The 115,343-nt window shown below is 57.1% G+C and carries 99 protein-coding genes and 4 pseudogenes (2 of these 103 only partly in view); 73 read left to right on the top strand and 30 right to left on the bottom strand.

Going from position 1 to position 115,343, the window contains the following annotated elements:
- The 29 genes from AC3ISI_RS17735 to AC3ISI_RS17595 form a co-directional block, all read left to right on the top strand.
- Window positions 1-549 carry the 3' portion of a methyl-accepting chemotaxis protein gene (locus tag AC3ISI_RS17735; protein WP_489337743.1) on the top strand. Its footprint begins 321 nt before the window's first position, so the window shows 549 of its 870 coding nt (coding positions 322-870); its start codon lies beyond the left edge, outside the window; it ends in the stop codon at window positions 547-549.
- A gap of 149 nt (window positions 550-698) precedes the next feature.
- Window positions 699-3,383, top strand: a complete 2,685-nt coding sequence (gene mdeB / locus AC3ISI_RS17730; RefSeq protein WP_489333109.1) for an alpha-ketoglutarate dehydrogenase — start codon at window positions 699-701, stop codon at window positions 3,381-3,383.
- Between the two features lie 85 nt (window positions 3,384-3,468).
- The gene (locus tag AC3ISI_RS17725; protein ID WP_489333108.1) at window positions 3,469-4,767 is read left to right on the top strand and encodes a dihydrolipoyllysine-residue acetyltransferase; all 1,299 of its coding nucleotides are present in this window, start codon (window positions 3,469-3,471) and stop codon (window positions 4,765-4,767) included.
- Window positions 4,768-4,777: 10 nt separating this feature from the next.
- Window positions 4,778-6,571: a dihydrolipoyl dehydrogenase gene (gene lpdA / locus AC3ISI_RS17720; RefSeq protein WP_489333107.1), complete on the top strand. Its 1,794-nt coding sequence runs from the start codon at window positions 4,778-4,780 to the stop codon at window positions 6,569-6,571.
- Between the two features lie 29 nt (window positions 6,572-6,600).
- Window positions 6,601-7,458 carry an HTD2 family dehydratase gene (locus AC3ISI_RS17715; protein WP_489333106.1) on the top strand — a complete coding sequence of 286 codons (858 nt, stop codon included), beginning with the start codon at window positions 6,601-6,603 and terminating at the stop codon, window positions 7,456-7,458.
- Window positions 7,459-7,565: 107 nt separating this feature from the next.
- Window positions 7,566-8,726, top strand: coding sequence for an acyl-CoA dehydrogenase family protein (locus AC3ISI_RS17710; RefSeq protein ID WP_033049499.1), 1,161 nt, complete (start codon window positions 7,566-7,568; stop codon window positions 8,724-8,726).
- Between the two features lie 10 nt (window positions 8,727-8,736).
- Window positions 8,737-9,930 carry a CaiB/BaiF CoA transferase family protein gene (locus AC3ISI_RS17705; RefSeq protein WP_489333105.1) on the top strand — a complete coding sequence of 398 codons (1,194 nt, stop codon included), beginning with the start codon at window positions 8,737-8,739 and terminating at the stop codon, window positions 9,928-9,930.
- Entirely contained in the window at window positions 9,930-10,778 is an 849-nt protein-coding gene (locus tag AC3ISI_RS17700) for an HpcH/HpaI aldolase/citrate lyase family protein (RefSeq protein ID WP_489333104.1), read from the top strand. The genes AC3ISI_RS17705 and AC3ISI_RS17700 overlap by 1 nt, the downstream gene beginning before the upstream one ends.
- 163 nt (window positions 10,779-10,941) lie before the next feature.
- Window positions 10,942-12,462: a 4-hydroxyphenylacetate 3-hydroxylase family protein gene (locus AC3ISI_RS17695; protein ID WP_489333103.1), complete on the top strand. Its 1,521-nt coding sequence runs from the start codon at window positions 10,942-10,944 to the stop codon at window positions 12,460-12,462.
- 74 nt (window positions 12,463-12,536) lie between these two features.
- The gene (locus AC3ISI_RS17690; RefSeq protein ID WP_007947368.1) at window positions 12,537-13,073 is read left to right on the top strand and encodes a carboxymuconolactone decarboxylase family protein; all 537 of its coding nucleotides are present in this window, start codon (window positions 12,537-12,539) and stop codon (window positions 13,071-13,073) included.
- A gap of 21 nt (window positions 13,074-13,094) precedes the next feature.
- Window positions 13,095-14,120: a VOC family protein gene (locus tag AC3ISI_RS17685; protein WP_489333102.1), complete on the top strand. Its 1,026-nt coding sequence runs from the start codon at window positions 13,095-13,097 to the stop codon at window positions 14,118-14,120.
- Window positions 14,121-14,194: 74 nt separating this feature from the next.
- Window positions 14,195-15,157, top strand: coding sequence for a flavin reductase (locus AC3ISI_RS17680; RefSeq protein WP_489333101.1), 963 nt, complete (start codon window positions 14,195-14,197; stop codon window positions 15,155-15,157).
- A complete protein-coding gene (locus tag AC3ISI_RS17675; RefSeq protein ID WP_489333100.1) occupies window positions 15,154-16,086 on the top strand; it encodes a fumarylacetoacetate hydrolase family protein in 933 nt (310 codons plus the stop codon). The genes AC3ISI_RS17680 and AC3ISI_RS17675 overlap by 4 nt, the downstream gene beginning before the upstream one ends.
- A gap of 33 nt (window positions 16,087-16,119) precedes the next feature.
- Window positions 16,120-16,734 carry a glutathione S-transferase family protein gene (locus AC3ISI_RS17670; protein WP_489333099.1) on the top strand — a complete coding sequence of 205 codons (615 nt, stop codon included), beginning with the start codon at window positions 16,120-16,122 and terminating at the stop codon, window positions 16,732-16,734.
- 16 nt (window positions 16,735-16,750) lie between these two features.
- Window positions 16,751-17,662 (top strand): LysR family transcriptional regulator, encoded by a 912-nt coding sequence (locus tag AC3ISI_RS17665; protein WP_489333098.1) that lies wholly within the window; start codon window positions 16,751-16,753, stop codon window positions 17,660-17,662.
- 495 nt (window positions 17,663-18,157) lie between these two features.
- The gene (locus tag AC3ISI_RS17660) at window positions 18,158-19,867 is read left to right on the top strand and encodes a DUF1302 domain-containing protein (protein WP_489333097.1); all 1,710 of its coding nucleotides are present in this window, start codon (window positions 18,158-18,160) and stop codon (window positions 19,865-19,867) included.
- Between the two features lie 11 nt (window positions 19,868-19,878).
- On the top strand, window positions 19,879-21,246 hold the full coding sequence (locus tag AC3ISI_RS17655) for a DUF1329 domain-containing protein (protein ID WP_489333096.1): 1,368 nt from the start codon (window positions 19,879-19,881) through the stop codon (window positions 21,244-21,246).
- 44 nt (window positions 21,247-21,290) lie between these two features.
- Window positions 21,291-22,406, top strand: a complete 1,116-nt coding sequence (locus AC3ISI_RS17650) for a WD40/YVTN/BNR-like repeat-containing protein (protein WP_489333095.1) — start codon at window positions 21,291-21,293, stop codon at window positions 22,404-22,406.
- Between the two features lie 51 nt (window positions 22,407-22,457).
- Window positions 22,458-24,932, top strand: coding sequence for an efflux RND transporter permease subunit (locus AC3ISI_RS17645; RefSeq protein ID WP_489333094.1), 2,475 nt, complete (start codon window positions 22,458-22,460; stop codon window positions 24,930-24,932).
- Between the two features lie 8 nt (window positions 24,933-24,940).
- A complete protein-coding gene (locus tag AC3ISI_RS17640; RefSeq protein ID WP_489333093.1) occupies window positions 24,941-26,275 on the top strand; it encodes an MFS transporter in 1,335 nt (444 codons plus the stop codon).
- 151 nt (window positions 26,276-26,426) lie between these two features.
- Entirely contained in the window at window positions 26,427-26,900 is a 474-nt protein-coding gene (locus tag AC3ISI_RS17635) for a VOC family protein (RefSeq protein ID WP_007947356.1), read from the top strand.
- 68 nt (window positions 26,901-26,968) lie between these two features.
- On the top strand, window positions 26,969-27,493 hold the full coding sequence (locus tag AC3ISI_RS17630; RefSeq protein WP_282481673.1) for a nuclear transport factor 2 family protein: 525 nt from the start codon (window positions 26,969-26,971) through the stop codon (window positions 27,491-27,493).
- A 124-nt stretch (window positions 27,494-27,617) separates the two neighbouring features.
- Window positions 27,618-27,974 (top strand): DUF4286 family protein, encoded by a 357-nt coding sequence (locus tag AC3ISI_RS17625; RefSeq protein ID WP_489333092.1) that lies wholly within the window; start codon window positions 27,618-27,620, stop codon window positions 27,972-27,974.
- A gap of 20 nt (window positions 27,975-27,994) precedes the next feature.
- Window positions 27,995-28,486 (top strand): VOC family protein, encoded by a 492-nt coding sequence (locus AC3ISI_RS17620; protein ID WP_489333091.1) that lies wholly within the window; start codon window positions 27,995-27,997, stop codon window positions 28,484-28,486.
- Window positions 28,487-28,559: 73 nt separating this feature from the next.
- A complete protein-coding gene (locus AC3ISI_RS17615) occupies window positions 28,560-29,435 on the top strand; it encodes an SMP-30/gluconolactonase/LRE family protein (protein ID WP_489333090.1) in 876 nt (291 codons plus the stop codon).
- 70 nt (window positions 29,436-29,505) lie between these two features.
- Complete coding sequence (locus AC3ISI_RS17610) at window positions 29,506-30,297, top strand: SDR family NAD(P)-dependent oxidoreductase (protein ID WP_489333089.1); 792 nt, start codon at window positions 29,506-29,508, stop codon at window positions 30,295-30,297.
- Window positions 30,294-31,097, top strand: coding sequence for an SDR family NAD(P)-dependent oxidoreductase (locus AC3ISI_RS17605; protein WP_489333088.1), 804 nt, complete (start codon window positions 30,294-30,296; stop codon window positions 31,095-31,097). The genes AC3ISI_RS17610 and AC3ISI_RS17605 overlap by 4 nt, the downstream gene beginning before the upstream one ends.
- A 291-nt stretch (window positions 31,098-31,388) precedes the next feature.
- Window positions 31,389-32,378 (top strand): LysR family transcriptional regulator, encoded by a 990-nt coding sequence (locus AC3ISI_RS17600; protein WP_489333087.1) that lies wholly within the window; start codon window positions 31,389-31,391, stop codon window positions 32,376-32,378.
- Window positions 32,371-33,345, top strand: coding sequence for a LysR family transcriptional regulator (locus tag AC3ISI_RS17595; RefSeq protein ID WP_489333086.1), 975 nt, complete (start codon window positions 32,371-32,373; stop codon window positions 33,343-33,345). Before AC3ISI_RS17600 ends, AC3ISI_RS17595 begins: the two co-directional genes overlap by 8 nt.
- 41 nt (window positions 33,346-33,386) lie before the next feature.
- Here AC3ISI_RS17595 and AC3ISI_RS17590 read toward each other — a convergent pair whose 3' ends face one another.
- Window positions 33,387-33,941: a nuclear transport factor 2 family protein gene (locus AC3ISI_RS17590; protein ID WP_489333085.1), complete on the bottom strand. Its 555-nt coding sequence runs from the start codon at window positions 33,939-33,941 to the stop codon at window positions 33,387-33,389.
- A 124-nt stretch (window positions 33,942-34,065) separates the two neighbouring features.
- On the bottom strand, window positions 34,066-36,411 hold the full coding sequence (locus AC3ISI_RS17585) for a CocE/NonD family hydrolase (RefSeq protein WP_489333084.1): 2,346 nt from the start codon (window positions 36,409-36,411) through the stop codon (window positions 34,066-34,068).
- 150 nt (window positions 36,412-36,561) lie between these two features.
- Here AC3ISI_RS17585 and AC3ISI_RS17580 point away from each other — a divergent pair, with 150 nt between their 5' ends.
- The gene (locus AC3ISI_RS17580) at window positions 36,562-37,206 is read left to right on the top strand and encodes a TetR/AcrR family transcriptional regulator (RefSeq protein WP_489333083.1); all 645 of its coding nucleotides are present in this window, start codon (window positions 36,562-36,564) and stop codon (window positions 37,204-37,206) included.
- 56 nt (window positions 37,207-37,262) lie between these two features.
- Here AC3ISI_RS17580 and AC3ISI_RS17575 read toward each other — a convergent pair whose 3' ends face one another.
- Both AC3ISI_RS17575 and AC3ISI_RS17570 read right to left on the bottom strand, forming a co-directional pair.
- Window positions 37,263-39,524 carry a CocE/NonD family hydrolase gene (locus AC3ISI_RS17575; RefSeq protein ID WP_489333082.1) on the bottom strand — a complete coding sequence of 754 codons (2,262 nt, stop codon included), beginning with the start codon at window positions 39,522-39,524 and terminating at the stop codon, window positions 37,263-37,265.
- A gap of 98 nt (window positions 39,525-39,622) precedes the next feature.
- Window positions 39,623-41,362: a CocE/NonD family hydrolase gene (locus AC3ISI_RS17570; RefSeq protein ID WP_489333081.1), complete on the bottom strand. Its 1,740-nt coding sequence runs from the start codon at window positions 41,360-41,362 to the stop codon at window positions 39,623-39,625.
- Between the two features lie 117 nt (window positions 41,363-41,479).
- On the opposite strand from AC3ISI_RS17570, the gene AC3ISI_RS17565 reads away from it, so the two are divergent.
- Together AC3ISI_RS17565 and AC3ISI_RS17560 are read left to right on the top strand one after the other, a co-directional pair.
- A complete protein-coding gene (locus tag AC3ISI_RS17565) occupies window positions 41,480-42,079 on the top strand; it encodes a TetR/AcrR family transcriptional regulator (RefSeq protein WP_489333080.1) in 600 nt (199 codons plus the stop codon).
- Window positions 42,080-42,190: 111 nt separating this feature from the next.
- On the top strand, window positions 42,191-42,640 hold the full coding sequence (locus AC3ISI_RS17560) for a MarR family winged helix-turn-helix transcriptional regulator (RefSeq protein ID WP_489333079.1): 450 nt from the start codon (window positions 42,191-42,193) through the stop codon (window positions 42,638-42,640).
- 252 nt (window positions 42,641-42,892) lie between these two features.
- On the opposite strand, the pseudogene AC3ISI_RS17555 reads toward AC3ISI_RS17560, so the two are convergent.
- A pseudogene (locus AC3ISI_RS17555) lies at window positions 42,893-43,699 on the bottom strand (IS30 family transposase); the annotation flags it as partial.
- Between the two features lie 351 nt (window positions 43,700-44,050).
- Between AC3ISI_RS17555 and AC3ISI_RS17550 the strand changes: the two are divergent.
- Window positions 44,051-44,707, top strand: a complete 657-nt coding sequence (locus AC3ISI_RS17550) for an inovirus Gp2 family protein (RefSeq protein WP_489333078.1) — start codon at window positions 44,051-44,053, stop codon at window positions 44,705-44,707.
- Between the two features lie 102 nt (window positions 44,708-44,809).
- Here AC3ISI_RS17550 and radC read toward each other — a convergent pair whose 3' ends face one another.
- The 6 genes from radC to AC3ISI_RS17520 all read right to left on the bottom strand — a co-directional run bounded on the left by radC (window position 44,810) and on the right by AC3ISI_RS17520 (window position 49,383).
- Window positions 44,810-45,307: a RadC family protein gene (gene radC, locus AC3ISI_RS17545; protein ID WP_489333077.1), complete on the bottom strand. Its 498-nt coding sequence runs from the start codon at window positions 45,305-45,307 to the stop codon at window positions 44,810-44,812.
- A 52-nt stretch (window positions 45,308-45,359) separates the two neighbouring features.
- Entirely contained in the window at window positions 45,360-46,280 is a 921-nt protein-coding gene (locus AC3ISI_RS17540) for a recombination directionality factor (RefSeq protein ID WP_489333076.1), read from the bottom strand.
- Window positions 46,281-46,386: 106 nt separating this feature from the next.
- On the bottom strand, window positions 46,387-47,391 hold the full coding sequence (locus AC3ISI_RS17535) for a YqaJ viral recombinase family nuclease (RefSeq protein ID WP_489333075.1): 1,005 nt from the start codon (window positions 47,389-47,391) through the stop codon (window positions 46,387-46,389).
- An 81-nt stretch (window positions 47,392-47,472) separates the two neighbouring features.
- On the bottom strand, window positions 47,473-48,441 hold the full coding sequence (locus AC3ISI_RS17530) for a DUF932 domain-containing protein (RefSeq protein WP_489333074.1): 969 nt from the start codon (window positions 48,439-48,441) through the stop codon (window positions 47,473-47,475).
- Between the two features lie 73 nt (window positions 48,442-48,514).
- Window positions 48,515-48,844 (bottom strand): hypothetical protein, encoded by a 330-nt coding sequence (locus AC3ISI_RS17525; protein ID WP_489333073.1) that lies wholly within the window; start codon window positions 48,842-48,844, stop codon window positions 48,515-48,517.
- 347 nt (window positions 48,845-49,191) lie between these two features.
- Window positions 49,192-49,383 carry a hypothetical protein gene (locus AC3ISI_RS17520; protein WP_489333072.1) on the bottom strand — a complete coding sequence of 64 codons (192 nt, stop codon included), beginning with the start codon at window positions 49,381-49,383 and terminating at the stop codon, window positions 49,192-49,194.
- Between the two features lie 172 nt (window positions 49,384-49,555).
- Between AC3ISI_RS17520 and AC3ISI_RS17515 the strand changes: the two genes are divergently transcribed.
- Complete coding sequence (locus tag AC3ISI_RS17515) at window positions 49,556-49,864, top strand: helix-turn-helix transcriptional regulator (RefSeq protein WP_489333071.1); 309 nt, start codon at window positions 49,556-49,558, stop codon at window positions 49,862-49,864.
- On the top strand, window positions 49,861-51,348 hold the full coding sequence (locus AC3ISI_RS17510) for a YfjI family protein (RefSeq protein ID WP_489333070.1): 1,488 nt from the start codon (window positions 49,861-49,863) through the stop codon (window positions 51,346-51,348). Before AC3ISI_RS17515 ends, AC3ISI_RS17510 begins: the two co-directional genes overlap by 4 nt.
- Before the next feature lie 108 nt (window positions 51,349-51,456).
- Here the strand turns inward: AC3ISI_RS17510 and AC3ISI_RS17505 are convergent, their stop codons facing one another.
- From AC3ISI_RS17505 to AC3ISI_RS17495, 3 genes and pseudogenes are all read right to left on the bottom strand, one after another.
- Window positions 51,457-52,179 (bottom strand): hypothetical protein, encoded by a 723-nt coding sequence (locus AC3ISI_RS17505; protein ID WP_489333069.1) that lies wholly within the window; start codon window positions 52,177-52,179, stop codon window positions 51,457-51,459.
- A 50-nt stretch (window positions 52,180-52,229) separates the two neighbouring features.
- A complete protein-coding gene (locus AC3ISI_RS17500; RefSeq protein WP_489333068.1) occupies window positions 52,230-53,615 on the bottom strand; it encodes a tyrosine-type recombinase/integrase in 1,386 nt (461 codons plus the stop codon).
- A gap of 305 nt (window positions 53,616-53,920) precedes the next feature.
- Window positions 53,921-54,333: pseudogene (locus tag AC3ISI_RS17495) on the bottom strand (tyrosine-type recombinase/integrase); the annotation flags it as partial.
- Between AC3ISI_RS17495 and AC3ISI_RS17490 the strand changes: the two are divergent.
- A pseudogene (locus AC3ISI_RS17490) lies at window positions 54,322-54,479 on the top strand (DNA adenine methylase); the annotation flags it as partial. The pseudogenes AC3ISI_RS17495 and AC3ISI_RS17490 overlap by 12 nt on opposite strands.
- 121 nt (window positions 54,480-54,600) lie before the next feature.
- Here the strand turns inward: AC3ISI_RS17490 and AC3ISI_RS17485 are convergent.
- The gene (locus tag AC3ISI_RS17485) at window positions 54,601-55,554 is read right to left on the bottom strand and encodes a LysR family transcriptional regulator (RefSeq protein ID WP_489333067.1); all 954 of its coding nucleotides are present in this window, start codon (window positions 55,552-55,554) and stop codon (window positions 54,601-54,603) included.
- Window positions 55,555-55,681: 127 nt separating this feature from the next.
- On the opposite strand from AC3ISI_RS17485, the gene AC3ISI_RS17480 reads away from it, so the two are divergent.
- The 9 genes and pseudogenes from AC3ISI_RS17480 to AC3ISI_RS17440 all read left to right on the top strand — a co-directional run.
- Window positions 55,682-56,860: a M20 aminoacylase family protein gene (locus AC3ISI_RS17480; RefSeq protein ID WP_489333065.1), complete on the top strand. Its 1,179-nt coding sequence runs from the start codon at window positions 55,682-55,684 to the stop codon at window positions 56,858-56,860.
- Between the two features lie 51 nt (window positions 56,861-56,911).
- Window positions 56,912-57,691 carry an ABC transporter substrate-binding protein gene (locus AC3ISI_RS17475; RefSeq protein ID WP_489333064.1) on the top strand — a complete coding sequence of 260 codons (780 nt, stop codon included), beginning with the start codon at window positions 56,912-56,914 and terminating at the stop codon, window positions 57,689-57,691.
- 371 nt (window positions 57,692-58,062) lie between these two features.
- Complete coding sequence (locus AC3ISI_RS17470; RefSeq protein ID WP_489333063.1) at window positions 58,063-59,349, top strand: OprD family porin; 1,287 nt, start codon at window positions 58,063-58,065, stop codon at window positions 59,347-59,349.
- A gap of 142 nt (window positions 59,350-59,491) precedes the next feature.
- Window positions 59,492-60,220, top strand: coding sequence for an ABC transporter permease (locus AC3ISI_RS17465; RefSeq protein ID WP_489333062.1), 729 nt, complete (start codon window positions 59,492-59,494; stop codon window positions 60,218-60,220).
- Entirely contained in the window at window positions 60,217-60,927 is a 711-nt protein-coding gene (locus tag AC3ISI_RS17460; protein ID WP_489333061.1) for an ABC transporter permease, read from the top strand. The genes AC3ISI_RS17465 and AC3ISI_RS17460 overlap by 4 nt, the downstream gene beginning before the upstream one ends.
- 16 nt (window positions 60,928-60,943) lie before the next feature.
- Entirely contained in the window at window positions 60,944-61,708 is a 765-nt protein-coding gene (locus AC3ISI_RS17455) for an ABC transporter ATP-binding protein (protein ID WP_489333060.1), read from the top strand.
- A 257-nt stretch (window positions 61,709-61,965) separates the two neighbouring features.
- On the top strand, window positions 61,966-63,651 hold the full coding sequence (gene hutU, locus AC3ISI_RS17450; RefSeq protein ID WP_489333058.1) for a urocanate hydratase: 1,686 nt from the start codon (window positions 61,966-61,968) through the stop codon (window positions 63,649-63,651).
- Window positions 63,652-63,653: 2 nt separating this feature from the next.
- Complete coding sequence (gene hutH, locus AC3ISI_RS17445) at window positions 63,654-65,186, top strand: histidine ammonia-lyase (RefSeq protein WP_489333057.1); 1,533 nt, start codon at window positions 63,654-63,656, stop codon at window positions 65,184-65,186.
- A gap of 355 nt (window positions 65,187-65,541) precedes the next feature.
- Window positions 65,542-65,673: pseudogene (locus tag AC3ISI_RS17440) on the top strand (DNA adenine methylase); the annotation flags it as partial.
- Between the two features lie 58 nt (window positions 65,674-65,731).
- Here the strand turns inward: AC3ISI_RS17440 and AC3ISI_RS17435 are convergent.
- Window positions 65,732-66,739: an AraC family transcriptional regulator gene (locus AC3ISI_RS17435; protein ID WP_489333056.1), complete on the bottom strand. Its 1,008-nt coding sequence runs from the start codon at window positions 66,737-66,739 to the stop codon at window positions 65,732-65,734.
- Between the two features lie 168 nt (window positions 66,740-66,907).
- On the opposite strand from AC3ISI_RS17435, the gene AC3ISI_RS17430 reads away from it, so the two are divergent.
- From AC3ISI_RS17430 to AC3ISI_RS17400, 7 genes are all read left to right on the top strand, one after another.
- On the top strand, window positions 66,908-67,870 hold the full coding sequence (locus tag AC3ISI_RS17430; RefSeq protein WP_489337742.1) for a quinone oxidoreductase family protein: 963 nt from the start codon (window positions 66,908-66,910) through the stop codon (window positions 67,868-67,870).
- A gap of 13 nt (window positions 67,871-67,883) precedes the next feature.
- Window positions 67,884-68,732 (top strand): TauD/TfdA dioxygenase family protein, encoded by an 849-nt coding sequence (locus tag AC3ISI_RS17425; RefSeq protein ID WP_489333055.1) that lies wholly within the window; start codon window positions 67,884-67,886, stop codon window positions 68,730-68,732.
- Between the two features lie 46 nt (window positions 68,733-68,778).
- Window positions 68,779-70,119, top strand: coding sequence for an MFS transporter (locus tag AC3ISI_RS17420; RefSeq protein ID WP_489333054.1), 1,341 nt, complete (start codon window positions 68,779-68,781; stop codon window positions 70,117-70,119).
- 33 nt (window positions 70,120-70,152) lie between these two features.
- Entirely contained in the window at window positions 70,153-70,884 is a 732-nt protein-coding gene (locus AC3ISI_RS17415) for an SDR family NAD(P)-dependent oxidoreductase (protein ID WP_489333053.1), read from the top strand.
- 57 nt (window positions 70,885-70,941) lie between these two features.
- The gene (locus AC3ISI_RS17410; protein ID WP_489333052.1) at window positions 70,942-71,820 is read left to right on the top strand and encodes an SDR family NAD(P)-dependent oxidoreductase; all 879 of its coding nucleotides are present in this window, start codon (window positions 70,942-70,944) and stop codon (window positions 71,818-71,820) included.
- A gap of 36 nt (window positions 71,821-71,856) precedes the next feature.
- Window positions 71,857-72,477: an HD domain-containing protein gene (locus AC3ISI_RS17405; RefSeq protein ID WP_489333051.1), complete on the top strand. Its 621-nt coding sequence runs from the start codon at window positions 71,857-71,859 to the stop codon at window positions 72,475-72,477.
- 62 nt (window positions 72,478-72,539) lie between these two features.
- Window positions 72,540-73,400, top strand: coding sequence for a fumarylacetoacetate hydrolase family protein (locus AC3ISI_RS17400; protein WP_489333050.1), 861 nt, complete (start codon window positions 72,540-72,542; stop codon window positions 73,398-73,400).
- A 1,037-nt stretch (window positions 73,401-74,437) separates the two neighbouring features.
- Here the strand turns inward: AC3ISI_RS17400 and AC3ISI_RS17395 are convergent.
- The 10 genes from AC3ISI_RS17395 to AC3ISI_RS17350 all read right to left on the bottom strand — a co-directional run bounded on the left by AC3ISI_RS17395 (window position 74,438) and on the right by AC3ISI_RS17350 (window position 82,656).
- Window positions 74,438-75,040 carry a transglycosylase SLT domain-containing protein gene (locus AC3ISI_RS17395; protein ID WP_489333049.1) on the bottom strand — a complete coding sequence of 201 codons (603 nt, stop codon included), beginning with the start codon at window positions 75,038-75,040 and terminating at the stop codon, window positions 74,438-74,440.
- Between the two features lie 231 nt (window positions 75,041-75,271).
- Window positions 75,272-75,775 (bottom strand): outer membrane beta-barrel protein, encoded by a 504-nt coding sequence (locus AC3ISI_RS17390; protein ID WP_489333048.1) that lies wholly within the window; start codon window positions 75,773-75,775, stop codon window positions 75,272-75,274.
- A 105-nt stretch (window positions 75,776-75,880) separates the two neighbouring features.
- A complete protein-coding gene (locus tag AC3ISI_RS17385; protein ID WP_489333047.1) occupies window positions 75,881-76,849 on the bottom strand; it encodes an EAL domain-containing protein in 969 nt (322 codons plus the stop codon).
- A 334-nt stretch (window positions 76,850-77,183) separates the two neighbouring features.
- The gene (locus AC3ISI_RS17380) at window positions 77,184-78,152 is read right to left on the bottom strand and encodes a helix-turn-helix domain-containing protein (protein WP_489333046.1); all 969 of its coding nucleotides are present in this window, start codon (window positions 78,150-78,152) and stop codon (window positions 77,184-77,186) included.
- A gap of 198 nt (window positions 78,153-78,350) precedes the next feature.
- Window positions 78,351-78,746 carry a hypothetical protein gene (locus AC3ISI_RS17375; protein WP_489333044.1) on the bottom strand — a complete coding sequence of 132 codons (396 nt, stop codon included), beginning with the start codon at window positions 78,744-78,746 and terminating at the stop codon, window positions 78,351-78,353.
- Between the two features lie 206 nt (window positions 78,747-78,952).
- A complete protein-coding gene (locus tag AC3ISI_RS17370; RefSeq protein WP_489333043.1) occupies window positions 78,953-79,252 on the bottom strand; it encodes a hypothetical protein in 300 nt (99 codons plus the stop codon).
- 267 nt (window positions 79,253-79,519) lie between these two features.
- Entirely contained in the window at window positions 79,520-80,002 is a 483-nt protein-coding gene (locus AC3ISI_RS17365) for a hypothetical protein (protein WP_489333042.1), read from the bottom strand.
- Window positions 79,999-80,820, bottom strand: a complete 822-nt coding sequence (locus AC3ISI_RS17360) for a winged helix-turn-helix domain-containing protein (RefSeq protein ID WP_489333041.1) — start codon at window positions 80,818-80,820, stop codon at window positions 79,999-80,001. The genes AC3ISI_RS17365 and AC3ISI_RS17360 overlap by 4 nt, the downstream gene beginning before the upstream one ends.
- 551 nt (window positions 80,821-81,371) lie before the next feature.
- Complete coding sequence (locus AC3ISI_RS17355) at window positions 81,372-81,833, bottom strand: hypothetical protein (protein ID WP_489333040.1); 462 nt, start codon at window positions 81,831-81,833, stop codon at window positions 81,372-81,374.
- Window positions 81,834-81,975: 142 nt separating this feature from the next.
- Window positions 81,976-82,656 (bottom strand): DUF3313 domain-containing protein, encoded by a 681-nt coding sequence (locus AC3ISI_RS17350; protein WP_489333039.1) that lies wholly within the window; start codon window positions 82,654-82,656, stop codon window positions 81,976-81,978.
- 514 nt (window positions 82,657-83,170) lie between these two features.
- On the opposite strand from AC3ISI_RS17350, the gene AC3ISI_RS17345 reads away from it, so the two are divergent.
- The 7 genes from AC3ISI_RS17345 (at window position 83,171) to AC3ISI_RS17315 (ending at window position 89,561) form a co-directional block, all read left to right on the top strand.
- Window positions 83,171-84,151, top strand: a complete 981-nt coding sequence (locus tag AC3ISI_RS17345) for a quinone oxidoreductase family protein (protein WP_489333038.1) — start codon at window positions 83,171-83,173, stop codon at window positions 84,149-84,151.
- Between the two features lie 13 nt (window positions 84,152-84,164).
- Complete coding sequence (locus tag AC3ISI_RS17340) at window positions 84,165-85,013, top strand: TauD/TfdA dioxygenase family protein (protein ID WP_489333037.1); 849 nt, start codon at window positions 84,165-84,167, stop codon at window positions 85,011-85,013.
- Between the two features lie 83 nt (window positions 85,014-85,096).
- Complete coding sequence (locus AC3ISI_RS17335) at window positions 85,097-86,149, top strand: beta-keto acid cleavage family enzyme (RefSeq protein ID WP_489333036.1); 1,053 nt, start codon at window positions 85,097-85,099, stop codon at window positions 86,147-86,149.
- Between the two features lie 91 nt (window positions 86,150-86,240).
- On the top strand, window positions 86,241-87,572 hold the full coding sequence (locus tag AC3ISI_RS17330) for an MFS transporter (protein ID WP_489333034.1): 1,332 nt from the start codon (window positions 86,241-86,243) through the stop codon (window positions 87,570-87,572).
- Window positions 87,569-88,231, top strand: coding sequence for a DsbA family oxidoreductase (locus tag AC3ISI_RS17325; RefSeq protein ID WP_489333033.1), 663 nt, complete (start codon window positions 87,569-87,571; stop codon window positions 88,229-88,231). The genes AC3ISI_RS17330 and AC3ISI_RS17325 overlap by 4 nt, the downstream gene beginning before the upstream one ends.
- Window positions 88,228-88,554, top strand: coding sequence for a Rieske (2Fe-2S) protein (locus AC3ISI_RS17320; RefSeq protein ID WP_489333032.1), 327 nt, complete (start codon window positions 88,228-88,230; stop codon window positions 88,552-88,554). The genes AC3ISI_RS17325 and AC3ISI_RS17320 overlap by 4 nt, the downstream gene beginning before the upstream one ends.
- Entirely contained in the window at window positions 88,551-89,561 is a 1,011-nt protein-coding gene (locus AC3ISI_RS17315) for a YeiH family protein (protein WP_489333031.1), read from the top strand. Before AC3ISI_RS17320 ends, AC3ISI_RS17315 begins: the two co-directional genes overlap by 4 nt.
- A gap of 145 nt (window positions 89,562-89,706) precedes the next feature.
- Here AC3ISI_RS17315 and AC3ISI_RS17310 read toward each other — a convergent pair whose 3' ends face one another.
- The 4 genes from AC3ISI_RS17310 to AC3ISI_RS17295 form a co-directional block, all read right to left on the bottom strand.
- Complete coding sequence (locus AC3ISI_RS17310) at window positions 89,707-90,360, bottom strand: DUF2931 family protein (protein ID WP_489333030.1); 654 nt, start codon at window positions 90,358-90,360, stop codon at window positions 89,707-89,709.
- Window positions 90,361-90,412: 52 nt separating this feature from the next.
- Complete coding sequence (locus tag AC3ISI_RS17305; protein WP_489333029.1) at window positions 90,413-91,066, bottom strand: DUF2931 family protein; 654 nt, start codon at window positions 91,064-91,066, stop codon at window positions 90,413-90,415.
- Window positions 91,067-91,068: 2 nt separating this feature from the next.
- Complete coding sequence (locus AC3ISI_RS17300; RefSeq protein WP_489333028.1) at window positions 91,069-92,661, bottom strand: phospholipase effector Tle1 domain-containing protein; 1,593 nt, start codon at window positions 92,659-92,661, stop codon at window positions 91,069-91,071.
- Window positions 92,662-92,946: 285 nt separating this feature from the next.
- Complete coding sequence (locus AC3ISI_RS17295) at window positions 92,947-93,981, bottom strand: AraC family transcriptional regulator (protein ID WP_489333027.1); 1,035 nt, start codon at window positions 93,979-93,981, stop codon at window positions 92,947-92,949.
- Between the two features lie 353 nt (window positions 93,982-94,334).
- On the opposite strand from AC3ISI_RS17295, the gene AC3ISI_RS17290 reads away from it, so the two are divergent.
- The 14 genes from AC3ISI_RS17290 to AC3ISI_RS17225 all read left to right on the top strand — a co-directional run.
- Window positions 94,335-94,901, top strand: coding sequence for an RBBP9/YdeN family alpha/beta hydrolase (locus tag AC3ISI_RS17290; RefSeq protein WP_489333026.1), 567 nt, complete (start codon window positions 94,335-94,337; stop codon window positions 94,899-94,901).
- A 133-nt stretch (window positions 94,902-95,034) separates the two neighbouring features.
- Window positions 95,035-97,038 carry a DUF1302 domain-containing protein gene (locus AC3ISI_RS17285; RefSeq protein ID WP_489333025.1) on the top strand — a complete coding sequence of 668 codons (2,004 nt, stop codon included), beginning with the start codon at window positions 95,035-95,037 and terminating at the stop codon, window positions 97,036-97,038.
- A gap of 54 nt (window positions 97,039-97,092) precedes the next feature.
- The gene (locus AC3ISI_RS17280; RefSeq protein ID WP_489333024.1) at window positions 97,093-98,451 is read left to right on the top strand and encodes a DUF1329 domain-containing protein; all 1,359 of its coding nucleotides are present in this window, start codon (window positions 97,093-97,095) and stop codon (window positions 98,449-98,451) included.
- A 149-nt stretch (window positions 98,452-98,600) separates the two neighbouring features.
- Window positions 98,601-99,689, top strand: a complete 1,089-nt coding sequence (locus AC3ISI_RS17275) for a WD40/YVTN/BNR-like repeat-containing protein (RefSeq protein WP_489333023.1) — start codon at window positions 98,601-98,603, stop codon at window positions 99,687-99,689.
- A 13-nt stretch (window positions 99,690-99,702) separates the two neighbouring features.
- Window positions 99,703-102,237 carry an efflux RND transporter permease subunit gene (locus tag AC3ISI_RS17270; RefSeq protein ID WP_489333022.1) on the top strand — a complete coding sequence of 845 codons (2,535 nt, stop codon included), beginning with the start codon at window positions 99,703-99,705 and terminating at the stop codon, window positions 102,235-102,237.
- A 7-nt stretch (window positions 102,238-102,244) separates the two neighbouring features.
- Window positions 102,245-104,023, top strand: coding sequence for an acyl-CoA dehydrogenase C-terminal domain-containing protein (locus AC3ISI_RS17265; protein WP_489333021.1), 1,779 nt, complete (start codon window positions 102,245-102,247; stop codon window positions 104,021-104,023).
- A gap of 103 nt (window positions 104,024-104,126) precedes the next feature.
- Window positions 104,127-105,770, top strand: a complete 1,644-nt coding sequence (locus tag AC3ISI_RS17260; RefSeq protein WP_489333020.1) for a fatty acid--CoA ligase — start codon at window positions 104,127-104,129, stop codon at window positions 105,768-105,770.
- A gap of 260 nt (window positions 105,771-106,030) precedes the next feature.
- Window positions 106,031-110,788: an RHS repeat-associated core domain-containing protein gene (locus AC3ISI_RS17255; RefSeq protein WP_489333019.1), complete on the top strand. Its 4,758-nt coding sequence runs from the start codon at window positions 106,031-106,033 to the stop codon at window positions 110,786-110,788.
- Between the two features lie 8 nt (window positions 110,789-110,796).
- Complete coding sequence (locus AC3ISI_RS17250) at window positions 110,797-111,207, top strand: hypothetical protein (RefSeq protein WP_489333018.1); 411 nt, start codon at window positions 110,797-110,799, stop codon at window positions 111,205-111,207.
- A 94-nt stretch (window positions 111,208-111,301) separates the two neighbouring features.
- The gene (locus AC3ISI_RS17245; RefSeq protein WP_489333017.1) at window positions 111,302-111,580 is read left to right on the top strand and encodes a contact-dependent growth inhibition system immunity protein; all 279 of its coding nucleotides are present in this window, start codon (window positions 111,302-111,304) and stop codon (window positions 111,578-111,580) included.
- Window positions 111,581-112,513: 933 nt separating this feature from the next.
- Window positions 112,514-112,837, top strand: a complete 324-nt coding sequence (locus AC3ISI_RS17240; protein WP_489333016.1) for a hypothetical protein — start codon at window positions 112,514-112,516, stop codon at window positions 112,835-112,837.
- A gap of 767 nt (window positions 112,838-113,604) precedes the next feature.
- Window positions 113,605-113,820: a TOBE domain-containing protein gene (locus AC3ISI_RS17235; RefSeq protein WP_452625868.1), complete on the top strand. Its 216-nt coding sequence runs from the start codon at window positions 113,605-113,607 to the stop codon at window positions 113,818-113,820.
- 74 nt (window positions 113,821-113,894) lie between these two features.
- A complete protein-coding gene (locus AC3ISI_RS17230; RefSeq protein WP_489333015.1) occupies window positions 113,895-114,914 on the top strand; it encodes an ABC transporter substrate-binding protein in 1,020 nt (339 codons plus the stop codon).
- 16 nt (window positions 114,915-114,930) lie between these two features.
- Window positions 114,931-115,343 carry the 5' end (the start) of an RtcB family protein gene (locus AC3ISI_RS17225; RefSeq protein ID WP_489337741.1) on the top strand. It continues 814 nt past the right edge of the window, so only the first 413 of its 1,227 coding nucleotides appear in the window; the start codon lies at window positions 114,931-114,933; its stop codon lies off the right edge, out of view.

Here is a 115,343-nt window from a genome sequence, read left to right as displayed (position 1 = left end):
GGCTCGCTGCTCAATGAGAGTGCGGCCATCGGCAAGGTGCTGGATGTGATCAAGGCCTTGGCGGAACAGACCAATCTGCTGGCCCTGAATGCGGCGATTGAAGCGGCACGTGCCGGCGAAAACGGTCGTGGCTTCGCTGTGGTGGCTGACGAGGTACGCAACCTGGCGCGACGCACACAAGCCTCCACCGACAGCATCGCCACCATCATCCAGCAACTGCGCAGCGTAGCCGAGCAGGCCGACAGTCGATTGCAGGGTAGTCAGGTGCTGACCGGCGAAAGCGTGGTGCTTGCCGCACAGGCGTCCCAGGCGCTGCAGGAAATCGCCGCAGCGGTATCGACCGTGGAGCAGATGAGTCAGCAGATCGCCGCGGCGGCCGAGCAGCAGAGTGCGGTGGCTGAACAGGTTGGCGAAAGTATGGAACGGGTAAGGGCGGTCGCGGAGCAGAGCACCGCCGCCAGCGGGCTGCTGGAAGAGTCGGTGCGCGGGCTGAAGCAGGTGGGCAGCGCGCTCAACGCGGCGGTTGGAGATTTCCGCACGACGACCTGAAACGGGCTCGGGTAAAAGCTTGGCATCTTTATCGATCAATCCAGTTTCAGGCTCTCAATCAGTGCTGAAACTTAAGTAATGAAGCTTAGTACGGCGGCACGTTCTGTCGGTTCATCTCTAAGCAAACAACAATAAGAGTGGAGGCAGACATGAGTTCGCTAAATGAAAGCACTGGGTCAATGGCATCGGCGGATAGTGACCGGGATGAAACGCAGGAGTGGCTGGAGTCGCTGGAGGCCGTCGTACGCGATGGCGGTTCCGAGCGAGGCCAGTTCCTGCTTAAACAGTTAGAGCAACACGCAAGAGCACTTGGCATCACCTCGCATGTGCACCCGTACTCGGCGTATCGGAACACAATTCCGATTGAAAGGCAGGGTCCCTATCCAGGAGACCTTGCTGTCGAGGAACGGATTACTTCGATCATTCGTTGGAATGCATTGGCCATGGTGGTGCGCGCAAACCAGGCCTACGGAGATCTGGGTGGGCATATCGCAAGTTATGCATCTGCCGCCGAAATCTTTGAGGTCGGCTTTAACCACTTCTTCCGTGCCCGGGATGAAAATCACGGCGGCGATCTAGTGTTTTACCAGCCGCATTCGGCACCTGGCGTCTACGCCCGTGCGTTCCTTGAGGGACGACTGTCCGAAGAGCAACTTGCTAACTACCGCCAGGAAGTCGGGGGCAATGGGCTGAGTTCTTATCCGCACCCTTGGTTGATGCCTGACTTCTGGCAGTTCCCGACCGGATCGATGGGCATTGGCCCCATCAGTGCTGTCTATCAAGCGCGTTATATGCGCTACCTCGAAAACCGTAATCTTGCCGATACCAGCGAGCGTCATGTCTGGGGGGTATTTGGTGACGGTGAAATGGATGAGCCAGAGTCGATTGCGGGGCTCACCCTTGCCGCGCGGGAAAAACTCGACAACCTCACCTTTATCGTCAATTGCAACTTGCAGCGTCTGGATGGACCGGTTCGTGGCAACGGCCAGGTCATTCAAGAAATCGAGGCGCTGTTTACCGGTGCCGGCTGGAATGTGGTCAAGGTCATCTGGGGATCGGACTGGGACCCGTTGTTCGCACGGGACACCAACCATGCCCTGTTGCAGCGCTTTGCTCAGACCGTAGATGGCCAATACCAGACGCTCGGTTCCAAGGACGGTGCCTACAACCTGCTGCACTTCTTCCAACAGGATCCAGAGGTCAAGGAGCTGGTCTCGCATATGTCCGATGCCGAGATTGATGCTCTCAAGCGCGGCGGTCACGATTTCCGCAAGTTGCATGCAGCGTTCGCCGCTGCCAAAGCGCACAAGGGACGGCCGACCGTCATCCTGGCCAAAACCAAGAAAGGTTACGGCATGGGCGGCGCCGGCGAATCGCGCATGACCTCGCACCAGGCGAAGAAGCTGGATATCGACGCACTCAAGGCGTTCCGCGATCGGTTCGCGCTGCCACTGTCGGACGATGATGTGGCGCAACTGCGCTTCTATCGCCCGGCTGAAGACAGTCAGGAGATGCGATATCTGCGTGAGCGCAGAGCAGCGTTGGGCGGCTACATGCCTAAGCGGCAAAAAGGTAACGAGCACGTCGCTGTGCCAGCCTTGGCTGACTACGCTCGTTTCGCGTTCGAGGCCGACGGCAAAGAGATGTCCACCACGATGGCCGTGGTACGGATGCTCGGTGGCTTGCTCAAAGACAAAGAGCTGGGGCCACGCGTCGTTCCTATCGTTGCGGACGAAGCCCGTACCTTCGGTATGGCCAACCTGTTTCGCCAGATCGGTATCTACTCGCCGCTGGGGCAGCTTTACGAGCCAGAAGATGCAGGCTCGATGCTGTATTACCGTGAAGCCCGCGATGGCCAGCTGTTGGAGGAGGGCATTACTGAAGCGGGCGCACTGTCTTCCTGGGTGGCTGCCGCGACCTCCTACAGCGTACACGGTAAACCGATGCTGCCGTTCTACATCTACTACTCGATGTTCGGTTTTCAGCGCGTCGGCGATTTGATATGGGCAGCGGCTGATCAACGTGCCCGCGGCTTCTTGCTGGGCGCCACCGCAGGGCGTACGACCCTGGGTGGAGAAGGGCTGCAGCATCAGGATGGCAGTAGCCATGTAGTGGCTGCGACCGTGCCCAACTGCCGCGCCTATGACCCGGCTTTCGCGGGCGAACTCGCGGTGATTGTCGACCATGGCATGCGCCAGATGATGGAACGGGATGTCGATGAGTTCTATTACATCACCGTGATGAACGAGAACTACGCCCAGCCTTCGTTGCCGGCCGGCGTCGAGGATCAAGTCATTCGCGGCATGTATCGCTACGCCGTGACGGATGCAGCGTCATCCCGTGGCGCGGTCCGCTTGCTGGGCAGCGGGACCATCCTGCGCGAAGTGATCGCAGCGTCCGAATTGCTGGCGGCCGACTGGCAGGTATCGAGCGAGGTGTGGAGCGTCACCAGCTTCAGCGAGCTGGCTCGGGAAGCGCGGGAAGTGGAACGACACAATCGCCTGAACCCGGCAGATCCTGAGCAAGTCAGCCACCTTTGCGCCTCCCTCGCCGGCGATGCGCCAGTGATTGTCGCCTCCGACTACGTTCGCGCCTGGCCGCAACTGATCGCCAGCTATGTCGATGCGCGCTTCATTGCCCTGGGTACCGACGGATTTGGCCGCAGTGATACCCGTGCCGCCTTGCGCAGCTTCTTTGAAGTCGATCGTCACCAGGTGGTCCTGGCGGCTCTGGACGGTTTGGTGCGTGACGGCAGTTTGCCGCGTCAGGTGCTGGCAGAAGCCATCGAGCGCTACGGCCTGAAAGGTGATCGTCCGGCTCCGTGGACGCGCTAACAGGTTTTCTCTTCGCATGCGCTCGATGAGCGCTCCTTCCGTTGCGTGAACCCGCAACGGATCTATTTCTGGGCGACGGTAAGTCATGAGTGAAATCAGAGAGATTCATGTCCCTGACATCGGGGACTTCAAAGACCTCCCGGTGATCGAGGTGTTGGTCAAGCCGGGCGATAAAGTGGCGTTCGATGACCCTTTGTTGACCCTGGAATCGGACAAGGCATCGATGGACGTACCGAGCCCAGGTGCCGGCACCGTTGTGTCGGTGACGATCAAGGAGGGCGATCGGGTTTCCAAAGGCAGTTCGATTCTCACTTTGCAGATGGCCGTTGATGAAACGCTTCCTGCTCAAAGTGCCGAGAACAGCACTGTGGTGGCTGATGTAGCCGTGAGTAAGCCAGATTCGAATCCACCGCCCTCAGTCGTCGTGATGCCCGTTGCGCCAGCGGTGAGTACATCTGGCCCGAAACCACACGCCAGTCCTTCAGTGCGCAGCTATGCGCGAAAACTGGGTGTGGACGTCACTCGAGTGGCGGCCACCGGCAAGGGCAGGCGAATGCTTCGTGAGGATGTCGAACGCTTCGTCAAGGACGCCCTGGTTCGCCTCGACAGTCCTGTACTTCGGGCCGACAACTCAGGCGGACTCAACCTGCTGCCTTGGCCAGACATCGATTTTGCCAAATTCGGCACTGTCGAGAAGGTCGCGCTGTCGCGTATCAAGAAAATCTCCGGCGCTAACCTCTCGCGTAACTGGGTGAAGATTCCCCACGTCACCAACAGCGAAGAAGCGGATATCACCGGGCTTGAAGCGTTTCGCGTCCAGCTCAACACCGAAGGCGGCAAGGACGCGATCAAGTACACCATGCTGGCTTTCCTGATCAAGGCCGCGGTCGCCAGCCTGAAAGCCTTCCCGCAGTTCAATAGCTCGTTGGGCAACGAAGACGGCGAGCCGATCCTGATCCTGAAGCAGTACTACCACATTGGTTTTGCTGCTGACACGCCAAACGGGCTGGTTGTGCCGGTGATTCGCGATGCCGATCAAAAAGGCATCGGCCAGATCGCCACAGAATGTGGAGAGTTGGCGCGCAAAGCACGGGACGGCAAGTTGGGCCCCGCGGACATGACGGGTGGAACCTTCACCGTTTCCAGTCTCGGTGGAATTGGCGGTACCGGTTTTACGCCGATTATCAATGCGCCTGAAGTGGCGATCCTTGGCGTCACTCGCGCGCAAATCAGGCCGGTTTGGGATGGTAATTCATTTGCCCCCCGCCTGATTCTGCCCCTGGCACTTTCCTGGGATCACCGTGTCGTGGATGGCGCGGCGGCGGCACGTTTCCTCCAGCATTTGGCGGCTCTGTTGGCTGATTTCCGTCGAATTACTCTTTGAGGGAGAGCACATGAGTCAGGTTATTGAAGTGAAGATGCCAGGCATCGGCGATGCCGCCGCCATGCCGGTGATTGAGGTGCTGGTCAAAGTCGGCGATGTGGTGGCTGTCGATGACGCCATCTGCACGCTGGAATCCGACAAGGCGACGATGGATGTGCCTTCTTCAGCCGCCGGTGTGGTCAAGGAAGTGCTGGTCAAGGTCGGCGAGAACGTGGCCGAAGGCGCGGTGTTGTTGACGCTGGAGTTGAATGATGTTGCAGCCCGGCCTTTGCCATCAGCAATAGCAGCTTCATCGCCGGCGTCGGTGCCAGCAGTGACTTCAACCGGCTCCCGCAACGCTGATCTGGAGTGCGACGTGCTCGTTTTGGGGGGTGGCCCTGGCGGTTACTCCGCTGCGTTTCGCTCAGCCGATCTGGGCCAGAAAACCATCGTGGTGGAGCGCTATGCTTCGCTGGGTGGTGTGTGCCTGAACGTTGGCTGCATCCCCTCCAAAGCGTTGCTGCATATCGCTTCGGTGATGGAGGAAGTCACGCATTTGGCACCACTGGGTATCGACTTTGGCGCAGGCCAGGTGGATATCGACAAGTTGCGCGTTCACAAAGAATCGGTGGTCAACAAGCTGACTGGCGGGCTCGCCGGGATGGCAAAGGGCCGCAAAGTTGAGGTCGTGCGCGGCTTCGGGCGCTTCCTCGATCCGCACCATATCGAGGTCGCACTCTGTTCGGGTTCCGGCCAGAAACAGACAGGTGAAAAGCAGGTCATTCGCTTCAAACAGTGCGTGATTGCCGCCGGCAGCCAAGCAGTCAAGCTGCCCTTTATGCCGCAGGATCCGCGCATCGTCGACTCCACCGGTGCCCTGGAACTCAGGGCGGTGCCCAAGCGCATGTTGGTAGTGGGCGGCGGGATTATCGGGCTGGAGATGGCAACCGTCTATTCAGCCCTTGGCGCACGCATCGATGTGGTCGAGATGCTTGACGGCTTGATGCAAGGGCCTGATCGCGATTTGGTCAAGGTCTGGGAAAAGCACAACAGCCACCGTTTCGATCACGTGATGTTGAAAACCCGCACGGTGAAAGCCGAGTCCAGCGAGCAGGGCATTTGGGTGACATTCGAGGGTGAAAAAGCCCCCTCCGAGCCGCAATGCTATGACCTGGTATTGGTCGCTGTCGGCCGCAAACCCAATGGCGACCAAATCGATGCCGACAAGGCGGGTATCAACGTCGGTGAGCGTGGGTTCATCTCCGTGGACAAGCAAATGCGCACCAACGTACCGCACATCTTCGCGATCGGCGACATCGTTGGCCAGCCCATGCTTGCTCACAAAGCGGTCCATGAAGGGCATGTCGCCGCTGAAGTGGCAGCAGGTGAAGCCTTGAACAATTCAGAGCTTGCTCGCAGCCGTTTTGATGCGTTGCAGATTCCGGGCGTTGCCTACACCAACCCAGAAGTTGCCTGGGCCGGACTTACTCAGCAAGAAGCCAAGGACAAAGGTATCAAAGTCGAGGCCGCGGTTTTCCCGTGGGCCGCGTCTGGACGCGCGATTGCCAATGGCCGAGATGAAGGCTTCACCAAGCTTTTGTTTGATGCAGAAACTCATCGGGTGGTCGGCGGAGGCATCGTCGGCACTGGTGCGGGCGATCTGATCAGCGAGGTGTGCCTGGCCATCGAAATGGGCGCCGATGCCGTGGATATCGGCAAGACCATCCATCCTCATCCGACTTTGGGTGAGACCGTGGGGATGGCGGCGGAAGTCGCCCATGGCAGTTGCACCGACTTGCCGGCGGCACGTCGCAAAGAAGCCTGATAACAGAACACGTGGCGCAGGAGACGAGAATGAACGGTTGCAACAAGACAAGCACAGTTGACTTGACCCAATGGGTGGGCCGAGGGGAACTGCGTGCCGACCGCATCGATCAACGTATTGTCCAGGCGCTGGCCGCCACGCTTGATCTGGATCCCGATGGTTTGGAAGTGGGTGCCGATTTGCCGCCCCTGTGGCACTGGGTGTACTTCACGCCCAACGCCCGGGCCAGCGAAATCGGCATCGACGGCCATCCGAAACGCGGTGGTTTCCTGCCGCCGGTGGACCTGCCCAACCGTATGTGGGCAGGCGGCCGCCTGAGTTTCGAGCAGCCACTGCGGGTCGGCGAGGCCGTTACCAGGATTTCCCGCATTGCACACTGTGAACGCAAAACCGGACGCAATGGCGAGTTGGTGTTCGTGACCGTGGAGCACACGGTCTCCGGTGAGCGTGGTGTCTGCCTGGTTGAGGAACAGGACATCGTCTACCGCCAGCCAGCGCCGAAAGGTGCGCCCCTGGCCGGCGCGCCAGTCGAGGGCTGTGCCGAGTTTCGCCAGTCCGTTCATCCCGACCCGGTCTTGCTGTTCCGTTACTCGGCGCTGACGTTCAACAGCCACCGCATTCACTACGACCAGCCCTACGCGGCCGAGGTAGAAGGCTACCCGGGTCTCGTCGTGCAGGGGCCGCTGGCCGCCACGCTGCTGCTCGAAGCCTTTCGGACCCGACATCCGGCCAAACGCATTCGACACTTTGCGTTCCGTGGGGTCGGTCCGCTTTTCGATACGACGGATTTTGATCTGTGCGGCCAGATTACCGGCCCGGACAGCGCCGACTTGTGGACGGAATGCGCTGGCCGGCTGGCGATGAAGGCTGAAGTCACCTTCGACTGACCGGCCAACCAACCAAAACGATTCAACAAAAGGTGCCTCTGTGCAGAGGTGCCAAGGGCACTGCTGTGCCGCAATTGCCTCAGACATGACAGGAAACCGCCATGACCATGCTCTATACGCCTGACGAACACCAGGAAATCCGTGACGCCGTACGTGCCCTGTGCAGCGAGTTTCCGGACGAATACCACCGCAAAATCGACGAACAGCGCGCCTACCCTGAAGCATTTGTCGACGCGCTGATCGGCGCCGGCTGGCTCTCCGCGATGATCCCCGAGGAGTACGGCGGCTCCGGCCTGGGCCTCACCGAGGCGTCGGTGATCATGGAGGAGATCAACCGCTCGGGCGGTAACTCCGGCGCGGTGCATGGCCAGATGTACAACATGAGCACGCTGCTGCGTAACGGCAGCCAAGCGCAAAAGGAAAAGTACCTGCCGAGGATTGCCTCAGGCGAGTTGCGCATCCAGTCCATGGCGGTGACTGAGCCGACTACCGGCACCGACACCACCAAGATTAAGACCAATGCGGTCAAGAAGGACGGTCGCTATGTTGTGAACGGCCAAAAGGTATGGATCTCGCGGGTACAGCATTCCGACCTGATGATCCTGCTCGCGCGCACCACGCCCCTGACCGAAGTGAAGAGAAAGTCCGAGGGCATGTCGATTTTTATCGTCGACCTCAAGGACTCGATCGGCAAGGGTCTTACCGTGCAGCCGATCCCCAACATGGTCAACCATGAGACCAACGAGTTGTTCTTCGACAGCCTGGAGATCCCTGAGGAAAACCTGATTGGCGAGGAGGGTAAGGGTTTCAAATACATCCTTGACGGGCTCAACGCTGAGCGCACCTTGATTGCCGCCGAATGCATCGGCGACGGTTACTGGTTCATGGAGCGCGCCGTCAAGTACGCCAACGAGCGCGTGGTGTTCGACCGCCCGATCGGGCAAAACCAAGGGGTGCAATTCCCGATCGCCGATGCCTTCATCGAGATCGAAGCGGCCAATTTGATGCGCTTCAAGGCGTGCCAGCTGTTCGACGCCAACCAAGCCTGTGGTGCCCAGGCCAACATGGCCAAGTACCTGGCGGCCAAGGCTTCGTGGGAGGCGGCCAACGTGTGCATGCAAACCCACGGCGGTTTCGGCTTCGCCAACGAATACGACATCGAGCGCAAGTTCCGTGAGACGCGCCTGTACCAGGTCGCGCCGATCTCCACCAACTTGATCTACTCCTACGTCGCCGAGCACTTGCTCGGACTGCCGCGCTCTTTCTGAGGACTCCGCCATGGCTAATACCAAACCGGTACTTGCGCTCGAAGGCATCACGGTGGTCTCGCTCGAACACGCGATCGCAGCCCCTCTGGCGACGCGTCATCTGGCCGATCTGGGGGCTCGCGTGATCAAGGTCGAGCGCCCTGGCAGCGGCGATTTTGCCCGCGCCTATGACGCCCGTGTCGATGGCCTTGCCTCGCATTTCGTCTGGGTTAACCGTTCGAAAGAAAGCCTTGCCCTTGACCTGAAGCAACCCGAGGCACAGGAGATTTTAATGAAGCTCCTGTCCGAGGCCGATGTGCTGGTGCAGAATCTCGCCCCCGGCGCGGCCGCCCGCCTGGGGCTGTCGTTCGAAGCGCTCGCGCCGAAAAACCCGAAGCTGATTGTGTGCGACATCTCAGGGTACGGCGAGGGCGGTCCGTATACCGAGAAGAAGGCCTATGACTTGCTGATTCAGAGCGAGGCGGGCTTCCTGTCGATCACCGGTACTCCCGAGGAGCAGGTCAAGTCCGGCATCTCGATCGCCGACATCGCGGCTGGTATGTATGCCTACACGAATATTCTCAGCGCGCTGATTGAACGTGGCAAAACCGGGCGTGGCCGCCGCATAGAGATTGCGATGATTGACGCGATGGTCGAGTGGATGGGCTTCCCGATGTACTACGCCTACGAGGGTCAGGAGCCGCCGCGGCGCACCGGTGCGTCCCACGCAACCATTTACCCCTATGGGCCGTTCCGCGCCGGCGACGGCCGCACCGTCATGCTCGGCGTGCAGAACGAGCGTGAGTGGGCTGTGTTCTGCGAAAAGTTGCTGGGCGACGCAGCACTCGCCACTGATGAAAGGTTTGCCAGCAACGCACGACGCACCGCCAACCGTGATGCCTTGAGCACACTGATCGAGCAGAGCTTCGCCAGTATCACCGCCGAAGAAGTCATGGCCCGCCTCGATGCAGCCGACATTGCCAATGCGAACGTCAGCACGATGGGCGACATCTGGAGCCATCCACAACTCGAGGCGCGCAAGCGCTGGACGAGCGTGGATACGCCCGCAGGACCCGTGCCCGCGCTGCAACCGCCGGGAATGGGCGGTGATCATCCCGCCCGTATGGGCCCTGTGCCGGCACTGGGTGAGCATACCGCTGCGATTCTTCGCGAACTTGGCTACATAAACCGCGCCGATGAACTGGACGAAAGGAAGGTGGTGTGATGGCTATCCGAAATTTGAATCTTGGGCGCGCGCGAACCTTCCTCTTCGTTCCCGCTAACCGCTCCGAACGCGTTGCCAAGGCGTTGGCCAGCGGTACCGACGTGGTGGTCGTCGATCTCGAGGACGCGGTAGCACCTGCCGACAAGCCCGCCGCGCGCCTGGCCTTGCTGGCCTGGCTGGATGCCAACCCCGATGAGCGGGTCACCGTGAGGATCAACGCCGCAGACACGACGTGGCATGAAGATGACCTAGCGGCCTGTCGCCACACCGGCATCGCCGCCGTGATGCTGCCCAAGGCGGACAGCGCCGCGCAGGTCGAACACGTCCATGGCGCCAGCGGCAAACCGGTGCTGTGCATTATCGAAACCGTGCAGGGCATTGATGCGTTGGCGCATATCGCCGGTGCGCCGGGTTGCGCCCGTTTGATGTTCGGCAAGCTGGATCTGGCTGTCGAGCTCGATCTGATACCCGACGAGTCAGACCCTGAAGAGCTGGTGTTCCTGCCATGGCGCGCAATGCTGGTACTCGCGAGTAAACGGGCACGACTGCCTGCGCCGGTCGACGGGGTGTTCACCGCGATCGGTGACCCGCCAGGCTTGGCTCGGTACGCCGCGCGTGCGCGTCGTCATGGGTTCAGTGGCCAGTTGCTGATCCATCCCAGTCAGGTGACCGAGGCCGCTGCGGCATTCACGCCCTCGGCGCAGGATATCGATTGGGCGCAGGCCGTTTGCCGCCTGGCTGACGCGGCCGGAGGCGGCGTGGTGGTGCTGGAGGGCCGCATGATCGATGCGCCGGTCATGGCGCGGGCGGCAAACATTCTCGCCTTGGCAGCCGAGTTTGGCCTCTGAGCTGTCGGCTCTTTTCCATTTTGGAACAGCTCTTCGTCCAATTCACAAATTCTTAAAACCTGCCCATCTCAATACTATCGAGGCGTGGAAACAGCAGCCGAATTTTACTTGCGGCGGTCATCCCCGCCTCAGGCCAAACGTTTCAAATGCAGGAGCATTACCCATGGAAAATAACGCAAACAAAAAAACGCCTGCCATGAGTGGAGCACGAACAGGAGTGCGCAGCGGAGCCGACTATATCGACTCTCTCAAAGACGGTCGCTCGGTCTGGATTGATGGCGAGCGCATCAAGGATGTGACGGTTGATCGCCGGTTCCGTGGCGCGGTCCAATCCATCGCCGATCTTTATGACATTCAGTGCGATCCAGCCTTGCAGGACAAGATGACCTTTGTCTCGCCGACTTCCGGCGCGCGCGTCGGGCGCTCGTTCATGCTGCCGCGCTCTGCCGAGGACCTGCGCCTGCGCCGGGACATGATGAAGACCTGGATGGACGCCGTGGGCGGCATGATGGGACGCACCCCGGACTTCCTCAACGTGATGGTCAGCGCCCATGCCTCGGCCCATGAACTGTTTGCCTCCGGTGGCGCACAGTTCGGCCAGAACATCCTGAAATACCATGAGTTCATCCGCGAAAACGACCTGGCGCTGACCCACTCGCTGGTGTCGCCGGACATCGATAAGCGCCTGCAGATGTTCGAGCAGCCAGGCGATATGGTGATGCGCGTCGTGCGCGAATCCGATGCCGGCATCTATGTTTCCGGCGCGCGTTCGGTGGCTACCCTCGGCCCATTGGCCAACGAAGTATTGATCATGCCGGCGGCGGCGAAATTCCCGCTGGTGGCCGATGCCGAGGCCTATGCGGTCGGATTTGCCTGTCCCATCGACACCCCCGGGATGAAGATGATCTGCCGCCCCTCGTTCCCTACCACAGGCCGCTTTGCCAACGACCCGCTCTCGGCGCGGATGGATGAGATGGACGCCGTTCTGTGGTTTGACGAAGCGTTCATTCCGTGGGAACGCGTGTTCATGTACCGCAGCATCAAGGCCGTAGAGTCGGCGATGAAGTCGCCTTCCGGCCCCCATGGTTCACACCAGTCGGCCACTCGCTCGCTGGCGAAAATGGAGTTCCTGCTTGGCATTGCCTACAACCTGACGGAAGTGAACCACAGCCGTTTCCCAAACGTGATGGTTCAACTGTCCGAACTGGTGGCCTATGTGGAAACCTTGCGCGCCCTGATTCGCGTAGCCGAAATCGACTGCATTCCAGGCCCTGGCGGCACCGTTGTGCCTTATGAACAGCCGCTCAATGTAGTGCGTGCCCAGTACCCGGCAATGCATGCCCGGGCCCTGGAGATTCTCCAACTGCTCGGCGCCGGTAACGTGGTGGTTGCGCCAACAGTCGAGGACCTCCACAGCGAGAACGGTCCGGCCATCGAACGTTACTGCGCCGGCGCCGACATTCCCGCCGAACGCAAGATGCAGCTGTTGCGCCTGGCCTGGGATGCTTCCTGCTCGTCCTTCGCCGGACGGCAGAATCTCTACGAGAAGTTCTTCTCCGGCGACCCATGGCGCAATGCGCAGATGCGCGGCGAGCGCTATCCGGGTGCCCGCGAGGCGCAGGACCGGGTGTGGGCGTTCCTTGATCGTAATGGTGAGTGGGACCAGCGCATCAACGGCCAGTAATCCGAGGGTGCCGCAGCCGTTGTAATAGCCACGCTGCGGCAGCCGACATCGAATAATAATGTGCGGAGTTCCTTATGCCTCGTATTCACCTGCCAACCCCGGACGAAGAACCCGAAGCATTTGCAGTGCTGCGGGAAAAGCGCGGTCATGCCCCCAACGCGCAGATCTTTCGAACCCTGGCCATCTGCCCAGACATCCTCGAAGTGTTCATTCCCATGGCTGACGCCGTTCGCCAGGGCCAGGGCATCGATCCCAAATTGCGCGAGATGGCCATCGTGATGGCGTGCCAGACCATGGGCACGAATTACGAACACGATCCTCATTGGAATCGGGCCATCAAGGAAGGCGTCTCGAAGGAGCAAATGCTTGCGCTTTGGGATTTTGAAAAGAGCCCGCTGTTCTCCGAGCTCGAGAAGGCGGTCCTGCGCCTGGCACGGGATGCGACCCGGGCGCCAGCGCAGGTCAGTACCGGGGTCTGGGAAGATGTTTACCACCGACTCGGCCCAAAGCAGAGCGTCGCGCTGCTGTTCAATATTGGTTGGTACAACATGACCGGTCGGTTGACTGGCCCCCTCGAATTGAGCAACGAGGCCGATTTCACTCGGCTCTGAATAGACACCAGGAGACTTAACATGCCACTGCCAAAACCCGTCTACTACCCACCGTTCAACATCACCCGCTCGAGCCACGCGGTTATCACCTCGCGCGACCTGGAAGCCAGCCGCGATTTTTACGAGCAAGTGATTGGCCTGGTCCTGACCGAACGCGATGCCGACACCCTCTATTTCCGCGGTCTGGAGGAAGTGTGCCACCACAGCCTAGTGATCAAGCGCAAGAACGACAACCATGAAGCCGAAGCGATCGGCTTTCGCGTTTACACCGAAGAGGAGCTGGATAAGGCGGAACACTTCTACCGCTCCAAAGGCCTGCCCGCGCGCTGGATCGAAGTGCCACACCAGGGTCGCACGCTACTGGTCAACGACCCTGCCGGAACCCCGGTGCAGCTCTGCGCCACCATGACCACCACGCCCCGTGTGTACACGCAGTTCCAGGACTTCAAGGGCGGCGCGGCGATGCGCTTCGACCACTATCAGATCCAGGTTCCGAATGTGCAGGAACAGACCGACTTCTATGCAGAAATGGGTTTCCGCATTTCCGAATACATGGCCCTGGACGAGAAGTTGATTGCGACGTTCATGTTCCGCAAACCGGGCACCCAGGACATCGTTTTCCTGGAAAATCCGGGCCCGCGTTTGCATCACTTTGCCTACACCGTGTCCGATTCCCACAGCATCCTGCGCGCCTGCGATATCGCCGGCAATCTGGGCATGGGCGATGTGGTGGAGCGGGGGCCTGGCCGGCATGGCCCGGCGGGTGTGTTGTTCGTTTATCTGCGCGATCCCGATGGCCATCGCGTGGAGTTGTTCTGTGATCACTATCTGCTGATCGATATCGAGGTCGAGCCTGTCGCCTGGGATGTGCGCAAGCCCGGCTTGTCCTTGCGCTGGGGCCTGCCACCCCAGGAAGCCTGGTTCAACGAGACCACTGCGTTCAGCGGTATTGCGACCAAGGAGCTGGATCACGAACGCGGCCCGCTGGTGACGCTGGAAACCTACCTGGCGGACAAAGCCCGGGTCAGGGCCGCCAGCAACAAGTAGTAGCGCCGGGGGCCACTTCGGTGGCCCTTCGCAGCGCGGCGGTATTGATAACAAGAAGACTGGAGGCATTCAACATGACGACTCACACAGCAACCCAAACAGAGCCTGCCAAGGCTGGCCCAGCCTTCGACGGCCGAGCCTTGCGTGACGCTTTCGGCTCGTTCGCCACCGGCGTGACAATCGTCACCACCGCCGGGCCAGGCGGCGTGGACATCGGTTTGACCGCCAACAGCTTTTCCTCGGTGTCCCTGGACCCGCCGATGGTGCTCTGGAGCCTGGCGCGGACCTCCTTGAACATGGATGCTTTTCGCAACAGCGGGCATTTCGCCGTGCATATCCTCTCGGCCGATCAGGAGGCACTGTCGGGGCGCTTTGCGAGCAAGGGCATAGACCGGTTCGAGGGGCTGGCGCTTGATCGGGGACCGGACGGTATTCCAATGCTCAAGGAGTGCATGGCCCGCTTCGCGTGCAAGCTGGCTTATCAATACGAGGGTGGCGATCACGTCATCTTTGTCGGCGAGATTGTCGATTTCAGCCATTCTGCGCGTAAACCCCTGGTCTTCCACGGCGGGCGCTATGGCATGTTGTTGCCTAAGCAACCCGTGACCTCGGTTGATGAGTTCAGCAACCTCACCCCCGATGATTTGTTGTATCAGGTGTCTAACGCCTACTTCCAGACCCGGCAGACCGTGATTGAAAAACTTGAATCCCGGCAGTGGACGGCAGAAGAGTACGCGGTGCTCAGCATCATTGGTCGTGAGGACGGTCTGTGCGTACCGGAGATCGTTGCGCGCAGCGAAAAAGTTCGTGGCCAGGGGATTTCCGCTGCGATTGTTCACAAGCTCATCGAGCGTGGCTTGCTGCACGAGGTCGACTCCAGCGATGGGCATGTGGCAATCAGGTTGACCCCTGAGGGACGTCTTTCAGTCCTGGAATTGATTGCCATACGCAAGTCGAGCGAGGCCGATGTTCAAGGCAATCTGGACCCGAGCGAAGTGCAGCTGTTGAAGCACCTGCTGGCAAGGCTCGCTGCATGAAAATCGCCCGCTATCAATCTGCTGCCGGCCCCGAGCGGCTCGGCATCGTTAGCTCCGTGTCGGGCCGTGAACTGCTGGTTGATGTTGCCAGGGCTGCCACCGCCGGGGGTGGTCCGGGTACGCCGACGTCGGTGATGGCCCTGATCGAGGGCGGCGCAGCGGCGATGGACGCCACGCGCGAGTTGCTCGCCTGGGCGGCAGAGCGCCAGGATCCCGCCTGGATGGATGACCCTGCTTGCGTTGAGTGGCTGACGCCTGTGCCAGCGAAGTCGATGTTCTGCGCAGGCCGCAACTTTGGCCGGCACAAGCTGGAGTCGATGAAGGGCGATACCGCCAACGCCAGCAAGTTGCACAGCGACTTCCCCACCGGCTTCGTCAAGTTGGGGCGCACCCTGGTCCCCCACAAAAGCCCGGTTAAGCGGCCCGACGATGTGCTCGATTTCGACTACGAAGTGGAGATCGCCCTGGTGTTGGGCAAGTCGATTGATGCGCGAAGCGAAGTCGATCCCGCCAGCGCGATCTTCGGCTACACCATTTTCAACGACCTGTCGGCGCGCGAATGGCAGCTTAGCGAGATGCAGAACGGCATGATCATGCTCGGGAAGAACTTTCCTGGCTTTGGCCCGATCGGCCCCTACATCCTTACCGCCGACGCGGTGCCGGACCCCACTGGCCTGGTGCTGTGGCTGAAGGTCAATGGCGAACTGCGCCAGCACTCCGACTGCCGAGACCTGATCTTTGGTTTTCCGGAAATGGTCGCGTTCTGGTCGCGTTTCGGCCTGGTCCCCGGCGACCTGATCAGCACAGGTACACCTGAAGGTGTGGCGCTGCACCACAAGCCCGATCCACGCCAGTGGTACCTCAAGCCTGGCGACCGGGTGGAAGCGGGCGTCGACGGTATCGGTGTGCTGGAAACCTTCATCGTCTGAGTAACCCATTCCCCATCACTTCTGGAGTGTTTTATGAAATTGTATTTTTTGCCCGGTGCCTGCCAGATCGGCATCCATGCCTTGCTCGCTGAAATTGGCAAGCCGTTCGAAATCGAGAAGGCAGCGCGCCCGGGAACGCCGGAGTTCGAGGCTTACACGCAGATCAATCCCAAGGGCAAAGTCCCGGCGCTGATTCGCGATGACGGATCGCTGCTCACCGAGTTCCCGGTGATCGCGCTCTATCTCGCGCGCACGAATCCCGAAAGAGAGCTGATCCCGACGGATACCGAAGGCGAAATTCGTGTGTTGGAAATGCTCGAATATTTGGTATCTACCGTGCACATGCAAGGCTACACTCGCGCTCGCCGGCCGGAGAAATTCACGCCGAGCGAATCAGACCACGCGGCTGTAAGGGCGCAGGGCCTGAAAATATTCCAGGCCGGTCTCGACCGGGCAGAACGACAGATCAATGGCAAAGATTGGTTATTCGAGAAAATGACCATCGCGGACTTTGCACTTTTCTATCTCGAGCACTGGTGTGTGCTCAATGGAATCGGTTCGCTGGGTCCAGCTTGCCAGGCACACCACGACCGCCTGTGGTCGAAGGTCGAAATCCGTCGCGCCGTCGAGTCTGAACTCCTCACCTGATTTCGAGCGCTGCACCATGGACATGCTGTTGAAGCTGAAGGCTTTCGTCGTGACCGCTGACACCGGTAACTTCTCTGCCGCCGCGCGTACCTTGCATACCTCGCCCTCCGTCATCATGAAGCGGGTCGACGAGCTCGAGTGGGATTTCAAGACGACCTTCTTCGACCGCTCGACCCGGCGCCTGACGCTGACCGACACGGGGCAGAGTTACCTTACCCACGCACGGCAGCTGCTGCGGTCCTACAGCGACATGGTCAGCGGAGCGATCCTCAACCCCGGCACCATCGAAGGGCCGATCAGAATCAAGGCCCCGGCCGTTCTGATCCGGCAGGGTCTGGGTGATCTGTTCATCCGTTACCGCGCGCAGCATCCGCTGGTCCAGCTGGAGATCATCGCGTCTGACCGGGGCGGCAATCCGGCGGAGGAGGGCTTCGATATCTCGGTCGGGATGGACCAGATGACCTATCCGGACGTCGTCGAGCAGGTCATCCGGCCTTTTCCGCGGCTACTGTGCGCAGCGCCGGCCTATCTCGCTCGCTGTGAACCCTTGTTGCATCCCCGCGACTTGATCCATCACCCTTGCCTGACGTTTTCCCTGGCCGGGTCCATCTGGGGATTCAACTCGCCAGAGGGACGCATAGAGGTGGACGTGCGCCCAGTCCTCATCACCAATGACGAGGGCTACTTGTGCGCCGCCGCTCGCGATGGCCACGGGATTATTCAACTGGCACTGCCGATTGTTGCCGATGCGCTGCAGGCCGGGCAGCTGGTGCCTGTGCTGGAGGAATTCGCCCTGGTGGAACGCTGGGTGAAAATCATGGTGCCGACTGCCCGACTGGAACTGACGCGGGTAAAGCTGCTGTTCGACAAAATGGCGATGCACCTGACTTCCGCTCGTGACGAAGGAGTGGTCCCCGAAAGTCATTGAAGCTTTGTTGTTTGCGTCATATCCATCCGCTCGCTCAACGCCTGCACCTGTGAACTGCCTTCGGTCCGGTGACGCTGCAATGGCGCACTGAGCGCTAGCGAACGCCCATATTTCCCGCCGCAATTCTGCCAATTAATACGCCAATCAGGCAGGTGCAGACGTGGGTGTTTGCTCCTCCCCCTGCAGAACAAGCGGCCTGACTCAACCATCAGTTTTCTGGCTGCGGTGCAGCGGGTTTTATCATTGTTCATGCCGAAAAGGGGCTGCATATACTCGGGCCAACACAGAAACACAGTCAGGGCTGAGGATAACAAATCAATCTCAAACCACGACTCTGTGTTGCCTGCACAACGATTCGCTCGTGCATGAACTCAAGCCGGTGCCACACATCATGGGAGGTATTTCTTGTGGGTCGCTGTGACTGGCCGATGTTCATGCAACTGGCCAATCAGCAACCGGAGTTCATGCGTCACACAATCTCTCTAGGTAGCAATAATGCAAATAATAAAAATAAGATTTGCAGCACCGCAAGACGTTCTGTACCGCCAAAGCATTCGATCCGTGGTGGTTGCGACCAGTCTGCTGGCTGCTGGCACTTCACTCGCGGCACCGATTGACGTTGGCAATCCCGACATCAAGCTGCGCTGGGATAACACGGTCAAATACTCCGCCGGTATGCGTGTCGAGAACCCAGATGACAAGCTCATCCAGTTCGTTCCCCCTACGCGCACTAGCGGTGCTGGCCCTGCGGCACTTAACGGGGATGACGGCGACCGCAACTTCAAAAGCGGCCGACTCATTTCTAACCGACTCGATCTGCTGTCCGAGATGGACTTGGTCATACACCAAGATTACGGTCTGCGTGTAAGCGGTGCGGCATGGTATGACGACGTCTACAACCATAAGAATGACAACAACTCTCCGGCGACCAACAACTCGCTGTCGGTGCCATACAACGAATTCACCGATGACACCCGCGATCTGCACGGCCGCAAGGCTGAGCTCCTGGACGCCTTTGTCTTTGGTGGCGCGGACATCGGCACAGCCCGCGCGAGCGGCCGTCTGGGCCAGCACACGGTGCTCTGGGGCGAGAGCCTGTTCTTCGGCGCCAACGCCATTGCCGGTACCCAGTCTCCAGTGGATGTGATCAAGGCGTCCTCGGTGCCAGGCTCCACCACCAAAGAAATCATCATGCCGGTGGGCCAATTCTCGGGCCAAATCCAGTTTTCACCAGAGCTGACCGTGATGGGTTACTACCAATACGATTGGGAAAAGACCCGCCTGCCTGCAGCCGGCAGTTACTTCTCGGTGAACGACTTCATTGGCGAGGGTGGTGAGCGTATTCGTGTCGCGCCCGGTGTGCCTGGTCTTGGTTTGTCACGCGGGCAAGATATCAAGGCCAGCGATGACGGCCAGTTTGGTCTTGGCTTGCGCTCTCAGTTGGGCGATTGGGAATTTGGCCTGTATGCGATCCGTTTCCACGCCAAGACGCCTGTGCTTTATTCCCATGCGGGGCGGACCAACGTTGTCGGTGCTGGGATCGGGACGTACCAGTGGGTTTATCCAGAGGACATCAAGGCGTTCGGTGTCAGTGCCACCACCACCGTGGACACGGTCAACTTCGCCGGCGAGCTCTCTGTGCGCCGCGACACGCCGCTGACCAGCCTGCCGGTGGAAGTTGGAAATAAGGAGGCGGACAACAACAACCACGCGTTTTATGCCATCGGCAATACGGCCCATGCCAACGTGTCCATGATCTGGACTATGCCGCGTAACTTCCTGTCCGACGAACCTAGTTTCAGCATGGAAGTGGCCTATAACGAGCGGACCAGTTGCACTAGCAACTGCACTGCCATGGACCCAGGGTTGGATCGACACGCGGAAGCAGTGCGAGGGTTATTTTCAATACCGCAGCGCAACGTGATGGACGGCTTGGACCTTACCCCATCCTTCACCGTTGGATACAACCATGGCAAGTCACCCGTAGTGATCATGGGCCCCAACGATGGCGGGGACATGACCCTCACGCTTGCCGGCAACTATCTGAGCGTTTGGGATTTCTCGATGGCCTACACCCACTACTACGGTGCCGAAAACACCGCCACGTATTCGTCCATCGATCCCACCGTAAACGGCACGTTCACCTTCGCCCAGACCTTGAAAGATCGTGATTTCGTTTCAGCGTCGCTGCGTCGCACCTTCTAAGGGAAAACAACATGACTATTTTCACTCGCATGACTTTGCTTGCCCTGGCGTGCGCCACTCTGGCGGCGCCGACTGTCCAGGCCGCTGTTTCGGCTGACGAAGCGGCCAAACTCAAGACCACCCTGACTCCGCTGGGCGCAGAGCGTGCCGGCAACAAGGATGGCACCATTCCGGCGTGGGACGGCGGTTATCCGGCGGATGCCTCGTACACCTCGCCGGCGATTCCCGACCTGTTCGCTAAGGACAAGCCGCTGCTGACCATCACAGCGCAGAACGCTGCGCAGTATGCGGACAAGTTGACCGAAGGCACGATGGGACTGTTGAAACGGTTCCCGAACTTCAAGGTCCAGGTATTCCCGACCCGGCGCACCGCGGCGGCGCCACAATGGGTGTATGACAACACATTTGCGAACGCTACCCGGGCGACGATAGACCCAACTGGTGAGCTCGGTCCTTTCCCCAAGGGTGCCTTCGGCGGTACCCCGTTCCCAATCCCGAAGAACGGCGAAGAGGCGATCTGGAATCATCTGCTGAGATGGACGAGCCCTGGTTACCAAACGGCGCCTAGCCTGGCTCGCGTTACTCCTGAGGGCAAGGTAATCCCGGTTTCGCAGAACGTGGCCAAGAGCTCGTTCCCGTACTACGACCCGAACAGCAACCTGGAAAAATGGCAAACCGCTGGTTCCAACATCGTAGTGCGCCGTGTAGACACCTCTGGTCCGCCCATCCGCGCCGGAGAGATTCTCCTGCAGCGCGTCAACATCAACGACATCGAGTCCAAAACCTGGGTGTACCTGACCGGCCAGCGGCGTGTTCGTCGTCTACCGCTGACCTGCTGCGACGTGCCCAGCCCGGTGGCAGGCGGCATCCTGAATTTCGACGAGGTCGAGGTGTACTCCTCTTCCATCGGCCGTTACGACTGGAAGCTGGTGGGCAAGAAAGAAATGTACGTGCCATACAACACCAATAGTTACCACCAGGCAGCGTCGCTCGACCAGCTCATGACAGCGCAGACCGTGAATCCTGATTTCGTGCGCTTCGAGCAGCATCGGGTGTGGGTGGTGGAGGGCACACTCAAGCAAGGTCAGCGTCATGTGGTTCCAAGAGTGCGTGTGTATCTTGATGAAGACACCTGGATTGCTGCCGCGGGCGAGCGTTGGGACGCCCAGGGGCAACTCTGGAAGGTCACTTATAACTTGCCAACAGTGTTCCCTGGGGCGCCGGGCACCATCGTTGCAGGCTACATGTCCTACGACCTGATCGGCGGTGGCTACTTCGCGTCCGCTTATTTCCCTCGTGAACAACAAGTCAACCTTAAAGCCTCGTTGCCAGACCGGATCTTCACTCCCGAAGCCCTTGCTGGAGAAGGCGTGCGCTAAAAACTGTATCTCGCTTGAACAATGAATCTGATGAGATAACCGGTATGAATAACAATAACAACAATGAAGGCGTCGACGGGTCGCGTCGGGGGCTGTTGCTGCTGGGCATGGGCCTGGGTCTGCAAATGCTGCTGGCCCCGACCATGGCGTCCACCACAGTGGCGTTCGCCTCGGCAGCCCTGAGTGGGCCGCTGCGCGAACCTGCCACTATGACCCCTAGGGCAGCACGCGCTGTGCTGACCCGGGTGGTCCTGGCCGGTGATCGGCTGGTGGCGATCGGTGAGCGCGGCATGGTCGTGCTGTCTGACGACGGTGGGCGCCAGTGGCGCCAGGCCCGTGTGCCGGTCAGCGTGACCCTGACTTCGGCGAGCTTCGCCGATGCTCGTCAGGGTTGGATCGCTGGCCACAGTGGTGTTGTGTTGCATACCTCTGACGGAGGCGAAAGCTGGTCGCTGCAGACAAACGGGGTGGCGCTTGCTCAGGCCGCCCTGGTGCAGGCCCAAGGCTTGCCGGTTGCCGATTCAGATCGCGAACGAAGCATCCAGGAGGCCCAGCGCCTGATGGATGACGGCGCGGACAAGCCCTTGCTGTCGATTTGCTTTGCCGACGCCCGGCGCGGAATGGTGGTGGGCGCCTTCGGTTTGGCGGCCATCACTGACGACGGCGGCAAGACTTGGACGCCTTGCCGGGATCGTCTGCCCAATCCCATGAGCCTGCATCTGTACACGGTTGCCCGGCATGACAAGACCTGGGTGGTGGCCGGCGAGCAGGGCGTGCTGATGCGCAGCGGCGACGACGGCGCCAGCTTCCAGTCACTGGCTTCGCCTTCCGGACGCACCCTGTTCACTGCTACAGCCACGCAGGAGGGCGGTTTTGTCTTCGCCGGCCTGTTGGGCGCGGCTTGCCGCATCGCGCCAGGCAGCACGGCTGTCAGCCCGATCGAGCTGTCGGCACCCTTGACGATCCTGTCCAGTGTGCAACTGCGCGATGGTCGGGTGATTCTGCTGGCGCAGGGCGGACGAGTCCTGGCCAGTCGCGACGGTGGTGCGCACTTCGCCGAGCAGCCGCTCGCGCGACGCGATCCTCTGACTTCACTGGTCGAAGCCGCAGACGGTGGTCTTGTTGCCACCAGCCTGGGCGGGGTTGCCCGGCTTGGCTGACGACATGCAATTCATTGATCCCGCGACGCGCCACAACAAGAGTCCAACGACATGACCACTGTGACACCTACCGAGACCGCGGATTGCCGGCTCGAAGACTTTGACCCGCGCTCTGGCTCCCGGCTGGAACGCGCCGTGTTCAACCACCGCATACTGGTGCTGTTGCTGTGCGTACTGGTCACCATCATGCTCGGCGTCAGCGCGTTGAGCCTGAAGCTCAATGCCAGCTTCGAAAAGACTATTCCAACCGCTCACCCTTACATCACCCACTACCTAGAGCACAAGAAAGAGCTCACCGGCCTGGGTAACTCGGTAAAGATCGCGGTAGAAGCACGCAAGGGCGACATCTACAACGCGAGCTATCTGGAAACGCTGCGTCAGATCAACGATGCCGTGTTCATGTTGCAGGGCGTGGATCGCGCTTTCATGAAATCACTGTGGACGCCCAACGTGCGCTGGACTGCAGTGACCGAGGATGGCCTGGACGGCGGCCAGGTGATCCCTGCGCACTATGACGGCTCGCCGGCCAAACTCGAAGAGTTGCGCATGAACGTGCAGCGCTCGGGCGAAATTGGCCAGTTGGTTGCGGCCAACGGCGGTTCCACTGTCATCCAGGTGCCGCTGCTGGAGCACGATGCTTCCGGCACGCCGCTGGACTATGCGGCCCTGTCCGAGCAACTGGAGCAGCTGCGCGCCAAGTACAGCAGCGACGAGGTGGCGATTCACATCACCGGCTTTGCCAAGCTGTCCGGCGACCTCATGGATGGCATGCAGGAGGTGATCGGGTTCTTCTTCATCGCCCTGGTCATCTGTGCCGCGATGGTGTTCCTGTACAACCGCGACGTGATCAGCACCTCGCTAGTGGTGATTACCTCTGTGACCGGCGTGCTGTGGCAACTGGGCTTGCTGCCGCTGCTGGGGTATTCGTTGAACCCCTATACCATGCTGGTACCTTTTCTGATCTTCGCCATCGGTATCAGCCATGGTGCGCAGAAAATGAACGGCATCCTGCAGGACATCGGGCGCGGGACACATCGCTATGTGGCGGCCCGCTATACCTTCAGGCGCCTGTTCCTCGCCGGCCTCACCGCGCTGCTGGCTGACGCCGTAGGCTTCGCGGTGCTGCTGATGGTCGACATTCCGGTTATCCGCGAACTGGCCATCGCCGCTAGCCTGGGCGTGCTGGTGCTGGTGATTTCCAACTTGATCCTGCTGCCCGTGCTCTTGAGCTACGTGGGTGTCAGCCGTAAAGCAGCCGAGAGGGCCGTGCGCCGGGAAGCGGCCAACGCGGCGGGGGAGAGCAGTGCCTTCTTCATCTGGCTGGTCAGCTTCACCGAGGGCCGACGCGCAACGCTGGCGATAGTCGTGGCGGCGGTTCTGGCGGTGATGGGCGTTGCCATCGGCACCCAGCTGAAAGTCGGCGACCTCGACCCTGGGGCTCCGGAACTGCAAGCCGATTCGCGTTACAACCGCGACGTGAACTATCTGACTAAAAACTACGGTGCCAGCAATGACCTCTTTGCTGTCATGGTCAAGACGTCTGAAGGCAACTGCAGTCAGTACGATGTACTACGTCGGGTCGACCAGCTCGAATGGGAGCTGATGGATTTGCCCGGTGTGGAGTCCACCCAGTCGATTGCGCGGCTGCAGCGGCGCCTTATGGTTGGCATGAACGAGGGCAGTCCGCTGTGGTACGACTTGCCGGGCAACCAGAACATGCTCAATACCATCACCGCCCGGGCACCGCGTGAACTGTACAACGAAGAATGCAACCTGCTGACGGTGTACGCCTATCTGCGTGACCACCGCGCCGAAACCCTGCAGCAGGTGGTCGACCTGGTCGAGCGCTTCGCCGCGAAAAACAATGACAAGGACGCTACCTTCCTACTCGCGGCCGGCTCGGCGGGGATCGATGCCACCACCAACATCGTGGTGCACAAGGCTTGGTACCAGATGCTGTTCATGGTCTACGGGGCTGTGGCGCTGCTGTGCTTCATCACCTTCCGCTCCTGGCGGGCGGTGCTGGTGGCCATGCTGCCGCTGATGCTCACATCTATTTTGGCCGAGGCGCTAATGGTGGCCCTGGGAATGGGCGTGAAGGTTGCCACCCTGCCGGTGATTGCGCTGGGCGTGGGCATAGGCGTGGATTACGCGTTGTACGTGCTCAGCGTGACCCTGGCCCGCATGCGTGCCGGCGCCACGTTGAAACAAGCCTACGCCACGGCTTTGCAGTTCACCGGCCGGGTGGTGTTGCTAACCGGGGTGACCCTGGCGGCAGCGGTCGCGACTTGGCATTTCTCCAGCATCAAGTTCCAGGCTGACATGGGGCTGCTGCTTGCGTTCATGTTCTTGTGGAACATGCTCGGTGCGTTGGTACTGATACCGGCCTTGGCGCGCTTTCTGCTGCCCGGCGCTCGGGAAGGTTCAATTGTCGAGACGACCAATGCAGCGCCCCAGCCTGCAGCATCAGCTCCTATCCCTGCGGGTCAAACTGAAAAACTGGTATATGAGAGATGCCTGCCATGACGCATTTAATGAGCGCTCAGTTATCGGGCCGCGCCCAGGTCAACGTCACGGATGTCATTGAAGGCAGCCGATTCAACTCCTTCAGCTTGCAAGTAGCGGTGATCTGCTTTCTTGCGATCGTGTTTGACGGGATCGACAGTGCGCTGTTCGGCACGTTGCTTCCAGCCATCATGGCCGACATGAAAATGGGTCCTGCCGAGGCGGGGATCCTGGCAAGCGTCGGGCATATCGGGGCCGTGGGAGGCGCCATCATCTTTGGCATAGCGGCGGATGCCATTGGTCGCAAGAGGATGATGCTGATCGGCATGACCGTGTTTATCACCTTCACGGCAGCCTGCGGCCTGGCTCAGGGAACCGTTGATTTCGCCATCTACCGCTTCATCGCTGGTTTCGGCCTGGCAGGTATCGTGCCGATTGCCGTGGCGCTGGTCTTCGAATACACGCCGGGCAAGTGGAAAGCGATGGTCTCCAGTGTGTCGTATACGGGCATCTCGGTGGGCGTGCTGTTGTCTGCGTTGCTCTCGATGGCGTTTCTGGCCACCGTTGGATGGAGGGCGATATTACTCGGAACCTTCGTTTGCATCGTTCTGGTGCCCGTCGCATTTGTATGGCTGCCTGAATCGATGTCGATCCTGGTGAAAAAGGGCAAAAACGAAGGCATTCGCAGGATTTTGGTAAAAGCAGATCCACAGTTTGTTTGCGCCGACAACGACGAATACGTACTGAAAGAGCCACTGGCCGCCAAGGTGCCGCTGAAAAGTCTGTTTCAAGGCGGCTACGGGCGCAACACGGTGTTTCTGGGTATTGGCATGCTCTGCATCATGATGATTGCGGTCACCCTGACCACCTGGATCGCGCAACTGATGGTTCAACGCGGGTACTCGCTGACCACCGGTGTGTCTTTCATCTTGGTGTTCACCTGCAGCAACTTCATTTCCACGCCCTTGGCCGGATGGATGGCAGGCCGAATGGGATACAGGAAAGTGTTCGCCATTTACATGCCCGTTCTATTTGTTTCGATTTCCCTGATTGGCGTGATCCAGGACCCGGTTGGCGCATTGATCTGTATGTTTTTCGCCGGATTTGCGGCAATGGGCGCGACCTGCATTTTATTGCCCTATGTCGGGTCGCTGTATCCCTTGAGTTTTCGTTCGTCGGCCATGGGCGTGATTTACGCCATTGGCCGGGTAGGGCCGATCATTGGCCCTGCAATTGCCGGTTTCATGTTGGCCGCAGGCATCAGTGTTCCGGTCATCCTGGTTTGCATGGCCGCGCCGAGTTTGGCAGCCCTCGTTGCTTTTCTGCTGGTGAAAGAGGCGCCTTTACAGACTGTTCAGCAGTAATAAATTTTGCAGTTTTGAGATGGGCTTGTTCTCGTTGCTTGCATAACGCAGCGTCGAACCCGGCTGTTTCGAATTAGATGTATGAAGCATTAAAAGTTTTACCCCAGTGTTTAACTAACTTGTATTACTAACTGAAAGCAGAGGAAATAACATGGATCGCTACATCAACAGATTGTTCCACGTATGCATCACCGTTGCCGATATCGAAGCGGCACTTGAGTTTTACTGCAATGTTCTCGGACTTGAGTCCATCGGCAAACTGCGTGGCGAAAGAGCCCCCGGCGAAATCCTTGGCTTCCCGGGTCAAATCATCGAAATCCATGCTGACCACCTCGTCGGCAAGGAAAAGGAAAACGCCACCGTCATCGATCTCATCGAGTTCGTTGAGCCAAAGACCGTCGTCAGTACCACCCCCTCTGCACCGTTAAACCATGCCGGTATCAACCGCATGGCTTTTGGTGTGGACAACACCGATGCCATCTATGAGAAGCTGAAAGCTCGTGGCGACATCGTTTTCCTTTGCGAGCCACAAACGGTGATTGCTCCAACGGGCGGAAAATTCAAGATCCTGACCTTCAAAGACCCCTTCGACAACGTCTTGGAAGTCATTGAATACTGCAAGTAATAGGTCGTTTGTTTCGAAATGCCAGTTGGCTGCGACTTTACTTACCCTGGCAAAACGGAGAGTTTTAAATGAGTGTTACACAAGATAAATCCGAAATTATTGACGTCATCAACCTCTATGGCGTCGCGCTGGACGCTCACGCCTGGGACTTGCTGGACGAGGTGTTTACCGAAGATGCCCATGCAGACTTCGGCCCGGCCGGCGCTGTCTGGAAGTCGGTGGGTGCGTTGAAGTTCGCCTTCAAGGATTTCCACGAAACCCTGACCAATCACATGCACACGATGACCGGCTCCTGCGTTCACGTGGATGGCGACACCGCCTATGCACTGACCTATGGCGATTGGCTGCTTTCCCGCGATTCAGCTGTCGGCGGTCCTGACTGGGTTGGCCGTGGCTGGTACGACGATGTATTGGTCCGCACCGACAAGGGCTGGCGCATCAGCAATCGTGTCTGCCGATTGATTTCCTGGACGGGCAATCCGAATGTGCCTGAGCCGGCTTATGAACAGCACCCGGTGATGACGACCCACACGCTGCGCAGTCATCGTGAAGAAGGCAAAGTCCGATTCTTCGAAGCCATCGCCAAAAAGTAATAACTGAATAGTAACTACGGGTCCACTTCCGATTTTCGGACGGGAGTGGTCTTGGGTTTCTTTTGCCCGAATTTCCATTGTGCTGTTTTCGACTAGAGCAACTTTTCATATTGGAAGCTGAAAAATGAATGACCAGACGGTTATCTGGACAGTGGGTATCAATTGTCCTGCAGAAGACGAAGACAAGTTCAATATCTGGTATGACGAAGTTCATGTGCCCATGTTGTTGCAGGGCGATTGTGTCAGGAAAGTCACCCGCTTCAAGCTGGCCGAAGAGACCTATCACGTCGGCACGACCACTCAGCCTTGCCCGACTTACCTGACGATTTATGAGTTCGACAATCAGGCCAAGTTTGAAGCCTGGATGAACAGCCCTGCGCGCACGGAAGCAGGAGAAGATAAAACCAAGACCTGGGGCGACAAAGTCTATGACGTCCAATGGGCCACACGCTACAACCTCACCAATGCCTGGAATGGTTAATTAACGGACGGTAAACAGTTATGAACGCATTAGTAAAAAAACTTCTTCATGTTTGCATCACCGTTCCGGACGTCGATCAGGCACTGAAGTTTTACCGTGATGTGCTGGGCTTCGTTTCCACCTTTGAAACAAGGACCGACGAAGCGGACGGGCCACTGCTGGGTTTTGCCGAAGATGAAATCAGTATCTATGCGCACCACATCCTCACGGCAGGCGCAGATGCAAAACACGCCACTGAAATCAATCTGATCGAATACACCAAGCCCGCCACCATCGTCGGTGATGGTCCTTACGAGCTAATGAACCAGGTGGGCATTACCCGTCTGGCGCTGCTTGTTGAAAACACCCGTGAGGCATTTGAAAAGATCAGTGCCTATGAAGGTGTCGAAGTCGTTTGTGAGCCGAAAGACATCATCATCCGCAAGCCTGGCGGGAATCTTACGATGACCTGGTTCAGCTTCAAGGATCCCTACGGCGTGTTCATCACCATTGCCGAGCCGCCAAAGGCCTGAGCAAGGTCTGCTTCAACGTTGCGGTTCAGCTGCGGATTGCCTCATTCCAGTTCAATAGATTCCAGGAGATAACATGCAGATCGAAGTTCTGGTCGATGTAAAGACGACCATCGGCGAGGGTCCTGTATGGGACGTGCAGGAGCAGCGCTTGTACTGGATCGACGTGGTCGGCGGTCGCGTCTTTCGCTGTACCGCTGACGGCCGCGAGGTTCGTACGTGGGAAATGCCCGACACCATCGGGTCCATGGCGCTGCGTCGCGATGGCGGGGCAATCGTATCGCTGGGCTCGGGGTTTCACTTCCTCGACTTCGACACGGGCGAGACGCAGTTGATCGTCAACCCCGAGGCTGACAAACCGCACAACCGCCTGAACGATGGCAAGGTCGATGCCCGTGGGCGCTTTATCGTCGGCAGTATGGACACCCGCGAGGGTTTTGCCGACGGCACGCTGTTTCGGGTCGATCCCGATTTGTCGGTGCACACACTCGACTCGGGCTTTGCGATTTCCAACGGTCCGTGCTGGAGCCCGGACGGGTCGACGTTCTATTTCTCGGACACTTTCTCCGGTGAAATCTGGGCCTATGACTACGACTTGGAAACCGGCGCCATCGCCAACCGTCGCACCTTTACCAAGGCAGGTTTCACCCCGACGACAACCACCGACGGCTCGACAGTCGACGCCGAAGGGTTCCTCTGGAACGCCCAGGTCTACGCGGGCAAGCTGTGCCGCTTCGCGCCTGACGGCAGCCTGGATCGCGTCATCGAGATGCCGGTGAAAAAGGTCACCAGCGTCAATTTTGGCGGGCCGGACCTGGATACGCTGTTTGTCACGTCCATGGCCAAGCCGCCGTTGCCGCGCTATCCGGGTGACAATCAGATGCGCGGGAGTCTGTTCGCCATCCGTGGCCTGGGGGTGAAAGGGCTACCGGAACCGCGCTTTGGTGGCTGATCGGGTTAGCGCCGAACGAGATTCGGCGCGCCTTTGAAAGTGTGGTTTCTACAGGTACAGGATCGCTGCGATGGCCGAGTTCAAAGACAAGGTAGTGCTGATTTCAGGAACCGGCGGGCGTATGGGGCGAATAGCTGCCCAGATGTTTGCCAGGGAAGGCGCGAAGGTGCTCGGCTGCGATATCGCAATCCAGCGATCTGAAGAAACCTGCAGGCTGGTGAGGGCGGAGGGTGGCGAGATTTTTTCGCTGGAGCCTCTCGATCTGGCCAATCCCCTGGATGCGCAGCGATGGGCCGATGAAGCCGTATCGCGCTGGGGGCGAATCGACGTCCTTTATAACAACGCCGCGGGCGTCACCATTGCACCTTTCGAAAACGCCTCGATTGAGCATTGGAATTACACGATTCGCAACGAGCTGACGATCGCCTATGTGGCCGCTCGCGCGGTTTGGCCGCAGATGCTGGCCCAGAAAAAAGGCGTGATAGTGAACGTGGCATCGATTGCCGGCCATCTTGAGCTTTCCGGCTTTCCTGCCGTTGCGCATGGTGTGGCTAACGCGGGGGTACTGGCGCTCACACGCATGCTTGCCGCCGAAGGCGCACCCCATGGCATTCGTTCTGTAAGTATCAGTCCAGGACTGGTTGCCAATCCAGACGCGCTTCCCTCTGCGCTACTGGATGAGTATGGCTTACCGTCAGCGCGACCACTGTGGCGGCATGCGGCACTTGGCCGGCCGGCCCGAGCGGAAGAGATTGTCGAAACCGCGCTCTTTCTTGCGTCCGACCGAGCGTCCTACATCACCGGCACTGACGTTGCGGTAGATGGTGGAATGTCCAGCATCATCTGGAGATCAGAGGTATGAGCAGTCACACGCGGGACTTTTCACACGAATCTGCATACGCTAGAGGTGAAGAAATTATGCAAACCCATAAAAATCGCGTCGCCGTAGTTTCCGGTGCCGCAAAAGGCATTGGCCAGGAACTGGCGGTTCAACTCGCGCAGCGCGGTGCCGTGTTGGCGCTGCTGGATATCGCCGATCTTTCGCAGACCTGCAATCTGATCGAGAAGGCCGGTGGCAAGGCCATCGCCATTCATTGTGATGTCAGTAACGAACAAGACTGGATCGCTGCTGGCGCGGTTGTGAAGCAGGAATATGGTCGCTGCGACATCTTGGTGAACAATGCCGGGATCTACCCCAATGTGCATTTCGATGACATGGACTACAAAACGTGGCGGCGGACGTTTGAAATCAATCTGGACAGCATGTTTTTAAGCGCGAAAGTCTTCGTGCCGATGATGCGAGAGAATCATTGGGGCCGTATCGTCAATGTCTCTTCGACATCGATCGTCACCAACGCCGTAGGTGTCAGCCATTACATGGCAACCAAGATGGGCATCATTGGATTTACCCGAGGGCTTGCCAACGACTTGGGCAAGGACTTAATTACCGTCAATGCCCTCGCGCCAGCACTGACCGCGACACCGGGCACCAGTCATTTACCCGATGCGGTACGCGATAACCTTGTCAATCAACAAGCTTTTAAAAGAATGGCAGTGCCGCATGATATCGTCGGGCCGATCCTGTTTCTGACCAGTGAGGACGCGCAGTTCATGACCGGTCAATTGCTCGCCGTCGATGGCGGCATGATGAAAACCAGTTAAAACGAAAAGCAGCCTGCCGCGTCATTTTCCTGTCCCGGGATGCGCAAGGGGCAGCACAGGATCGGCAAGTGTACGCAGTCTTGCCGTCGTTTCGAGAAGCGTTCCATGCCTCCGGTCTCCACTTGAGCTGTCCGTTTCATACGTTTGGACACCGAGGTCCAGGCCGTCTACCTCTATCCCGCTCGACGCACTGAGTAGAGCTGGCAAGCCATTCCCGATATGGATAGAGTACGAACCTTCTATAAATTGTCGATTCCGCTCAGTAAGAAATAAAAAGAGACGATCCAGCGCATGATGCTCCCGAAGTTGATGCACATCCGCATGTTTGTTGCCGTGTACGAGGAAGGCTCATTCACTGTAGCCGCCAGCCGCGAAGGGTTGGGGCAGTCCGGCGTGTCTGCGCACGTGCGGCAGCTGGAAACTCAATTGGGCGTGAGGCTTTTTGCCCGGGACCGCGCGATTGTTCCCACTCCAGCTGGCCATGCTTATTACCAGCAATGTGTGCAGTTGCTGCGCCTGCATGAAAGCGCCTGTAACGCCGTCGGCCACCGCGCAGAGCCGTCGGGCGGCTCACTTCGCATAGGCATGATTCCAACAATGACCCGCTCGGTGTTCAGCCGGGCACTCCAGGCTTTCGAAGCGGCTTACCCCAACGTTTCCGTGCATCTTACCGAAGGTGCCGGCAGCGTGATTGCGACCGCGGTACGCCGCGGAATGCTGGATTTCGCCATCACGCAGCGCATGTCATACGAAGGTGGTGGCGCGCTCGGGTTGAGCACCTCGTTGTTCACAAGAACACCGGCGTTCCTTGTTTCCTCACCAAATTCTGGCTTGCCGCATTGCGAGCCGGTCCGCCTGAGCGACATCAAGGACTTGCATCTGGTTCTGCCCATCGGACGACGGCCGCTGCTGGAACAGTACCTGATCGATCACAAGGTTGAGGTCGTACAACGGCTCAACTGGTTCGAGTCCATGCTCGGCTGCATGGATCTGGTGCGTTCCAGCCACTGGACCGCCATTATTTCCGGCCTGTTCATCGCCGATGATTTGCGGCGCCGACGCTTTACCCTCAATCCGCTGGCCGACCCTATCCTCTGGGACGATCTGCTGCTGGTGGAACCGGCGCGCAAGCCCTTGTCCATGGTTGCCGAGAACTTCATCGAGTTTTTGAGAAAGGCCACCGAAGATATCAACGCGATCCCGATTCGTATCGCCCATGGCGAACAGTCGTCAAGCGTCGATCCGTCGTCCGCCTTCAATGAGATATCGCGCCATGAATGACTCGTTGCCCGGTCTGCGGGAGATGCAAATGTTCGTGGCGGTGTACGAGACACGATCGTTCACCGCGGCGGCGGCTCGTGAGTTCGCCACTCAGTCGGGCATCTCCCAGCACGTAAAGCAGATCGAAGAGATGCTCGGCGTGCAGCTTTTCGACCGCCAGAAAGGTGTGGAGCCTACCGAGGCGGGTACCTTGTTTTACCAGTATTGCCTGGAGTTGCTGACGGCCAACTCAAAAGCCCTGCTGGCGCTGGACAGTTTTGAGCAGGGCCTGTCCGGTGAAGTCCGATTCGGGGTAACTCCGACACTGGCGACCTATCAGCTCGCGCCGGCCTATCTGCGCCTGATGTCGCAAAACCCCAACGCCTCTATCGCTGTGATCGACGCACCCAGCAACATGCTGATCGACATGGTCCGGGCCGGCGAACTCGACTTTGCAATCATTCCGTCGATTTCGCAGCCACCGGCGGATCTGGCGACGACCGTGTTTGCCGCTACACCTGCGTTTCTGGTCACCTCAAATACCCATGAAAGTGGCTTCGAGCATGGCGAGTTCATTGAGCTCGACGAGCTGACGGGCCACAAGCTGCTGGCGCCTGACAGCCGCGAGTATGCGCAGTGGATCGGTTCGCAGATGGAGGCAATGTCGGGGCCGGGCCCTTGTTATCAGCTCGACGCCGTGCTGGCGACGCTCGACCTGATCAGGCAGAGCGAATGGATGGCGATTCTTCCTGGCCTGCTGTTCGTTCACGACTTCAGTGCAGACCCGGCGGAGCGGGACTTCAGGCTCAACCCCTTTTCCGGTTCGGGCCTGACGCTGGAGCTACTGTTGGTGCAGCCGGCGCGGCCAACGCCTTCCGAACTGATGTTGGCAGCGATCAGTGCAATCGAGCAGGTCACCCAGGAGCACATCAAGCTGCTGGGCAGTTTTCAGTCAGGCAAGCACCAGGCCGTTCGCAGGCTGCAATGAAAAATGGGTCCAGAGGGGCGTTGCCCCCCTGGCGGTCGCGGTCAGGCGTCTGCGAGTGATTTATCTGCCATCGGGGTACCGGAAAAACCGGCTACCTTGCGCAGTACCCGGTCAGTCCCGTCACGCGGGCTGCCGGAAGCATCCGGATGGTCGTCAAACCAGTTGCCCCTCGGATAGCGGTACATCAAGTCGACCATCAGACGACGCTCGGCGATCAGCCAGACACCGTCGCGACGTTCAAATCGGTCAAAGTATCGCGCCCATAACTTAACCGTATCGCCTTTCCAGTGATGCCGCTCCGAGGCGGCGTGATCAGCTTGCAGATAGGTTTCGACATAGGCGATCTCGGGGCCATCGAATTCGACCAGGCTGTTGCCGAGGAAATGCTGGGTGCGGTTGAATCGTGGCATTTCGTCAGTCAGGAACTGAAAGAATCCTTCGGCCCCTCCGACGTGCAGGCTTTCCGGAAAATGGATGTAGGCATCCTTATGGAAGGCGCCACGTACCAGTGACATGTCGATCCGGTCGAGACCACGGCAGTAGCGCAGCAGGACATCGTGGATTTCGGTGCGCGCGGCAAGTTCTTCGAGGGTCATGGTTATCTCCTGTACTCATTGTTATTGGACATGGGACTTTCGACTCGCGGCCTCGTGCATTGACGAGCCCGCGATGTGGCTATCGAATCAATATTCGGTATTGCTCAAGTGACGGTGGGCAGACTTACGAGCCCTTCGCCGGAACGATGGGCAACTGGATAAAGCCCGGGCGATCCGGCCCTGTGTAGATCGTGTTGCGTGCGCCGTCGTGGTAGGCACCGTCATAGCCGTGCCGGGGGCCGTGATCGACGCCGTCGAAGGGCTGAATGTCCACGCGCAGGCGGTAGCCCTTGCGGATCAACGCTGTGTTGGGAATGATCTCGATTTCAACCGGCACCACTTCGCCGCTTTCAAGCGGTGCGTAGTCGGCCTTGAGGTGCGTGTGCTTGACTGTGTAGTGGGTCGAACGCGTTGCATCGACCTTGCGATGTGACACCTTCAGCCAGCCCTTTGCCAGTGGGTAGTTGGGCACGTTCATGCCCATTGTGGTCGGCCCGGCGTAGTCGACCTCGCGGCCGGTCTCATCGAGTACCCGCAGGCTGACATAGATGTCCATGTCCTCACTGGTGGAGGACACCCACATCCTGGCCTTGCCATAACCGGCGAACACCATGTCTTCTGTCACCGGATCACTGATAAACGAGATGCCGGTCTTCCAGATTTCCTGTACCGAAGGCGGCTTGACGGGCAGAAAGCAGGGCGGCATGCCCGTGCGCAGCGCCAACGGGATTTCTGCAGAGTAATCCGCTTGGCCATCGACAGCCGGAGGCGCCTGCGACAGGCGCAGGAAGTCATCGCGATACTCGTCACCCTGCCAGTCCGATGGCGTGACGTCGAAGTACCATCGGGGGTAGGTCGTCCTTGAAATCGGCCATTCATGTTCCTCCTGAATCCAGGAGGCGCCATTGCCGCTGCGAATCTCCAGGCGCACTGGCGGCGTGTCCATGATGCCGTTGTCGATCCCTTTCAACCAATGGTCGAAGAACGCCCGATGATCGGCGATAGCGGTTCGCGAATAAGCTTTGGTGAACCAGTCTTCCCAGAAGTCGATCTTTCTGGACGTCGTGTTCGTAGCGAGATACGCCTCACTGCTGCCGAGTTGATGGAAGTGCGCCATGTGGGTGGTGCAGGCAATGGCCCAGAGCGGCACCTTGACCTTGCTCATGTCAGGAGTCATCAGGATCGTCGATCTGGGGCCGAATGCCACGGTGGTGTCGGAGTCCCTGAACGTGGCCTCTTTGAGCATCCCGATAAAGTCGACGGCATTGGGTTCACCGCACACGGCAGCCAGCACGCCTGCCTTGTACCAGTGGGTGAAAAATTCTTCGTTGAGGATGCCGCCGGTATAGGCAACCTCATCGTACAGATCAACATCGGTGCCGATGGCAATCATCGCTTTCAGATGCCGCGGTTCGAGGCTTGCCGCGGCGTGTTGGCTCATCGCGTAGTACGACATGCCCCACAGCCCGACATTGCCGTTGGACCAGGGCTGCACGCCCGCCCAGTCAATGGCATCGCGAAATGCCTCGGCCGTCTCGATGCCAAATGGCGCGAGTGTTCCCGGGTTCTTGCCCGAGCCAGGACCATCGACACGCACCAGTACGTAGTCGTGGGGCACCCAATCCACCGTGTTGGCAGTTTCGTGATTCTCGAACACTTGCCCTTCTGGATTGCCGTGGAAGTAGCGTTCCTCCATTTCTTCATGGGCATCGAACCCGGCGTCGTCTGCGATCGAATGATGATAGAACGCTCGGCCATAGGGACCGCAATTCATGATCACCGGGAACTTGCCTTCCTTGGCCGGACGGAACACATCCGCGTACACGTAAAGGCCGTTTTGCAGGGCAATCCTGACGTCTTTGAAACGCAGGATGCCCAGAATATTTCGACGCACTTCATTGCGTGCAGTCGCCGCATTACAAAGTTGGCGCGGTGTGCGATCGGTGAACACGCGGGCGGCCGAAAGCTCGGCGAGCAGCGTTGCGATCAAGGGGTCTTGTTCAAACTCGAGAACGGGGTTCAGGGCAAGGCCGGCAAAGGAAATGTCGTGGCGGAAATTGATGCGATATTTGCCAATGATTTCGTGTGCTGCAGGGTTAATGGCGATGCCGCCGTCCAGATTTCCATCGCGGTCAAGCGAGCACAGGAACCGTGCAATGTTGGTCAGCCCCGCATCGAGCAACTTGTTGATGCTGCCGTCTACGCGACTGACTATTTCTGCGAGGTTGATGCGGGGGGCGCCGAGTGCAGAACCGATCGAGGTGTTGCCGACAAGGAAGGCAATCCGTTCGCCCTCGCGGTAATGGAACTCACCCTTTTCGTTCGTCAGCCCGCTGAGGGTAGGGGTCTGGTATCTGAGGCCAGCCACCGGCCCGGAAAAAATGCCTGTTTGCAGCATGCTTGATTCGTTCCCGGTGTTTTCAACCGGCAGCAGGTGGGCGTGAGTAAACGTCTGCGGGGTATCGCTCATGAAGAGGTCCTCTTGTGGTGCAGATCTTGGTCTTGCTCAGTGCAGCGAGGCGAGTGTAGGTCTTAAAAATCAGAAACTCAACACGTGTTGAGTTATTGGGTGTAACCTTTGTCCATCGCGAAACAACGAAGAACAGGAAGCGTCGGTGCCATGAAAAACACAGAAGAACCAGGCTCAGCGGCAACCCGGGAAATCAGGACGGGGCGGCGTAAAGGCTCGGGCAGCAGTCGGCAGGCAGTGCTGGACGCTGCGCGTGCCCGTTTTGCCAGCGATGGATTTGCGGCGACCACGATGCGGCGCGTGGCAGCCGATGCCGGCGTTGACGTGTCCATGGTGATGCAGTTTTTTCGCTCGAAAGACGAGCTGTTTGCGGCGGTGATGAATATCCCGGAGTCGGCCCTGGAAAAGCTGGGCGCGGTTTTCGAGGGCACGGACAACCAGTTGGGAGAGCGGGTCGTTCGCGCTTTCCTACAGGCGTGGGAGGGGGCGCCCGAGGAGTCGGAGCCGCTCATGGCAATGCTCAGGAATGCGATGGTCAACGAGCAGGCGCGTCAACATCTGCGGGACTACATCGAGTCCAGGTTGATGACGGGGGGCAGTGAATCCCTTGGGCCGGACGCGCGCCTGCGGGCGGGCCTTGCGTTATCCATGCTCGTGGGGTTGGTGACCGGGCGACAGATCATAGGCGTGCCGGTACTTGTCTCGGCCAATCGGGAGACGCTGGTGGCGATGCTCGCCCCGGCGATCCAGCACACGCTGTTGCCGGGCAACAGCGGTGCAGTTGGCACTGGTTGATCAGAGGGTGTCCACCCCATTTGCCAGGTGGACACCATCGTTGCCGCTGGAATCGTCTAGGGAACGATAGGCAGCTGCAGGTAGCTGGGGTGCTCCGGCCCGGTGTAGATCCGGTTCACGGCATCGACGTGATAGCTCTTGTCATAGGCACGAACCGGCACCCCCGCCGGCGCGTAGGGCTGGATATCCACCAGCAGGCGGCAGCCTTTGCGGATCAAAGCGGTGCTGGGGTTGAGCCCGACTTCGACCGGCACGATTTCTCCCTTCTGCAATGGTGCGCAGTCCTTTTCCAGATGGGTATGCACCGGCCAGTACTCGGTCGAGCGTTCGGCATCGAGCTTGCGCCGCGACACTTTCAACAGACCATGGCCCACCGGGTGAATGTGCACCGGGTCCACCGGAAGCACCACGGATTCGTAGCGTATCTCCCTGTCCTGCTCATCCAGCACGCGCAGGGACACGAAGACATCCATGTCCGCACTGGACGATTCCACCCACAGACCGACCTTCATGTAGCCAGCGAGCACCATGTCTTCGTTCATCGGCTCACTGACAAAGGAGATACCCGTCGACCAGCGCGGCGTGCCGTCACTGGAGCCCGCAGGCGCAAGAGTGGGCGTACCAAGGTCGAGATGGGCGTCGTACCCGGCGCTGCCTTGCTCGGCCGGCACGGTTTCGCTGATGCGCAGCATGTCCGGGCGACGCTCATCGTTTTGCCAGTCCGAAGGCCGGGCATCGAGGTACCAGCGGCGGTATTCGGTGCGCGCAATCGGCCATTCGTTTTCATACAGGACGAAATGGGCGCCGTTGCCGGTGCGAACCTGTACCCGCACCGGGGCCTCGTCCTGCACGCCGTTGTCGATGCCCTTGAGCCAGTAGTCGAAGTAGCGCATGTGTTCGGCGATCGACTTGTTGCTGTAGGAGCCCGGGAACCAGGCATCGGTGAAGTCGAACTTGCGCGCCTTGGAAGCGGTGGAGCGGATGTAGGTTTCGCTGCTGCCCAATTGATGGATGATGGCGCCCACCTGCGGGCCGACGATCCACACCGGAGCCGTGGCCTTGCTCATATCTGGGATCATGAAGATGCTGCCGCGTGGGCCATAGGCCTCGGGGTCGTTGAACGGGGTGGCCAGCACGCGGGCCATCCAGGGGGTTTCAGGGCGGTCACCGCAGTGGTTGTTACCGGACCAGACCTTATGCCACCAGTTCCAGAAACCGGCGCCGAAGATACCGCCTCCGTACAGCGCTTCGTTATAGATGTCGGCATCGGTACCTTGCGCAATCATCGCCTTGAGGTGCGAAGGCTGCAGGCTGGCCACGCTGTGCTGGGCCATAGCCAGGTAAGACATGCCCCACAGACCGACATTACCGTTGGACCAGGCTTGAGTGCCTGCCCATTCAATGGCGTCGTGGTAGTCCTCGGCTTCCTGCACGCTGAAAGGCGCCTGCAGGCCCGGGCTCTTGCACACGCCGCGCGCGTCGACGCGGATACACACATAGCCTTCCGGCACCCAGACCGAAGTGTCGACGGTCTCGTGGTTTTCATACTGGGCGCCATCCGGATTGCCGGAGAAATAACGATCCTCCATCTCCTCCTTGCGCACGGCGTCGGCGTCGTTGCAAATGCAGTCGTGATAAAAGCTCTTGCCGTAGAAACCCTTACTCATCACCACCGGGTATTGGCCCGGGTCCGCCGGACGGAAGACGTCGGCGCAGACGTAGGAGCCATCGCGTAGTGGAATGCGCACATCCGTCATCTTGATGATACCGCGGATATTGCGCCGTAATTCGTTACGGCTGGTGGCGGCATCGCACAGAATACGTGGCGTTTTCGCAGTGAATACACCGGGTGTGGCGTTGAGCGTTTCGAGGATCAGGAGGAGGGTGGGATCGTTGGCAAAGTCGCCCGCGCCGCCTTGGCCCATCGGCATCACAGGCGGGCTGAAGTTGATCGGTGCCGAGCCGATGAGTTCGTGCACCACGGCTGCAATCTTCACCCCTGACTCGATGCTGCCTTCCTGATCCAGAGTATGGACGAAGCGCGCCAGGTTGGTTACCGACGGGTCCAGCAGCTTGTCGATCTTGCCGTCCACGCGGTTGGCGAGTTGCGCCAGGTTCAGGCGCGGCGCGGCCTCTATGGCGCCCAAAACGATGCCACCGATCAAAAAGCTAATGGCCTCATCGGCCCGGTACTGGAATTCGCCCTTGTCCGTGGTCACACCGGAAAGTGTCGGTGTCTGGTATTTCAGCCCGGCAATCGGGCCGGCAAAAACACCGGTCAAAACAGGGCTGAGGGAGTGTGCTGGAGATTTGTTCATGGATATGTCCTGAAGCTTGAGCATGGGGCGGCTCAGCGCATTCGCAGCTGCAAACAGCGCCGAGTCGGTCTATCAATCTGCCGCCGGGCTGGGCCCTGTTAATCCGTCATAATCGGCAGTTGCAGATAGGAGGCGTACTGTCCACCGGTGTGAATCACGTGCTGCCCGCTGTTGGCGCCAACATATTCGGCAATGCCAGGCATCAGCGTTCCCGAGAGGTTGCGCGAGCTGATGATGAAGCGCAGTTGTTCACCTGGGTGGAACGCCAAACCGATGGGGAGCAGGTCGATTTCGATGTTCACCACTTCGCCAGGCGCAAGCTTCTCCACGCGGTCGAAGCTGTGGGCGGGGACATCGTCAGTGGTCAAGCTGTCGTCGAGATGACGAGTCGACACCCGCAAGCGTCCATCCGAACCTTTGTAGCGCAGGACAGTGGCACCGTGATCGGTGAGGTCATGCACCCTGGCGCTCTGGTTCGGCGCGGTGAACTGCTGCAAGGGGGATCCGTATTTATCAAGCTTCTGGATGAGCACGAACAGGTCCATGTCATCGGCACCCCGTGCCTCGACCCAGAGATGCGCCTTGGGATAGCCCACCATCACCGTTTCCTTGTCGAAGCGCGTGATGAAGGAAACGACATCGGGGTTGATGCCGACGTCATACACCGCAGGCACCTCATTGGTGGGTGCGACAGGGCCGAGAATGCGTGCGGCGCCGTCGAGGTACAGCTTGGTGGAAATCGCTTCCTTCGGCGGGAAAGCATCTGCAGGCACATTGACCTGGTCGCCACCCTGGAAGTCATGAACCGCGTAGCGCACGCGGGGCGTGGCTTCCCAGCCATTGTCGAGGTCCTTGAGGTAGCGGTCGAAGAAACGGCGCAGATCTTCCACGTTGGCTTCGTCGTAGTAGTCCGGCCATTCCTGGCTGTTGTGGATGCGCAGCCATTTGTCTGGCGATGCCAGGCGCCGCCAGGCGCGGAAAGTGCCCGCGGTATGCAGCGTGTTGGAATAACTGGCGACCACAAAGGCTGGCACCTTGATGCGCTCGAATTCGGGAATCTTGTTGGCCCACAGTTCGTTCATCAGCGGGTAGCGCTGCGCCTCGGACAAGACGTCTTCTTTCTGGTTCTTGCCGAAAAAGCTGCCTTCCTGAAGCAGGCGGGTGAAGCCGGTGTCAGGCATGCCGCCGCGCATCACCAGATCGCGGTAGACATCACTGACGCCTTCCCAAGGGTTGATCGCTGCCAGGTGTTTAGGCTGCTCGGCCGCGGTGAACCATTGCGAAACGGCGAGGTAGGATGTGCCGCTCATACCGACCTTGCCGGTGCACCAGGACTGTTCGGCCAGCCATTCGATCAGGTCATGGCAGTCGCGGCCTTCCTGGCGATCCCACAACACGCTGTCGCCTTCAGAGTCCACCACGCCACGGATGTCGGGGTTACAGATCGCATAGCCGTGGGCACACCAGTAGGCCGGGTCCGGCGCCTCGAACTTGGCGAGACCGGAGACGACTGAATTGCTCAGTCCGACCAAACCGAAGACGCCCATCACGCTCATGGACGTGCCCTGGCCCTTGCCATAGGGGCTCCACGCTACGATCACGGGCACTTTCTCAGTGCCTGCGGGACGGAAGACGTCGACGTAGATGGTCACGCCGTCGCGCAAGGTCACGGCCACGTCCTTCTCGAAGACGATGTCGACAGGCAGTGGCCGGAATGGCGGTGCAACTTGAAAGCCTGCCTTCAGTGTTCGGGTACCTGGCTCAAATGCAGTGAAAAGGCCGGTTCTGCCCGCTGGTAGCGGGTAGGACGGCACGAACATCTTCTGGCAGTCAGTCATGCGAACTCCTTATATTTGTTCTTGATTACGGGACCGATTCCAGTAAGGTACGGCGGTCGGCGAAATAATTCAACACGTGTTGATATATGCGATGCGTAGAAATAACAGGATGTGACCATGAGTAAAGAAACCCCTTCCACGCCGCGCCGTGGACGCCGGCCAGGACCCAACAGCACGCGCCAGGTGGTGCTTGACGCCGCACGGTCGCGCTTCGCCAGCGACGGATTTGCCGGCACCACCATCCGCCTGGTGGCGGCGGATGCTGGCGTGGATGTGGCTCAGGTGATGCAGTTTTTCCGCTCCAAGGACGAACTTTTTGCCGCGGTGATGGCGATCCCGGGTTCCGCGCTGCAGCGGTTCGACGCGCTCTATGAGGGGCCGGACGAGCATTTGGGCGAACGGGTGGTCCGCGCTTTTCTCGCCGGGTGGGAGGGCATAGCCGAAGAATCCGAACCCCTGATGGCGACGCTCCGGGGAGCGTTCGTCAATGACCAGGCTCGCGAGCAGCTACGCGGCTTCATCCAATCCCGATTGCTGACGGGCACCAGTGAACGTCCCGATCCTGAAGCCATGCTCCGGTCTGGCCTTGCCGCCTCATTGCTCGTCGGCCTGGTCGTCGGCCGGAGAATCATCGGAGTGCCAACTTTGGTTGCCGCGGAACCGGAAGAACTGGTCAGGATTGTCGGTCCTGCCATTCAGAAGATTTTGGTGCCCTAGGCTCGCCGAGGACGTCGGCAACGGAGCGGTGTGCAGGCCGCTCGACTGGCGATCACGCAGGCACTGAGAGTTGACACCAACCCTGTCTGGTCATGAAGCGAGGGCGAATACATGGGTAACTGCTCTGCCGCGGGTTTTGAGTCAGTCCAGCTTGGGATATTGCTTGGACGGGCTGCCGCACTGAAAGATCGGTTATTGGATAGGCAGCTACTGCCTCTAGGCATAACCGCCGCGCAACTCAAAGTACTCAGGATTATTCACCGCGGGGATGACACCGCGGTCGCGTTATGCCGACACTTAGCCATCCATAGCGCCTCTATGACTCGAATGTTGGATCGCCTTGAGCGCAAAGGCTTGATCGTTCGTAACCTGGACGCTCAAGACCGACGTCAGGTTCGCCTGTTGCTGACACATACAGGGGAGACTCTGAGTTCGGTGCTGCCGACGAGGGAAATTGCTGCGATGAATGAATTCACTGCGAGCGTTACGACAGAAGAGCTGCTGCAGTTGGAAAGTCTATTGGAAAAGATGCTTTCGGTTGAATCGCCCCGGGTTTCGTAGGCATTTCTCTGCCTGAAATGGTATCGAGATGTTCTACAACGCAAAACGTCGCCAGGGTTTCAACATTCACTGTAAACGGCATATTTGAAGATCAGTACTGTTGGCGCTGACGCCGAATTGACCCAGTTGCCGAGATGTCACTGACCCAGTCTGACTCCTCGAAAAACATTGACTGTGCAGGGTTTGTGCCGATTTAGAGGTGGGGCAATCTTGCATCGGCACGTGGGTTCATTCGGCATCGGCCTAAACATGCCAAGGGCTATGCGGGTCGCAAAAGTAGATGGCAACCCCAGTATTTTGAGTGATGTCGGCATGCCTGGCCATCTCCCGTCCCTGGTCGTAGGTCATGCTTTTACGCATTGCCAGCGGCATACGGTTGAGCGCTGCACTGAACCCCTCCATCGCAGAGGTCGCCGTCGCATCGTTCATCTTTACCAGCATTAAGTAACCACTGGTACGCTCCACCAAGGTGCCTACAGACGAGGCGTTGGCTTTACCCTTAATCAAATCGCCTTCCCAATGCCCTGGCATCAACCGGTCTTCTATCTCTGGTGGCCGCACGTGGATACTCAGCATCTCGGGGATCTGCCAGCGCCGATCCACCTCCCCAGAGCGCGGCTTACGAGTTGTCTTGCCCTGACGCAGACAGAGGATCAACTCCTTACGCAGCCCACCCACCGGTAGGGCGTAAATCGCGTTGTAGATCGTCTCTCGGCAAACATAAGCATCTTTCAAGCTGGGAATATTCATGCTGCGCAGCTTGCCGGCAATCTGCTCAGGAGACAAACGCCCCCGCAACATATGAGTCACCAAGTCAAAGCGCTCACTCCCCTGCAACAGCTTGCGTTTAGGTCGGCAGGGCTGACGGCGAACCCTCTTATAGTGCTGAGCGGTGTGGGCTGAATAATTGCCGCAACTTTCCCGGTTACGCCTCAACTCCCGACTAATGGTTGAGGGCGAGCGCTCGATCAAAAGGGCAATCTTGCGCAGGCTGAAGCCTTGGACATGACCGAGCTGAATGGTTACACGTTCTTCGATGCTGAGTTCGTGATAGGACATAGGGGCAACACCGTACCGGAAAGGTCAGGTGTTGCACTCAGTTTCCGCGGCCGCCAAGCGACGATCTCCTTTGATTATGATGATTTTTTACCAGAGTAATAAATCCCTTGGTTCTAACTATTTTAAGTAGCTATTCTCGGGTATTTATCTCTGTGAAACAGGAGATGGATTTTCGGTATTGGTAATATGCCTCTATAGCTACCTCATCTACCCAAGATTAAAGATACTTCCAATAAGTCTAGACAATTAATCAGGCCCATTGCGGCCTGATTGTAAGGTGGCAGTGCAAGACCGTCGGTAAATAAGTACTACCCATGCTGAAGGTATGAACCTAAGCATTGGAGTACCTACATGATCCGTCACCCTGACAATACCAACCTGATCCTTCACGCCGACAGCACCTTCCAGAACTGGCCCGTTCAAGAGGACAAAGGTCCTTTCATTCAGCAGTACCTGAATCGTCTCCAACAGACGATGCAGTATGCGTTTGCTCAATATCCGCGAGTGTTTGCTTTCCGACTCGACCTACGACTGCCTGTGGGAGTTCAGCTACCTGACTACGCGTACAAGAATCAAGTTATTGATCGTTTTATCGAATCCTTTAAGGCCAAGATCCGACATAACCGCAACATGGCTCGCCAAATGAACCCCTATGCCCACGATAGCAAGGTCCGATATGTCTGGGCGCGAGAGCGAGGCCAGCACGGCAAGCCGCACCACCATCTGGCTATCCTGTTGAACTACGATGCCTTCAACTCGCTAGGTAAGTTTGAGCCTGGTAGGGACAACATGTTCAACCGTCTGGTGGAGGCATGGGCTAGCGCCTTGGGCCTATCTGTAGAGGCTGTCAGCGGCTTGGTCGAGATCCCAAGTAATCCTTACTATCACTTACATCGTGACGACATGGTGGGGCAGGCTGTGTTCTTCCACCGAACAAGTTATCTCTGCAAGTCGGCCACCAAGGCCTTTGTGGATGGTAGCCATGGCTTTGGCTGCAGCCGAAGCTAAGTACAACCACTGGATTACGACAAAAAAAGTGATTGGGTACCGTGCCGATGACCGCCCTGGCATCAGCCAAGGGCGGTCTATCGGACGGTGTGAGTTTAGGCGTTACAGGTAACCTCGTTCAGCCAACGACACACAGCCCTCAGAGCCCACTACGACATGATCCAATATCCGGGTGCCGACCATGTTCAGAGCATTCTTGAGAGTGGTGGTCAGGGTGCGATCAGCTTGGCTGGGCTCCGGGTCGCCGGAGGGATGATTGTGAACCATAATGACGGCCGCGGCGTTGTGCTCCAGGGCGATTTTGACCACTTCCCGTGGGTACACGCTGGTTCCATCCAACGTGCCTCTAAATAACTCGCGGAAGCCAATAACTCGGTGCTTGCTGTCGAGCAGCAGTAACGCAAAGACTTCGTACTCGTGGTACTGAAGCAGTGTCTGCAAGTGGATGAAGACTTGCTTCGGCTCAGTCAGTGCTCGGCCTTTCGACAGACGACTCATCGCCAGTTGTTGCGCCATCTGCAGGATGTCAGCTTCGGTGACCGGGGATTCCATGACATAGGTGCCGGTCGTTCCACCGGCGATGAGCTTGTGATATTTCATGCGGGTATTCCTGTAAGAATGCGTGAGAACGGAGAGGGATTAAGCAACCCGGTTACTGGACGATGGGTTTGCCGTAGTGCCGCGTGGCTTGCGACTCAAGCTTTTGCGCGAGTGAGGGTTTGGCAGGCGCTGCCAGTTGGGCTTGGGGCTCAACATGGCTGGGCTGATCTTCAATGGCGGGAAAGAACTCCTCGACGATGGCGCCGGTGTCCTCCTCACTGTCTTCAAAGGCACCATTGTTAAAGCCCTGTCGGGCCGCGTGATCCAAGGCGCTCTGGTCAAAGCCTGAAGCTTGTCGGTTTTTCTCCAATTGCTTAGCTTCCAGTAAGGCGTCTTCTAGGCTCAGCCCACTGCGTACCGTGATGTCGACGTAGAAGATTGGCGTGCCATGGCTCTGGCGGGTGGACTTGCCCCGCAGACGCAGCTCCAGTGGCAGACAGGCCAGGCGATTGCCGGAGATTGCACTGAAGTACTGCAAACGGGCCGCTAGGGTGCGGATGCTGTTAAAGCCGGTGGTACGAAAGACAAAGCTGCCCAGTGGATCATCGTCGCCAATCACCACGTTCAGCCGTCCGTAAGGTTTGCAGGCATTACCTTGAGCCAGTGAACAGCCATCGGGTGAAGGGCAGGGCAACGATTGCATGCCGTCCTTGGTCAAACGCTTGCAGGTCTCACCATTGCCGACGCACAAAGGCCTGCCAGTGTTTCGGTCGAACAAGCTGTAGTCAGCCCGAAAGTTCAGGCCCGGTTCGTTGAACAGCAACCGAATCGGAATGCTACGCAGCTTGCCGTCTTGGCCATTGCGCAGTTCTTCGTTAAGGGGATGCAGCAACCAACCGTCGCGGTTTTGTACCTGCGAAGTAATGGTGAACTGATCATCTTTCTCCGGCAGACGTTTGCCGTTTTTCTCGACGACCTTGCCGATGGAAATGCGCCCGAGCACGGGCGGGGTGATAGCCAGACCTTTGAGCATGGGAGTTCTCCTACATCTGAAATATAAACGCCACCGAGACCGCGCAGACGGCCAGGGTGGCGTTGGAGAGAAAGGGCAAGGGAATAAGGGAGAAGCGAACAAACATTCAGGCCAGCAGAAAACGCCGACTGCCGGTTTTGGTGGTTGCGTAGCGCACTTGCAGATGGGGCTTTTCTTTCAGTAGGCGGGGGACATCCAGGGCCATGCTGTCTTTGGCTTTCTTCCAAGTGATGCAGCCAGTGGCGAAGGTCGCCCGACTGGCATCGCCCATGGCTTGTTGCAAGGTTTGCTTGAACTGAGCTTCCAGCTTCTCCTGCTGTGCAATTGATTCGCGCACGCTCTGCAGTGCGGTAAAGGTCGTACAGAGCCGCATGTCCTGGCTGAAGTCCACGCTCTGTCCACTGTCCTGTGGATAGAGACAGCGCAACGCCTGCTCCGCTGAGGCAGATCCGTCTGTCGGCGGCGGGGTATCACTGACGACGTAATCCCAGAACAGCCGCTCCAAGTCGATCAGCCGAGCAATCATCGACTCGTCGCGTTCGATACGATGGATCTCCAGGTGCTGACCGCCGAGCAATACCGCCACATCAGCGGCCCGCTTGCCGGTGACGGCGAGCTGGTGCATGACTTGCAATTGCACATACTCGGGCACACCCTCTTTCCAGAGGCGTGCGCCGTTTATGCCGGCGGTTTTGCATTCGAGAATCTGCACGTCTGAGGCACCGATCACCTCACGGTCGATGTTGGCCAACATCCAGGGAAGTTTGGGATCAGGATGCTGTAGCACCGCATTGATCCGGCGCACCCGGTGACCACTGCGCCGGGTGTAATGGGTTGCGACAATCGGTTCCAGTATGTTTCCCCAGTAAGCAGGGCTCTCTTCATCCAGTGGATCGATCTTGGGAAGTGCGGTGTCACGGCCGGTTTTCTCCAGCCACAACTCCAGCTGGGACTTGTAAGGATTCAGACCCACGGCAGCGGCGGCATCCGAGCTGCCGATGCCCTGTTTACGCACAGCCAACCAGTCCTCGCGAGGCAGTTGTTTAGTCCCCACCAGACGTAAGGCAGGACGGGGTTTACTGCTGGGTTGTTGCAGAGTTTGTGTGCCCATGATGTTTTCCTGTGCGGCATAAAAAACGCCCGGCCAGCAGAAGCTGACTAGGCGCTTTAATGATTAAGTAAGTGAGTGGAGCTAGGCGGCAAGTTTCAATGCAGCCTGCAGGGCGCGTTGTTTGATGACAGCCCCTTGGCCAAACCAGGCCGAGTCCATGCGGTATTCGGTACTTCGGGCACGCCGCTCGTGATCAACGTATTCGGTCACCGCATTGAGCAAACCCCAGGCGGTTCCTTGAGCCGATACCAGTGTGGCGCCACGTCCCTGACCTTCATACAGGCTCTGCACCTTGCGCAGCGCCCGCTCGTTAGGAAGTACTGCGGGTAACGGACTGTTGGGGCTGGCATCACACAATACGTTCATGAAAAACCCCAAGGCCTCGTGCCATTGAACCTTGCGTTCAGACAGGATTCGCATGCGGTGCATGAAGTCGTCCCACTGGGAGACGGCGATACCTAACTGCTTCTTCACCACTTGCGGATCAAAGCGGGTGTTGTGCGGCACTTTGATTGCCCGGGTCGTTCCATCAAGAGCGATGGTCAACGTGTTGTTGCAGACCACCCGCACCGTGGTCGGGGTGGCGGTGGTGGCCAAGGTGCCGTCACAGGAAGTGGCCAGCAGCAGGTAACCATTGACCTGATCGTTGCCCTTCAAAGCAGTGGATTGGCCAGTACGGGCCAAGGCCCAGAACTTGCGACCACCCTTCAATACTCCGGCGGTTTCCAGCTCGTAGCCGGAGACCTCGGTCAGATCCCGATAGAACTCTAGGACTTCACGCGGTTGTACGATTTGGTAGCGGTTGGATACCACAGACAGCGCAGCTTTGGTGTCGGAGCGATACAGCACTTTTTGTTCCGGGAACGAGTGGATGGTGCCGAGATGACCGACAGCATCTGCCATGAAACGCACGGGCGATTCTTGAATCTTCCAGTCCATGCCTGCTTCACGCTGCCAGACTTCGAGCGGTTGTTGGGGCGACAGGCAACTGCCCAGGCCATGCCAGGGAGTGGCGCCAACGTACGCCATTTGTTCAACGAGGTGAGCCATGGGTTTAATTCCTTGCAAATGAATGGAGAAGAGCGTCGTTGTCATCAACCTACGACGCCACTTTTAAATTGGCCTATTGGTTAACGCTGAAGCTGTAACCGCAATTCAAACACTGATAGTTGTGCAGAACTTTTGTATCGATCTGTTCACCCAGTGTGGCTCCGGCGATTCCGCCCGCCACTCCGCCAAACAGTCCACCGAGTAGTGCTCCGGCAATACTGCCAATGGCGATCCCGACTGGTCCACCTACTACTCCCAGCACCGCGCCGACCTCTGCACCCGACAGGGCGCCGACGGCGCCGCTGGCCGCACCGCCTGCCGCACCAATTAATCCACCTGTTTGCTTACCAATATTTTTAGTGACTACCCGTCCAGAGTTACAGTTTGGGCATGGGGTATACATATAAGGATTCCTCTCTATTTGCTGAGTCCACGTATCACGCAGAAATACTTAATGACTCGCCCATTGTTGAGCGTTCAGTAGGGTGATATATGTTTGAAAATTTTTTGAATGGGATTTCAATAGAGAGGATTGGCAGCTATTCGAAAATGATGTTTATGGGGCGTGGCTCAGTTGTCGACTACTACATTTCCCCCAGTGCAATCAGTGTCTCATTTTTGCATCTGGGCATAAGTGCTGCGCTTAGCGCGGCCGTGGTAAGGAAAGAGGAAGGAGGGCGCACCTGATTAGACTCGGTGCACTTGTTGAGGCAGGAGTAGGGGGTTATTGGCGAGAAAGTGTCGAGCCACTCAATCAACCAGCTGTGCGCCGATGGTGCAGGAACTGACGCTGCTGGCCGGGCCGGGGCAACAAAGCGCACAGAGTGTGATGCCAGCCTTGGAGGTACTGGTGATGCTGGGCTGAAAATGTTTAAGAATATCGAGGAATGTGCTGCTATTTTCGCTATTAGTAGCAGTGATAGCGGTTTTTTGCGTCAGCATGGAGCATTCACGCAGATGAAATTCCAGCTGCAAGTTGTCTGCGTCGAGCGGCCACGGCAAGCCGAAAACGCCTCTTTGGTGTAAAAAAATACATTAAGTAGCCCACGCGACACTGAGGTCTTACCCGCTTAAATTGCCTCCCATCGAAACTGGAACCGGGAAGGGCAAGGCAATGAATGTAGAACAAAGTGGTATGCCAATCGTACGGGTGCTGCGGTTGAGACAGGTGCAAGACCGTCTGGGGTTGGGACGGTCAACCATCTATGATCGAATGAGCCCAAGGTCACCTCGGTACGACAGCACATTTCCAAAGCCAATAAAATTGGGTGGTTCAGCTGTTGGATGGATTGAGTCTGATATTTGCCATTGGATTGATTCCAGAGTGGCTATTGGCTGGGGAAATATCAGAGATGTTGAAAATCGACTTAGTCAAGGGCCCCTCGCTGTTGTTGAAGAGATCGCAGTGAGGGAGGAGAAATGAGCTTCTTTAACGCATTCAACATCAATATGCCTCTGCAAGGAGCACCATTCCCTGGGTATATGCCGCTGCCCCTGTTGCAGGCGGCAGTCAACGAGGCCCAGAACAATGTTAAAGCTCCGATGCCACTCATTTTCTCGGGCGCACTGGCTGCGATTGCCGTTGCATCACAGGGGCTGGTTGATGTTTGCAAACCAACAGGCCAGCGTGTGCCAACTTCACTCATGCTGCTTTCAATTGCGAACTCCGGAGAGCGGAAGTCAACAGCGGAAAATGTCTTTCTTGGTCCAATTCGCACGTTTCAGAAAGAGCAAAATATTATTTATCAGAACGCTCTTAGCGAATGGGTCGTACGCCATCATGTATGGGAAACAAAAAGGAAGACTATTCTAAAAACAATAAGTAAAATGACAATTAATGGGGTGCTGTCAGAGGAAGAAGAGCAGCGTTTATTTGATCACGAAAGCCATAAGCCTGCCAAACCAAAAAAATTCAAACTACTTTACGATGATTCAACTTCTGAAGCCCTATTTTCTGGGCTGAATAAGAGTCTACCAACCGCTGGATTGATTTCTAGCGAAGGGGGTGGGGTTTTAAGTGGGCGGGCATTGAATGATTTATCAAAACAGAATGCTATCTGGAGCGGTGATTCGATTACCGTTGATCGTGCGTCAGCCGAGAGTTATGAAATCAATGGAGCGCGTCTGACTGTATCAATAATGGCACAAGAGAGTGCCTTCAAAGACTATATGGATCGTCGTGGTGAGGTGTCTCGCGGGTCCGGATTATGGGCCAGATTTTTAGTATGTAACCCGCGGTCGACGCAGGGGACTCGATTCATCGAAAATGGTACTATGTCTTGGGAGTATCGAGATAAATTTTCTGCTCGTCTAGTTGAAATACTTCAGAAGAATATTGCCTTGCTGGAAAATCCTGGTCGGGAAAAGCAAGTAATTTATTTTTCATCAGAAGCCAGCGGAAGATGGCTGGAAATTTTCAATGCTATTGAGTCGGAAATTCGGCAAGATGGGTACTTTACTGGTGCAGGGGACCATGCCTCGAAGTTGGCGGATAATATCGCTAGAGTGGCCGCGTTATTTCATTTTTTTGAAGGGGGTGAGGGTGGTATTTCGATCAGTACGCTTAATTCGGCTGTTGACGTATGTCATTGGTATTCAGATGAGTTTATAAAGCTGTTTATGCCGCAACCTGTAGAACAGGTGGATGTATTTGAGCTAAATAATTGGTTGCAAAATTATCGAGTTGGTAAAGGTCGCTACATCAGAAAAAACCATATCCGCCAGTACGGACTTAACAAACTAAGGGGGGGTGATCGCCTAAGCCGTGCTTTGGATGCTCTTCGTCTCCAAGGGCTAATTTCGTTCATGAAAATTGGTAAAACTGTATACGTTGACCTAATGCCGTCTCTTCCCCCTGATGGTTACGCACAGCTGGTGATTATGCAGCCAAACAAATCATTGTTGTGATGAGTGTGGCTATAAAAATCAGCGTATTACTTGGTTTGAATTGAAGGGGATTCCCCTACCAAAAATGGATGATGGCTCTCTGGGGATCCCGGAAGTTCCTGGGTCTGGCTACTGAGCTGGGCTCGGCGAACTTTTGTTGTAGGCATGTTTTGCGTCTTCGTCATCAAGTATAAGATTTAATAAGTGATGGATTAGGTCCTCCCTGTCTTCTGGGAGTGAGAGTTTTTCTTTTTCGATTATTTTCAGTAGCGGGTCCGCTAAAGTATATGCGGTGTCTTTGGGTGTGTGCCAGCCGCCCTGTGGTCTTTTTTCTATTAGAAGATCTATGATCCTTTTTTTAGCATATTTTGCATTATCTGATGCCTTCTTTCCTCCCTTGCTGGCGCGCTCGGTTAATACTTTTGTGCAGGGGTCGTCTAGTCCAGATAAAATCCCGAGGAAATACTGTGCTTTTGATATTGCGCGCCAAGCTGTGCTCATCCGGTCATCCCAAAATGCTATTTGTGCGAGGGATGTATATATGCAGGCAAGGAGGAATGTTCTTTGTGCTCGCTCCTCTTTGTTTTTGCTCTTCATTGCCATAGAGAAGTAGAGCTCCGCTATGGACTCTTTATTAGTCTTTTTGTTTTTAACTTCTTGCCGGTAGAGTTTTAGTGTGTCCTGTATGTCGAAATTTCCGATTATCGAGTCTTGTGATGATTGAAGGCTTTCTGTGAGTTGTATTATGGTGTTCTCAATGCTCATGTTTTCAAATATTGAAAACACGCTTTCCAGAATTTCTTCGTAAAGCTCCTGTGATTCTTTGTTTTCCGATTCGTAATTTTTATTCATGGATTCTTCGCTGACTTTGGGGTGGCCCATAAGGGAGGCTAGATTGTTGTTCAGGAGTTTAGATTGATCGGGTTGGATTGTGGAGCGACCTTATCCGAATTTTGACAGGTTAGATTGTTTAACCGCTTGCCGAGTATTTCCCAAGCTTCGGCCATTTCTTTGGTGTAACTGTGGCGTTGATAAGTGCGTTTCACCTTGTTCTCTTCTGTATGATTCAGGCATCTCTCTGCTACTTCGGGTAGTATGCCCAATGCAGTCATGACTGTGGCGCCAGTGCGTCTTAGATCGTGCGGTGTCCACTTGCCTCCAGGTAGCAGTAAGGTTTGTGCTTTGGCGCTACGGCGGCTCATGGTGCCTTGCTCCGGTTGGCGCTGACGATCTCCCAGCTGCTTGGTCACTGTTTTTGGGCACACAGCGGCGCTGTTGTCTGTATTTGGGTAGCACCAAGATGATGTGCCGTTGATTTCTTGTACTCGTTTGAACTGACGGATAGCAAAGTCGGAGAGAGTGACAGTATGTGGTTTTCCGTTCTTGCTGTTCTCGGCAGGAATTAACCAAGTATTTTGCTCAAGATCGATATGCTCCCATCTGCTGGCTAAAAGCTCACCGATGCGACAGCAGGTGGATAGTGCAATCCAGATGGCTGCTTCGGTCGTCTTCAGTAGCCCGGCATCTGGAGCTTTCTTGGCGAGGCTGCGGATCTCGTCATCACTTAATACTCGGTCGCGTTCAACATCTTTACCACCAATTTTAGCTTTGCGAATACTAGCGCTGGGATCGTGCTCGATCAGGTCGCGGTCTACGGCAAAGCGGAACATCTGGCGCATAAGCGAAAAAACCATCTTGGCCATACGATTTACACCGCGAGCGAGGAGGGCATCTGTCACCTCGGTGATGTGGCCCTTTTTCACATCAGCGACAGCCAAGTCGCCCATGAAGGGCAGAACGTCCTTTTCAAACATCCGGCGAGCCTCTGCACCCTTGTCCTTGCGGTTGATTAGATCAACCTTAGCCCAGTGCTCGAATAAGTCGGCAACAGTTTTGCGAGCTGCCTGGCGAGCCTTCTCGGCTTCAGCTGCTGTTTTTTCGGCGGTGAGCCGTGCCAACTCGGCATCTCGGGCTGCGATGCGGGCAACTTCCTCTGACTCCAGGTGTTCGCGAAGATTATGAGTTCCACTCTGGTAGATGCGTGACCACTCTCCAGCTTTAGTGCGTGCTTCTTTGAGGGTAAGGCCGTCTGTGCCTGTAGCGTCATATGTACCGACGGGCAGAAATACTCGCCCTCCGCTGGTGTCGGTGTATCTGAAATAAAACAGGCGCTCTCCATTTGGGCGAATGCGCGCCATGAATCGGCCGCAGCCGCGAGGAGCATCCTCGATCAGCCAGGTAGCTTTGGCAGATTTTGCGCTCATCTGTTTGTCGGTGATCGTCGCCACTTTCGCTTCCCCAGAAAGGCCAGGTTCTAGTTGGTCACCGTTGGGTCACCGTTTCTCGCTGGCTTTGGCAGAATGCTATAGGAAGCTATTGGACTGTGTAAACTGTATTAGCCCAGTAAATACAGTACTTTAGGCCTTATTATTGAATTTATTTAGACGGGCTTGGATGTGGTTTACCTTTATGGGGTGCTAGGGGTAGAGTGTTCGAATCACTCCGTCCCGACCATATTTTTCAATGACTTAGGCCAATGTTCTCAGCATTGGCCTTTTTCATGTGCGTGACTTTTGCGTGACTCCTCTATTTTTCACGCCTGTTTCCTCTTCAGAATTGTCAGGACGGTCCGCGCGAATCGGTTGCTGATACCATGTTCGCAGCTTCAATCAGATGCCCGAGCTCTGCGCCCGAGTAGTGACTGGTGATGCTGCCGTTCTTGTGGCCCAGAAGTGCCTTGCGGTCTTCCTCGGTGAGGCCTGCTGCGCGAAGCCGACGGCCAAACGTGTGTTTGAGGTCGTGAATCCTTATGGATGCATAACCTGGGTGAGCGGGGCGAAGGTTTTCCTCCTGCCAGAGTTTCGCTGCTCTCACCCGTGCCTTCTTCCAGGCCGTATCGTTCATCCGGTGCATGGCGGTACCGTTGTAAGGGAAAACTCAGTCCTTACTCAGGCCGCGTCGCTGGTCGATGATCGACTTGGCCACGCTGTTAAGCACGACCACTCGGACATTCGCCGGGTGTTCGAGGGCTTCATTTCGAGATGCTGGATATCCGCTACACCACGGCCAACCAGCGGCAAGGGAAGGCCGAGGTCAGTGGCGAACTGGTGATCATGAACTGGGAGCCGGCAGCGTTGGGAGGGCTGTTTTGAAATGACTTTTTTTGTATCAATCTGATTATGCGGAAAGAGATAAATGTGCCGAAAACTGGCCTTTCTCAGCACTCTATCCGTGGATACAAGTAAAACGAAGGATTGGTGAGCGTTAATTTCATCAAAATAACAATGTCAGCCCATCAAACAACGCGCGATCCGCCACCGCTGCCGATCGCGCGCGCCTTTTGATCTCCGCTAACAAGCATTCCTTGAAGCATTGCGCCGCCGTGCCAAGCACGGCGTTGCGACGGGTGATGACACCGAGTTGGCTGCTTTCGAAACGCTCCTGCAGCGGTAGCGCAATTGCCCAGCCTTGCATCGATTCGGTAGCCATCATCACGCTTGGGCAATGGGTGAGCATGCCCCCATGTCGCACCATTTCGAACAGCAGCGAGGTTGAGTGGGCGCAGTGCAAACGAGCTCGATCGATCTGTGCACCATGTTGCCAGAACAGCTCCTGCATGAAGGCGCCGTAGTTGGACTGCGTGTAATTGACCACCCAATCCTCATCCAGCAGTTGATGCAAGGAGGTCGCGTTGGCGCAGGGATGGTCGCGCCTAGCGATGACGCTCATTTCATAGGTCAACAACGGCGTACTGTCGAATTCCTGTAACGACATGGTCGGCGTCACAGGCCCGACGGCAAAATCGAGCGAGCCTTCGCGCAAGCGCGGCAGCGCCACGGCGGTCAAGCCCTCAAAGATTTCCAGCTGAACACCAGGCATGCGCTCACGAAAGTGCTGCACCGCCTGGGTCAGAAAGGTCAGCATGATCCAGGGCGTGACCGCAATGGACAGCCGACCCGTTATTTCGCCGCGCAATTCCGCAAGCTCCGTATTGGCCCGTTCGAGCTGGCCGACGACCAGCCGCGCATGTCCCAGCAGCATACGGCCGGTCTCGGTGAAGTCGATCCCTCGCGCGGTTCGCATCACCAGCGGCAGTTGGGCCTCTGCTTCCAACTCGCGCATCGACTTGGTCACAGCCGCATGGGAGAGGTCCAACAGGCGTGCCGCTGCGCGGATGCTGCCGGTGTCGGCAACGGCGACCAAGGCTTGCAGTTGATGAACTTTCATGGAGGGTACTCTAAACGATGGCGAGGGGGCAACCAACGGTTGCCAGTGTAACTAAATTGGGTCTCCCGAGGGGGCAGGTGCCTACCTATGCTAGGAACCAACCCCCCACGCCGACCAGGAGCCCATTATGCAGCACGACGCCGTATTAGCCGGTATCCGCGATATTCAGGATGAAATGATCGAGTTGCGCCACCGTATTCATGCGCACCCGGAACTCAGTTTTGAGGAGTTCGTGACCAGTGACCTGATCGCCGATTGCCTGCAAAGCTGGGGCTACGCCGTGCATCGCGGGCTGGGTGGCACCGGAGTGGTCGGTACTCTGCTCAATGGCGAGGGCCGCGCCTTGGGCCTGCGGGCCGATATGGATGCGTTGCCTATTCAAGAGGCCACCGGCCTCGCCTATGCGAGCCAACTCGATGGGAAAATGCATGCTTGTGGCCACGACGGCCATACCGCCTCGTTGCTCGCTGCCGCGAAATACCTGGCTGAGCACAAACCGTTCAAGGGCACACTGCACATGATTTTCCAGCCTGCCGAGGAAAATGGTGGCGGCGCGAATGAAATGCTCAAGGACGGTCTGTTTGAACTGTTTCCATGCGACGCGGTGTTCGCGTTGCACAATATGCCTGGCTACCCAGTGGGCAAATTCGGCTTCCTGGCCGGCCCTTACATGGCTTCGGCGGACGACGTCACCATTCGCGTGAACGGCTTGGGCGGCCACGGTGCTGTGCCGCACAAGGCCGTCGATCCTGTGGTGGTCAGTGCTTCAATCGTGATGGCGCTGCAAAGCGTGGTATCGCGTAACGTCAATCCGCTGGACACGGCCATTATAACCGTGGGTTCTATCCATGCGGGCAAGGCGTGTAATGTCATTCCCGATAGCGCCGAGATGCACCTATCGGTGCGGGCGCTTAACGCTCAGGTGCGTGACCTGCTGCAAAGTCGTATTACCGAGTTAGCTCAGAACCAGGCCAAGAGCTTCGGAGCGACCGCCGAGGTTGAGTACACCCGCAGCTATCCTGTACTGATCAACCATGTTGAGGAGACAGCACTGGCACGAGAGGTTGCGCTTAATTGGCTAGGTGAGGGCGGTCTCATCGACAATATGGTGCCGCTGACCGGCAGTGAAGATTTTGCCTTCCTATTGGAGAAGTGCCCAGGCTGTTACCTGATTATTGGTAATGGCGAGGGCGAAGGCGGCTGCATGGTGCATAACCCGGGTTATGACTTCAACGACGACTGCCTGCCGTTGGCGGCGACGTACTGGGTCAAACTGACTGAACGGTTTTTAGCGTTGAATCCTTGAGTTGCAAAGTTCACTTATTACCGATGATCCTAATCTAATAACGAGGTGATTATGTTCCGACTTAACACTCTTTTTGCATCAATATTACTGGGTCTCAGCATTGCGGCCAGTGCTCAGGCTGATCCAGAAATCAGGTTTGGGGTGGACCCAAGTTATCCGCCCTTTGAGGTCAAAGAACCTGACGGTTCCCTGAGTGGTTTTGATATCGATCTCGGTAATGCCATTTGCGCCGAGCTCAAGGTTCATTGCGATTGGGTCGAACAACCGTTCGACGGCATGATCCCTGCCTTGAAGGCCAAGAAGTTTGACGCCATTCTATCGGCGTTCAGTGTCACTGAAGTACGGCGCAAACAAGTGGACTTTAGTGGTCGACTTTACAGCGGCCCATCGGCCCTTATCGCGAAAGAAAATTCAAGCCTGCTACCAACCGCCGAGTCCTTGAAGGGTAAAACCATTGGGGTTATGCAAGGTTCGTCTCAAGAGATGTTTGCGAAGTCGGAATGGAGCTCTCATGACGTCAACATTCTGTCCTATCAAACTCAGGATCAAGTTTACATCGACCTGATCGCTGGACGCCTGGATGCTGCTTTTCAACCAGCGGTGCAAGGCGATATTGGATTTCTGCAAAAGCCTCAGGGTAAGGGTTATGCCTTTGCCGGTGAGCCCCTTACCGATAAGCGTTTGAGCGGGGACGGTGTCGCTATCGGGATTAGAAAGGGAGAGGACCCGCTTCGGGAAAAACTTAATTCGGCCATAACAAGCATTCGCGCATCGGGTACTTACGACAAACTTGCAAGTAAGTACTTTAACTTTGATATCTACGGAGAATGACTTTGTTTTGATAGTGATTAACTGGCATAAGTCAGTCTAAGTGCTCCGTGCAGTTGATTGATTTTTTATGTGTGCCAAGAGCAGGGCAGAGACCATTAAAAACAAAGTATTGAATTAACAACTTTGGACAATGGTTTGCACCCACTGAAGTCAGCGGCAGGCCTGCAGTGCGTGGCGCATCCACGCAAATGGTTCTTGATCTTCAGGTTTGGCGGTTTCTACCCGCTGTACGTTGAGCGCTGGCCGGCGCGTTCTTAGTTGTATGCCAAGGAGGGCGAGTGGACAAAATCTCGACCAAACAATAAACAGTCACCTCAGATAAAAATTTATGGGGATGACAGTACTTTTAATAATAAAAAGAGCAAAACACGATGTGTATGATGAAGTGGAGCATTATTGCCCTGTCTATTACCGCAAGCATTTCGCCAATGGCAATGGCCGCATCCCAGGACGAGGCCAAGGGTTTCGTTGACGACAGCACCCTCTCGATCCTGGCTCGCCTCGAGTACATGAATCGCGATTTTAAAGATGGTTTCAGCAACCCCACCAACGGTGGTAAGAGCGGTTATCGTCAGGATACCGGCGCAGCCGAGCGAATCAAATACAACTCAGGTTTCACTCAAGGCATCATCGGTGTAGGCATGGATGCGTATGCCATGGGTACCGTCAAACTCGACGGTGGCAAGGGGCGTGCCGGCAATGGTCAGTTCCAGGTCAACAACGACGGCTCCGAAGCTAAAACCCAGTCGGCCGCTGGCGGCGTAGTCAAACTCCGTGTTTCCGACACTGTCGCGAAATATGGCAGCCAAGCGGTTGTCAACCCAGTGTTCAGCACCGGCGACAGCCGCCTACTACCAGAAATCGCTACCGGCTCTCTGATTACCAGTAACGAAATAAAAGGTCTGGAGTTGAACGCCGGCCACTTCACCGCGCTGCGCACACAAACTGGCCAATTTAATGACAGCGCAGGCTTGGAAGCGGCCGATTTCGTTAGTGCAACCTATAAGTTCACCCCCGACCTTGTTGCTGGCGTCGCCGCTTCCGATGTCGAAAACAACTTTAAGAAGCAGTACATCAATATCAACTATAACCAGCCGCTCGTCGAAGGTCAGTCACTGAACTTCGATCTCAATGCCTACAACACCAAAAGCCAGGGGCAAGATCTGTCCGGCAAGGTGGACAATAACCTGTGGAGCCTTGCAACCGCCTACAGCTTAGGCGCTCACAAGTTTACTGTTGCTTTTCAGCGCTCTACCGGCGACACCCATTACGCCTATGGCGTAGACGGCAGCGACACCGTCTATGTGGCCAACTCCATCCAGATGTCCGACTTCGATGGCGAACAAGAACGCTCCTGGCAGGGTCGCTATGACTTGAACATGGTGGGCTACGGCGTACCTGGCCTGAGCTTCATGACGCGCTATGTGTACGGTGACAACATCCGTACGACAGAAGGTCCCGAAGGCCGCGAGCGCGAGCTCAATGTCGAAGTCAGGTATGTGTTGCAGGACGGTCCTGCCAAAGATCTTTCCTTTCGCGTGCGTGCCGCGTACTTCCGTGCCAACGATGCCTACGTCTTTGCCGCTAACAACAACGATATCGGCCCTCCCTGCGACGACATACGCCTGATCATCAATTACCCGCTGAACATTCTGTAAAACGCTTTAAATGCTGTGTACGCAAGGGGCTGAGTCTCTCTAACTGAAGACCCTTTTTAGGGGACTTCGCGGAATCCCGGGAAACACCGAGACTGCACCCATCCCCGGATGGGTGCCTTCTTGATTTACGAAGGGCTGCACAATGCTAGAAAAACTATTACAGATTCTGGGACTGTCAGGCTTCAGCCTTAAGGGCTTTGGCCCGCTGTTACTGCAAGGCTCTTGGATGACGATCAAATTATCCTTTCTGTGCTTGCTGGTGAGCGTTGGCTTAGGCCTGATCGGCGCCAGTGCCAAACTTTCAAAACTTGCTCTGCTGCGCATTCCGGCACAGGCCTACACCACGCTGATCCGCGGGGTGCCGGACCTGGTGCTGATGCTGCTGATCTACTACAGCCTGCAAACCTGGCTGACCAGTCTGACCGAAGCCCTGGGATGGGAATATATCGAGATTAACCCGTTCGGTGCCGGAGTCATCACCCTGGGCTTCATTTACGGGGCGTATTTCACCGAGACGTTTCGTGGCGCCATCCTCGCTGTGCCTCGCGGGCAGATGGAAGCGGCCACCGCCTACGGCCTGAGTCGTGTACAGCTCTTTCGCTTCGTGGTGTTCCCTCAGATGATGCGCTTTGCCCTGCCGGGCATTGGCAATAACTGGATGGTGATCCTCAAGGCTACCGCACTGGTCTCGATCATCGGTCTGGCCGATCTGGTCAAGGTGGCCCAGGACGCGGGCAAGAGTTCCTATCAGCTGTTCTTTTTCCTGGTGCTGGCCGCCTTGATCTACCTGGTGATTACCACCGTTTCGAACTACGTCTTGCGTCGTCTGCAAATCTTCTACGCCGCAGGCACCCGGGAGGCCGTGAGATGATCGAACTTCTACAGCAATACTGGCAGTCTTTCCTGTTCCGTGACGGCAATCACATCACCGGGCTGGCCATGACCCTCTGGCTACTCAGCGCCTCGCTTTTTTTCGGTTTCATAATGTCGATTCCGCTGTCGATTGCCCGGGTTTCAACGAACGCCTGTGTGCGTTGGCCGGTGCAGTTCTACACCTACCTATTCCGCGGTACGCCGCTGTATATCCAGCTACTGATTTGCTACACCGGCATCTACAGCATCGCCGCGGTCCGTACCCAGCCTCTGCTCGACGCGTTCTTTCGCGATGCGTTGAACTGCACCATCCTAGCCTTCACCCTGAGCACCTGCGCCTACACCACGGAAATCTTTGCCGGGGCAATCCGCAGCATGAACCACGGTGAGGTCGAAGCGGCCAAGGCCTACGGCCTGCGCGGCTGGAAACTGTACGCCTACATCATCATGCCGTCAGCCCTGCGCCGCTCGCTGCCGAATTACAGCAACGAAGTGATCCTGATGTTGCACGCGACCACCGTCGCCTTTACCGCCACCGTGCCGGACATTCTCAAGGTTGCCCGGGACGCCAATTCGGCGACTTTCATGACCTTCCAGTCCTTCGGCATTGCCGCTGTGATCTATCTGGCAGTCACTTTCTCCCTGGTTGGTTTGTTCCGCCTGGCCGAGCGCCGCTGGCTGTCTTTCCTCGGCCCGGCTCATTAATTCAGGAGGCTTACACATGTACAAACTGACCGTTCAAAATTTACACAAAAGCTATGGCAACCACGAAGTCCTCAAGGGTGTTTCGCTGAATGCCAAAACCGGCGATGTGATTAGCCTGATCGGCGCCAGTGGTTCGGGCAAGAGCACCTTTCTGCGTTGCATCAACTTTCTGGAAACGCCCAACGACGGCGCCATGAGCCTGGACAACCAGCCGATTCGTATGGTCCATGACAGCCGTGGCATGCAGGTGGCCGATGCCGCTGAACTGCAGCGCCTGCGCACGCGCTTGGCGATGGTATTTCAGCACTTCAACCTGTGGAGCCACATGACCGTGCTGGAAAACATCACCATGGCGCCGCGCCGGGTGTTAGGGGTCAGCAAGAAAGACGCCGAGGAGCGGGCCCGGCGTTACCTGGATAAAGTGGGACTGCCGTTACGGGTCGCCGATCAGTATCCGGCGTTTCTCTCGGGTGGTCAGCAGCAGCGCGTCGCTATTGCCCGGGCCCTGAGTATGGAGCCGGAAATCATGCTGTTCGACGAACCGACCTCAGCCCTGGATCCGGAGCTGGTGGGGGAGGTGCTCAAGGTCATCCAGGGGCTGGCCGAAGAAGGCCGCACCATGATCATGGTCACTCACGAAATGAGCTTTGCCCGCAAAGTGTCGAACCAGGTGTTGTTTTTGCACCAGGGGTTGGTCGAAGAGCAGGGCGCGCCTGAGGACGTATTGGGTAATCCGAAGAGCGAACGCCTGCAGCAGTTCCTGGGCGGCAACTTGAAATAAGTCCCCTGGTCCGCGCAGCACCTTTGAGCGGTTAGTCATTCGCTCAATGCGGCATCGATACCGGGCACCTGCTAAACAGAATTAGCCCCAAAATGCAGTCTTATAGCTACAACTGATCGCGCTTTATCAGGGCTGATACAGAGTATAGGCGCCTGAAATTTCGCTTGCTTATGGTTGTATATACATGAGCATATGTATATATACCTGTGGCGGCAAACCATAAAACAGGCTGAAAGGCCCTTTCAAGAGGATTTCTAATGAGCAAGCCATCCCGTTTCCGTAATGTCGAAATCCGCGCTGCCCGCGGTAACACGCTGACCGCCAAGAGCTGGCTGACCGAAGCGCCGCTGCGCATGCTGATGAACAACCTCGACCCGGAAGTCGCCGAGAACCCTAAAGAACTGGTGGTTTACGGTGGCATTGGTCGTGCGGCACGTAACTGGGAATGCTACGACAAGATCGTCGAAAGCCTGACCAACCTGAACGACGACGAGACCCTGCTGGTGCAATCCGGCAAGCCGGTCGGCGTGTTCAAGACCCACAGCAACGCCCCGCGCGTGCTGATTGCCAACTCCAACCTGGTGCCACACTGGGCAAGCTGGGAACACTTCAACGAACTGGACGCCAAAGGCCTGGCCATGTACGGCCAGATGACCGCCGGCAGCTGGATCTACATCGGCAGCCAGGGCATCGTCCAAGGCACCTACGAAACCTTCGTCGAAGCCGGTCGCCAACACTACAACGATGACCTGAAAGGTCGTTGGGTCCTGACCGCCGGCCTCGGTGGCATGGGCGGCGCACAACCACTGGCCGCCACCCTGGCCGGTGCGTGCTCGCTGAACATCGAATGCCAACAGGTCAGCATCGATTTCCGTTTGAACAGCCGCTACGTCGACGAGCAGGCCAAAGACCTCGACGACGCGCTGGCCCGCATCGCCAAATACACCAAGGAAGGCAAGGCGATTTCCATCGCTCTGCTGGGTAACGCGGCGGAAATCCTGCCGGAACTGGTCAAGCGCGGCGTGCGCCCGGACATGGTCACCGACCAGACCAGCGCCCACGACCCGCTCAACGGTTACCTGCCAGCCGGCTGGACCTGGGACGAGTACCGCGCTCGCGCCAAGACCGAGCCGGCTGCCGTGGTCAAAGCTGCCAAGCAATCGATGGCCGTACACGTTAAAGCGATGTTGGATTTCCAGAAAATGGGCATCCCGACCTTTGACTACGGCAACAACATCCGTCAGATGGCCCAGGAAGAAGGCGTGGAAAACGCATTCGACTTCCCAGGCTTCGTACCGGCTTACATCCGTCCTCTGTTCTGCCGTGGTATCGGGCCGTTCCGCTGGGCTGCACTGTCGGGCAACGCCGAAGACATCTACAAGACCGACGCCAAGGTCAAAGAGCTGATCCCGGATGACGCCCACCTGCACAACTGGCTGGACATGGCCCGCGAGCGCATCAGTTTCCAGGGTCTGCCGGCACGTATCTGCTGGGTGGGTCTGGGCCTGCGCGCCAAGCTCGGTCTGGCGTTCAACGAAATGGTGCGTAGCGGCGAGCTGTCCGCGCCAATCGTGATCGGTCGTGACCACCTTGACTCCGGTTCGGTAGCGAGCCCGAACCGTGAAACCGAATCGATGCAGGACGGTTCCGACGCCGTGTCCGACTGGCCACTGCTCAACGCTCTGCTGAACACGGCGAGCGGCGCGACCTGGGTTTCCCTGCACCACGGCGGCGGCGTCGGCATGGGCTTCTCCCAGCACTCGGGCATGGTGATTGTCTGCGACGGTACCGACGAAGCGGCCGAGCGCATTGCGCGCGTGCTGCACAACGACCCGGCGACCGGCGTTATGCGTCACGCCGATGCGGGCTACCAGATTGCAATTGATTGTGCCAAAGAGCAGGGCCTGAATCTGCCAATGATTACTTCGGCTAAAGGAGCCTGAACATGAGTACGCTAAATCTGATTCCTGGCCAACTGAGCCTGGCCCAACTGCGTGCTGTCTATCAGCAACCGGTGAAACTGACCCTCGACAGCAGCGCCTCGGCCCAGATCGAAGCCAGCGTGGCCTGCGTGGAACAGATCCTCGCCGAGAACCGCACCGCTTACGGCATCAACACCGGTTTCGGCCTGCTGGCCTCGACCCGCATCGCCAGCGAAGACCTGGAAAACCTCCAGCGCTCGCTGGTGCTGTCCCACGCCGCCGGTGTCGGCGAGCCGATCAGCGACGCGTTGGTACGGCTGGTCATGGTGCTCAAGGTCAACAGCCTGAGCCGTGGTTTCTCCGGTATTCGTCGCGTGGTTATCGATGCGCTGATCGCCCTGATCAACGCCGAGGTCTACCCGCACATTCCGTTGAAAGGTTCGGTCGGTGCTTCCGGTGACTTGGCGCCGTTGGCCCATATGTCGCTGGTGCTGCTGGGCGAAGGCAAGGCTCGCTATAAAGGTGAGTGGATGGAAGCGACCGAAGCGCTGAAAATCGCCGGTCTGACTCCGCTGACCCTGGCCGCGAAAGAAGGCCTGGCGCTGCTGAACGGCACGCAGGTGTCGACTGCTTACGCCTTGCGCGGTCTGTTCGAAGGTGAAGACCTGTTCGCTGGCGCGGTGGCGCTGGGCGCGCTGACCGTTGAAGCGGTATTGGGCTCGCGCTCGCCGTTCGACGCCCGCATCCATGCCGCTCGTGGTCAAAAAGGCCAGATCGACGCTGCTGCCGCGTACCGCGATCTGCTGGGCGAACGCAGTGAAGTGTCCGACTCGCACGAGAACTGCGAAAAGGTCCAGGACCCGTACTCCCTGCGCTGCCAGCCACAAGTCATGGGCGCGTGCCTGACTCAATTCCGTCAGGCCGCCGAAGTGCTCGCTATCGAAGCCAACGCCGTGTCGGATAACCCGCTGGTGTTCGCGGCTGAAGGCGACGTGATTTCCGGCGGTAACTTCCACGCCGAACCGGTGGCCATGGCCGCCGACAACATGGCGCTGGCCATCGCGGAAATCGGCTCCCTGAGCGAACGCCGCATCTCGCTGATGATGGACAAGCACATGTCGCAACTGCCGCCGTTTCTGGTGGCCAATGGCGGCGTGAACTCCGGCTTCATGATCGCTCAGGTGACTGCGGCGGCACTGGCCAGCGAGAACAAGGCCTTGGCGCATCCGCATTCGGTGGACAGCCTGCCGACCTCGGCGAACCAGGAAGACCACGTGTCCATGGCTCCGGCCGCTGGCAAGCGTCTGTGGGAAATGGCGGAAAACACTCGCGGTGTGCTGGCGGTGGAATGGTTGGCGGCGGTTCAGGGCCTGGACTTGCGCAATGGCCTGAAAACTTCGGCAAAACTGGAAAAGGCTCGCGCCATCCTGCGTAACGAAGTGCCGTTCTATGAGAAGGACCGCTTCTTTGCGCCGGACATCAATGCGGCGACCGAGTTGTTGGCGACTCGTTGCCTGAATGAGCTGGTGTCTGCGAAGTTGCTTCCGAGTTTGTAATGGACTAGCAAGTCAAAGATCGACGATCTATCGCCTAGCTGCTAATTGCACATCGCGTATGATTTTGAAGAACCGGGCTCTGCCCGGTTTTTTTACCCTTTTTTAAACAGGGCTGCGGAGTGCGAGGGCTTAATTCGCCATTGCGCGCCGATCCCTTGCGATGATGTTGCACCAATTATTGCCATAAAGGGCACCGAAGTCAGGCCGGACCGCCTTTAGCTGTGGATTCGACCGGTTGAATCCACGGTCGATAGCAATCATTTCGGCGCCATCATGTTTCATTAAGCGGGCGGATGAATGACTCAGGCAAAGACGTGGAAAAATTTGCCTCGGCATCGACAATGCCGAATGCTAAGACCGTGCCCACACCTTCCAGTACATCGACCCGCCGTACTGGCAGACCACCGGTTATGGGGTGGGCTTTGCATTTGAACATTACGAACGAATCGTTGATTTCATGCGCCGCCGCAAGGGCCGGGTGATGGTTGGCAGGTTACGGTTTTCGTTCTTTTTAGTTTGAAAGAATCAGTGAAAACCGTTGAGGTTCAAAGCAGCTGGCGCTTTTCGCGACGCCACGTCGACACACTGCAGCCGAAGCGGTCCGAGAACCATCGAGAAAAGGCACTCAAGGACGAAAAACCCAGTAAAGGCGCCACATCAGACAGCGGCCGTTCTCTGTTTTCGACATATTGAATCACTAGATCGACCCGAACGGCGTCGACGATGGAGGAGTAATTCTGGCCGTGACTGGCCAGATGGCGGTGCATGGTTTTGCGGTCCATACCAAGTTGTCCGGCCACGCGCTCGGCAACACATTCCCCTTTCGGCAGCAGTGCCAGTACCAGCTTTCTGACCTTGTCTGGCATCGTCAAACCGGACTGCGCCAGTTTCGTATTCAGGAAGTCGCGGGCATGCCACGCCAGGACGGGGTCATACGACGAGATCGTTGTATCGAAATCTGTTTGGGTCAACACGATACCGTCGAAGTCCTGATTGAACAGGATTGACGAGCCAAACACGCGTCTGTGCGTGACCAGGCTGGTAGGCGCCTTGTGCTCGAAGCAGACACTTCTTGGCTTCCAGTTGGCCCCAAGGAACAGTTTCAGTATGCGGTACAGCGTACAAATAACGATCTCGATAGATTGGCGCAGAGATCCGCGCGCACCGTGTATCACTTGGAGCCTGAGGAGCGCCACGCCGTCCAATTCCTCGATGCACAGATCCATCGATTCGTTATAGAGCACAAGATGGCGCGCGACCGAACCCAATGCTTCGCGCAGCGTGGCTTCCTCGCGCAGGGCAATCGCCAATGGCCCGAGGTTGTCCAGTTGGCGCGTTTCGCCCATGCGCAGGCCGAAGTCTTCGACTCCTGAATCCTGGGCTGACTCCTCCAGCAGGCGCAACACCGACTTCGCCGGGATCTTGATATCCGGATCCAGTAACGCTGATGTGCTGACGCCGGCTTTTCGCAACTGGCGATAAGGGTCCAAGCCTGCTGCGCGGGCAACTTCGATAAAGTTTGTGAGGCTTGAGCTTCTTATCAATGTCGGCATCGGGATTTCCTCCAGTGCCCCAAAATGTAAAGTCTGCGCCCCAAAATATCAAATTCGCACAAATCCGTTCACCGATACTTTTCCTGCACTGCGATGACTCGCGAGGAAGTGAAGTCAGCGCGCCGAACGTTTTGAATCAGGAGAATTATTGTGCCCCACGCCATACGCATGCATGAAACAGGCGGCCCGGAAGTCCTGCGCTTGGAAAGAGTGGAAGTCGGCGATCCCGGTCCTGGTCAAGTTCGGCTGCGCCATGAAGCGGTCGGATTGAATTTCGCTGATACCTATTTCCGCAGTGGCCTGTATCCGATGCCACTGCCCGCCGGCATGGGTGTGGAAGCCGCCGGCGTGGTCGATGCCGTCGGCGAAGGCGTGACCAATGTCTCTGTAGGCGATCGTGTGACCTACACGGGCTTTTTGAACACGCTGGGCGCCTACAGCACCGAGCGCTTGATTCCGGCTGCACCCTTGATCAAGTTGCCCGAAGCGATCAGCTGTGAGACCGCTGCCGCCATGACCATGCGCGGCCTGACCTCGTCCTATCTGATGCGTCGCATCTACGACTTCAAGCCGGGCGACACCATTTTGTTGCATGCCGCTGCCGGCGGCGTCGGCCTGATCGTTTCGCAATGGGCCAAGCTGTTGGGCTTGACGGTCATCGGCACTGTTTCAACCGAAGAAAAGGCGGACATCGCACGGGCCCATGGGTGTGATCACACCATCAATTACAGCCATGAAGATGTGGCCAGACGCGTGCGAGAAATGACCGATGGTGTCGGCGTGAACGTCGTTATCGATAGCGTTGGCAAGAGCACCTTCAATGCCTCACTCGACTCGGTCAAGCGGCGCGGGCTGGTGGTCTGCCTGGGCTTCACTTCCGGGACCATCTCAAATTTCGATCCGCAAATCCTGGCCACCAAGGGCTCACCTTATCTGACGCGTCCAGCGTTGGCCGACTACATCGCCGACCCGGCCGAGAAGGCGGATCTGGCTGGCGAGCTGTTCGGCCATGTAGGGGCGGGCCGCATCAAGATCGAGATCAATCAGCGCTATACGCTGGAAGGTGCGGCGCAGGCGCACCGCGACTTGGAAGCGCGCAAGACTACCGGCTCCTCGATCTTCGTCATTTAGGGGAGCGGCGCAAATGAGAGTCGAACAACTGAGCTGTGCCATCGGTGCCGAGCTGATCGATGTCAACTTACGTGACGCGGTACATGACGATGGTTTGTTCGCAGCTATCCATGAGGCCTTGCTCAAGCACCGCGTGCTCTTTGTGCGCGACCAGGACATCACTAGCGCCGAACATGCAGCTTTTGCGCGCCGCTTCGGCGACCTTGAAGATCACCCGGTGGCACCCACACACGCAGACGCTCCGGGTCTGGTGCAAATCTACAAGACCCCGGACCACCCGATCGATCGCTACGAGAATTGCTGGCACACCGACGCAACCTGGCGCGAAGCCCCCCCCTTTGGTGCCGTGTTGCGCTGCGTGGAATGCCCGCCGGTCGGTGGCGATACCCTGTGGGCCAACATGGTGCTGGCCTACGAGAAGCTGCCGGATGACGTCAAGGCGAGGATTGCCGACCTGGTTGCCAGCCATAGCATCGAGTCCAGCTTCGGTGCCGCCATGCCGAAGGAAAAGCGCCTCGCGCTGAAAACCCAGTTTCCAGATGCCGAACACCCGGTGGTGCGTACGCATCCGCAAACGGGTGAAAAGATCCTGTTCGTCAATGCTTTCGCGACGCACTTCGTGAATTACCACACCAGGGAAAGGGTGCGTTACGGCCAGGATTACAACAAGAGCGGCGGTGAACTTTTGCAGTACCTGATCAGCCAGGCCTACATCCCCGAGTATCAAGTGCGCTGGCGCTGGAAGAAAAACAGCGTGGCGATCTGGGATAACCGTTCGACCCAACATTACGCCGTGATGGATTACCCGCCCTGCCATCGCAAGATGGACCGCGCCACCATCATCGGCGATCAACCTTATTGAAACATGCCAGCCCCATCTCCGTAGTACAGACCAAGAGGGCACACCCATGCAGGAAGAATCTGTCGCTTCGTTTGCAAAAGCAGGCCTTCGGTTCGAGGCTTCAGCCTCGCGCGTCTATCCCTGGCTGGTATTTGCCATCATCTTCGGCCTGATGTTGTCAGACTACATGTCGCGGCAGGTGCTCAGTGCCGTGTTTCCCCAGCTGAAAACCGAATGGATCCTGACCGATGCCCAGCTCGGTTTGCTCAGCGGTATTGTCGGTCTGATGGTTGGTTTGTTAGCGGTCCCGGTCGCTGTGTTGGCCGATCGCTTGGGACGCGTTAAATGTGTTGTGCTGATGGTGTTGTTCTGGAGCCTCGCCACCCTGGGGTGCGGCTTCGCGCAAAACTATGGTCATATGCTGACCGCGCGTTTTTTCGTGGGGCTGGGTGAGGCCGGTTACGGAAGTGTCGGTCTCGCTATCATCCTGAGTATTTTTCCCTCTGCCATGCGCGCCACTCTGACCGGTGTATTCACTGCTGCGGGCATGTTTGGTTCGGTGCTGGGCATGGCTGCAGGTGGCGTGTTGGCTACCCACTTTGGCTGGCGGGCCGCATTCATTGCCATGGCCCTCTTTGGCCTGCTGCTGGTGCTGGTTTATGTATTCACCATCACCGAGTCCCGCGTTGCCCGGTATGTACATAAGCATTCGTCCGAAGGCGTGAATGGTGCGAGCCGTCTGGGCAAAATGGACCGCAAGTTGCTGCGCAAGATCGTCAAAGCGTTGTTTGGCGCTCCTACGCTGGTTTTCACCTATGTCGCCAGTGGCCTGCAGCTGTTTATCGTATACGCCATCATCGCCTGGATGCCGAGCTACATTAACCGCTACTACGGTATGGTCCTGGACAAGTCAGCATTGGCAGCGGCTTTGCTGCTCATTGCCAGCGGGATCGGCATGGCCGTGTGCGGTGCCTTCGCCGACAGGTCCGGGCGCAAGGCGCCTGAGAAACAACTGACGCTGGCGATCAAGCTCTGTCTGGGAGCCTGTGTATTGCTGATGATCGCCATGCGCTTGCCGCCGGGCGCTGCACAATTTTCCATGATCGCCATGGGCGTCTTTTTCGCTGGTGGTAGCTATGGTCCCGCTGGCGCCGTAGTGACCAATCTGGTGCACCCATCCATCCACGCAACGGCCATCGCCACGCTCGTGCTGGCCAACAATCTACTGGGCGGTGCGCCAGGCCCTTACCTGACAGGCGTGCTGGCCGACCATATTGGCCTGCTGGAAGCCTTCCAATGGATCCCGCTGATTTCCATCGCCGCCGCGCTGGCATTTGCTTGCGCGAGGGCTAGCTACGCACGTGATCTACGCCGTTTCGAGACAGACAACCTGCAGCACCTCTTTTGAATTTTCATCCTACTGGCAATAAGGGAACAGATCATGATCCAAACCAATCCCAACCCGCTTGAGGGTAAGGTCGCCATCATTACCGGCGCTGGTCGAGGCATCGGTCGCAGCGTGGCCATCTCTTATGCAAAGGCTGGCGCTGCCGTGGTATGCAGCGCTCGCAGCGACGCGGAAATCGCAGAAACGGCCGCTTTGATCAAGGCTGCGGGTGGTCAGGCGATTGCTCATGTCGCTGACGTGGGTGACTACACTTCGCTGGTCTCTTTATTTCAGCGCGCCAGCGATGAATATGGTGGAGTCGATATTGTGGTGGCCAATGCCGGTGTCGCCACCGAGCAACGTCGGATCGAAGACAGCGACCCGGAGTTGTGGCGCAAGACGATCGACATCAACCTGACCGGTGCGTACTACACAGCACATGCCGCCATCCCGCATCTGCGCAGGCGTGGCGCTGGCAAGATCATCATGATTGGCTCCGGTCAGCGCAATCGTCCTGCGTCAGGATTTTCGGCTTATTCCTGTTCCAAGAGCGGCATGTGGATGCTCACTCAATCGCTGGCGCTGGAGCTGCATGAATACAACATCAGCGTCAACGAACTCATTCCTGGTCCGGTCAAGACCGACATGACCCGCAATGCGGTCATCCCTGCGGGGGAGTGGTTCAAGTCCCCTCAGGAGGTGACGCCTATGGCCTTGTTCATGGCGAGCATGCCCGACGGTGGCCCGACGGCCCAGAGCTACAGCCTTATGCGCCGACCTGCCTGAAACATGGCCGCGAATACGCGCTGAAGAATCGATCGTACCTAAATCCGGGAGAGCGCCATGCAGTCGTCACAGCAATCACAACGAACCGAACATGCGACAAGCGACAGAACTCAAGGCAAGCTCGCTGGCCGCATTGCCCTGATCACCGGTGCAGGCCGCGGTCTTGGGGGCAGCATCGCGGTGGACTTGGCCAAGGCTGGCGCTGATATCGTTATCTGCGATATTGACATGCCAGCCCTGGAAGAAACCCGGCAAAAAGTGGAAGAGGCGGGCGCAGCCTGTCTGGCATTGCGCTGCGACATCACTTCAAGCCGTGAGGTGTCAGAGATGTTTGCCAGCGCCGTAGAACGTTTTGGCACGCTGCATATTCTGGTGAACAACGCGGCGGTCGCCCCCACCGGAAAAGCCGACGCGGAACGACGCAACAAACACTACGCCTACATGACCACGCCAGTGCCTCGTCAGTCTCTGGGCTTCACTAGCCAAATCACCGATGAGGACTGGCTCCGCTATTGGGATGTCAATGTACATGGCATGTTCTACTGCACGCGCGCAGCCCTCAAACTGATGGAGGCGCAGCAGTACGGCAGGATCATTAACCTGGCCTCCATTGCAGGTTTCTCCACCATCAGCCTGCACAGCCCCCACTACTGCGCCACCAAAGGGGCCGTTATTGCGTTCACCAAGTCAGTCGCTGCGGAAGTGGCCGGTGCCAATATCCTCGTCAACGCGCTGGCGCCGGGAGGCGTGTCGACTCCATTCTTCGAGGAATACCTCGATTCTATCGGTGAAGAAGGCAGGAACAGATTCTGGCAGATGATCCCCGCGGGGCGTTTCGGCCAGATGGAGGAATATGCCTCCATGGCGACGTACCTGGCGGGAGACCACTACTTTGTGGGACAGGTGATCAGTCCCAATGGTGGGGCCGTAGTTTAAATGAAGTGAACCGTAGGCCATCTGGCACGCATGCAGATGGCCACCCTGCACGGCACATCAGAAATAAAGGTTCCCATGATGAAACTGGCGACATTCAAACGTATGCAAGACAGCACTCAGGAAGACTGGGACATCATCAAACCCCAGGCAGCGAAATATTTCAGCGGACTGCCTGAACGCGTACTGACGCATCTGAAACTACTGAAAGGCGACTTCAGCGGTTTTCCCATCGACCGCTACAGCCACTGTCTGCAGAGCGCCACACTGGCCTTGAAGGACGGACGCGACGAAGAGTATGTGGTGTGCACCCTGCTGCACGATATTGGCGATACGCTGGGCTCATACAACCATCCCGAAGTCGCGGCGGCGATCCTGAAACCGTTCGTATCCGAAGCTAACGTGTGGATGATCGAGCATCACGGCATTTTTCAGGGGCACAATTTTTTTCACTACATCGGCATGGATCGCAACATGCGTGACCAGCTCAAGAGGCATCCGCATTACGAGCGCACGGTGGAGTTTATCGATAAATACGACAGCCCTGCTTTCGATCCCGATGGCGAAATTTACCCGCTGAGCACCTTCGAGCCAATGGTGCGACGAGTAATGGGAGCGCCCAAGCGATCCATCTACAAGGCGGTAATGGACATAGAGTGATTGTTTCGGGAATGGTATGTAAAAGCTGGTAGCACTCAAGCAAAGAAATTGAGGAAAGAGGCATGCGATTTCAAGTATTCAAGTCGGACGGCAAGCAAGGTTTGGGCGTTGTGGATGCAAAAGGACAGTTGCGCGGTTGTTTGGAGGATGAAGATGTCTACCCCGGAACCTTGGAAACCTTGATCGAGAAAGGTGACGAAGTGCTTCAGGCAGCCGGACGGTGTCTACTGGATGGGCGCGTATTCATCGCCACAGACGTTGAAGTGCTGCCGCCGTTGCAAAGTCCGGGCAAGATCATTTGCATTGGCTTGAACTACCTGGAGCATGCAAAAGAAGGCGGATTCCAGCCCCCCATCTATCCGGCTGTTTTCGCCCGATTTCAGTCAAGTTTGATCGGTAGCGGCGCGCCTCTGGTGCGGCCGAAAGCTTCGGAACAATTAGACTTTGAAGGTGAGCTCGTTGTCGTCATCGGGAAACCCGGACGCCACATCGCCCAGGAAAAAGCGCTTGAGCACGTGGCAGGTTATTCGGTGTTTAACGATGGTTCCGTGCGCGATTTCCAGATGAAGGGTGCGCAATGGACGGTCGGGAAAAATTTCGACGGCACGGGCGCTTTCGGCCCTTATCTTGTCACCCCTGACGAGGTGCCGGCAGGCGGCAAGGGATTGCACGTGCAGACCCGTTTGAACGGTACGATTGTGCAAGACGCTTCCACCGACGACATGATTTTCGATGTCGCCACGTTGATTGCCTTGTTGAGCGAAGCGCTCACGCTCCAGGCTGGCGACGTCATTGTGACCGGCACACCGCCAGGAGTCGGATTCACCCGCCAGCCGGCGCTTTACATGAAAGCAGGAGACGTGTGCGAGGTCGAGATAGAAGGCATCGGCTTGTTACGTAATCACGTGGTAGATGAATCCTGAGTGTTCAACAGCGGGCAGGGACGGTGACGTGAATCTGAGTGCGTTTTGGTTGCAACAAACTGCTCATCGGATTTTTAAGATGCTCACTTGATCTAGTGGCTAGTAGCCGCTATTCCTTAGGTCACTGACATGTGGGTACTACAGGGAAAAACCAATATGGCGAGATTCGTTGTTGTCCCCTCGATACCAAAGGAAACCGGATCAACACGCAGCGGGGCACGTTTCTATTGCACGACGGCCCCTATAGATTTCGACATTTACGACAATGAAGGTAAGTGCAGGCTAAAAATTTGCTATGCGACCCGAGTTGAGGCCAATACAGAATGTGAGCGGATGAATTCTGAGACTCTTGAAAGCGCGCTAGCTGCGTACGCCTGCGTTAACTAACCATAATCTTCGCCACCCAGAGCAGCAACGGCGCTGCATGCGTGAACGCTGTTCATGCTCAGCGCCTATTTCCAGATGTCGAAAAATGCTGTGCTAAAGCATCCACTTCATCAGGATATGAGAGGCGATCCAGGGGGAAGCCTCGGCTACACACCATGCAATCGTTAGAGTGACGGACAAGTAAGCTGCAAAAAACCTGATCACTGCACGCGTTTCCATCGCCTTCATCCCCATGATGGGTTTCTTTCCCTTGGACGCAATTCAACGCTCCCGGTTCAATACCGGTCATCGCGGGAATTCGAGCGTGCCTGATTCCATGCTCAACCCGGGCATTCGCAAAAACGTCGTGAATTCCGAGGGCCATCTGCGGGGCATACAAGCGGGGAGGGGTAGGGCGTTCTAAAACAAAAAGCCCGCACATGGCGGGCTTTCTGTATGGGGTCAAATCCTTTTGTCTGCTCAATCTGCGCTCCATCCTGTGAGCACTTCGTGAAAAGTATGTCGCAGGAACGAAAAAGCCCGGCGCAGTGGCCGGGCTCTTTATACACGTAGCCAAATCCCTTTGGCTGACTGCATTGTGCCGGGTGGATGTGACGAAGGTGTGACAGGCGGTAGATGCTGATCAGTCCAGAATCTAGGGTGTTGCTGTGTCAAAACCAGCTGCGATCATCCTCCAGCTCTTCGCGGCACTGCCTGAGCTGCGAATGGTAGTTCTTTGACTGTTGCTCTACTTTGCGTGCCACCTGCATCAACCATGGCTTGCTGCGATAGGTGCCACGACGAAAGCCGCCACGTCCTTCGTGGTAAGCCAGGTACTGATTGTAGGCGTCCCCTTTGGAGATCCCGAGCTGGCTGTGAGTGCCAGTGGTGTACCAGCCGATAAACATGATTGCGTCATCATAGTTGTCACGCGAGCCGCCGTTGCCGGTCATATCCTTGTACTCACCCCAGACAGGGTCTAAGGCTTGCGCATAACCATAGGCAGAGCTGACTCGCCCCCACGGAATCACCCCAAGCACGTAGTCACGGGGAGGTAATGCATCGGATACGAAACTGCTTTCTTGTTTCATGATCGCCATCGCAACGTGTTGAGGTGTACCCCATTCTTTTTGCATCTCTAACGAGTCTTCGTACCAGTCAGGGTACTCACGATAGATATTGCACAGATTATTCGGATCCTTTGGCGGCGCTGTCGTGCAGCCCGTCAAGATCGTCAACACTAGCAACAGTGCCCCAGTTCGCCCTGGTTTCATCTATAGCCCTCAAAAAATAAGGGCGTTAGTTGCCCTCTGCTTGCAGCACAGAACTTGTGTAAAGCAGACCATTCGATGTCACTGCGCAATGAGTAGGGAGGCAGCGAATGCCAGCTGCTCGAAGGGCAGAATTGCCAGTGGTGACGCGCGGATCGACAAGGCAAGTCCGGCGAGGAGGATGGTCTCAGGGTGTGCGTTGAGCGACCAATGGCCGCTCAATGCAAGTTGGCGTTAAAAGAGAATAAAAGCAGAGGCTGTCGTTTGATTCAGGTCGATGTCGCCAACCTCCAGCACTTCATATTCAGCGCGGATACCGATGTTGCGAAACACGTCAAATTCAACGCCGGCGCCGTAGGTCAGATCCACCCCGGTGTCATCATCGCTGGCATTGCCGTCAGCATCCCAGGCATGAGCACCGACACTGCCGTAAAGGCGCACCCGGTCTCCCAGCGGAAAGCCGATATGGGCGCTGGCCTGGACAGATTTGCCTTCGAAATCCAGGTCCTTATCCTCTAACTCGCCGAGATCAACGTAGGCGCCCTCGAACGCCAGATAGCCGTTGAGACGATAGCCTGCAAAAACCTTATAACTGGAGGCTTCGTCGCTCAGTTGGGATTTGTCAGCTTCAATGTTGCTTACGCCAGCTCCAAGATACAAACCTTTGTCATCCTCCGCGAGTGCCTGAAAAGACAGCAACGAAAGCAGTGAAACGAAGCCAAGGTTTCGAAAAAACATGTGAGGTGGAGTCCTTTTACAGGTTGTCGATTGTGAGGTGTACGCTGAGAATTTTAGTGATCGCGAAGACTGATAGAAGTCATTGATTGATATTTTTGAGTCACTTCAATCAGTGTGAGGACTGATGTTTGCGGGGCATTGAAAATACCGTCTTGCCAATGCCCGAACAGAGAGCTCTTTGGAAAACAACCAGCCTTGAGCCAATACCACACCTTCTGAAGTCAAGTGCGTTAGTTGCTGTTGAGTTTCGACACCCTCGGCGACGACATTGAGCTTTAGGGTCCTGGCGATTTTGGCAATATGGCGCCACATAGCATCCTTGGCGACGATGGTGTCGTGCTTGATGTATGTAAGATCTATTTTCAGTATGTCGACTGGTACTGATTCGATGAGCGAGAGGCGCAGGTAGCCGGAGCCAACGTTATCAATGGCGATACGATGCCCGCATGCTCGAAGTCTGTGCAACTGAGTCGCTGTGCTCTTCTGGTCTAACAAGTTTTTTTCGGTGACTTCAAAGACGATGGCAGTGGCTGGCAAGTTGTACGTTGCCATGATGCTGGCCACAAAGTCCGGAAAGGTAGGATCGAGAATGTCTTGAGCGGAAAGATTGACGGTGATGTAGAAATCCTTACACGCCCAAAGATAAGTGCAGTAATCCTCCGCAACTCGGCGTATGAGCGAGCGCGTAAGCTCGCAAATCAGGTCGGACTTCTCTGCCTCCGCGATGAATACGTCCGTCGGGATGGCGACTCCTTTCGAGTACCAGCAAGAAAGCGATTCGGCCCCGACCAGGTTACCCGTCCGCAAATTTACGATGGGGTGGTAGTGAACATCCAACTCGTTCGCGCTTATGGCCTTGCGAAGCTGAACGGCGGTTGAGGTGTAATACCTTTGAATCTTCCGTGTGCTGTAAAATATTGCTCCCAGCATAAACGCCAGGGTAATGAATAACGTCCATCCAGGACCCGGATGCTCATCAATACTCCCGGCACAAAACCATGCGGCCAAACCCGCCGCTGTTGCACATAAAGCTAATGGGGGCCTTCTAAGCAACGCTTTATACGCCGAAACCATAAAAACTCCGAAACACAGCACTTCAATTGGGTGGGGGCTGAAGAATTAAAGGTGCGCGTTGTTAATAGTCCATCAGCCAGGCCAGTGCCAAACCACTAAAATAGGCGAGAAGACAAAATATGATTTTTTGCTTGAGCGGCAGTGAATTTAATCGATAGCGCATGCTTACCCCCTTGAGTTAGAAGTAAGCAAGGTTGGTGGTTCAGAGTGATGGATGAAAATTAATGATTGTTATTTTCTGCGAATTGATTTTTCTAGGCGGTGCGTTTGTTGCAGTTAATGAAAAGCGCCTGCAGCATCCCACATGAGTAGTGTCACTTGCCATCTAACGTATTCAGCAGTTGGGCACAGTCAATTTTGCAGCGTTGCGCCTGGTGGTTTCGGAGGGGGTCACTCCATAAGCATCCTGATAGGCCTTGGAAAATCGACTTAGATGTTGAAAATTCCAGTGCATTGCAGTTTCGGTAACCGTTGGCCATGTATTACGGATCAAGTCTCGGCGGACATTGGCGAGTCTTAAATTTCGAACGTAAGCGATCGGCGAAATTCCGAATGTTTCGACGAATCCATGGTGCAAGGTGCGAGTTGTAGTCTCGAGCTGTTTGACTAGCGCCTTCATACAGAGCGCTTTTTTCAGGTTGTCATGAATGTATTCTATCGCTGCCATCGCGACCTTTCGTCGGGTTGGGACTTTTAGCGAGGAGCGTCCAGCAGGCGTCAGTACCCGGAGTAGAGAAATCAGCAGTGTACTTTCGATGCCGGAAGTATCAGAGCGGCTGTGCTTCTCTACAGGTGGATTATTAGCGTCGATAAAGTACGTGTTGATGGTTTGAGTGGCAGATTGTATGGATTTGAAATTTGCAACCTGAAAGCGGTATTCCTTTCGATTTGCAAGCAAATCGATAGTTGAGTGGCTTTCCAGGCACTGTTTGTAGTGTTCTAAAGTCGTGGTGAGTGTGAAAAGAGTTTCATTCGGCTCGCAAGTGTAATGTACGGGCTCGTCGCTGGTCATCACAATGATTTCGTTAGGTCGTAATTCATGATTATTTATAGTGGGGCGGCCAACGGTAGCCTGTGAAATGGCAAAGGTGACATAGCCATGAGGTACAGAACTGATAATAGTGACCGCTGAGTCAAACTCCAGTCGGCTGCATTGGATTTTTGGACTATGAATGAGCTTATGCTGTCGAATGCTTGCTTCACGCTCTGAAGGGACGAGGTTCATATCCCATAGGCCAATTGTTCTATGGGGTTGTTCCGCAGGCGTAGAGGTTACACGAAAGACTTCATCGGGAATGCTCATGGAGTTGAACGCTCTTCAGCTAAATGGATAGTGCTATGCAGTGTGTGTCAGCGACTGTGGTGTCGGTCGTCAACGCAAATCAGTTGGGAGAGTTTACGAGCGATCCATTTGACCGCTCATTGACAGTGACGTCCATAAAAAATAAACGCTGAGTGTAACAATTCGTTTACTTCTAAATCCTCACATTCAGCGTATTGACTATGACGCAAAGGCACCTGGCTCGACTTCACCGCTGTTGTCATTTTTTTCAGACTTTGATGTCACTGACTCCGGCATGAGCTCCAATGCCGCTGAAAAAACGTACGCATCGGTCAGTGGTATATCCAAAAGGCTTTGAAGTTTGGACGGTGCTATTTTCGAACCAAAGATGGCGGTCTTTTGACTTGTTGGACCGATGGCTGAAGCATCAAAGGCAAACAGATCATTGACACGATAATTGGTGGGAATTTTATATCTGGCTTTTTCATTGCTCAGTGTTTTTTTGTCGCTTTCAATATGTGTCAGGTCAACGCTCTGATGTTCATCTTCGTAGGCCATGGTCTTGACAGAGAGCAATACACCAAACGATACGGTTGCGAGATTTTTTAGCTGCATTGACGTGCTTTCCTTATTAGTGACTTTTCAGGCAGAGCAAAGTGTCAGCCGCATCATTGCCACGGCTTGGGCTGTAGATAATCTCGCTCCCACGAGGCTTATTAAAGTCAAAAACTCATATTTTCGCAGTGACGGGGCGGTCGGCAGATGACGCAACGCGCCGCTTTCACTGTGATGACAGGCTAGGCAGTCAGAACAAATGATTATTAAAGTGGAATGAGTGAAAAATCCTGACGCTCATGGGTCATATTTTGTGGTGGGGAAGGGCGATGGTCGTTAGTCGCCTCTTCGTCGTCATGGAACTCATTTTCAGAGTAGATTTTCAGACGCGACAATTTTAGTTTCTCAGTCGGACTCAATTCTATTTCGTAAATTTCGATTTCTGCGCTGCCGATAGAGTATTCAGTGTGGGCCATCGAATGAAAGGGGATTGCCGCCAGAGATAGAGTTACCAGTATTTTGGTTGATGTCGATTTTACGGCTTGCAAAAAAAAATGTGTTTTCACCTGCCATCCCAAGAAAGTGTGTTGAAGGAGCATGAAGCTGAAACATATCTTTACATGATGTCATGCAGCTTGTTTGAAGAGGCATGGAGCCGGTTTTTTCTGCTGTGAGGATAGCAGGCACGGCTCCGAAACTATAAGAGGAGGGACTGTGCAGGGGAAAGGCGTCTGACTCAAATTAAAAATTATTATTTTATATTTGAGCTGGCTTTAGCGGCGCAAGGATCATCAAATTCTGTTGCCTGGTCGAATGGGGCATGACGTGATGGCTTAGTGATTCATGCAGCGCAAGCGGCCAAGGTCATGCACATAAAAACATACGGTTTTTTTATCGGCGGTAGGGATTAGCTCGTAGTTTAAAACAGTGCCTTCTTGCAGAATGAATTGCCGTCTGAAAAACAGATCGGGTGTCTTTTCAATGGCGAATAGCTCGTTATCCTGGCTAAGTTTGACGTTGCTTGTTTTTATCTGGACGTGATGTTTGCTTTCCCGGGTGATATCCGCGGTGATCGTAGCGTTGCGGATTTTTCCGTTCAGGCTTTCCAGAGTGGTTTGCGTAAGGCGACCGTGCCCGATGGTCAGGTACTCTTCGGTGTTGAGTTGATTTAAATCTTCGAGCCATTGGCGAGTGATTGTTTGATAACTGGTATTTTCCATGTAATAAGAGGGCGAATACATTAAGGAAAAAATACAAGCGGCGTTGATGACGGCAAGCACTATCCAGTGAGCAATTGAAGGTATTTTTAGCTTCATGGCGTTGCTTCCAAACATTGTTGGATCATCAAGGCGAGGTCTTTTTGGTTGCTGTTCAATTGTAAGTTCGCAGTGCTCAGGTCCGGACGAACGCACGAAACAGAATAGTTTGCTTTAAAGAGATTCAACCAAACCTGACCCTTTAAGTTTGGTGAAGACTGTTGAACCTGTTTAGCCGAAAGATCCCGCAGTGATTGTGCCTCTGCGACGCTGTTACCTACTGCATGGATGACTAATTCGTTCAGTTTTACGCTGGAGATTTCTACTTTCGGCGTATCGAAGCCCGAACGGAAACCAGTGATAGCGCATACCCCCAAGGTCAAGACATAAGCGACTGACAGGGCTTTTTTAATGTAAGTTGATTTTATGGCTTTTCCTGGAGTCCGCTGGACACCATCATTTCCGATGGGTGGAAGCGCTTCAATGCCCGGTACAGTAGGTTGCGCGACTTCCTCGGAAGGCATCGGCAAGTCTGTTTGTGCATCGACGACATAGTGACGGTTGAAGCAATAGCCTCTTCGAGGGACCGTCATCAAAATTTCGTGATCTCGACTGTCATTCAAAATGTTTCTAAGTGAGAAAACGGCCTGATTCAAACTGCCGGAAGCGACGACGCGGTCGTTCCAGGTGTAGTCGATAATCTCTTCACGGCTTTTAGTCTGACCGGGTTCCGTAAGCAGCAGATCCAGTAGACGCGATTCAGCTCGACCTATCGTGGTGCTTTGAACATCACCATGGGGTGTCGTGATGGAAAGCAAGGCGGTGTCTGGGTCGAATAGGGTCAGCGCCCCATTTTTCAACTTGAAGGCGTAACGCATGGGAATCCTTCGTTCAGGTGGATCTGGCTAGACATAAAGACGGTTTTGATAGGCTGGATTTGACGTAATGCATTTTGTCGGCGGGATGAACGGCTACGAGCGGGCATGCGCGGAAGGTGCAGAGAGAGCCACTAGACAATGCTGGAACAGCCTATCAAAAATCTCGCTGGAATCAAGCAAGGGTAATCCACGGGGGTTCAATCGAGGGCCATGATGCTCGGTACGAATGATGTGTGCTATCCGAAAACTGCAAGGCAGGGTTTGAGACAGCCTTATATTTAACACATAAGCTTGCGGTTCGGCTGAACTGATTCCCATTAGCTGAAGGGAGGTTCTTTGCGAGCCACAAGCTGATTGAAGCTAGATATTTGAGTGGGGTGCCGGCTAGGGCAGGGGGGACAAGTTACGTGAAATTACTTCGGAGACAGGGCGAACTTGGTGTTTATCGCATGACTGGGTAAATACATCTGCACATCAATTAAGTTATCCAGCAAGATTGTCATTTCGCAACGTTGATGTCGGGGGCGTTCGAAGAAGAATAACCGCCGGGATCAAGGCAAAACGTTGTAACCACGCTGTTGCAGGCAGCTGCTGTACACCGAGTTGTTGGCGGTGATGCTTTGCTCGGTGGTTCCAGCGTTCTGTCTGCGTTCCTGGCGTTGTCTGGATCCCCCGATCGCCACGCCGGCAGCCGCGGCGCTGCGTGCATTGTTCTGGCGATAGTCTTGCTTGATATCGTCATCGATCTGGTCATAGACGTTGTCGTGTTGGTTACCCCGAACCTGCGCTGCGGTGGCTCCGGCAACGGCGGCGGTAGCAGCGCCTTTTGCCCGGCCACCGGATGGCACTGTGTTTTGAATCGGGAATTGAGCATTGGCTTGTGATTGGCAAGCACTGGTGTCTTGCTGAATAGTTTGGGAATTTTGGTTTTTAAGCGGAACCACCGTCACTGCCCATGCGCCAGAACTGGCGAGCGATACATAGGCCGATAAGGTAAAGGTCAGTAGTTTCATCAAGTCGGACTCTCGTTAGACATCGTTACGTGTTCTAACGGTTTGCTTAAGGAGACGCGGCTCAAACCCCATGCTCGCGATGTAATCCCATGACAATGGATGGCAGGCAATTCAACGTTTGCAATGGGGTATTGCGCGGTTATTACTGCTTGGAAAGCAGTGCCTGCATGTCGTTCGTCATCTCTTTTAGTGCGGCCTTGAAGTCATTGGCAGCTATTGGCTGGCTGGCATTATCCAATGTCTCGCCGAACACCTTGCGAACCACCTTGGCGACCGGCAAACCGGTTTTTGCATCGATCAGGTCGGCTTCGATATACATTTCGGCTGTCTGATCGCGATGCCCGGTGGCGGCTTGTGTTGCCCCGACAATTGCGGAAATCGGTACGGCCTCATACCAATGCATGCCTTCGTTTTTGGCGCTGACTTCGGTGATCGCCGCATGCAAGATCAATGTCCGCGAATCGGACGGTGCTTGCTGTGCCTCCGGGACGATTGTGTAGGAGGGGGCAAAGGCGTTCTTGACACTGTTGCTGGCCATGGTCTGCACGTCTTGCAGGGTTTTCAGGTTGATGCGATCGCTCGGCTTCGGCGCTGGATACAGTTCTACCTCCTTGAACACGACAGTGGAATAAGCTTGAGGATCAAACCCTGGCTTTACCCAGCGCAGCACCTTTTTTTCGCTCGGCGTAGTTTGTTCTTCCAGACCCTGATAATTGGCCAGGAAGCCCGAATACTGCTCCTGCTGCGTGACCTTCGAGACACAGCCGACCTGAAACACGCTACTCAATGCAATTCCCACAATCCATTTATTCGACATGCCCATGTGTTCTGTTCTCAAGTGATGAAAGTTGTTATTCCAGTGCTGACCTGAGCTACGCAAAGCGGGTGCTTGCACGTCGGTCAAAGCGGGACGGATGCTGCCCGCAGTGGCGGGATAATCCGAATCAATAACCCTCAAAAACTATTAAACTGAGCCGCCAGAGTGTGTCCGTGCTGCAGCCACCTATGGCAGGCGGCTATTTGCACAGAAGGTATCGGTCTGCTGAGTAAGCCCTGATCGCAAAGGCGGCAGGTCTGCGTTGGCGCATGATGTCCATTAATACCTGTTGACCATCAATTCTCCTGTCGGGCGTTGCCGCGCGACATGGTGCAGAGGCTGAACCACTGTCGCCCGATCATCCGCCAGAGGCATAGATATCTCGCCACGCGGGGCCTCTGTCACGAAATGAAAAGCCATTGTCGTCTGATGAGAAGCGGCTCCAGAGGCAGCATCCTACAGTCCAATCAGCGCAATTCGACGCAGCAAGCCAACATTGCAGATTGGAGAATAAGAAATCATGGCCAAAGCCGTTCGCTTTTACGAAACCGGTGGTCCCGAAGTCCTTCGTTATGAAGACGTCGAAGTCGGCGATCCTGGTCCAGGCCAGGTTCGTCTTCGTCATGTAGCGGTTGGCCTGAACTATGCCGACACCTACTTTCGCAATGGCACCTACCCGATCCCTATGCCGAACGGCATGGGCGTTGAGGCTTCCGGTGTGGTCCAGGCCATCGGCGAAGGCGTGACCAATGTTCAAGTTGGGGATCGCGTTACCTACACCGGTTTTCTCAATACCTTAGGTGCCTACAGCACCGAGCGTCTGATCGCTGCCGCGCCGTTGATCAAGTTGCCGGAAACCATCAGCTTTGAAACGGCCGCGGCCATGACCATGCGTGGTCTGACCTCGTCGTACCTGATGCGCCGCATCTACGACTTCAAGGCCGGTGACACTATTTTGCTGCACGCCGCCGCTGGTGGTGTGGGCCTGATCGTTTCGCAGTGGGCCAAGTTGCTCGGCGTGAACGTCATCGGCACTGTGTCCACCGAGGCCAAGGGTGAAATTGCCCTGGCTCATGGTTGCACCCATGTCATCAATTACAGCCATGAAGACGTTGCTCAACGCGTTCGCGAGATGACGGACGGTGTGGGTGTCAACGTCGTATTCGACAGCGTTGGCAAGAATACCTTCATGGGTTCCCTGGATTCGCTCAAGCGTCGCGGCTTGATGGTGTGCGTCGGCACGGCGTCCGGCCCGATCCCGGCCTTCGACCCGGTATTGCTGGCGATGAAGGGTTCGCTGTTCCTGACCCGTCCGGCCCTGGCTGACTACATCGCCGACCCTGCGGAAAAAGCTGCCCTGGCTGGCGAGCTGTTCGACCACGTCGGCAGCGGTCGGATCAAGATCGAAATCAATCAGCACTATGCCTTGCAAGACGCTGTCCAGGCCCATCGCGACCTGGAGTCACGCAAGACTACCGGCTCTTCGATTTTCATCGTTTAAGGAGCGGCCAGCCATGAAAGTCGAACAATTGACCTACAACATCGGCGCCGAACTGATCGGCGTCAACCTCGCCGATGCGGTGCATGACGATGGTCTCTTTGCCGAGATTCGTGCCCAGTTAGTCAAGCATCGGGTGGTGTTCCTGCGTGATCAGGACATCAGCCGCGCTGATCACGTGGCTTTCGCCCGTCGTTTCGGCGAGCTGGAGGATCACCCGGTGGCCGGCAGCGACCCGGATCATCCAGGGCTGGTGCGCATCTACAAAAATCCGGACCAGCCAATGGACCGCTACGAGAACGCCTGGCACACCGACGCCACTTGGCGCGAAGCCCCGCCGATGGGGTGTGTGCTGCGTTGCGTGGAGTGCCCGCCCGTGGGCGGCGACACCATGTGGACCAACATGGTAGAGGCGTATGCGCGCCTGCCGGAAGACGTAAAAGTGAAGATCGCCGACCTGCGTGCCCGCCACAGCATCGAAGCGAGCTTTGGTGCGGCCATGCCGATCGAGAAGCGTCTGGCACTCAAGGCGATGTATCCGGATGCCGAGCACCCAGTGGTGCGTACTCACCCGGAGACCGGGGAAAAGGTGCTGTTCGTCAACGCCTTCACCACCCACTTCAGTAACTACCACACCCCTGACCGGGTGCGCTTCGGCCAGGACGCAAACCCTGGTGCGGGCGAGTTGCTGCGCTACCTGATCAGCCAGGCGTACATCCCTGAGTATCAAGTGCGCTGGCGCTGGAAACCCAACAGCATCGCGATCTGGGACAACCGCAGTACCCAGCATTACGCGGTGATGGATTACCCACCGTGCCATCGCAAGATGGAACGCGCCGGGATTATCGGTGACAAGACGTTCTGATCGACGCCCTCTGTTTTAGCACTCGTAGAGTCGCCTGCCAGGCATGACCGGCAGGCGGACAACCATAAAAACTGGAGTAAATCATGCAATTTTTCGACGATTCCCTGCACCCGGAAAACATGGAAAAGGTGGTCATCACCGTGGCCCCTTACGGTCCTGAGTGGATGCCGGAAGACTTCCCGGAAGACATCCCGCTGACCATGGATGAACAAGTCCAGAAAGCGGTCGAGTGCTACGAAGCCGGCGCCACGGTTCTGCACCTGCATGTGCGTGAACTGGACGGCAAGGGTTCCAAGCGTCTGTCCAAGTTCAACGAATTGATTGCCGGCGTACGTGAAGCGGTGCCGGACATGATTATCCAGGTCGGCGGTTCGATTTCGTTCGCCCCTGAAAGCGATGGCGAAGCCGCGCTGTGGTTGTCCGACGATACCCGCCACATGCTGGCCGAGCTGACGCCAAAACCGGATCAGGTCACGGTGGCGATCAACACCACCCAAATGAACATCATGGAATTGCTGTATCCGGAATACCTGGAAGGCACTTCCCTGGCCAACCCGGCCTATCAGGCTGCCTACAGCGAAATGACCGTACCGGCCGGCCCAGCCTGGGTTATCGAGCACCTTAAGCGTCTGATGGACAATGACATCCAGCCGCACTTCCAGCTGACCGGCATGCACGCTTTGGAAACTCTGCAGCGCATGGTGCGCAAGGGTCTTTACAAAGGTCCATTGAACCTGACCTGGATCGGCATCGGCGGCGGTTTCGACGGTCCTAATCCGTTCAACTTCTTCAACTTCATCCACCGCGTTCCAGACGGCTGCACCCTGACGTCCGAGTCGCTGCTCAAGAACGTGCTGCCGTTCAACACCATGGCGATGGCCATGGGTATGCACCCGCGTGTGGGCAATGAAGACACCATCATTGACCACAAGGGCGATCGTTTCGGTTCGGTTGCGCAGATCAAGCAAACCGTGCGCATCGCTCACGAGCTGGGCCGCGAAATCGCCACGGGCAAAGAAGCCCGCGCGATCTACCGCATCGGTCAGAAATACGAAACTATCGAAGAAACTCTGCTGGCCAACGGTATGGCCCCCAACCGCAAGGCTGGGCAGAAAGGTGTGCCGCAACGCGGCTAACTGACAGCGGGAGCGGGAGGCCTTGGCCTCTCGCTCGCTGCATTGAAATACGCTCGATAACAAAAATAAAACGAAGTTTCGAGGAGGCTGCATGGCCTTTCACCCAATCGCCGCTGGCGATGACGACACCAGTGGTGTCGGTATTGCGCGCAAATATGCCTGGATCGTCTTCGCACTGACGTTCGGCTTGTTGATTTCCGATTACATGTCTCGCCAAGTGCTGAACGCCGTATTCCCGATGCTCAAGGGCGAGTGGGCCCTGACTGACGGCCAGCTCGGCTTGCTCAGCGGTATTGTGGCCTTGATGGTCGGCCTGCTGACCTTTCCATTGTCATTAATGGCTGACCGCTTCGGTCGGGTTAAAAGTCTGGCGCTGATGGCGCTGTTGTGGAGTATCGCTACGCTGGGTTGCGCATTGGCGCAGGACTACCAGCAAATGTTTATCGCCCGCTTCATGGTGGGTGTCGGTGAGGCTGCCTATGGCAGCGTCGGTATTGCTGTAGTGATTTCGGTGTTTCCGAAACACATGCGTGCAACGCTGGCCAGTGCCTTCATGGCAGGCGGTATGTTCGGTTCGGTGTTGGGCATGGCTATGGGCGGCGCTATTGCGGCCAAGCTTGGCTGGCGCTGGTCGTTTGCCGGTATGGCCCTGTTTGGTCTGCTGCTGGCGGTGCTTTATCCGATCATCGTCAAGGAGGCGCGTATTGCGCCCCAGCGTGCGGCGCAGGCCGGCAAAAAAGTGACTGCGGCGGTCAAACGCCCGTTGCGTACGTTGTGCTCCAGCCCGTCGGTGATCGCGGCTTACATCGGCAGTGGCTTGCAACTGTTCGTTGGCGGCACCGTGATTGTGTGGATGCCCAGCTACCTCAACCGTTACTACAACATGCCGACTGACAAAGCTGGCGGTATGGCCGCGATCATTGTTCTGTGCAGCGGCGCCGGGATGATCTTGTGCGGCATGCTCAGTGATCGCATGTGCCGTCAGTCGGCCGAACGCAAGGTTGCACTGGCCATCGCCTATTGCTTGGGCAGCTGCCTGCTGCTGTCAGCGGCATTCGCCTTGCCGCCGGGGCCTGCTCAACTGCTGTTGATTTGCCTGGGCATGCTGATTGCCGCCGGCACCACCGGACCTGCCGGTGCGATGGTTGCCAACCTGACCCATTACTCGGTGCACGGAACGGCGTTTGCCACGCTGACCCTGGCTAACAACTTGCTCGGCTTGGCGCCAGGGCCGTTCATCACCGGCAAGGTGTCCGACATGATCGGCTTGCAGGCGGCCTTCCAGTTAGTGCCGCTGGTGAGCGTCGCGGCAGCGGCCGTGTTCTTTTTTGCAAAGTGCCATTACCAAAAGGATATTGCCCGGCTGGCAGGTGAGCAGGTCAACGATTCGGTAATTGAAACTGCGGTAGAGGTGAAGGTGTGAGTGGTCGTTTACAAATAGATGTGTTTTTCGATTTTATCTGCCCTTGGTGCTTGATCGGAAAACGCCAACTGGAGCGCGCACTCGAGTTGCTGCGCTTGCAGCAACCGGAAGTGCTGGTGACCACGGTGTGGCATGGTGTGCAGTTGCTGCCACACCTGCCGGTTCAGGGTGAACCGTTCGCCGAGTTCTACCTCAATCGTCTGGGCAGTGCCGAGGCGGTGGCGATGCGTCAGGCCCAAGTGCGGCAGGCCGCGCAGGCGGTAGGGGTGCCTATCGATTTGACTCGCATCGCCACGATGCCTAATACGGCTGACGCCCATCGTCTGTTGGCGCACGCCAACACACAGGGGAGCGCGGCTCAGCGCGACCAGTTGCTTGAGCGTCTGTTCACCGCGTACTTCCAGAATGGCGAGGACCTGGGTTGCCGCGAGACCTTGATCGCCATCGCCCAATCGTGTGGTTATGACGTTGATGCGGTGAAGGACTACCTGAAAGACGAATCCGGTCCCTTTGTCGGTAACGAGGTTGGGGCCTCCAGCGGTGTACCAAGTTTTCAGTTCAACCGCCAATTGTCGATGGTCGGCGCACAGCCTGCCGAAGCGCTGCTTAGCGCCATGTGCGGTGCCTTGGAGCGCCAGCGCGTGGTGCCTGCGTCATGATGCGTCGTGTCCCCGTGCCTGTCGGGAAACTCCCGCAGGCGGGCGGTCGTGCGCTGTTTGAGTTCGAGAACAAAAGCCTGGCGTTGTTTAACGTCGAAGGCGAGCTGTTTGCCATCGATGACAGTTGTCCGCATCAGGGCGCCTCGCTCTGTGGCGGGCGTCTTGATGGTCGAGTGATTCAATGCTGCGCTCATGGGCTACGGTTCGATCTGCGCAGCGGCTACCTGCTCAACTCCACCCAGCTCAAGGTCACCAACTACCCGGTCGAAGTTGTCGACGACCAGGCTTTTATCGTTATTGTTTCTGAGGAGTCCGCGCCATGAGCGCCATCGCTCTTACCCGTATCCATAGCCGAACACGCGAACTGGCACCGGGTTTCATCGTCAGTCTGATCGTCGCAGCCGCGGCTTCTTTTTTGTCCGAGCACTACGGTGCGCCGGTGATGCTGTTTGCCCTGTTGCTGGGCATGGCACTGAATTTCCTCGCCGGTGAAGGCGTGTGCAAGGCCGGTATCGAGTTCACGGCGCGTACCATATTGCGCCTCGGCGTGGCCTTGCTGGGTATGCGCATTACCCTGGAGCAGATTGCCGCGCTGGGCTGGAAGCCTGTAGCGCTGGTGGTGTTTCTGGTAGTGGTGACGATTGGCGTTTCGGTGATCGCGGCCAAGTTAATGGGTTTCCAGCGCTTGTTTGGCATGCTCACCGGTGGGGCTACCGCGATTTGTGGTGCCTCGGCTGCATTGGCACTGGCCGCTGCGCTGCCTAATCATCCGCAGAAAGAGCGGGCTGTGCTGTTCACCGTCATTGGCGTGTCCGCGCTGTCGACCACAGCGATGATCGTTTATCCGATGATTGCCCACTGGCTGGAGTTGTCACCCCAGCTGGCCGGCGTGTTCCTCGGCGCCACCATTCACGATGTGGCTCAGGTGGTCGGTGCGGGTTACGGCATGTCGACCGAGACCGGCGATACCGCCACGGTGGTCAAGTTGATGCGGGTCGCCATGCTGGTGCCGGTGATCGTCTGTGCAGCAATGGTCACCCGCATGCAGGGCGCTGACACCTCGGGCAAGCGGCCGCCGCTGCTACCGTGGTTCGCCGTCGGTTTTATCTTGCTGGCCTGTATCAACAGCACAGGTTGGGTGGTCCCGGCTGTGCAGGGCGCGGTGAATGAACTGTCGCGCTGGGCCCTGGTGATTTCCATCAGTGCGCTAGGTATGAAGACTCAGCTCAAGGAGCTGGCCGCTGTCGGCATCAAGCCTATCCTGCTGATGGTGGGCGAGACGGTGTTCCTCGCGGTCCTGGTGCTGCTGTTGCTGCGCTGGGGGTTCTGAGCCCGACCTGAATCGGTTTTACGTAGTGCCGCCTTGCGTTTGACTCCTCAGCGCTTTGCGGTGCTCGGTCGGTGTCACAAACACTGGCTTTTGGCGGCGACTGTACAGCAGTCGCCGTTTTTTTCGTTGGCTCGAAAACACTTCATCACCAACTGCCAAAGGGGATGCCGAAACGTTCGATGTAGCGTTGGGAGGAGTCTTTGATCTTGCCGTAGAAGCCGTTGTACTTGCCTTGATCGGGACCTAACGGTTCGATGCCGACTTGCCCTCGGTCGACTTTGTGGGCGCGGAAGCAGTCGTCGCGGGTCCATAGTTGGATGATCCCGCCAGGTGCCAATCCCACATTGAGAGACGCCGCGGAATTGGCGGAAAACTCGGGTGTTTTATAGCAACGTCGGGCTGTCGAGTTGCGCATGATGTCGCGGGTGGATTCGGAGATATCAATCCAGCCTGCGTAGGTCTTGCGCTCGACAATCGATTGCCAGCGGACAAATAAGCGCTTAGGCAGGTCTGCCCCCAGGACTGGCATGCTCGCACTGCCAACACCCACCCATCCCCGCGCATTTTCGGTGCCATTCTCGTGGTCGCTACTACCCGCTGAACCTGCTGCGACATGGTGAAGTATCCGACCTTTGATGTCTTCGACTGCCGAGGTCTCGACCCAAACCGACATGTGGGCGGGTTCGGTAAAACCGATGTACCACCAACGAGTTTTGAAGTCGTTTTTAGCTGACAGTGGGTCGACGGCCTGGCAGGCACCTATTGATATAAACGCTAAAACTGAGAGCGGTATTTTCATGGTTACAGCGTCCATTCCGGTACATGAGGGTGGTGCACCCGTACGGCATTCATCACCAACTTCCATAGGGGATGCCGAAACGTTCGATGTAGCGTTGGGAGGAGTCTTTGATCTTGCCGTAGAACCCGTTGTATTTGCCTCGATCGGGGCCTAACGGTTCGATACCGACTTGCCCTCGGTCGACTTTGTGGGCGCGGAAGCAGTCGTCCCAGACCCAGACCTGAATGATGCCGCCCGGCGCCAGACCCAGATTCATGGCTGCACTCGGGTTGGCGGTGAACTGAGGGGTTTCGTGGCAGCGCTGGGCCGTCGAGTTGCGCATGATGTCGCGGGTGGATTCGGAGATATCGATCCAGCCGGCGTAGGTCTTGCGTTCGACTATCGATTGCCAGCGCACGAAGATGCGTTTTGGCAGGTCGGCCCCCGTGACCGAAGTTCCCGCTCCGCCGATGCCTACCCAGCCTCGTGCGTTTTCAGTTCCGTCGTCATGATCACTTCTTGCGGCGGCACCCGATGCGACAGAGTGAAACATCTGACCATTGATGTCTTCGACTGCCGAGGTTTCCACCCAAACGGTCATGTGTGCAGGCTCGGTGAAGCCAATCCCCCACCAAGGCAGTTTGTAGTCATTTTTGGCCGATAACGGATCCACTGGATGGCAAGCGCTTATCGTTACGAGTGCTAACAAAACGGTCAGGATTTTCATGGTTACAGCGTCCATTCCGGTACATGAGGGTGGTGCACCCGTACGGCATCCGCCGTCGGGACATGGGCATAGGCCAGTTCGAATCGGGTAGTGCGAGCGCCGGAGAGAAAGGTCGGGCTCCAGTGCGCTGACTGGTGGATATAGTGGAGCTTCAAAAACTGATCCTCTACGGCGGTAGTGTGGTAATCACCAGCGACAAACCGTTCGCACATTGACTGAAGCTCGGCGGGAGGTGCCAATGCGGCACGTTGCTGAATATCGTCAAACTCAACTCCGTGTTTTCTGGCTGCCTCATACATCACCCGCAAATACACCAGCGACAAACCAGCGCCGATCTTGCGCCGTAGCTGTAAACCGACAAATACGCGCTTTTGTTTCGGCGCATGTTGCTCTCTTGGTGCCGGCCGTAGCGTTACCGGGGCAGGGGTGATCAGTTCCAGCATCTCCAGTGGCCAACCCTTGGCGTGCCATTTCGCCCGTTCCTCTTGGGCTTCGCGGTAGATCGAGGTGGTTTTTACGTCGGTGAATTCGCCAACCTCCAAGGCCTGCATAGGGCTGAGTAACACGCATTCTTCGATGTCATCGCGGTAACCACCGCCGATATCCGAGTGAACGCCCGGCAGGCTGATTTCCGAATGATCCGGGCTGACACTGTTGAGGGCGAAATTGGCGCGGTACTCGTCCCGTGCCACCAGTTGCACAACATTGGGAAAGAAGCGCGGCATCAAATACAACTTGACCCCGGGGGCTGCCGGGCTGCGCACATAGCCCAGGTTGCTCAGGCCGCCCACAGACGCGACAGTGTCGAACAGGCCGATAAACCCGGTGCTGACCCCTTCACCAAACACCTTGCTGAACCCTCGGGCGAACAGGCTGTCCGGCAGGTTCAGGGTTTCCCTGAGCGCATTGTTGGACCTGTTCAGGCACAAGCAGGCGAAATGTCGGGCGGCGGCCGCACCACGGCTGAAGCCGAAGACATCGAAGATCACGCGCTGAATCTGTACGTTTGGGTAGTCACTTTGAAAGCTGAGTAACCGCAGTTTGATCTGACGGAACGCGAGATTCACCCGCGCTTCGATACCTGTCTCACCTCGGCCCAATGCCGCACCCAGTAGGCTGTCTTGCTCGCCAGCCGTTGTGCCAATACCTTCGACGTAGACCTTATCGAACGCCAATTTGTGCTGGATGACTTTTCCCGGGTCAATGGATTTCAAGTACAACTCATGCAACCGCTTAACATTCGTCACTTCCCCACCATAACTACTGTCAGGGTCTTGCATGTACGGCTTGCAACTCCCATCCATATCCTGCTTGGACAACGGATGATGGGCGCCGCATTTTCGTCCCATCTCGACATTGAACGGGTTGTTGCCAGTGCCATCGAAAAACACCCCGATACGCAGAGTGATCTTCACCCGCGAGGCCTCTTCGCGTGCCTCCTTGTCTTCCCAGGCCGCATTGAGCGCCTCTTCCCTTGCCCGTTGTCGGGCCATTGCTTCGTCGTATTTGCGTTGTTCCGCTGCCTGGTCCGGTCGCGGGCCTCGTCTGCGGCTTCGGCAAATAGCACATTGGCAACCCCCATAGTCATTTTTCATGGATGCATCCCTCGAGCGCAAAGCCCTTCCCTGGGCGCCAAATCAAATATTGGTGTCAGGGAAAAACGATGCGCTTCGGGGGATGGGCGACGCTGCCAGTCGCCGCCTGATTACTTGTAGGATCGGGATGGGATGCTTGAAGCCTGGGGCTGTCAGAAAAGGCTTCAGGCAATAAACAGTGGCGGGGGAGCTTGCTCCCGCTGCTGTGTGGGTTTTAAACAAGCCTTTTCGGGCGATGTTTAATACTCCAAGTTCCCAGGGTGGGAACTCGAAGGTTTGGCGGACTCAGGACTCGTGGTGACCCGGGGCAGGTTTTGAGGTGGTTTGCTTTTGTGCGCGCCAGGCGGCCGGCGGCATGCCGAACTGGGTGATGAACCAGCGTGTGAAGGAGCTCGCCATGGAATACCCGAGCATGTCGGCGATGCGCCCCAGCGAATAATTCGGATTCTCCAGGTAACGCAGGACCAGATCGCGGCGCACGTCGTTGATCAGGTCGTTGAAGGCGCAGTCATCATCTTTGAGGCGACGTTGCAGCGTCCGTACGTTCATGCCCTGGGTCTGGGCGATCTGCTCGATGGTGGCGCGCCCCATTGGCAACAGCACGTAAATGGCCTTGCGCACCTCGAACAGCAACGACGGTCCTTCATCGCTGAGCAACGAGTCAAGGTAACTCTGGGCGTAACGTGCCATGGCCGGATCGGCATGGGGGTTGGTCACGTCCAGGCTGGCATTGGGGCAGACGATGCCGTTGAACTCGCTGCCGAATTCCAGCGTGCAGCCGAACAGGCGGCGATGCAGTTGCAGGTTGTCCGGAGGCTGGTGCGTGAAGTTGACACTGTAGGGATGCCAGTGTGAGCCGAGCAGTGCTGAGCACAAACGGAACATGACACCGATGGCCAGATCGTTGGCTTGCCGGCAGGGCATGGGTGTGTCGGTCACCACCTCCTCACGAATGATCACCATCTTGCCTGCCTCTTCAATGAAGATGGCCAGCGAGTCGTTCATCAAGTGACGGTAATGCACCACGACCTGCAAGGCCTCTCGCAGCGTACGCTGGTGAGTGAGCAACAGACTGACCACTCCGAAGTCCGAGAGGTGGCGCGACTCGGCCATGCTCAGGCCGAAGTTCTGGCAGCCAGTGGCGGTGGCCGAATCTTCCAGCACGCGCACGGCGGAATCGATGGGGATCCGATGTTCCGGTGCTAACAACTGAGCCCTGCTCAAGCCACTGGCAGCCAGTACATCGCGCGGGTTAAATCCCAGGTACTGGGTGACCTCAAGGTAGTTGGTCAAGACAGCAGCGCGAACAAGCTTGGTCATGCGTGGTTCTTCCCTGGGCCAGTTAAGGTGGAAACGAGCGTGGCGACTATATCCAGCACGTCATGAAATGGAAAGTTGTTGCGTAACCTCCGGTTCGCGCCGGTTGCTTCCTCTGATCGCCCCGTATCATCGAGATAAATTCGCTCACCTATTGATTACAGTGGCCTTGGGCAAACCCGTTGTGATTTTCGACCAGCGGGCACCTCATGTCGGCACCGTGAAATTTGTCATGAAAAGAGAAGTGGCTGACGTCCAATGAAAAGCGCCCGGGGTGGGGGAACTTTAATGTCAGCACAACAAAAATCGCTGACCAACGAGTCAGTCGAGTCATCGAGAAAGCGTAGGTGCCTGACGTGGACAAACTGAATACTGTCGCAACCGTTTTGATCGTGCCGGGCTTGCGTGAGCATGTGGCCGAGCATTGGCAGACATTGCTTGAAGCCAGACTCTGCAAAGTACGCAGCGTCCCGCCGCTTGAAACCGACAAACTCGACTGCGCTGCACGGGTTCGCGCGATCCAGCACGAACTGGAGCAGATCGAAGGGCCGGTAATCCTGGTCGCCCACAGTGCCGGTGTGTTGATGGTCGCACACTGGGCCGCGTTACACAGTCGTCCGATCAAGGGTGCCCTGCTGGCCGCGCCACCGGACCTCGAGGCTACTTGGCCGCAAGGCTACCCCACTTCCGAATCTCTGCGGGCTCATGGTTGGGATCCGCTACCCCAAGGTCCGTTGCCGTTCCCAAGCCTGGTGGCCGGCAGCACCAATGATCACCTTGCCAGTCTGGACGCCGTCACTCGCATGGCTCAAGGCTGGGGTGCCGAACTGCGCAATTTTGGCGCAGTAGGCCATCTCAATCCAGCTGCAGGATTTGGCCACTGGCCAGAAGCGGAAACGCTCATCCTGGAACTGGACCGGTAGTTCAGGCGCCGACTTGGCGGTAAGCCAAGCGGCATTTGCCCTCACTCCTGAGAAGCGCAAGTCCCTGGTACAAGGGAATGCGTGAGGGCTGCTGCGCTTAAAAACAAATACAAAAAGGCGGAGAAACATCGCAATGCACAACAATAAGAGTCAAGGGTTCACCGTTTCACGTTACACCTTGCTGGCTTCGGCCATCCTCGCGGCTTCCATGCCGACCGCCCAGGCGGTTGAACTGGATACGGGCAATCCGGACTGGACCGCGCGTATCGATAACACCGTCAAGTACAACTACGGTGTGCGCACTGAAAACGCCGACAAGCGCATGTTGGGGACCCCGAACAACAACGACGGCGACTACAACTTCCGCAAGGCCGGCACCAACATCACCAACCGTGTCGACCTGTTGACCGAGATGGACGTGGCTTACAAGAACGCCATGGGTTTTCGCGTCAGTGCGGCCAGCTGGTACGACAAGGCGTATGACAACACCGGTTCCAACTCCAACCCGTTCGTCAACGGCAACGATGCACGCTCCGGTCTGGTCGCCAACGATCCACGTCTGGCCGCCGTCACCAATGACAACGTCGGCTTTGGCAGCCCGCACCTGAGCAACTACGCCCAGCGTTATTACAGCGGTCCGTCGGGCGAAATTCTCGATGCGTTCGTGTTCTACAGCACCGAAGTGGGCGAAGAGTCCTTGTTCAGTGCCAAGGCCGGTCAGCACAACGTGTTTTGGGGTGAGACCATTCTCAACCCGGTGCACTCGGTCAGCTACGGCCAGTCCGGCCTCGACCTGGCCAAACTGGCGGCGTCGCCGGGTACGGAAGCCAAGGAGTTGTTCGTTCCACGTAACCAGTTGTCGATGTCGTTCACCGTTAACCCCGAGTTGACCGTGGGTGCGCAGTACTTCATGGATTGGGACGCCGCTCGCCTGCCTGAAGCGGGCACCTACTACGGTGGTTCCGACCTGGTGGGCTTTGGCGCCAAATCGTTCCTGTTGGGCAACACCAACGCCGTGGTTCCGGGCAGCCCACTGGGTTGTGGCCTGGCACCGTGCAATGCGTTGACCAACGTGCGTCGTGGTCATGACCTGGATCCGCACAACAGTGGTGACTGGGGCGTAATGGCCAAGTGGTCGCCGGCCTGGCTGGACGGGACGCTCGGCGTCTACTACCGCGAAACTTCGGACATCCTGCCGCAAGCCTGGCTGGATGCCAGAGGCCTGACCTCGGCCAACCCGAACGGCACCCGACCAGCCGGGCAAGTGCCGGCGGTGGTCAACACGCTCAACTCGTTGAGCACCGCCACCTATCAACTGGCCTATGCCGACAACATTAAGATTTTCGGCCTGAGTCTGTCCAAGGATGTCGGCGGTGTGAGTGTGGGTTCGGACCTGAACATCCGTGAAAACATGCCGCTGGCCAGTATCCCGGCCATCGTCAGCACCACCAGCCCGCTGGGCCTGGGCCAGGGCCTCGGCCTGTTGCCGGCGCGCACGGATTCCACGGGTGTGATCTACGACACCCCGAGCCGCGGCGACAGCCTGAGCGCTACCGGTGAGACCTTGCACTGGACGCTGAACGGTCTGATGACCATTCCGAAAACGCCGGTGTTCGATTCGGCTTCCCTGCTGGGCGAGCTGTACTACAGCAACCTGCTCAAGCTCGATGACAAGAACGAAGCGCTCTATAAGGGTAAGAGCACCTACCACGGTATCGACCAGTCGACTCGCGACAACTGGGGCGTAGCGGTCAACTTCACCCCGACCTGGTACCAAGTGTTCCCCGGTGTTGACCTCAACGCGCCAATGTCCGTCAACGTCGGCCTGGCCGGTGTGTCACCGGTATCCGGTGGCGGTGCCAAAGACACTGGCAACTATGCGCTCGGCGTAGGCGCTGTTGTGTACAACAAATACTTTGTAGACCTGAAGTACGTGGACTCCTTCGGCCAAACCGACAAGTGCAATGTCAGCGGTGTGAGTACAGGTAACAAAGGTGGTGATGGTTCCACCCCGAACGCCTTTAGCGGCAACGAAAACTACGCCTGTTACGCCGGTGGCTACTCGTCCTTCTCCGGTGGTGGTGCAACGACTGAGGACCGTGGCGCCGTGTACCTGACGATGAAAACAACCTTCTGATTCACAACTTTGATTCACCACTGATTTGCTCAATGCAAGCAGGAGAATAACAATATGAAATTTGCACAAACCGTGTTGGCTGCCTCGCTGGCGATGATCGTCGCCGCCCAGGCCCATGCCGCTGTATCGGCTCAAGAAGCCGCCAAACTGGGCACCAGCCTGACCATGGTCGGCGCTGAAAAAGCCGGTAATGCCGATGGTTCCATCCCCGCCTATAACGGCGGCCTGACCACGCCGCCGGCCAGCTTCAAGGCCGGTGACAGCATGCGTCCGGACCCATTTGCCAATGAGAAGCCGGTGCTGGTCATCGACGGCAAAAACGTCGATCAGTACAAAGGCCAACTCACCGCAACCACCGCGGAACTGGCCAAGCGTTTCCCGACTTTCAAAGTCGAGGTGTACCCGACTCACCGTACCGTTTCGCTGCCTAAAGCCATCCTCGACAACGGCGTGAAAAACGCCACCGGCGCCAAGTCCCTTGAAGGTGGCCTGGCCATCGACAACGTGCTGCCGGGTGTGCCTTTCCCGATCCCGCAATCGGGTAACGAGGCGATGTGGAACTTCCTGCTGCGCTATCAGGGCGTGAGCATCAACTCCAAGTACGATTCCTGGAACGTTGACTCCGCGGGCGTTCCAAGCCTGGCGACCACCGGGATGGCGTTCATTTCCTATCCGATCTACGAAAACCTGGCGCAGCCGATCAGCAGTGCCGACGTGTACTACCAGATGAAGCTGCAGTACACCGGTCCGGCGCGTCGTGCCGGCGAAGCGGTGATGCTCAAGGACGCCGCCAACCCGTTGCAACAACCACGTCGTGCCTGGCAGTACCTGCCTGGTCAGCGCCGTGTGAAGCTGGCGCCGAACCTCGCCTACGACACGCCTAACCCAGGTACCGCCGGCGCCGGGACTTACGACGACGTCTTCGTGTTCAACGGTGCGCTGGATCGCTACGACTGGAAGTTGGTCGGCAAGCAAGAAATGATCGTGCCTTACAACACCTACAAGCTGACCTACGTTCAGGATCCGAAGTCGATCACCACGCCGAATCACCTGGCACCCGACTTCGTGCGTTGGGAAAAACACCGTGTATGGGTCGTCGAAGGCACCCTCAAGGCTGGCGCACGTCACATCTACGCCAAACGTCGCTTCTACCTCGATGAAGACAGCTGGACCGCTTTGGCTTCGGATCAATATGACGCCCGTGGTCAACTGTATCGTGGTTCGTTTGCCTTCCTCAGCCAAAGCTATGACAAGCAGGTCCCTGACTCCACTCCGTTCATGATCTATGACCTGGTGGGCGGTTCCTACAACATCAACGGTGTAGTCGGCCCGTACGGCGGCATCAAGTACATCGATCCGCTCTCCAAGGCACAGTGGTCGTCGGAGTCCCTGGCGGGCGCCGGCATTCGCTAAGCAAACCGCAACAAAGCGTCCATCGGTCCACGGCCCACAAGGCCGTGTGACCGCGCGAAGGTCGGTGCAAGCCGATCATCGCGGCGACAGTTTTTAACGTCGGGCTGCACATTGCAGTCCCTGACGCGGTTTTCCCAAGAGGACGCGGTATGGGTTCGTACAAAAAGTACCTGCAGTTGGCGTTCGGCGCCGTGCTTGTCTTGTCGCAGGGCGTCACTCAGGCGGCCGGCTATATCGATGTGTTGGACTTGCCCGCCAAAGTCAGTGCTTTGGCAGTCAGCAGTCCGTTGTCCGGCATGACCCGCGCAGGCGACCGATTGGTAGCCGTCGGGCAGCGTGGACACATTCTCTATTCAGATGACAGCGGTAAACATTGGCAGCAAGCAGCTGTGCCAGTGAGTGCCGATCTCAGTGCTGTGAATTTTCCATCGGCCAGGGAAGGCTGGGCGGTCGGCAATGATGGCGTGGTGTTGCACAGCGATGATGCTGGCGTGACCTGGCGCAAGCAATTGGACGGCCGTCAGATCGGTGAATTACTGGTCAAGCATTACGGTGCGTTGGCCAGTGCCCAACCCGACAACGAAGAATGGTCGCATTGGGCCGCCGAAGGCCAGCGACTGGTAGAGCAGGGCGCGGACAAACCCTTGCTCGATGTCTGGTTTGCCAATGAACAGGTCGGCTATGTGGTCGGCGTGTTCAACCTGATCCTGCGCACTGATGACGGTGGCCAAACCTGGACCCCGTATCAGGACCGCACCGACAACCCGCAAGGCTTTCACCTCAACGCTATCGCCTCCACCGGTGACGCGTTGTACATCGCTGGCGAGCAGGGCCTGCTGCTCAAATGGGATGAGGCCAGCCAGCGCTTCGTCGCCGTGCCGACGCCTTATCAAGGCAGTTTCTTTGGCGTGCTGGGCAAGCCAGGAGAAGTGCTCGTCTACGGCCTGCGTGGCAACGTATTGCGCAGCACCGATGGCGGCCAGAGTTGGACCGCGCTGGACAGTGGCCTGCGCATCAGTATCACCGCCGGCCTCATCGATGACCGTGGCGACTACCGCTTGTTCACCCTGGGTGGGCAGATGCTGGTCAGCCAGGGCACTGGCGCGCAATTGCACCTGGTTCAGAAACCCGTACCGACACCGGTAGCCGGCGCTGCCGAGGCCTCCAACGGCTCGCTGGTGGTGGGTGGTTTGCGTGGTGCCCTGGCGCTGTCCGTCGATAAGACCTCGAACCCTTAAAGCGAGAACCCACATGGGCAATATAAAACAAGAAGCCATGCCGGTGATCCGCGACATGCGTGATTTCGACACTCGTTCCGGCAACCTGCTGGAGCGGCTGGTGTTCAACTACCGCCCGCTGTTCATGCTGATGATGGCGCTCGCCACCGTGGTGCTGGGCTTCATGGCGGTCACCCGTCTGGAGCTGCGTCCCAGCTTCGAAAAAATGATTCCGCAGAGTCAGCCGTATATCCAGAATTTTCTGGAAAACCGCGCGTCCCTGCGTGGCTTGGGTAACTCGGTGCGCGTGGTGGTGGAAAACACCCAAGGCGATATTTTCGAGCCTGAATACCTGGACGTGCTCAAGCAGGTCAACGATCAGTTGTTCCTCACCGAGGGCGTCGACCGTGCCTGGATGAAGTCGTTGTGGAGCCCGGCCGTGCGCTGGACCGAAGTCACCGAGGAAGGTTTCCAGGGTGGCCCGGTGATGCCCGACACTTACCAGGGCAAGCCTGAAGAAATCGAGCAACTGCGCCAGAACATCTCCCGTGCCGGAATCGTCGGCAGCCTGGTGGCCAGCGATTTCAAATCCACCATGCTGATCGTGCCGCTGCTGGACAAGGCCTCGGCCACTGGCCAGAGCATCAACTACCATCAGTTCTCGCAGATGCTCGAAGAGCAGTTGCGCGACAAGATTGAATACGCCGGTGACAGTGCCGCGCGCAAATCCGGTGTCGAAGGCAAGGGCCACTACAAGGTCCGGGTGATCGGTTTCGCCAAATTGATGGGCGATCTGATTGATGGTCTGATTCAGGTGATGATGTTCTTCGGCCTGGCCGTGATCACCTCGCTGATCATCATTTACGCCTACACCCGTTGCGTGCGCAGCACCCTGCTGGTGGTCGGCTGTTCGCTGATCGCAGTGGTCTGGCAGCTGGGCATCGTTGCCTGGTTGGGTTACGCCATCGACCCGTACTCGGTGCTGGTGCCGTTCCTGATCTTCGCCATCGGCGTATCCCACGCCGCGCAGAAGATGAACGGCATCATGCAGGACATCGCCCGTGGCACCCACAAACTGATCGCCGCGCGCTACACTTTCCGCCGTCTGTTCATTGCCGGCGTCACCGCGCTGCTGGCCGACGCCGTGGGCTTTGCCGTGTTGATGCTGATCGACATTCCGGTGATCCAGGACCTGGCGATCACCGCCAGTATCGGTGTCGCGGTATTGATCTTCACCTCACTGTTGCTGATGCCAGTGGCGCTGTCGTATGTCGGTGTCGGTGCAAAAGCCGCCGAGCGCGCCCTGAAAATCGACACCCGCGCCGACCGCCACAAAGGTTTCGGCAAATTGTGGGACACACTCGACCGCTTCACCACACGCAAGTGGGCCACCGGAGCCGTTCTGGTCGCACTGTTGATGGGTATCGGCGGCTTCATGGTCAGCCAGAATCTGAAGATCGGCGACCTGGAAAGTGGTGCCCCGGAGCTGCGTGCCGATTCGCGCTACAACCGTGACAACGCCTACATCACCCAGCATTACGCGCTTTCCAGCGACCTGTTCGCGGTCATGATCAAGACCGCGCCGGAAGGCTGCCTGAACTACAAGACGCTGGTGCTCGCCGACCGTCTGGCCTGGGAACTGCAGCAGAATCCGGGCGTGCGGGCGACGACGTCGCTGGTCAACGCCGTGCGGCAAATCACGGCCGGGACCTACGAGGGCAACCCCAAGCTCAACAGCATCCAGCGCAACCAGGACGTCCTGAACTACGCTGCGCAGCAAGCCTCGGTCAACTCCCCGGAGCTGTTCAACAACAATTGCTCGCTGATGCCGGTGATTGCCTTCCTCAAGGATCACAAGGCCGAGACCCTGGATTCGGTGGTCGCCATCGCCGAAAAGTTTGCCAAGGAAAACAGCACCGATGATCGCCAGTTCCTGCTGGCCGCCGGCAGCGCCGGTATCGAAGCGGCGACCAACATCGTGGTCCGCGAGGCCAATCACACCATGCTGCTGTACGTCTACGCAGCGGTTACCTTGTTCTGCCTGATCACCTTCCGCAGCTGGCGCGCCACCCTGGTCGCCCTGTTGCCACTGGTCCTGACCTCGATCCTCTGTGAAGCCTTGATGGTGGCCATGGGCATAGGCGTGAAAGTGGCGACGTTGCCGGTGATCGCGTTGGGCGTCGGCATCGGCGTGGACTACGCGTTGTACCTGCTGAGTGTGCAGTTGCACTTCCAGCGCCAAGGGTTGTCGCTGTCCGAGTCGTACCGTAACGCGGTGTCGTTCACTGGGCGCGTGGTTGGCCTGGTCGGCATCACCCTGGCGGCGGGCGTGGTGTGCTGGGTCTGGTCGCCGATCAAGTTCCAGGCCGACATGGGCATCCTGCTGACGTTCATGTTCCTGTGGAACATGCTCGGCGCATTGATTCTGATTCCTGCGCTGTCGTACTTCCTGCTGCGCGAAAAATCGCTGGAGACTCTTCCAGCTGCGGATGACCTGGGGGCGCCTGCCGATGAAGCTGGCACCTCGCACACTCCGCCTGTTTCTCATGCATTGACTACTCCTGAGTAAGTTCACTATGTCCGAATACAAAGCTCCCTTGCGCGACATGCGCTTCGTCCTCAATGAAGTTTTTGAGGTGTCCAAGCTCTGGGCCAGTTTGCCTGGCCTGGCCGAGGTCATTGACGAAGAGACGGCTGCCGCGATCCTCGAAGAGGCCGGCAAGATCACGGGTGAAGTGATCGCACCGCTGAACCGCAGTGCCGACGAACAAGGCTGCACCTGGACCAACGGCGCGGTCACCGCGCCAGACGGTTTTGTCGCCGCGTATCAGGCGTTCGCCGAAGGCGGTTGGGTCGGCGTCGGTGGTGATCCGCAGTTTGGTGGCATGGGCATGCCCAAGGCGATTTCGGCTCAAGTCGAAGAGATGGTCAACTCGGCCGGCCTGTCCTTCGGCCTGTACCCGATGCTGACCGCCGGCGCGTGCCTGTCGATCAACGCCCACGCCAGCGAAGAGCTCAAGGAACGCTACCTGCCGAACATGTACGCCGGCACCTGGACCGGTTCGATGTGCCTGACCGAGGCTCATGCCGGCACTGACCTGGGCTTGATCCGCACCCGCGCCGAGCCTCAGGCCGACGGCAGCTACAAAGTCAGTGGCAGCAAGATTTTCATCACGGGCGGTGATCACGATCTGACCGAAAACATCATTCACCTGGTACTGGCGCGACTTCCGGACGCACCGGCAGGCCCGAAGGGTATCTCGCTGTTCCTGGTGCCAAAAGTCCTGGTTAACGCTGACGGTTCACTCGGCGAACGCAATTCGCTGTCCTGCGGTTCCATCGAACACAAGATGGGCATCAAGGCCTCCGCCACCTGCGTGATGAACTTTGACGGCGCCACCGGCTGGATCGTCGACGCGCCGAACAAAGGCCTGGCGGCGATGTTCACCATGATGAACTACGAGCGTCTGGGCGTAGGCATTCAGGGGCTGTCGCTGGGCGAGCGCTCGTATCAGAACGCCGTCGAATACGCCCGTGACCGTCTGCAAAGCCGTTCGCCAACGGGTGCGCAGAACAAGGACAAGGCTGCCGACCCGATCATCGTCCACCCGGACGTGCGCCGCATGTTGTTGACCATGAAAGCCTTGAACGAAGGCGGTCGTGCGTTCTCCAGCTACGTGGCCCTGCAACTGGACACTGCCAAGTACAGCGAAGACGAGACAACCCGCAATCGCGCGCAAGAGTTGGTATCGCTCTTGACCCCGGTGGCCAAGGCGTTTCTGACCGACATGGGGCTGGAAACTACCATTCACGGCCAACAGATTTTCGGCGGCCACGGCTATATCCGCGAGTGGGGCCAGGAGCAACTGGTGCGTGACGTGCGCATCACCCAGATCTACGAAGGCACCAACGGCATTCAGTCGCTGGACCTGGTCGGTCGCAAGATCGTTGGCAGCGGCGGGGCGCTTTACCGCTTGTTCGCCTCCGAGATCCGTGACTTCGCCACCAACGCAAGCGAGGAACTCAACGAGTTCAGCAAGCCGTTGAACGCTGCCGTGAACACGCTCGACGAGTTGACCGCATGGTTGCTGGACCGGGCAAAAGCCAACCCGAATGAAATCGGCGCGGCCTCGGTCGAGTACCTGCAAGCCTTCGGTTACGTTGCCTATGCCTATATGTGGGCACTGATGGCCAAGACCGCCATCGGCAAGCAAGCCGAGGACGAGTTCTACGTCAGCAAACTGGCCACCGCACGCTTCTACTTCGCTCGCCTGTTGCCGCGCATCCATTCATTGAGCGCTTCGGTCAAGGCCGGCAGCGAGTGCCTCTATCAACTGGATGCAGCGCAGTTCTGATCGCCATGCCCCCGCGACTCCCGGCACCGTGCCGGGAGTCGTTTGCAAAGGTGTGCATTCAGGGGCACTGAGCCAACAATAAAAGTTCCAGGAACCAAAAATCATGATGGCGACAAAAATAATCCCGCCCGCCGAAGGCGCCTATGCCTATCCCTTGCTGATCAAGCAACTGCTGCTGTCCGGTGAGCGCTATGAGCCGGGTCGGGAAATCGTGTATGCCGACAAACTGCGCTACGACTACAAGACGCTCAACAAACGGATTCGCAAACTGGCTAACGCCCTGACGGCCGCCGGTGTGAAAGCCGGGGACACCGTAGCGCTGATGGACTGGGACAGCCATCGCTACCTGGAATGCTTCTTTGCCGTACCGATGATTGGCGCGGTACTGCATACGGTGAACATCCGTCTTTCTCCGGATCAAGTGCTCTTCACCATGAACCACGCCGAAGACGATCTGGTGCTGGTGCATGATGATTTCCTGCCTTTGGTCGAACAGATCCAGGGCCAACTCACGACCGTCAAAGGTTTCCTGCAACTGACAGACGACACGGCTACCGACACTTCGTTACCCGTGTTGGGTGAGTACGAGCACCTGCTGTCCCAAGCGTCAGACCAGTACGACTTCCCCGATTTCGATGAAAACTCGGTGGCAACCCTGTTCTACACCACCGGCACCACCGGCGACCCTAAAGGGGTGTATTTCACTCACCGTCAATTGGTCCTGCACACCTTGAACGGCGTAGGTACCTTGGGCGGTTATCAAGGCCAGCCGCTGCTGCGCTCCGATGATGTGTACATGCCCATCACGCCGATGTTTCACGTGCATGCCTGGGGTGTGCCGTATGTCGCCACCCTGATGGGGATCAAACAGGTGTACCCGGGCCGCTATGAGCCCAACACCCTGGTCAAACTGTATCGTGAGGAGAAGGTCACCTTTTCCCATTGCGTACCGACCATTTTGCAGATGATCCTGAACTGCGAAACCGGGAAACAGACTCGTTTTGACGGCTGGAAAATGCTTCTGGGCGGCAGCGCGCTGACCCTCGGTATCGCCAGCGAAGCCAGTGCCAAAGGCATGGTGGTGCATGCCGGTTACGGCATGTCGGAAACCTGCCCGCTGTTGTGCCTGAGTTACCTGCGTGATGACGTGCTCAAACAGCCTATGCAAGAGCAACTGGCTACCCGCATCAAGACCGGCACACCGGTGCCCATGGTTGACCTGAAAATCGTCGATGCCAGCGGCAACGATGTTGCCCATGACGGTGAGTCGTTGGGCGAAATCGTGGTCCGCGCGCCTTGGCTGACCCAGGGTTATTTGAAAGAGCCCGAAAAGGGCGCCGAGCTCTGGCTCGACGGTTGGATGCACACGGGCGACATGGCTTCGATCGACCCATTGGGCGGCGTCGAAATCAAAGACCGCATCAAGGATGTGATTAAGACCGGGGGCGAGTGGATCAGCTCGCTGGAACTGGAGAGCCTGATCAGCGAACACGCTGCAGTGATGTCCGTCGCAGTTGTCGGCATTGTCGATGAGCAATGGGGCGAACGGCCCATGGCGATGGTGGTGTGCGAGCCAGGGCAGTACCTCGACAAACAAATCCTCGAGGCGCACCTGATGAGTTTTGTCGAGTGTGGGCGCATCAACAAATGGGCGATTCCCAAGCAGTTCAAGTTCGTTGCTGAAATCCCCAAGACCAGTGTGGGGAAAATCAACAAGAAGCTGATTCGGGAAACCGCGTCGAACTGATGGTTGAAACCGCTGGGTTCTAGCCTCCTGAGGTAGATAAACAAACGTGGCGTGAGGGAAACCTCACGCCACGTTTGCGTTTTGGCCTGTCTGTTGTTTGTTGAGGCGTTTTTAAGGACTTTCCCTACAGTCATCACCTCCTTCTCTGACTTCTTTCCTGACTGATCCCCTGCAAAGTCTCGCGCGCCCCATTTTCTGCGCGAGGGATTGCTCATGTTCGACCCGATTTTCCACTCCACTTCCTGCCGTTTGGTGCGTTGATGACCCACATCGCCCGCATCGAGCAGGAACTCGACCATTTTCCGGACACCCTTTCTCTCTACCGCGAACAGCTAAAACACTGGTTTAGCCGGGCGACAGACCAGGCCAGTCGTGCGGCTGATGTGCCGTCGCTGATGGGCATGGAGCGGCTGATCAAACTCGGTAACACGACGACGGCGGTGAGCAGTGGCGACGACGATTTTTTATCCAGTGTTACGCAGTGTCCGGACGGCGGGATTCTGGAAATTGAGAGCAAATTTGAGTCGGTTTATGACATTCCGTTGGGGAACATTTCGGTTGATGTGATTGCCAGGGATGGCGGCGAGAGCAAGTCGGTCAAGCTCGATGAAAACGGTAAAGGGCAGTTCGTAGGGATACCCGGCAAGTTCTATCGAGTTCATGTTCAGAGCGAAGTAACCCCGAAGCAAATTGAGGCGCTTTTTTCCTCCTATGACGGCCTGACCAAGGAACTGGACGGCTGGCTGCGCGGTGAGTGGGCAGGGTTTAAACCGCAGTGGTCGCAGTCGACCTTTACGGCCGCCGGTAACGGAATGCTCGCGGGAAGTTGGAAGGCGATTGTAGGGGTGTGGGACAGCATCAGCCTGTTCTCGGACATCCTTCAGGATCCCCGCAAGTTCGCTGAACGGTTGGGCAGTGGTGCTGGCGAGCTGGAAAAGCTGGCAGAAAAATTTCCGGCCACGATGGCAAAAGTCCAGCTGCTGGTCAGTGACGAAGCGGCGCTGTGTTTACTGCTACGCACCGCCAGCCTCTGGCTGGACATGCTGCCACCGAGCGAGATCGCCGGTAAAACGGCCGAAGCGGTTTCAACGGCAGTAGTGCAGCTGCTCATCGACATTCTGATCGGGATTGTCCTGACCTTCGCCGGTGCGGGGGCGGGCATTGCCTACCTGGGGATGCGTCTTGCGAACTACGGTGCCCGGATCGTCGACGCGGTTCTGGGTTTCGTCAAAGCGATCTTCACGATCATCAACGGCTTCATTTCTTACGTCGACCGCTACAAAACGGTCGCTGCCCGCGGCGTCGCGGCCGGCCTGAAAAAAGGCCGCTTGCAACTGCGCTGGGATGCCAAACGCAACACCACCCTCAAGCAAAACGAACACCACGACAACGTCCCGGATCAGGCGAAAAACCCCAACGGCGACAGCGCCGATTCCGCTAACAAAACCGCCACCAACAAATGCCCGGTGTCGATGGTCACCGGCGAAGAACTGCTGACCCTCACCGACGGCTCGCTGGACGGCGTCCTGCCGTTCGACTTCACCCGGCTCTATCGCACCAGCGCCGCCGAGATCGACTGCGGCCTCGGGTTTGGCTGGAGCCATTCGCTCTCTCATCGCCTGGAGATCGACGGCGACCGCGTCATCTGGATCGACCACGAAAACCGCCGTACCCCATTCCCGTTGCCGTCCGCTGAACGCCCGGCGATCCATAACAGCCTGTCGCGCGCCGCGATTTATCTCGGGGCTGAACCCGAAGAACTGATCCTCGCCCAGGCCGGCGACGACGCACGGTTTTATCACTTTCACCACGGTCGACTGACGGCGATCAGCGACGCTTACGACAATCGCCTGCGCATCACCCGCGACCGCCAGGAGCGCATTCAGCGCCTCGACAACGGCGCCGGCCGCGCCTTGCTGTTGCGCTATGAGCGCAGCCATGTGGTCGCCATCGACTACCAGATTTTTGTCCCGGCGCCGACCCTCGAAGCGTGCTGGAAGACTGAGCAAACCCTGGTCAGTTACGCCTACGACGAACGCGCACAACTGATCGAAGCGAGCAACGCCGCCGGCGAAAGCGAGCGCTACGACTACGACGACCAGCACGTCATCCTCCAGCGACAACTGGCCGGTGGGGCGAGTTTCTTTTGGGCGTGGGAACGCTCCGGCAAAGCCGCACGCTGCATCCGCCACTGGGCCTCGTTTGCGCAGATGGACGCGCGTTATGTCTGGGATGACGCCGGCCGTGTCACCGTGCACAACGTCGACGGCAGCGAAGAGGTTTACGTCCACGACGAGCGCGCGCGGCTGGTGCGCAAGGTCGAACTGGATGGCGGTGAACAGCTCAAGGCGTACGACGATGATGGTCGGCTGGTGGCCGAACAGGATCCGCTCGGCGCCGTCACCGAATACCGCTATGACGAAGTCGGACGCCTGGTGGCGCTGATTCCGCCGGCAGACGAGCCGACGGCCTACGAGTACCGCAACGGTTTCCTGCACACCCGTTATCGCGGCAAAGCGGTGTGGACCTGGCAGCGCAATGCCCAGGGGGATGTCACCGAAGCGACCGATCCCGATGGCCAGATCACCCATTACCACTACGACGCCAAAGGTCAGCTGCTGTCGATCCGTTATCCGGACACCAGTCGGCATGTGTTTGTCTGGAACGCATTGGGGCAGTTGCTTGAGGAAACGCTGCCGGGCGGTGGTGTGCGGCGGTTTTCCTACGATGCACGGGGGCGGCAGCTTACCCGTCAGGACGAACATGGCGCGGTCACCCAGTCGCAATGGGACGCCGTTGGCCGACTGATCCAGACGATTCTTCCTACCGGTGCCAGTCGCGCCTACAGCTACAACGCCTACGGAAAAATCACCGCCGAACGCGACGAACTCGGCCGCGTCACGCGCTACGAATACCTCGACGACCTGCACCTGGTCAGCCGCCGCCTCAATGCCGACGGCACCCAGTTGAAGTACCGCTACGACAACGCGCAACTGTTGCTCACGGAAATCGAAAACGAATCCGGCGAACAATATCGGCTGGACTACACGCCGGGCGGCTTGATCCGACAGGAAACCGGCTTCGACGGCCAACGCACCGCGTACGCCTACGACCTCAAGGGTCAACTGCTGGAAAAAACCGACTTCGGCGCTGACGGCTCGCAGCTGATCACCGCTTACGAGCGGGATGCGGTGGGGCGGTTGCTGGTCAAGACCCTGCCCGAAGGCACCCAGGTCGAATACCGCTACGACAGCCTCGGCCGGCTGGTCAGCGTCGACGACGGCCACGACCATCCGCTGGAATTCGAATACGACTTACAGAACCGGCTGATCACCGAACATCAGGGCTGGGGCACGCTGCGTTATGGCTACGACGCCTGCGGCCAACTCAATCGCCTGCGCCTGCCGGACGGCAGCAAACTCGACTACCACCACGCCAAGGGTGGCGCACTGACCGCCATCGACCTCAACGGCGCGCGGCTCACCAGCCACCAATTTACCTTCGGTCGCGAACAACAACGCCAGCAAGGCCAATTGCTTAGCGACTATGCCTACGACGATCAGGGCCGCCTGCAGGCTCATGCCGTCAGCCAACAGCAACAACCGCTGTACCGCCGCGACTATGCCTACAGCGCCAACGGCAATCTCGACCGCATCGCCGACACCCGCCACGGCCAGCGCAACTACGCCTACGACCCGCTCAACCGCCTGACCCGCGTCCGCCACAGCCGCGACGACCCACCGGAAAGCTTCGCCCACGACCCGGCCGGTAACCTGCTGATGCAGGACCGCCCCGGTGCCGCAACCGTCAAAGGTAACCGCCTGCTCCTACAAGGCGACCGCCATTACGACTACGACGCCTTCGGCAACCTGATCCGCGAACGTCGTGGCACCGCACAAAAACTCGTCACCGACTACCGCTACGACTGCCAACACCGCTTGATCGGCGTCACCACCCCGGATGGCCGCTGCGCCAGTTACCGCTACGACGCCTTCGGCCGCCGCATCGCCAAAACCGTCGACGGCCACACCACCGAATTTTTTTGGCAAGGCGACAACCTCGTCGCCGAAAGCGGCCGCGAACACTACCGCAGCTACGTCTACGAACCCGGCAGCTTCCGCCCGCTGGCCATGCTCGACGGCAAAGGCCCGCGCAAGGCCTGCCCGTTTTACTACCAACTCGACCACCTCGGCACGCCGCAGGAACTCACCGATTTTGGGGGCGAGGTTGTCTGGTCGGCGCAGTACAACGCTTACGGCAAGGTCACGCACCTGACGCTGGGCGGGGGCGAGCAGCTTGAGCAGCCGTTGCGGTTTCAAGGGCAGTATTTCGATGCCGAGAGCGGTCTGCACTACAACCGGCATCGGTACTATGATCCGCAGGTTGGTCGGTATCTGACGCCGGACCCGATCAAGTTGGCGGGTGGGCTGAACCAGTACCAGTACACGCCGAATCCGACGGGGTGGGTTGATCCGTTGGGGTTGAGCGGGAATTGCCCGCTGTCGGATAAGCCTGGGTGTCAGGCGCCGGATGATACGACTGGCGTTAGGGTTGATGAGGGTGAGCCAGCGTTACCAAAGCCTAAGTTAAGTGCTCAGGAGCTTGCCGAGAAAGAAGTTAGACGGTTGGATAAAAACCAGGGCATGCATATGGTGGGGAAACATAGCCCAGCGGTACCAGATGCCAAATGGAAGCAGCGAGCTATAGATGGTACGGATCCGATGACTGGTAGAAGACCCTGGCACCAACGTGGCAATCCAAGCTCCAGATTTAGCAGTTGGGAGTTGATGCTCGATGCTTACACTCTTGCAACAACGAGGACTGAGCGAGGGTTATCTCGATTTACGGGGACGGACGGGGAGGGAAATAACATCGTTAGAATGAGGCTTCCGGGTGCCGGGGAGGGATATGTGCCAAACACTAGGTCAAAGGAAAATCCGAGGCTTATTCAATTGGACGGCTTTGAAATGAAATTTAATGATGCTGGCGTTCCATTTACGTTATATCCGATCAAGTGAGGAAGATTATGTTTATTGATCCTGATACTCAGCAGCCATATATGCCGACACCTTCATATTTTTTGGGTTGTTTCGATATTTATGATCGTGAGCATACTCTTGGAGAGGAACTGGAAAAATTCGATCCGAATGATCCAGCGGACAGAGAAGAGTTAATACTCAAGTATTGCTTGATTAGAAATCGCACATATCGACACCGATTTTTACTTTATAAATGCTTAGAAGAGGCGCTTCAGGACAAAAGCTACGATTTTCAGTCGCTACTGAAATATGACCCAGAGGCTTACTCCTCATTCCCCTGTGGGTGGGATGAAATGGAAAATACAAGAGTTTTTTTTGAAGACATTTTTCGCTTAGCAACTGTGGAGTGGAAAGACGACCTTCAAAAAGCCAGTCTTGAAGATCAATCCACTTGGTAGAAGCCGTTTCTGAGCGGTAGAGAAATTTTCGGGCAGCGTCGTCGGTGAATAAGTCCATCCCCTTTTTTCCTGTACTTACAGGGTATGCAGAATAATGAGTACAAGATTTCCGGCACTGTTCCAGTTTTTGGCTGGCTATTTCCACGAAGATTGGTGCTGTGATCACACGTCAGAAGATGATGTCGTCCGGGCGTTCGTTGCGGAATCATCTCTGAAACGGATTTCTCAAGTGAAGGATGAGTTGCATGGGATGTTGCGAACTATCCAGAGCGAAGAGGAGTTACAGACGTTTTTGTTTGAAGAAATAGGAAGTGCCTACTACTACCCCTATGCGTGGCCCTCAGGAAAAGCTTGGTTGGAGCATGTTTTTTGACATGCTCTAGAAAGTGCCTTACTTAATTCACGGCACGCATGTCATGGGTATGTGTAGAAAAATAAATCCGTCCCCTTTGTCAAGTATATTTTGCTGCCAGCTTCGACGGTGCTGTTATAGAGCAACAAATAAATCCGTCCCCTTTTTTCCAGTCCCCTTTTTTCCAAATCTACTCGCTTTGATGATGTCGACCACGATTTTGGATATGAGTACCGTGGTTATAACTACGACATACTGAACGAAGAGGATGTGTTTCTGATCAGAATTTACGATGACGAACCCGGACAGGCAACGGTAGTACGTCCGACTACAATGTCTAAAAACGGTAGCCTTAGAAAGCTTGTTGAGTTCTTACAATACGAGCTAGGAGTGTCCAAGATCTATCTCTACAAAGGCGATTTGGGGAGCTACGCCGAGATAGATCTTGCTTGGCATTCTGCTTTGTCTGAAGTCGGCGGAAAGAAAGTGGTAGGCGTTTTTACACACTCTGGGCCGAATTCTGTCGTTGCTGAGCGGCAGCTATAGGTTGTGGATTCAACAGGTGGCGAAATCAAGTCAAGCTTCAGTTAAGCCTTTCGCCACCTTTGCTTTTTTAAGCGAAATTTCCGGGCAAGGTCATCGGAAGTTTCCTTCAACTCGTATCGGTTTCCATGAACTGGTTGGAAATGAATTCCATCGATAGTCTCTGGTGGTCACTGAAAATTCAGTGGCAGGGTGTAGGAACCCTTCAAGACTAGAGAGGACGCTCCGGCGTCGACACCTGGATTGCGGCCGTCAACATGCGTCCGTAAGATCAGTTGCGGCGGCTGTGCGCGGGCACGCTTCGGTGTGGTCGAGTTCTCTGGTCTCGATATTCCTACCCCGTGCATAGCTGCCACCTAAGCCTGTAGGAAGGCCGATGGTAGCGACCGTTCACTACCAGAGGTTTCAATAATGAAAAATCTTCACCCCGACCCACCCTACGAAAAACCAATCCCCCATCCCAACAACCGCTTCATGGCCCTCACCAGCAACTGCACCGACATGCCCACGCTGTTCGTCGATACCCACGCGCCGCTCGATGTTTTATACGACGCTGCCAACTATCGAATTCGCGCCGTCACGCAGGTGCTGGAAAACATGTCGATGCGCGGTTCGCTCGAGTGTGAGTCGTTCATCCTTAGTGATTTTGCGTTGCTGTGCGCCATTCCGTTGCGGGATGGGTGTGATGTGCTGGATGTGATTGGGCGGCGGTTGCGGGCACGGCCTTCGGAGTAACGCCGCTGAAAGATCGTTCCCACGCTCCGCGTGGAAATGCAGCCCCTGACGCTCTGCGTCAAATCGGTGCACGGCTCGACGCCGGCGGTGTGGCTGGAACGCGGAGCGTCCCTGGAGGCATTCCCACGCGGAGCGTGGGAACGATCATTGGCTTGTCTTTTTGCGCACCAAACAAGTGCGCAATAGATGGCCGCCAGCTTGTGCGTGCCACTTCTTGGTGCGCAAAAACACTCGGAACTAGTAAGCCGGAACCTGTCCGAGGTGGTTGTCCTGCACGCAAGCCATCAGGTGCAGTGGAATATGCGGTGGTTCTTCCAGGGAGGAGACGTCGATGCTACCCACAATTTGAACGTGCCGCTCAATCAATCCGGTCGACTCTTGTACTTGTGTTTTAGCCATTCTCGCGTGGTTCGCTGCGATTTCACTGAGGGTTGACACGTTAAATCTCCGGGTGACTCACCAAGCGTTTCGCTGGGGTCCTTAATTATTAATTTGATTGTTGCCGCGTCAGAATTACGTCGTTCCCGTGCGGCTACGACCGGCCTGTGCAATCCCCGCGCCAGACACTTTGAGCATTTGCGTCCAGGGTTTTCCCATGCGACGAATGGTTGTAGTGCACCCAAATCTGACAATGGCATGACGGTTTTATATTCAAAAAAGGAATAAATAGATAATTATTTATTCCTTTTGTTGTTTGTGCAGGTGGTGCACTTTGAAGGCCTGCGCATCCGCACGGATACGCCCGCCATCAGACAGGAAGCCTCATCATGACCATCAAAGCGATCAACGTCCGTAATCAGTTCAAAGGCGTCATCAAGGAAATCGTCCAAGGCGACGTGGTGTCCGAAATCGACGTGCAAACCGCCTCTGGAATCGTCACTTCAGTGATTACTACCCGCTCAGTGCGCGACCTTGAGTTGAAAGTGGGCAGCGAAGTGATTGCCTTCGTCAAATCCACCGAGGTCTCCATCGCCAAGCTCTAAAGCCGCCGGTTTGTCATCAACGATCAGCGGCCTCGGCCGCTTTTTTTCGGCGTCCCCGTTACATTGAGGTTTTCATGACGACACCTTTCAAGCGCAGCGCATTGACCTTGTTGGCCACTTCCGTGGCGGCGCTGGGTGCGTTACTCAGCCCCGTGGTTCAGGCCGAAGGCAAAATCAGCATCGCCCAGCAATTTGGTATCGGTTACCTGATTCTGGATGTGGTGCGCGATCAGCAGCTGATCGAGAAGCATGGCAAGGAGCAGGGCCTCGACATCAAGGTCGACTGGAACAGCATCTCGGGTGCCACCGCAATGAATGAAGCGTTGCTGGCCGGTGCGCTGGATGTGGTGTCGGCAGGCGTGCCGCCGATGTTGACGATCTGGGACCGAACCAAGGGCAAACAAAACGTCAAGGCCATCGCTTCGTTGGGGTCGATGCCCAATTACCTGCTGACCAATAATCCGAATGTGAAAAGCCTCAAGGACTTCACCCAAAAGGATCGCATCGCGGTGCCGGCGGCGGGTGTCGGTTTCCAGTCGCGCACCTTGCAGATCGAAACGGCCAAGCAGTTTGGCGCGGACAATTTCAAAAAGTTTGATGACATCTCGATCAGCCTGGCCCATCCCGATGCGACGTCGGCGCTGATTGCTGGTGGTTCGGAGATCAACTCACATTTTTCCAGCCCGCCGTTCCAGTACCAGGAACTGCAAAGTCCCAACGTGCACAAGGTTCTGAGTTCTTACGACGTACTGGGTGGCCAGGCCACATTCAACGTGCTGTACACCACTGAAAAATTCCACGACGAAAACCCGAAAACCTACAAGGCGTTTTATGCGGCGCTGGCCGAGGCCGAGCAAATCATCAAGGCCGATAAGTCGGCGGCGGCCCAGACCTATATCCGCGTGGAGCAATCGAAACTATCCTTACCCTTGGTTGAGACAATCGTCGCCGACCCCGAAATCGACTTTACCGTAGTGCCGCAGCGAACCTATATCTACGCCGAGCAATTGCAGGCGTTAGGTGTGCTGAAAAACAAGGCTGACAGTTGGAAAGATTACTTCTTCGAGGAAGCACATGGCGGTGCAGGCAGTTGAGAAAAAATCGGACATCATGCAAACACCGACCTACCAACTACTGGAGGTCGCCAACGGCAAACCGATCAAACTCTGGACCGAAGGCGTCCCGGTAGAAAACGAAGCCAGGCAGCAGTTGATCAACACCGCGAAGATGCCGTTCATCTTCAAACACCTGGCGGTGATGCCTGACGTGCACCTGGGAAAGGGCTCCACCATTGGCAGTGTGATTCCGACCGTGGGCGCGATCATTCCGGCTGCCGTCGGGGTCGACATTGGCTGCGGCATGATCGCCGCTTGCACCACACTGACGGCGGCTGATTTACCCGACAACCTCCACGGTTTGCGCTGCGCCATCGAAAAAGCGGTGCCCCACGGCCGCACGATGGGGCGTGGCATCCGGGACAAGGGTGCCTGGGACAGCGTTCCGAAACAGGCTGATCAGGCCTG

This window comes from Pseudomonas sp. GL_139_B (assembly GCF_057834475.1).
The sequence above is the reverse complement of the archived record's forward strand: the minus strand, read 5'-3'. Positions and strand labels throughout refer to the sequence as shown.

Excerpts from the sequence above, each read along its gene's own strand:
- mdeB (WP_489333109.1), top strand. The coding sequence starts at position 699 with ATGAGTTCGCTAAATGAAAGCACTGGGTCAATGGCATCGGCGGATAGT.
- AC3ISI_RS17725 (WP_489333108.1), top strand. The coding sequence starts at position 3,469 with ATGAGTGAAATCAGAGAGATTCATGTCCCTGACATCGGGGACTTCAAA.
- lpdA (WP_489333107.1), top strand. The coding sequence starts at position 4,778 with ATGAGTCAGGTTATTGAAGTGAAGATGCCAGGCATCGGCGATGCCGCC.
- AC3ISI_RS17715 (WP_489333106.1), top strand. The coding sequence starts at position 6,601 with ATGAACGGTTGCAACAAGACAAGCACAGTTGACTTGACCCAATGGGTG.
- AC3ISI_RS17710 (WP_033049499.1), top strand. The coding sequence starts at position 7,566 with ATGCTCTATACGCCTGACGAACACCAGGAAATCCGTGACGCCGTACGT.
- AC3ISI_RS17705 (WP_489333105.1), top strand. The coding sequence starts at position 8,737 with ATGGCTAATACCAAACCGGTACTTGCGCTCGAAGGCATCACGGTGGTC.
- AC3ISI_RS17700 (WP_489333104.1), top strand. The coding sequence starts at position 9,930 with ATGGCTATCCGAAATTTGAATCTTGGGCGCGCGCGAACCTTCCTCTTC.
- AC3ISI_RS17695 (WP_489333103.1), top strand. The coding sequence starts at position 10,942 with ATGGAAAATAACGCAAACAAAAAAACGCCTGCCATGAGTGGAGCACGA.
- AC3ISI_RS17690 (WP_007947368.1), top strand. The coding sequence starts at position 12,537 with ATGCCTCGTATTCACCTGCCAACCCCGGACGAAGAACCCGAAGCATTT.
- AC3ISI_RS17685 (WP_489333102.1), top strand. The coding sequence starts at position 13,095 with ATGCCACTGCCAAAACCCGTCTACTACCCACCGTTCAACATCACCCGC.
- AC3ISI_RS17680 (WP_489333101.1), top strand. The coding sequence starts at position 14,195 with ATGACGACTCACACAGCAACCCAAACAGAGCCTGCCAAGGCTGGCCCA.
- AC3ISI_RS17675 (WP_489333100.1), top strand. The coding sequence starts at position 15,154 with ATGAAAATCGCCCGCTATCAATCTGCTGCCGGCCCCGAGCGGCTCGGC.
- AC3ISI_RS17670 (WP_489333099.1), top strand. The coding sequence starts at position 16,120 with ATGAAATTGTATTTTTTGCCCGGTGCCTGCCAGATCGGCATCCATGCC.
- AC3ISI_RS17665 (WP_489333098.1), top strand. The coding sequence starts at position 16,751 with ATGGACATGCTGTTGAAGCTGAAGGCTTTCGTCGTGACCGCTGACACC.
- AC3ISI_RS17660 (WP_489333097.1), top strand. The coding sequence starts at position 18,158 with ATGCAAATAATAAAAATAAGATTTGCAGCACCGCAAGACGTTCTGTAC.
- AC3ISI_RS17655 (WP_489333096.1), top strand. The coding sequence starts at position 19,879 with ATGACTATTTTCACTCGCATGACTTTGCTTGCCCTGGCGTGCGCCACT.
- AC3ISI_RS17650 (WP_489333095.1), top strand. The coding sequence starts at position 21,291 with ATGAATAACAATAACAACAATGAAGGCGTCGACGGGTCGCGTCGGGGG.
- AC3ISI_RS17645 (WP_489333094.1), top strand. The coding sequence starts at position 22,458 with ATGACCACTGTGACACCTACCGAGACCGCGGATTGCCGGCTCGAAGAC.
- AC3ISI_RS17640 (WP_489333093.1), top strand. The coding sequence starts at position 24,941 with ATGAGCGCTCAGTTATCGGGCCGCGCCCAGGTCAACGTCACGGATGTC.
- AC3ISI_RS17635 (WP_007947356.1), top strand. The coding sequence starts at position 26,427 with ATGGATCGCTACATCAACAGATTGTTCCACGTATGCATCACCGTTGCC.
- AC3ISI_RS17630 (WP_282481673.1), top strand. The coding sequence starts at position 26,969 with ATGAGTGTTACACAAGATAAATCCGAAATTATTGACGTCATCAACCTC.
- AC3ISI_RS17625 (WP_489333092.1), top strand. The coding sequence starts at position 27,618 with ATGAATGACCAGACGGTTATCTGGACAGTGGGTATCAATTGTCCTGCA.
- AC3ISI_RS17620 (WP_489333091.1), top strand. The coding sequence starts at position 27,995 with ATGAACGCATTAGTAAAAAAACTTCTTCATGTTTGCATCACCGTTCCG.
- AC3ISI_RS17615 (WP_489333090.1), top strand. The coding sequence starts at position 28,560 with ATGCAGATCGAAGTTCTGGTCGATGTAAAGACGACCATCGGCGAGGGT.
- AC3ISI_RS17610 (WP_489333089.1), top strand. The coding sequence starts at position 29,506 with ATGGCCGAGTTCAAAGACAAGGTAGTGCTGATTTCAGGAACCGGCGGG.
- AC3ISI_RS17605 (WP_489333088.1), top strand. The coding sequence starts at position 30,294 with ATGAGCAGTCACACGCGGGACTTTTCACACGAATCTGCATACGCTAGA.
- AC3ISI_RS17600 (WP_489333087.1), top strand. The coding sequence starts at position 31,389 with ATGATGCTCCCGAAGTTGATGCACATCCGCATGTTTGTTGCCGTGTAC.
- AC3ISI_RS17595 (WP_489333086.1), top strand. The coding sequence starts at position 32,371 with ATGAATGACTCGTTGCCCGGTCTGCGGGAGATGCAAATGTTCGTGGCG.
- AC3ISI_RS17590 (WP_489333085.1), bottom strand. The coding sequence starts at position 33,941 with ATGACCCTCGAAGAACTTGCCGCGCGCACCGAAATCCACGATGTCCTG.
- AC3ISI_RS17585 (WP_489333084.1), bottom strand. The coding sequence starts at position 36,411 with ATGAGCGATACCCCGCAGACGTTTACTCACGCCCACCTGCTGCCGGTT.
- AC3ISI_RS17580 (WP_489333083.1), top strand. The coding sequence starts at position 36,562 with ATGAAAAACACAGAAGAACCAGGCTCAGCGGCAACCCGGGAAATCAGG.
- AC3ISI_RS17575 (WP_489333082.1), bottom strand. The coding sequence starts at position 39,524 with ATGAACAAATCTCCAGCACACTCCCTCAGCCCTGTTTTGACCGGTGTT.
- AC3ISI_RS17570 (WP_489333081.1), bottom strand. The coding sequence starts at position 41,362 with ATGACTGACTGCCAGAAGATGTTCGTGCCGTCCTACCCGCTACCAGCG.
- AC3ISI_RS17565 (WP_489333080.1), top strand. The coding sequence starts at position 41,480 with ATGAGTAAAGAAACCCCTTCCACGCCGCGCCGTGGACGCCGGCCAGGA.
- AC3ISI_RS17560 (WP_489333079.1), top strand. The coding sequence starts at position 42,191 with ATGGGTAACTGCTCTGCCGCGGGTTTTGAGTCAGTCCAGCTTGGGATA.
- AC3ISI_RS17550 (WP_489333078.1), top strand. The coding sequence starts at position 44,051 with ATGATCCGTCACCCTGACAATACCAACCTGATCCTTCACGCCGACAGC.
- radC (WP_489333077.1), bottom strand. The coding sequence starts at position 45,307 with ATGAAATATCACAAGCTCATCGCCGGTGGAACGACCGGCACCTATGTC.
- AC3ISI_RS17540 (WP_489333076.1), bottom strand. The coding sequence starts at position 46,280 with ATGCTCAAAGGTCTGGCTATCACCCCGCCCGTGCTCGGGCGCATTTCC.
- AC3ISI_RS17535 (WP_489333075.1), bottom strand. The coding sequence starts at position 47,391 with ATGGGCACACAAACTCTGCAACAACCCAGCAGTAAACCCCGTCCTGCC.
- AC3ISI_RS17530 (WP_489333074.1), bottom strand. The coding sequence starts at position 48,441 with ATGGCTCACCTCGTTGAACAAATGGCGTACGTTGGCGCCACTCCCTGG.
- AC3ISI_RS17525 (WP_489333073.1), bottom strand. The coding sequence starts at position 48,844 with ATGTATACCCCATGCCCAAACTGTAACTCTGGACGGGTAGTCACTAAA.
- AC3ISI_RS17520 (WP_489333072.1), bottom strand. The coding sequence starts at position 49,383 with ATGCTGACGCAAAAAACCGCTATCACTGCTACTAATAGCGAAAATAGC.
- AC3ISI_RS17515 (WP_489333071.1), top strand. The coding sequence starts at position 49,556 with ATGAATGTAGAACAAAGTGGTATGCCAATCGTACGGGTGCTGCGGTTG.
- AC3ISI_RS17510 (WP_489333070.1), top strand. The coding sequence starts at position 49,861 with ATGAGCTTCTTTAACGCATTCAACATCAATATGCCTCTGCAAGGAGCA.
- AC3ISI_RS17505 (WP_489333069.1), bottom strand. The coding sequence starts at position 52,179 with ATGAATAAAAATTACGAATCGGAAAACAAAGAATCACAGGAGCTTTAC.
- AC3ISI_RS17485 (WP_489333067.1), bottom strand. The coding sequence starts at position 55,554 with ATGAAAGTTCATCAACTGCAAGCCTTGGTCGCCGTTGCCGACACCGGC.
- AC3ISI_RS17480 (WP_489333065.1), top strand. The coding sequence starts at position 55,682 with ATGCAGCACGACGCCGTATTAGCCGGTATCCGCGATATTCAGGATGAA.
- AC3ISI_RS17475 (WP_489333064.1), top strand. The coding sequence starts at position 56,912 with ATGTTCCGACTTAACACTCTTTTTGCATCAATATTACTGGGTCTCAGC.
- AC3ISI_RS17470 (WP_489333063.1), top strand. The coding sequence starts at position 58,063 with ATGTGTATGATGAAGTGGAGCATTATTGCCCTGTCTATTACCGCAAGC.
- AC3ISI_RS17465 (WP_489333062.1), top strand. The coding sequence starts at position 59,492 with ATGCTAGAAAAACTATTACAGATTCTGGGACTGTCAGGCTTCAGCCTT.
- AC3ISI_RS17460 (WP_489333061.1), top strand. The coding sequence starts at position 60,217 with ATGATCGAACTTCTACAGCAATACTGGCAGTCTTTCCTGTTCCGTGAC.
- AC3ISI_RS17455 (WP_489333060.1), top strand. The coding sequence starts at position 60,944 with ATGTACAAACTGACCGTTCAAAATTTACACAAAAGCTATGGCAACCAC.
- hutU (WP_489333058.1), top strand. The coding sequence starts at position 61,966 with ATGAGCAAGCCATCCCGTTTCCGTAATGTCGAAATCCGCGCTGCCCGC.
- hutH (WP_489333057.1), top strand. The coding sequence starts at position 63,654 with ATGAGTACGCTAAATCTGATTCCTGGCCAACTGAGCCTGGCCCAACTG.
- AC3ISI_RS17435 (WP_489333056.1), bottom strand. The coding sequence starts at position 66,739 with ATGCCGACATTGATAAGAAGCTCAAGCCTCACAAACTTTATCGAAGTT.
- AC3ISI_RS17430 (WP_489337742.1), top strand. The coding sequence starts at position 66,908 with ATGCATGAAACAGGCGGCCCGGAAGTCCTGCGCTTGGAAAGAGTGGAA.
- AC3ISI_RS17425 (WP_489333055.1), top strand. The coding sequence starts at position 67,884 with ATGAGAGTCGAACAACTGAGCTGTGCCATCGGTGCCGAGCTGATCGAT.
- AC3ISI_RS17420 (WP_489333054.1), top strand. The coding sequence starts at position 68,779 with ATGCAGGAAGAATCTGTCGCTTCGTTTGCAAAAGCAGGCCTTCGGTTC.
- AC3ISI_RS17415 (WP_489333053.1), top strand. The coding sequence starts at position 70,153 with ATGATCCAAACCAATCCCAACCCGCTTGAGGGTAAGGTCGCCATCATT.
- AC3ISI_RS17410 (WP_489333052.1), top strand. The coding sequence starts at position 70,942 with ATGCAGTCGTCACAGCAATCACAACGAACCGAACATGCGACAAGCGAC.
- AC3ISI_RS17405 (WP_489333051.1), top strand. The coding sequence starts at position 71,857 with ATGGCCACCCTGCACGGCACATCAGAAATAAAGGTTCCCATGATGAAA.
- AC3ISI_RS17400 (WP_489333050.1), top strand. The coding sequence starts at position 72,540 with ATGCGATTTCAAGTATTCAAGTCGGACGGCAAGCAAGGTTTGGGCGTT.
- AC3ISI_RS17395 (WP_489333049.1), bottom strand. The coding sequence starts at position 75,040 with ATGAAACCAGGGCGAACTGGGGCACTGTTGCTAGTGTTGACGATCTTG.
- AC3ISI_RS17390 (WP_489333048.1), bottom strand. The coding sequence starts at position 75,775 with ATGTTTTTTCGAAACCTTGGCTTCGTTTCACTGCTTTCGTTGCTGTCT.
- AC3ISI_RS17385 (WP_489333047.1), bottom strand. The coding sequence starts at position 76,849 with ATGGTTTCGGCGTATAAAGCGTTGCTTAGAAGGCCCCCATTAGCTTTA.
- AC3ISI_RS17380 (WP_489333046.1), bottom strand. The coding sequence starts at position 78,152 with ATGAGCATTCCCGATGAAGTCTTTCGTGTAACCTCTACGCCTGCGGAA.
- AC3ISI_RS17375 (WP_489333044.1), bottom strand. The coding sequence starts at position 78,746 with ATGCAGCTAAAAAATCTCGCAACCGTATCGTTTGGTGTATTGCTCTCT.
- AC3ISI_RS17365 (WP_489333042.1), bottom strand. The coding sequence starts at position 80,002 with ATGAAGCTAAAAATACCTTCAATTGCTCACTGGATAGTGCTTGCCGTC.
- AC3ISI_RS17360 (WP_489333041.1), bottom strand. The coding sequence starts at position 80,820 with ATGCGTTACGCCTTCAAGTTGAAAAATGGGGCGCTGACCCTATTCGAC.
- AC3ISI_RS17355 (WP_489333040.1), bottom strand. The coding sequence starts at position 81,833 with ATGAAACTACTGACCTTTACCTTATCGGCCTATGTATCGCTCGCCAGT.
- AC3ISI_RS17350 (WP_489333039.1), bottom strand. The coding sequence starts at position 82,656 with ATGGGCATGTCGAATAAATGGATTGTGGGAATTGCATTGAGTAGCGTG.
- AC3ISI_RS17345 (WP_489333038.1), top strand. The coding sequence starts at position 83,171 with ATGGCCAAAGCCGTTCGCTTTTACGAAACCGGTGGTCCCGAAGTCCTT.
- AC3ISI_RS17340 (WP_489333037.1), top strand. The coding sequence starts at position 84,165 with ATGAAAGTCGAACAATTGACCTACAACATCGGCGCCGAACTGATCGGC.
- AC3ISI_RS17335 (WP_489333036.1), top strand. The coding sequence starts at position 85,097 with ATGCAATTTTTCGACGATTCCCTGCACCCGGAAAACATGGAAAAGGTG.
- AC3ISI_RS17330 (WP_489333034.1), top strand. The coding sequence starts at position 86,241 with ATGGCCTTTCACCCAATCGCCGCTGGCGATGACGACACCAGTGGTGTC.
- AC3ISI_RS17320 (WP_489333032.1), top strand. The coding sequence starts at position 88,228 with ATGATGCGTCGTGTCCCCGTGCCTGTCGGGAAACTCCCGCAGGCGGGC.
- AC3ISI_RS17315 (WP_489333031.1), top strand. The coding sequence starts at position 88,551 with ATGAGCGCCATCGCTCTTACCCGTATCCATAGCCGAACACGCGAACTG.
- AC3ISI_RS17310 (WP_489333030.1), bottom strand. The coding sequence starts at position 90,360 with ATGAAAATACCGCTCTCAGTTTTAGCGTTTATATCAATAGGTGCCTGC.
- AC3ISI_RS17305 (WP_489333029.1), bottom strand. The coding sequence starts at position 91,066 with ATGAAAATCCTGACCGTTTTGTTAGCACTCGTAACGATAAGCGCTTGC.
- AC3ISI_RS17300 (WP_489333028.1), bottom strand. The coding sequence starts at position 92,661 with ATGAAAAATGACTATGGGGGTTGCCAATGTGCTATTTGCCGAAGCCGC.
- AC3ISI_RS17295 (WP_489333027.1), bottom strand. The coding sequence starts at position 93,981 with ATGACCAAGCTTGTTCGCGCTGCTGTCTTGACCAACTACCTTGAGGTC.
- AC3ISI_RS17285 (WP_489333025.1), top strand. The coding sequence starts at position 95,035 with ATGCACAACAATAAGAGTCAAGGGTTCACCGTTTCACGTTACACCTTG.
- AC3ISI_RS17280 (WP_489333024.1), top strand. The coding sequence starts at position 97,093 with ATGAAATTTGCACAAACCGTGTTGGCTGCCTCGCTGGCGATGATCGTC.
- AC3ISI_RS17275 (WP_489333023.1), top strand. The coding sequence starts at position 98,601 with ATGGGTTCGTACAAAAAGTACCTGCAGTTGGCGTTCGGCGCCGTGCTT.
- AC3ISI_RS17270 (WP_489333022.1), top strand. The coding sequence starts at position 99,703 with ATGGGCAATATAAAACAAGAAGCCATGCCGGTGATCCGCGACATGCGT.
- AC3ISI_RS17265 (WP_489333021.1), top strand. The coding sequence starts at position 102,245 with ATGTCCGAATACAAAGCTCCCTTGCGCGACATGCGCTTCGTCCTCAAT.
- AC3ISI_RS17260 (WP_489333020.1), top strand. The coding sequence starts at position 104,127 with ATGATGGCGACAAAAATAATCCCGCCCGCCGAAGGCGCCTATGCCTAT.
- AC3ISI_RS17255 (WP_489333019.1), top strand. The coding sequence starts at position 106,031 with ATGACCCACATCGCCCGCATCGAGCAGGAACTCGACCATTTTCCGGAC.
- AC3ISI_RS17250 (WP_489333018.1), top strand. The coding sequence starts at position 110,797 with ATGTTTATTGATCCTGATACTCAGCAGCCATATATGCCGACACCTTCA.
- AC3ISI_RS17245 (WP_489333017.1), top strand. The coding sequence starts at position 111,302 with ATGAGTACAAGATTTCCGGCACTGTTCCAGTTTTTGGCTGGCTATTTC.
- AC3ISI_RS17240 (WP_489333016.1), top strand. The coding sequence starts at position 112,514 with ATGAAAAATCTTCACCCCGACCCACCCTACGAAAAACCAATCCCCCAT.
- AC3ISI_RS17235 (WP_452625868.1), top strand. The coding sequence starts at position 113,605 with ATGACCATCAAAGCGATCAACGTCCGTAATCAGTTCAAAGGCGTCATC.
- AC3ISI_RS17230 (WP_489333015.1), top strand. The coding sequence starts at position 113,895 with ATGACGACACCTTTCAAGCGCAGCGCATTGACCTTGTTGGCCACTTCC.